Annotated in this window: 99 protein-coding genes (2 of these 99 running past the window's edge); 48 read left to right on the forward strand and 51 right to left on the reverse strand. The window is 70.5% G+C overall.

The annotated features are described in order from the left end of the window. A protein-coding gene (locus tag ACIA5G_RS29485) for a hypothetical protein (protein ID WP_395929276.1) crosses the window boundary here: on the forward strand, positions 1-150 show its final stretch. Its footprint begins 258 nt before the window's first position; the window shows 150 of its 408 coding nt (coding positions 259-408); its start codon lies beyond the left edge, outside the window; the stop codon is at positions 148-150. Positions 151-154: 4 nt separating this feature from the next. Here the strand turns inward: ACIA5G_RS29485 and ACIA5G_RS29490 are convergent, their stop codons facing one another. After that, a complete protein-coding gene (locus tag ACIA5G_RS29490; RefSeq protein ID WP_395928903.1) occupies positions 155-460 on the reverse strand; it encodes an MTH1187 family thiamine-binding protein in 306 nt (101 codons plus the stop codon). A 78-nt stretch (positions 461-538) separates the two neighbouring features. Between ACIA5G_RS29490 and ACIA5G_RS29495 the strand changes: the two genes are divergently transcribed. Continuing rightward, complete coding sequence (locus ACIA5G_RS29495; RefSeq protein ID WP_395928905.1) at positions 539-1,039, forward strand: MarR family winged helix-turn-helix transcriptional regulator; 501 nt, start codon at positions 539-541, stop codon at positions 1,037-1,039. Between the two features lie 73 nt (positions 1,040-1,112). Here the strand turns inward: ACIA5G_RS29495 and ACIA5G_RS29500 are convergent, their stop codons facing one another. The 3 genes from ACIA5G_RS29500 to ACIA5G_RS29510 all read right to left on the reverse strand — a co-directional run bounded on the left by ACIA5G_RS29500 (position 1,113) and on the right by ACIA5G_RS29510 (position 7,373). Then, positions 1,113-1,478, reverse strand: coding sequence for a DUF3817 domain-containing protein (locus tag ACIA5G_RS29500; RefSeq protein WP_395928907.1), 366 nt, complete (start codon positions 1,476-1,478; stop codon positions 1,113-1,115). Positions 1,479-1,694: 216 nt separating this feature from the next. Further along, a complete protein-coding gene (locus ACIA5G_RS29505; protein WP_395928909.1) occupies positions 1,695-4,082 on the reverse strand; it encodes a GH92 family glycosyl hydrolase in 2,388 nt (795 codons plus the stop codon). 66 nt (positions 4,083-4,148) lie between these two features. Continuing rightward, positions 4,149-7,373, reverse strand: a complete 3,225-nt coding sequence (locus tag ACIA5G_RS29510) for a GH92 family glycosyl hydrolase (RefSeq protein WP_395929278.1) — start codon at positions 7,371-7,373, stop codon at positions 4,149-4,151. Between the two features lie 313 nt (positions 7,374-7,686). Between ACIA5G_RS29510 and ACIA5G_RS29515 the strand changes: the two genes are divergently transcribed. From ACIA5G_RS29515 to ACIA5G_RS29570, 12 genes are all read left to right on the forward strand, one after another. After that, positions 7,687-8,670, forward strand: coding sequence for a LacI family DNA-binding transcriptional regulator (locus tag ACIA5G_RS29515; RefSeq protein ID WP_395928911.1), 984 nt, complete (start codon positions 7,687-7,689; stop codon positions 8,668-8,670). Then, entirely contained in the window at positions 8,667-9,704 is a 1,038-nt protein-coding gene (locus ACIA5G_RS29520) for a class I mannose-6-phosphate isomerase (RefSeq protein WP_395928913.1), read from the forward strand. Before ACIA5G_RS29515 ends, ACIA5G_RS29520 begins: the two co-directional genes overlap by 4 nt. Further along, positions 9,701-10,465 (forward strand): ATP-binding cassette domain-containing protein, encoded by a 765-nt coding sequence (locus tag ACIA5G_RS29525; RefSeq protein ID WP_395928915.1) that lies wholly within the window; start codon positions 9,701-9,703, stop codon positions 10,463-10,465. Before ACIA5G_RS29520 ends, ACIA5G_RS29525 begins: the two co-directional genes overlap by 4 nt. Next, the gene (locus ACIA5G_RS29530) at positions 10,462-11,514 is read left to right on the forward strand and encodes an ABC transporter permease (RefSeq protein ID WP_395928917.1); all 1,053 of its coding nucleotides are present in this window, start codon (positions 10,462-10,464) and stop codon (positions 11,512-11,514) included. The genes ACIA5G_RS29525 and ACIA5G_RS29530 overlap by 4 nt, the downstream gene beginning before the upstream one ends. A gap of 23 nt (positions 11,515-11,537) precedes the next feature. Next, positions 11,538-12,533: an ABC transporter substrate-binding protein gene (locus ACIA5G_RS29535; RefSeq protein WP_395928919.1), complete on the forward strand. Its 996-nt coding sequence runs from the start codon at positions 11,538-11,540 to the stop codon at positions 12,531-12,533. A 237-nt stretch (positions 12,534-12,770) separates the two neighbouring features. Further along, positions 12,771-13,499, forward strand: a complete 729-nt coding sequence (locus tag ACIA5G_RS29540) for a hypothetical protein (RefSeq protein WP_395928921.1) — start codon at positions 12,771-12,773, stop codon at positions 13,497-13,499. 46 nt (positions 13,500-13,545) lie between these two features. Then, entirely contained in the window at positions 13,546-14,598 is a 1,053-nt protein-coding gene (locus ACIA5G_RS29545) for a sensor histidine kinase (RefSeq protein WP_395928924.1), read from the forward strand. Continuing rightward, positions 14,595-15,350, forward strand: coding sequence for a LytR/AlgR family response regulator transcription factor (locus tag ACIA5G_RS29550; RefSeq protein WP_395928926.1), 756 nt, complete (start codon positions 14,595-14,597; stop codon positions 15,348-15,350). The genes ACIA5G_RS29545 and ACIA5G_RS29550 overlap by 4 nt, the downstream gene beginning before the upstream one ends. Further along, positions 15,347-15,697, forward strand: a complete 351-nt coding sequence (locus ACIA5G_RS29555; RefSeq protein WP_395928928.1) for a hypothetical protein — start codon at positions 15,347-15,349, stop codon at positions 15,695-15,697. The genes ACIA5G_RS29550 and ACIA5G_RS29555 overlap by 4 nt, the downstream gene beginning before the upstream one ends. A 61-nt stretch (positions 15,698-15,758) precedes the next feature. Continuing rightward, entirely contained in the window at positions 15,759-17,483 is a 1,725-nt protein-coding gene (locus tag ACIA5G_RS29560; RefSeq protein ID WP_395928930.1) for a cation acetate symporter, read from the forward strand. 70 nt (positions 17,484-17,553) lie between these two features. Next, positions 17,554-17,904, forward strand: coding sequence for a DUF485 domain-containing protein (locus ACIA5G_RS29565; RefSeq protein ID WP_395928932.1), 351 nt, complete (start codon positions 17,554-17,556; stop codon positions 17,902-17,904). Then, positions 17,901-19,508: a cation acetate symporter gene (locus ACIA5G_RS29570; protein WP_395928934.1), complete on the forward strand. Its 1,608-nt coding sequence runs from the start codon at positions 17,901-17,903 to the stop codon at positions 19,506-19,508. The genes ACIA5G_RS29565 and ACIA5G_RS29570 overlap by 4 nt, the downstream gene beginning before the upstream one ends. A 71-nt stretch (positions 19,509-19,579) precedes the next feature. On the opposite strand, the gene ACIA5G_RS29575 is transcribed toward ACIA5G_RS29570, so the two are convergent. Further along, positions 19,580-20,317 (reverse strand): isocitrate lyase/phosphoenolpyruvate mutase family protein, encoded by a 738-nt coding sequence (locus tag ACIA5G_RS29575; protein WP_395928936.1) that lies wholly within the window; start codon positions 20,315-20,317, stop codon positions 19,580-19,582. Continuing rightward, positions 20,314-20,775 (reverse strand): carboxymuconolactone decarboxylase family protein, encoded by a 462-nt coding sequence (locus ACIA5G_RS29580; protein ID WP_395928938.1) that lies wholly within the window; start codon positions 20,773-20,775, stop codon positions 20,314-20,316. The genes ACIA5G_RS29575 and ACIA5G_RS29580 overlap by 4 nt, the downstream gene beginning before the upstream one ends. A 46-nt stretch (positions 20,776-20,821) precedes the next feature. On the opposite strand from ACIA5G_RS29580, the gene ACIA5G_RS29585 reads away from it, so the two are divergent. Beyond that, on the forward strand, positions 20,822-22,204 hold the full coding sequence (locus ACIA5G_RS29585; protein ID WP_395928940.1) for a PLP-dependent aminotransferase family protein: 1,383 nt from the start codon (positions 20,822-20,824) through the stop codon (positions 22,202-22,204). 10 nt (positions 22,205-22,214) lie between these two features. On the opposite strand, the gene ACIA5G_RS29590 is transcribed toward ACIA5G_RS29585, so the two are convergent. The 5 genes from ACIA5G_RS29590 to ACIA5G_RS29610 all read right to left on the reverse strand — a co-directional run bounded on the left by ACIA5G_RS29590 (position 22,215) and on the right by ACIA5G_RS29610 (position 29,225). Next, complete coding sequence (locus tag ACIA5G_RS29590) at positions 22,215-23,783, reverse strand: hypothetical protein (protein WP_395928942.1); 1,569 nt, start codon at positions 23,781-23,783, stop codon at positions 22,215-22,217. Next, positions 23,780-25,780, reverse strand: coding sequence for a hypothetical protein (locus ACIA5G_RS29595; RefSeq protein ID WP_395928944.1), 2,001 nt, complete (start codon positions 25,778-25,780; stop codon positions 23,780-23,782). The genes ACIA5G_RS29590 and ACIA5G_RS29595 overlap by 4 nt, the downstream gene beginning before the upstream one ends. A gap of 290 nt (positions 25,781-26,070) precedes the next feature. Then, positions 26,071-26,796 carry a peptidylprolyl isomerase gene (locus tag ACIA5G_RS29600; RefSeq protein ID WP_395928946.1) on the reverse strand — a complete coding sequence of 242 codons (726 nt, stop codon included), beginning with the start codon at positions 26,794-26,796 and terminating at the stop codon, positions 26,071-26,073. 275 nt (positions 26,797-27,071) lie between these two features. Next, the gene (meaB, locus tag ACIA5G_RS29605) at positions 27,072-28,037 is read right to left on the reverse strand and encodes a methylmalonyl Co-A mutase-associated GTPase MeaB (RefSeq protein WP_395928948.1); all 966 of its coding nucleotides are present in this window, start codon (positions 28,035-28,037) and stop codon (positions 27,072-27,074) included. Then, positions 28,038-29,225 carry an acetyl-CoA C-acetyltransferase gene (locus ACIA5G_RS29610; RefSeq protein WP_395928950.1) on the reverse strand — a complete coding sequence of 396 codons (1,188 nt, stop codon included), beginning with the start codon at positions 29,223-29,225 and terminating at the stop codon, positions 28,038-28,040. It lies immediately after the preceding gene. A 137-nt stretch (positions 29,226-29,362) separates the two neighbouring features. Here ACIA5G_RS29610 and mce point away from each other — a divergent pair, with 137 nt between their 5' ends. Continuing rightward, positions 29,363-29,818 (forward strand): methylmalonyl-CoA epimerase, encoded by a 456-nt coding sequence (gene mce, locus ACIA5G_RS29615; RefSeq protein WP_395928952.1) that lies wholly within the window; start codon positions 29,363-29,365, stop codon positions 29,816-29,818. Positions 29,819-29,959: 141 nt separating this feature from the next. Here mce and ACIA5G_RS29620 read toward each other — a convergent pair whose 3' ends face one another. Both ACIA5G_RS29620 and ACIA5G_RS29625 read right to left on the reverse strand, forming a co-directional pair. Continuing rightward, a complete protein-coding gene (locus ACIA5G_RS29620) occupies positions 29,960-30,532 on the reverse strand; it encodes a TetR/AcrR family transcriptional regulator (RefSeq protein ID WP_395928954.1) in 573 nt (190 codons plus the stop codon). Positions 30,533-30,560: 28 nt separating this feature from the next. Continuing rightward, positions 30,561-30,929, reverse strand: coding sequence for an SPW repeat protein (locus tag ACIA5G_RS29625; RefSeq protein WP_395928956.1), 369 nt, complete (start codon positions 30,927-30,929; stop codon positions 30,561-30,563). Between the two features lie 196 nt (positions 30,930-31,125). On the opposite strand from ACIA5G_RS29625, the gene ccrA reads away from it, so the two are divergent. From ccrA to ACIA5G_RS29660, 7 genes are all read left to right on the forward strand, one after another. Then, the gene (gene ccrA, locus ACIA5G_RS29630; RefSeq protein ID WP_395928958.1) at positions 31,126-32,466 is read left to right on the forward strand and encodes a crotonyl-CoA carboxylase/reductase; all 1,341 of its coding nucleotides are present in this window, start codon (positions 31,126-31,128) and stop codon (positions 32,464-32,466) included. A 197-nt stretch (positions 32,467-32,663) separates the two neighbouring features. Next, positions 32,664-33,878 carry a chromosome segregation protein gene (locus ACIA5G_RS29635; RefSeq protein ID WP_395929280.1) on the forward strand — a complete coding sequence of 405 codons (1,215 nt, stop codon included), beginning with the start codon at positions 32,664-32,666 and terminating at the stop codon, positions 33,876-33,878. Between the two features lie 93 nt (positions 33,879-33,971). Then, complete coding sequence (locus ACIA5G_RS29640) at positions 33,972-34,424, forward strand: universal stress protein (RefSeq protein WP_395928960.1); 453 nt, start codon at positions 33,972-33,974, stop codon at positions 34,422-34,424. A gap of 3 nt (positions 34,425-34,427) precedes the next feature. Beyond that, positions 34,428-35,543, forward strand: coding sequence for an adenylate/guanylate cyclase domain-containing protein (locus ACIA5G_RS29645; RefSeq protein WP_395928964.1), 1,116 nt, complete (start codon positions 34,428-34,430; stop codon positions 35,541-35,543). Between the two features lie 107 nt (positions 35,544-35,650). After that, on the forward strand, positions 35,651-36,319 hold the full coding sequence (locus ACIA5G_RS29650) for a DUF402 domain-containing protein (RefSeq protein WP_395928966.1): 669 nt from the start codon (positions 35,651-35,653) through the stop codon (positions 36,317-36,319). A gap of 242 nt (positions 36,320-36,561) precedes the next feature. Beyond that, the gene (rfbH, locus tag ACIA5G_RS29655; protein WP_395928968.1) at positions 36,562-37,881 is read left to right on the forward strand and encodes a lipopolysaccharide biosynthesis protein RfbH; all 1,320 of its coding nucleotides are present in this window, start codon (positions 36,562-36,564) and stop codon (positions 37,879-37,881) included. 331 nt (positions 37,882-38,212) lie between these two features. After that, positions 38,213-39,805: an MFS transporter gene (locus ACIA5G_RS29660; protein WP_395928970.1), complete on the forward strand. Its 1,593-nt coding sequence runs from the start codon at positions 38,213-38,215 to the stop codon at positions 39,803-39,805. A gap of 55 nt (positions 39,806-39,860) precedes the next feature. Here the strand turns inward: ACIA5G_RS29660 and paaE are convergent, their stop codons facing one another. The 6 genes from paaE to paaZ are packed head-to-tail and all read right to left on the reverse strand — an operon-like array spanning position 39,861 to position 45,509. Continuing rightward, positions 39,861-40,928, reverse strand: coding sequence for a 1,2-phenylacetyl-CoA epoxidase subunit PaaE (gene paaE, locus ACIA5G_RS29665; protein ID WP_395928972.1), 1,068 nt, complete (start codon positions 40,926-40,928; stop codon positions 39,861-39,863). Position 40,929: 1 nt separating this feature from the next. Further along, positions 40,930-41,418: a 1,2-phenylacetyl-CoA epoxidase subunit PaaD gene (gene paaD / locus ACIA5G_RS29670; protein ID WP_395928974.1), complete on the reverse strand. Its 489-nt coding sequence runs from the start codon at positions 41,416-41,418 to the stop codon at positions 40,930-40,932. Next, a complete protein-coding gene (gene paaC, locus ACIA5G_RS29675; protein ID WP_395928976.1) occupies positions 41,412-42,269 on the reverse strand; it encodes a 1,2-phenylacetyl-CoA epoxidase subunit PaaC in 858 nt (285 codons plus the stop codon). Before paaC ends, paaD begins: the two co-directional genes overlap by 7 nt. Continuing rightward, positions 42,266-42,550, reverse strand: coding sequence for a 1,2-phenylacetyl-CoA epoxidase subunit PaaB (gene paaB, locus ACIA5G_RS29680; RefSeq protein ID WP_323332469.1), 285 nt, complete (start codon positions 42,548-42,550; stop codon positions 42,266-42,268). Before paaB ends, paaC begins: the two co-directional genes overlap by 4 nt. After that, positions 42,547-43,482, reverse strand: coding sequence for a 1,2-phenylacetyl-CoA epoxidase subunit PaaA (paaA, locus tag ACIA5G_RS29685; protein ID WP_395928978.1), 936 nt, complete (start codon positions 43,480-43,482; stop codon positions 42,547-42,549). The genes paaB and paaA overlap by 4 nt, the downstream gene beginning before the upstream one ends. Further along, complete coding sequence (gene paaZ / locus ACIA5G_RS29690; protein WP_395928980.1) at positions 43,479-45,509, reverse strand: phenylacetic acid degradation bifunctional protein PaaZ; 2,031 nt, start codon at positions 45,507-45,509, stop codon at positions 43,479-43,481. Before paaZ ends, paaA begins: the two co-directional genes overlap by 4 nt. A gap of 168 nt (positions 45,510-45,677) precedes the next feature. Between paaZ and paaI the strand changes: the two genes are divergently transcribed. Genes paaI through ACIA5G_RS29705 form a run of 3 tightly spaced genes read left to right on the forward strand, consistent with a single transcriptional unit; the run spans position 45,678 to position 47,958 of the window. Continuing rightward, a complete protein-coding gene (gene paaI / locus ACIA5G_RS29695) occupies positions 45,678-46,094 on the forward strand; it encodes a hydroxyphenylacetyl-CoA thioesterase PaaI (RefSeq protein ID WP_395928982.1) in 417 nt (138 codons plus the stop codon). Further along, positions 46,091-47,368: a phenylacetate--CoA ligase PaaK gene (gene paaK / locus ACIA5G_RS29700; RefSeq protein ID WP_395928985.1), complete on the forward strand. Its 1,278-nt coding sequence runs from the start codon at positions 46,091-46,093 to the stop codon at positions 47,366-47,368. The genes paaI and paaK overlap by 4 nt, the downstream gene beginning before the upstream one ends. Beyond that, positions 47,365-47,958, forward strand: coding sequence for a TetR/AcrR family transcriptional regulator (locus ACIA5G_RS29705; RefSeq protein ID WP_395928987.1), 594 nt, complete (start codon positions 47,365-47,367; stop codon positions 47,956-47,958). Before paaK ends, ACIA5G_RS29705 begins: the two co-directional genes overlap by 4 nt. A gap of 26 nt (positions 47,959-47,984) precedes the next feature. On the opposite strand, the gene ACIA5G_RS29710 is transcribed toward ACIA5G_RS29705, so the two are convergent. Next, a complete protein-coding gene (locus ACIA5G_RS29710; protein WP_395928990.1) occupies positions 47,985-48,296 on the reverse strand; it encodes a hypothetical protein in 312 nt (103 codons plus the stop codon). A gap of 194 nt (positions 48,297-48,490) precedes the next feature. On the opposite strand from ACIA5G_RS29710, the gene ACIA5G_RS29715 reads away from it, so the two are divergent. Further along, entirely contained in the window at positions 48,491-49,162 is a 672-nt protein-coding gene (locus tag ACIA5G_RS29715; protein ID WP_395928992.1) for a TetR/AcrR family transcriptional regulator, read from the forward strand. Here the strand turns inward: ACIA5G_RS29715 and ACIA5G_RS29720 are convergent. Then, positions 49,083-50,138 carry an AraC family transcriptional regulator gene (locus ACIA5G_RS29720; protein ID WP_395928995.1) on the reverse strand — a complete coding sequence of 352 codons (1,056 nt, stop codon included), beginning with the start codon at positions 50,136-50,138 and terminating at the stop codon, positions 49,083-49,085. The two genes, ACIA5G_RS29715 and ACIA5G_RS29720, sit on opposite strands and share 80 nt — an antisense overlap. Positions 50,139-50,217: 79 nt before the next feature. On the opposite strand from ACIA5G_RS29720, the gene ACIA5G_RS29725 reads away from it, so the two are divergent. From ACIA5G_RS29725 to ACIA5G_RS29735, 3 genes are all read left to right on the forward strand, one after another. Then, positions 50,218-51,315: a winged helix DNA-binding domain-containing protein gene (locus tag ACIA5G_RS29725; RefSeq protein ID WP_395928997.1), complete on the forward strand. Its 1,098-nt coding sequence runs from the start codon at positions 50,218-50,220 to the stop codon at positions 51,313-51,315. An 88-nt stretch (positions 51,316-51,403) separates the two neighbouring features. Beyond that, positions 51,404-52,867 carry a flavin-containing monooxygenase gene (locus ACIA5G_RS29730; protein ID WP_395928999.1) on the forward strand — a complete coding sequence of 488 codons (1,464 nt, stop codon included), beginning with the start codon at positions 51,404-51,406 and terminating at the stop codon, positions 52,865-52,867. Further along, entirely contained in the window at positions 52,867-54,534 is a 1,668-nt protein-coding gene (locus ACIA5G_RS29735; protein WP_395929001.1) for a GMC oxidoreductase, read from the forward strand. Before ACIA5G_RS29730 ends, ACIA5G_RS29735 begins: the two co-directional genes overlap by 1 nt. A gap of 39 nt (positions 54,535-54,573) precedes the next feature. Here the strand turns inward: ACIA5G_RS29735 and ACIA5G_RS29740 are convergent, their stop codons facing one another. Together ACIA5G_RS29740 and ACIA5G_RS29745 are read right to left on the reverse strand one after the other, a co-directional pair. Next, positions 54,574-56,355 (reverse strand): BTAD domain-containing putative transcriptional regulator, encoded by a 1,782-nt coding sequence (locus ACIA5G_RS29740; protein ID WP_395929003.1) that lies wholly within the window; start codon positions 56,353-56,355, stop codon positions 54,574-54,576. Between the two features lie 142 nt (positions 56,356-56,497). Then, positions 56,498-57,982 (reverse strand): chitinase, encoded by a 1,485-nt coding sequence (locus ACIA5G_RS29745; RefSeq protein ID WP_395929005.1) that lies wholly within the window; start codon positions 57,980-57,982, stop codon positions 56,498-56,500. Between the two features lie 150 nt (positions 57,983-58,132). On the opposite strand from ACIA5G_RS29745, the gene ACIA5G_RS29750 reads away from it, so the two are divergent. Beyond that, positions 58,133-60,535, forward strand: a complete 2,403-nt coding sequence (locus tag ACIA5G_RS29750; RefSeq protein WP_395929007.1) for a Tex family protein — start codon at positions 58,133-58,135, stop codon at positions 60,533-60,535. Positions 60,536-60,838: 303 nt separating this feature from the next. Here the strand turns inward: ACIA5G_RS29750 and ACIA5G_RS29755 are convergent, their stop codons facing one another. From ACIA5G_RS29755 to ACIA5G_RS29775, 5 genes are read right to left on the reverse strand one after another with little or no spacing between them, the layout of a single operon-like run. Beyond that, on the reverse strand, positions 60,839-61,705 hold the full coding sequence (locus tag ACIA5G_RS29755) for a YwqG family protein (RefSeq protein ID WP_395929009.1): 867 nt from the start codon (positions 61,703-61,705) through the stop codon (positions 60,839-60,841). Between the two features lie 36 nt (positions 61,706-61,741). Continuing rightward, positions 61,742-62,152, reverse strand: coding sequence for a hypothetical protein (locus ACIA5G_RS29760; protein WP_395929011.1), 411 nt, complete (start codon positions 62,150-62,152; stop codon positions 61,742-61,744). Then, positions 62,149-62,913, reverse strand: coding sequence for a 2-keto-4-pentenoate hydratase (locus ACIA5G_RS29765; RefSeq protein WP_395929013.1), 765 nt, complete (start codon positions 62,911-62,913; stop codon positions 62,149-62,151). Before ACIA5G_RS29765 ends, ACIA5G_RS29760 begins: the two co-directional genes overlap by 4 nt. After that, on the reverse strand, positions 62,910-63,359 hold the full coding sequence (locus ACIA5G_RS29770) for a nitroreductase family deazaflavin-dependent oxidoreductase (RefSeq protein ID WP_395929015.1): 450 nt from the start codon (positions 63,357-63,359) through the stop codon (positions 62,910-62,912). The genes ACIA5G_RS29765 and ACIA5G_RS29770 overlap by 4 nt, the downstream gene beginning before the upstream one ends. Then, positions 63,356-65,062, reverse strand: coding sequence for an acyl-CoA dehydrogenase (locus ACIA5G_RS29775; RefSeq protein WP_395929017.1), 1,707 nt, complete (start codon positions 65,060-65,062; stop codon positions 63,356-63,358). Before ACIA5G_RS29775 ends, ACIA5G_RS29770 begins: the two co-directional genes overlap by 4 nt. 235 nt (positions 65,063-65,297) lie before the next feature. On the opposite strand from ACIA5G_RS29775, the gene ACIA5G_RS29780 reads away from it, so the two are divergent. After that, a complete protein-coding gene (locus ACIA5G_RS29780; RefSeq protein ID WP_395929019.1) occupies positions 65,298-66,842 on the forward strand; it encodes a DEAD/DEAH box helicase in 1,545 nt (514 codons plus the stop codon). 390 nt (positions 66,843-67,232) lie between these two features. Here the strand turns inward: ACIA5G_RS29780 and ACIA5G_RS29785 are convergent, their stop codons facing one another. The 4 genes from ACIA5G_RS29785 to ACIA5G_RS29800 form a co-directional block, all read right to left on the reverse strand. Further along, entirely contained in the window at positions 67,233-68,174 is a 942-nt protein-coding gene (locus ACIA5G_RS29785; protein ID WP_395929021.1) for an acyl-ACP desaturase, read from the reverse strand. A 119-nt stretch (positions 68,175-68,293) separates the two neighbouring features. Then, positions 68,294-69,178, reverse strand: coding sequence for an ABC transporter permease (locus ACIA5G_RS29790; RefSeq protein ID WP_395929023.1), 885 nt, complete (start codon positions 69,176-69,178; stop codon positions 68,294-68,296). After that, positions 69,165-69,956: an ABC transporter ATP-binding protein gene (locus ACIA5G_RS29795; RefSeq protein ID WP_395929025.1), complete on the reverse strand. Its 792-nt coding sequence runs from the start codon at positions 69,954-69,956 to the stop codon at positions 69,165-69,167. The genes ACIA5G_RS29790 and ACIA5G_RS29795 overlap by 14 nt, the downstream gene beginning before the upstream one ends. 20 nt (positions 69,957-69,976) lie before the next feature. Then, the gene (locus tag ACIA5G_RS29800) at positions 69,977-71,035 is read right to left on the reverse strand and encodes an ABC transporter substrate-binding protein (protein WP_395929027.1); all 1,059 of its coding nucleotides are present in this window, start codon (positions 71,033-71,035) and stop codon (positions 69,977-69,979) included. Between the two features lie 312 nt (positions 71,036-71,347). On the opposite strand from ACIA5G_RS29800, the gene ACIA5G_RS29805 reads away from it, so the two are divergent. Then, positions 71,348-71,746, forward strand: coding sequence for a hypothetical protein (locus tag ACIA5G_RS29805; RefSeq protein ID WP_395929029.1), 399 nt, complete (start codon positions 71,348-71,350; stop codon positions 71,744-71,746). Between the two features lie 418 nt (positions 71,747-72,164). On the opposite strand, the gene ACIA5G_RS29810 is transcribed toward ACIA5G_RS29805, so the two are convergent. From ACIA5G_RS29810 to ACIA5G_RS29820, 3 genes are read right to left on the reverse strand one after another with little or no spacing between them, the layout of a single operon-like run. Further along, the gene (locus ACIA5G_RS29810; RefSeq protein WP_395929032.1) at positions 72,165-73,175 is read right to left on the reverse strand and encodes an S-adenosylmethionine:tRNA ribosyltransferase-isomerase; all 1,011 of its coding nucleotides are present in this window, start codon (positions 73,173-73,175) and stop codon (positions 72,165-72,167) included. Next, complete coding sequence (locus ACIA5G_RS29815; RefSeq protein WP_395929034.1) at positions 73,172-73,843, reverse strand: SDR family NAD(P)-dependent oxidoreductase; 672 nt, start codon at positions 73,841-73,843, stop codon at positions 73,172-73,174. The genes ACIA5G_RS29810 and ACIA5G_RS29815 overlap by 4 nt, the downstream gene beginning before the upstream one ends. A 44-nt stretch (positions 73,844-73,887) precedes the next feature. Next, positions 73,888-75,255: a purine-cytosine permease family protein gene (locus tag ACIA5G_RS29820; RefSeq protein ID WP_395929036.1), complete on the reverse strand. Its 1,368-nt coding sequence runs from the start codon at positions 75,253-75,255 to the stop codon at positions 73,888-73,890. A 172-nt stretch (positions 75,256-75,427) separates the two neighbouring features. Between ACIA5G_RS29820 and ACIA5G_RS29825 the strand changes: the two genes are divergently transcribed. Beyond that, entirely contained in the window at positions 75,428-76,960 is a 1,533-nt protein-coding gene (locus ACIA5G_RS29825) for a sensor histidine kinase (RefSeq protein ID WP_395929282.1), read from the forward strand. 53 nt (positions 76,961-77,013) lie between these two features. Here the strand turns inward: ACIA5G_RS29825 and ACIA5G_RS29830 are convergent, their stop codons facing one another. Beyond that, the gene (locus ACIA5G_RS29830) at positions 77,014-78,945 is read right to left on the reverse strand and encodes a protease pro-enzyme activation domain-containing protein (protein ID WP_395929038.1); all 1,932 of its coding nucleotides are present in this window, start codon (positions 78,943-78,945) and stop codon (positions 77,014-77,016) included. 306 nt (positions 78,946-79,251) lie between these two features. After that, positions 79,252-80,400, reverse strand: coding sequence for an ROK family protein (locus tag ACIA5G_RS29835; RefSeq protein WP_395929040.1), 1,149 nt, complete (start codon positions 80,398-80,400; stop codon positions 79,252-79,254). A gap of 88 nt (positions 80,401-80,488) precedes the next feature. On the opposite strand from ACIA5G_RS29835, the gene ACIA5G_RS29840 reads away from it, so the two are divergent. After that, positions 80,489-81,772, forward strand: coding sequence for an MGH1-like glycoside hydrolase domain-containing protein (locus tag ACIA5G_RS29840; protein WP_395929042.1), 1,284 nt, complete (start codon positions 80,489-80,491; stop codon positions 81,770-81,772). On the opposite strand, the gene ACIA5G_RS29845 is transcribed toward ACIA5G_RS29840, so the two are convergent. Next, on the reverse strand, positions 81,751-83,523 hold the full coding sequence (locus ACIA5G_RS29845) for an alpha-L-fucosidase (RefSeq protein WP_395929045.1): 1,773 nt from the start codon (positions 83,521-83,523) through the stop codon (positions 81,751-81,753). The two genes, ACIA5G_RS29840 and ACIA5G_RS29845, sit on opposite strands and share 22 nt — an antisense overlap. Before the next feature lie 353 nt (positions 83,524-83,876). Here ACIA5G_RS29845 and ACIA5G_RS29850 point away from each other — a divergent pair, with 353 nt between their 5' ends. After that, complete coding sequence (locus tag ACIA5G_RS29850; RefSeq protein ID WP_395929048.1) at positions 83,877-85,055, forward strand: glycoside hydrolase family 105 protein; 1,179 nt, start codon at positions 83,877-83,879, stop codon at positions 85,053-85,055. Between the two features lie 54 nt (positions 85,056-85,109). Here ACIA5G_RS29850 and ACIA5G_RS29855 read toward each other — a convergent pair whose 3' ends face one another. The 4 genes from ACIA5G_RS29855 to ACIA5G_RS29870 form a co-directional block, all read right to left on the reverse strand. Then, positions 85,110-86,600 (reverse strand): glycoside hydrolase family 28 protein, encoded by a 1,491-nt coding sequence (locus ACIA5G_RS29855; protein ID WP_395929050.1) that lies wholly within the window; start codon positions 86,598-86,600, stop codon positions 85,110-85,112. Positions 86,601-86,850: 250 nt separating this feature from the next. Further along, on the reverse strand, positions 86,851-87,477 hold the full coding sequence (locus tag ACIA5G_RS29860) for a TetR family transcriptional regulator (protein WP_395929052.1): 627 nt from the start codon (positions 87,475-87,477) through the stop codon (positions 86,851-86,853). Positions 87,478-87,501: 24 nt separating this feature from the next. Next, positions 87,502-89,073: an alkaline phosphatase D family protein gene (locus ACIA5G_RS29865; protein WP_395929054.1), complete on the reverse strand. Its 1,572-nt coding sequence runs from the start codon at positions 89,071-89,073 to the stop codon at positions 87,502-87,504. Positions 89,074-89,108: 35 nt separating this feature from the next. Then, a complete protein-coding gene (locus tag ACIA5G_RS29870; RefSeq protein ID WP_395929056.1) occupies positions 89,109-89,765 on the reverse strand; it encodes a hypothetical protein in 657 nt (218 codons plus the stop codon). Between the two features lie 110 nt (positions 89,766-89,875). Here ACIA5G_RS29870 and ACIA5G_RS29875 point away from each other — a divergent pair, with 110 nt between their 5' ends. The 3 genes from ACIA5G_RS29875 to ACIA5G_RS29885 all read left to right on the forward strand — a co-directional run bounded on the left by ACIA5G_RS29875 (position 89,876) and on the right by ACIA5G_RS29885 (position 95,606). After that, complete coding sequence (locus tag ACIA5G_RS29875) at positions 89,876-92,812, forward strand: BTAD domain-containing putative transcriptional regulator (protein ID WP_395929058.1); 2,937 nt, start codon at positions 89,876-89,878, stop codon at positions 92,810-92,812. An 87-nt stretch (positions 92,813-92,899) separates the two neighbouring features. Then, positions 92,900-94,120: a hypothetical protein gene (locus tag ACIA5G_RS29880; protein WP_395929060.1), complete on the forward strand. Its 1,221-nt coding sequence runs from the start codon at positions 92,900-92,902 to the stop codon at positions 94,118-94,120. Positions 94,121-94,370: 250 nt separating this feature from the next. Further along, complete coding sequence (locus tag ACIA5G_RS29885; protein ID WP_395929061.1) at positions 94,371-95,606, forward strand: glucuronyl hydrolase; 1,236 nt, start codon at positions 94,371-94,373, stop codon at positions 95,604-95,606. 29 nt (positions 95,607-95,635) lie between these two features. On the opposite strand, the gene ACIA5G_RS29890 is transcribed toward ACIA5G_RS29885, so the two are convergent. Next, entirely contained in the window at positions 95,636-96,088 is a 453-nt protein-coding gene (locus ACIA5G_RS29890) for a DUF4396 domain-containing protein (RefSeq protein WP_395929063.1), read from the reverse strand. 262 nt (positions 96,089-96,350) lie between these two features. Between ACIA5G_RS29890 and ACIA5G_RS29895 the strand changes: the two genes are divergently transcribed. Continuing rightward, entirely contained in the window at positions 96,351-97,367 is a 1,017-nt protein-coding gene (locus ACIA5G_RS29895) for an autoinducer 2 ABC transporter substrate-binding protein (RefSeq protein ID WP_395929065.1), read from the forward strand. A 4-nt stretch (positions 97,368-97,371) separates the two neighbouring features. Here the strand turns inward: ACIA5G_RS29895 and ACIA5G_RS29900 are convergent, their stop codons facing one another. From ACIA5G_RS29900 to ACIA5G_RS29910, 3 genes are all read right to left on the reverse strand, one after another. Then, positions 97,372-98,952: an esterase-like activity of phytase family protein gene (locus ACIA5G_RS29900; RefSeq protein ID WP_395929067.1), complete on the reverse strand. Its 1,581-nt coding sequence runs from the start codon at positions 98,950-98,952 to the stop codon at positions 97,372-97,374. 91 nt (positions 98,953-99,043) lie between these two features. Beyond that, entirely contained in the window at positions 99,044-100,327 is a 1,284-nt protein-coding gene (locus tag ACIA5G_RS29905; RefSeq protein WP_395929069.1) for a DUF6923 family protein, read from the reverse strand. Continuing rightward, positions 100,324-101,088, reverse strand: coding sequence for a hypothetical protein (locus ACIA5G_RS29910; RefSeq protein ID WP_395929071.1), 765 nt, complete (start codon positions 101,086-101,088; stop codon positions 100,324-100,326). The genes ACIA5G_RS29905 and ACIA5G_RS29910 overlap by 4 nt, the downstream gene beginning before the upstream one ends. 485 nt (positions 101,089-101,573) lie before the next feature. Here ACIA5G_RS29910 and ACIA5G_RS29915 point away from each other — a divergent pair, with 485 nt between their 5' ends. The 3 genes from ACIA5G_RS29915 (at position 101,574) to ACIA5G_RS29925 (ending at position 105,572) form a co-directional block, all read left to right on the forward strand. Next, positions 101,574-102,989, forward strand: coding sequence for a family 2B encapsulin nanocompartment shell protein (locus ACIA5G_RS29915; protein WP_395929073.1), 1,416 nt, complete (start codon positions 101,574-101,576; stop codon positions 102,987-102,989). Positions 102,990-103,167: 178 nt separating this feature from the next. Then, positions 103,168-104,559, forward strand: coding sequence for a family 2B encapsulin nanocompartment shell protein (locus ACIA5G_RS29920; protein WP_395929075.1), 1,392 nt, complete (start codon positions 103,168-103,170; stop codon positions 104,557-104,559). Continuing rightward, positions 104,556-105,572: a family 2 encapsulin nanocompartment cargo protein polyprenyl transferase gene (locus ACIA5G_RS29925; protein ID WP_395929077.1), complete on the forward strand. Its 1,017-nt coding sequence runs from the start codon at positions 104,556-104,558 to the stop codon at positions 105,570-105,572. The genes ACIA5G_RS29920 and ACIA5G_RS29925 overlap by 4 nt, the downstream gene beginning before the upstream one ends. Positions 105,573-105,701: 129 nt before the next feature. Here ACIA5G_RS29925 and ACIA5G_RS29930 read toward each other — a convergent pair whose 3' ends face one another. Next, a complete protein-coding gene (locus tag ACIA5G_RS29930; protein ID WP_395929080.1) occupies positions 105,702-106,835 on the reverse strand; it encodes a CapA family protein in 1,134 nt (377 codons plus the stop codon). Positions 106,836-107,215: 380 nt separating this feature from the next. Here ACIA5G_RS29930 and ACIA5G_RS29935 point away from each other — a divergent pair, with 380 nt between their 5' ends. The 5 genes from ACIA5G_RS29935 (at position 107,216) to ACIA5G_RS29955 (ending at position 112,687) form a co-directional block, all read left to right on the forward strand. Next, positions 107,216-108,190, forward strand: a complete 975-nt coding sequence (locus ACIA5G_RS29935; RefSeq protein WP_395929082.1) for a substrate-binding domain-containing protein — start codon at positions 107,216-107,218, stop codon at positions 108,188-108,190. Between the two features lie 68 nt (positions 108,191-108,258). Next, entirely contained in the window at positions 108,259-109,797 is a 1,539-nt protein-coding gene (locus ACIA5G_RS29940; RefSeq protein WP_395929084.1) for a sugar ABC transporter ATP-binding protein, read from the forward strand. After that, positions 109,794-110,825, forward strand: coding sequence for an ABC transporter permease (locus tag ACIA5G_RS29945; RefSeq protein ID WP_395929086.1), 1,032 nt, complete (start codon positions 109,794-109,796; stop codon positions 110,823-110,825). Before ACIA5G_RS29940 ends, ACIA5G_RS29945 begins: the two co-directional genes overlap by 4 nt. Before the next feature lie 14 nt (positions 110,826-110,839). Continuing rightward, positions 110,840-111,532 (forward strand): FadR/GntR family transcriptional regulator, encoded by a 693-nt coding sequence (locus tag ACIA5G_RS29950; protein WP_395929088.1) that lies wholly within the window; start codon positions 110,840-110,842, stop codon positions 111,530-111,532. A 72-nt stretch (positions 111,533-111,604) separates the two neighbouring features. Continuing rightward, positions 111,605-112,687, forward strand: a complete 1,083-nt coding sequence (locus tag ACIA5G_RS29955; RefSeq protein WP_395929090.1) for a glycoside hydrolase family 88 protein — start codon at positions 111,605-111,607, stop codon at positions 112,685-112,687. 4 nt (positions 112,688-112,691) lie between these two features. On the opposite strand, the gene ACIA5G_RS29960 is transcribed toward ACIA5G_RS29955, so the two are convergent. The 4 genes in view from ACIA5G_RS29960 to ACIA5G_RS29975 are tightly spaced (at most 46 nt apart) and all read right to left on the reverse strand, a layout consistent with a single transcriptional unit that may run on beyond the window. After that, the gene (locus ACIA5G_RS29960) at positions 112,692-113,354 is read right to left on the reverse strand and encodes an HAD family hydrolase (RefSeq protein ID WP_395929092.1); all 663 of its coding nucleotides are present in this window, start codon (positions 113,352-113,354) and stop codon (positions 112,692-112,694) included. Between the two features lie 46 nt (positions 113,355-113,400). After that, entirely contained in the window at positions 113,401-114,708 is a 1,308-nt protein-coding gene (locus tag ACIA5G_RS29965; protein ID WP_395929094.1) for a DNA polymerase IV, read from the reverse strand. Between the two features lies 1 nt (position 114,709). Next, positions 114,710-115,024, reverse strand: a complete 315-nt coding sequence (locus tag ACIA5G_RS29970) for a winged helix-turn-helix domain-containing protein (protein ID WP_395929096.1) — start codon at positions 115,022-115,024, stop codon at positions 114,710-114,712. Further along, a protein-coding gene (locus ACIA5G_RS29975; protein ID WP_395929098.1) for a hypothetical protein crosses the window boundary here: on the reverse strand, positions 115,021-115,343 show its 3' portion. Its footprint extends 298 nt past the window's final position; only the last 323 of its 621 coding nucleotides appear in the window; its start codon lies beyond the right edge, outside the window; it ends in the stop codon at positions 115,021-115,023. The genes ACIA5G_RS29970 and ACIA5G_RS29975 overlap by 4 nt, the downstream gene beginning before the upstream one ends.

Raw genomic sequence — 115,343 nt, forward strand, 5'->3', positions numbered from 1 at the left:
GTGCGGGTGGAGCTGGGCCCGGACGCGGCGGCCCCGGCCCGCGCGACGGTCACCGGCGCCCTCGGCGACGGCAAGCCGTTCAGCTACCCGCTGACAGTGACGAACGAAGACGGCCGCTGGACGGTCGCCTTCACCCCGCCCCTTCCCTAACCACTCACGAGTCGTCGCGGAGGTGGGCTTCGATGCGGTCCACCTTGGCCTCGAGCTGGTCGGAGAAGCCGGGGCGGATGTCGGCCTTGAGGACCAGGCCGACGCGCGCCGAGCCTTCTCCCGCGGCCTCGACCGCGCGCTTCACGACGTCCATCACTTCGTCCCACTCGCCTTCCACGTTCGTGAACATGGCGTTGGTCGAGTTGGGCAGCCCGGAGTCGCGGACCACCTTCACCGCGCGGGCGACGGCTTCGCTGACTCCGCCGTCGGGCTCCCCGCCGGACGGGCTGACACTGAACGCGACGATCATGCTCGGAAGTCCCTTCTTCGGTGCTCTTTCCGCCGGTCGTGCGACACTCGCCGGTACCCGCTGGTAACTTCGCGTGTCATGAACCGTCCGCTGCCGTTCGACCCGATCGCCCGCGCGGCACAGCTCTGGGAGGCCCGGATCGGGCCCGCCGGCACCATGGCCGCGGTCACCGGCGTGATGCGGGTCCAGCAGATCATCCAGTCCGCGGTGGACGGCGCGCTCAAGCCGCACGGCCTGACCTTCGCCCGGTACGAAGCGCTGGTGCTGCTCACCTTCGCCCGCAGCGCCAGCCTGCCGATGCGGGTGATGGGCGAGCGGCTCCAGCTGCACCCCACCAGTGTCACCAACATAGTCGACCGGCTGGAGAAGGACGGGCTCGTCAAGCGGGTCCCGCACCCCACCGACCGGCGCACGACGCTCGTCGAGATCACCGACGAAGGCCGCAAGCGCCGCGAGTCCGCGACGGAGGCCGTGACCGCGATCGACTTCGGACTGTCCGGGCTCACCGGACGGCAGACCGAGCAGCTGACCGATCTGCTGACGAAGGTGCGCCGCGCCTCCGGGGACTTCACGGAGTAAGCGCTCGCGCACGCAGTGCCGGAGACAAGAGAAAGGCCCGCGCCGAAGCGCGGGCCTTTCTCACGTGCTGGGATCAGGCGGCGACCGGCTCCTGGACCTGGAACAGGCCGACACCGCCGTGGGTCAGCCGCTGCGGGCCGTCGAGCTTGCCGTTGCGCAGCGCCCACTTCTCGAACAGCCAGGTGAACAGCGGCGGGATGCTCGCGAGCAGCGCCAGGATCAGCGTCTTCGGACGCCAGCCGAGCGGCTTCGCCACGGACAGGGAGACGACCACGTAGAGGACGAAGATCACGCCGTGCACCATGCCGATGACGGGCACGCCGCCCTCACCGGAGGAGTGCACGACGTACTTGAGGAACATCCCGACAAGCAGCGCCGCCCAGGACAGGGCTTCGGCAACTGCGGCCACGCGGAAAGCTAGAGCGGCCTTGCTGGACACTTCTTCCTCCTGTGGGGTCTCACCACGTTTGGTCGTGACATGACAAACGTCCGACGCACCGTCCACGGCGGACTGCCTGTGGACGTCAACGGCGCTGTCGGACGTGCTGATACCCAGTGTGAGGCGTGATGGCCCTCACGGGAACACCGGGGCCCGTGACGATGCTCACGACCGTGGTCCACTGTGGTCTGAACCACGGTCGTGAGCGTCGGTCGTCTACTCCGAGCAGGGCGAAACCGGCGCGGACGACGGTGACGTCCCCCACGTCGCCTTCGCGGCGTCGGCGGTCAGGCGGAAGTCGAGCGTCGTGCCACGCTTCAACTGGTCCACGTTGACGTACACCCGATCACTCGGCTTCGAGCCGGCTTCGAGGCCCGAGACGTACTGCAGCTTCGAGCCGTCCGCGCCCGGCGCCTTGATCGTGATGTCGCGCCCGTTCTCCAGGTGCAGCACGGACTTAGCGAACCGCGGCGCGTTGAGCACGAAGTTCCCAGTCCCTGGGACGGCGGGATAGAGCCCGAGCGCGCTGAAGACGTACCAGGCCGACATCGTGCCGAGGTCGTCGTTCCCGGTGACGCCGTTGGGCGCGTTGGTGAACAGCGTGTGCGCCGCCCGCACGACCGTCGACGTCTTCGCCGGCTGGCCGGTGAGCGCGTACATCCACGGCGAGTGGAGGTCCGGCTCGTTGTTGGGGTTGTAGCGGAACTGGTCGTAGTAGTCGTACGGGCCGACGACCCAGTTCGCGCGGACCGCGGCCGCCGGGTCCTTCACCAGTTCGTCGTAGGCGAAGAAGTCGTCGAGGCGCTTTCCGGTCGCCGCCGGGCCGCCCATCCGGTCGACCAGGCCGGGCACGTCCTGCTGCACCAGCCACTGGTACTGCCAGGCCGTGCCCTCGTGGAAGCCGTCCTGGCTCTGCGGGCTGTACGGCTTGTCGGCCGGGCTGAACCAGTCGCCGCCGGCGACCTTCGGCCGGAAGAAGCCGCTGAAGCCCCGATCCGTCTGCGAGGAGTCCCACAGCGTCCGGTAGGTCCGGCCCTTCGCCGCCAGCGCTGCCGCGTCGGACTTCTTGCCGAGCGCCGCGGCCATCGCCGAAAGCGAACAGTCACCGAGCGCGTACTCCAAGGTGGCCGACGCGCCGTGGTTCGGGTCGGTGTCCTGGCCCTTCTTCGGGAAGTTCGGGTCGTACTGGACAAACCCGTCCTGCTGGTAGCTCGCGTTGCCGGAGCGGCCCTGGAACGGTGACGACGCGGGCGGGATCTGCGTCGAGTTCTGCAGCAGCGCCTGGTACGCCTGCATCTCGTTGCCCGACAGCGCGCCGAACCGCCAAAGATCCACCAGGAACGGCGTGACCGGGTCACCGGTCATCGTGTTCGTCTCCTGGCTCGCGTACGCCCACCGCGGCAGCCAGCCGCCCTGGTCGTGGATGGCGAGGATGCTCTTCGCGATGTCCTTCGCGCGGTCCGGCTTCAGGAGCGCGAGTAGCTGGTTCTGTGTGCGGTAGGTGTCCCACAGCGAGAAGAAGTCGTAGTACGTCCAGCCGACCGCGCGGTGGATCTTCTTGTCGAAGCCGTAGTAGCGGCCGTCGGCGTCGTTCGCCGTCAGCGGCTGCAGCAGCGCGTGGTAGAGCGAGGTGTAGAACACCGTGCGGTCGTCGGTCGACCCACCCTTGATGTCCACACTGGACAATTCCTTGCGCCAGGCGCGCTGGGCGTCGGCCTTGGCCGCGTCGAACGACCGGATGTGCTCGGCCGCCAGGTTCACCCGCGCGCCTTGCGCGTCCACCTGGGAAATGGCGGTGGTCGCGGTGACCTGGCTCGCGCCCCCGAACGTCAGCCACGCGCCACGCAGGCCTGCGCCGCCGCTCGACTCGCGGCTGCCCGGGGTGCCGCCGGTCGGCGACCACGTGCCCGAGGACTTGAACGGCTTGTCGAACTTCGTCGTGAAGTACGTCGTGTAGGACTTGCCGCCGCAGAACGCCTGCGACTCCACGGTTCCTTCGACGGTCCGGTCGTCGACGACCCGGATGCTGCTGCCCGTCACCGGTTCCTTGTCGTTGGCCTGCCCGACGTTGACGAAGACGTTGTTGTCACCGGACTTCGCGAACGTGTACCGCTCGGCACCGGCGCGGGTCGCCGCGGTTGTCTCGACGTCGACGCCGCCGTAGCCGGTCAGGTGGACCTTGTAGTAGCCGGGCTTGCCGACCTCGCCGTCGTGGGTGAACGGCGCCGCGTACTTCGTCTGGTCGAAGGTGGACGCCTTGGTCGTGTCGAACGCCTTGCCGGGGCCGATCTCGCCGGTCGTCGGCAGTGTCGAGACCAGGCCGCCCTGCTCCCAGCAGCCCGCGCCGGACAGGAAGAAATGACCGAAGCCGCGGATGGCCGTGTCGGTATAGCGGTAGCCGGCGTAGTGCGAGGTGATCGGGCTGACCTGCGTCATCCCGAACGGCGCCGACGCGCCGGGGAACGTGTTCCCCTCGTCCTGCGTGCCGATGAACGTGTTGACGGCGTCGAGAGCGTCCCCACCGGACGCTTCCGCGACGACGGGACTCACCCCCGTCGCCACTACGGCGAGCGTCAACGCGCCCGCCAGGACCTTGCTCTTCACTGAGCTTCCTCCGAAGTCCGCGAAAGGCCGCCCGCACGAGGCGGGCGGCCTTTCAGGGGTGGATCACTACGAACCGATGCCGATGGCGAACACGTGCAGCGCGCCGCCGCTGACGTTGTCCGGCAGCGTCACGCTGGCCACCGTCTTGCCCGCGTCCAAGGTGATCGGGTTGGTGCCGAACACCATCGTGCGGATCTGCTGCGGGTCGCTGCCCGCGGCGTTGCGGTACGGCGTCGACAGCACGATCCGGTTGCCGAACGACGGCTGGGCGCCGCCGCCACCGAGGGTCCAGTCGGAGAACCCGATGGTGGCCGTGGACTTGCTGCCGTCGGTGTAGGTGATGGTCAGCGTGCCGGACGCGGTGCCGTTGGACGCCGAGCCGAGCAGCGCGAGCCGCCCGGAGCCCGAGACGTTCACCGTCTGGCCCGCGGCGACCACGTTGTCCGGGTCGCCCGCAGGGAACGACGGCCAGGTGAACTTGATGCCGTCACTGGTGACCGTGCCGCCCGGGGTGGCGCCGGCCGCGGCCAGCGCGTCGGCCGAGTAGCTCCAGCCGCCGCCGTCGAAGTTCGCCGCGCCCGAGTTCGAGTCCGGAGAGATACCTGCGTTGTCCACCGTGGCCAGCCAGCTGTTCGGCTGCGCCACGAGCACCGTCAGCACCGCCTGCGTCGAAGCCACGCCCGGCGCGGAGAACGTCACCGGGATGCGACGGGCGCCGTCGGCCAGCCCGGCCGGGACCGAAACCGTCACGTCGGCCTTCGCCTTGCCGCCCGCCGGGACGGCGATGCTGCCCGACGCCGGGGTCAGCGTGATCCCGTCGACGCTGCCCGCGGTGTAGGTCCAGGTCCGGGCGGTGCCGGAGAGGTCCTGGACGCCCACCGATGCCGAAGACGTCGACCCCGCGGGTGTCACCGCACGGGCCGGGTCCACAAAGGACAGGCTCGGTTTCTCCTGCTCGCGGAACGACGGCGGCGCGTCGGCCGCGGCACTGCCCCACGAGGTGGCCGTGGCGGACCGCGTGTAGTCGAGCGTGCCACCGCCGGAAATGAGCGCCTCTGGCAGCCACGCCTTCGAAGCCGCGCCACCGTTGACCTTCAGGCTGCCCACGTAGTCGCCGGTGCCCGGCGCGTTGATGGTGATCTTCTTGCCCGCGCCGGTGGTGAGCACGGCGTGTTCGAAGCGCGGGGTGACCAGCAGCGTCTCGGCGCGGCCCGGGATCTCCGGGTAGATGCCGAGCGCGGACCAGACGTACCAGGCCGACATCTGGCCGAGGTCGTCGTTGCCGATCAAGCCCTCGGGGTTCGGGTTGTACAGCTCGTCCATCGAGCGGTGCACGATCGACTGGGTCTTGGCCGGGGCGCCCGCGTACGAATACACGTACGGGGCGTTGGAGTTCGGCTCGTTGCCCATGAAGGCGTAGGGCTCCTGCGTGCCCGCGTTCAGCTGGGTGAAGAAGGTGTCCAGCCGCGCCTGGGTCGCGGTGTTCCCGCCGAACGCCGTCACGACGCCGCCGAGGTCGTAGGGCACCATCCACTCGTACTGCGCGCCGTTGCCCTCGACCCAGCCCTGCGAGCTGGCGGGGTCGTAGGTGCCGGCGAACGAGCCGTCCGCGTTGCGCGGCTGCAGGTGACCGGTGCCCGGGTTGTAGAGGTTCTGCCAGTTCTGCGCGCGCTTCATGAACGTCGTGTACGTCGCGCTGTCCCCGAGCCGCTTCGCGAACTCGGCGATGGAGAAGTCTGCGCTGGTGTATTCGAGGGTGTCCGCGCCGGCGCCCGGCACGTAGCCGAGCTTCTGGTAGTCGTCGAGACCCGGCCGCTCGGTGTAACCCTGCGTCGGCTGGGTGGCGCCCTTGATCATGAGCAGCAACGCCTTCTGGGCGTCGAAGTCACGCGCGCCGAACGCGTACGCGCTGGAGACGATGATGTGGTACGGGTCGCCGTTCATGACGCCGGTGTAGTCGTTGGCCACCGTCCAGCGGTCCCACGACCCGCCCTGCTCGGCGTAGGCCATCATCGACCGGACGATGTCCGAGGTCTCCTTCGGGTCGATCGTCGCCAGGAGGGGGACCTCGGAGCGGTAGATGTCCCAGCCGGAGAAGTTCGTGTACATCGCGTGGCCCTTGTCGGCCTTGTGGATCCGCCCGTCGAAGCCGGGATACTGACCGTCCACATCGGAGAAGACGTTCGGCTGGATCAGCGAGTGGTACAGCGACGTGTAGAACGTCGTCATGTCGGCGTCCGAGCCGCCGGAGACGGCGATCTTGCCGAGCTGGTCGTTCCACGCCTTCCGCGCACCCGCGGCCACGGTGTCGAACGACTTCTTCGTGTTCTCGGCCTTGAGGTTGGCCTTCGCGCCGTCGACGGACACAAAGGACAGTCCGACCTGGACGTTCACCTGCGCGCCGTTGAGGTTGGCGAAGGTGACGTACCCGCCGCTGCCCGGGCCGGACACGGTGGTGTCCTGCTGCTTGGCCTTGGCCGGCCGCGCGATCGAGGCGTCAACACCGTTGGGCTGCGCGACCTTCGCCTTGGCACCGCCGGTTTCGGCGGACTTGCCCGGCGTGACGGCGCCGTTCTTCCAGGTGCCGATCGACTCGAACGGCGTGTCGAACTTGGCCGAGAAGTAGACGCGGTAGCTGTTCTGCGCCCCGCAGAAGCGGCCGCTGGTGGCCCAGCCGCTGATGGTGTCCTTGCCGATGGTGATCGACGCGTCGTCGGTGCCGTTGACCGAGCCGGAGGTGTTGACCAGCAGCGTCGAGGACGCGCCGGCCGGGTAGGTCAGCCGCGCGGAGCCGGTGCGCTGGGTCGCGGCCAGCTCGACCTTCGCGCCGCTGTCGAGGGTGACGTCATAGGCGCCCGCCGTCGCGTGTTCGTTGGCGTGGGAGAACTTCGACGTGTAGTGCGCCGGGTCGGTCGCCGGCGACGTCGAAACTTCACCTACGTACGGAATGAACGGAATGTCCTGATAGGTCGAACAGCCGGCGCCCGAAAGGTGCGTGAGGCTGAACCCGGTCAGCGCGTTGTCGTCGTAGAAGTACCCGCCGGGCTGGGACTTCACCGTGTCGGGGCTCCACTGGACCATGCCGAACGGCGCCACCGCGCCCGGGAACGTGTTGCCGGCGCCGCCCCCGGTGCCGTGGTCGGCGCCACCGGGACGGGTGCCCACGAAGGGGTTGACCCACTTCGCGAAGTCCGTCGCCGGGGCGGCTGCGGCGGGGACAGCGGGAGCCACCGCTGCGGTCACCGCCAATGTCAGGAAAGCCAAACCGGCTCTGAAGCGCACTCGCGCCATCGCCATCGCCTCTCACCTCATCAGCGCGACCAGAAACGGTGTCATGACAACCTTGTCGCGCAGTCGGTCGAACCGGGCCACCTTGGGCAGCGGCTCACCAGACAGTCAAGGGTCCCGTCAAGACCTGTCCACTTCGGGACAGCAAGATCAGCCGACTGACCTACGACGTCGGTAGCCGAATCGGCACAATCCACACCCAGGCCGTTGACAACTCACCGGCCGGTGGCGTTCAATCCCGTGCACTATGACAACGTTGTCTCCTCCCGGCCGGGACCGCGACGGCGCCCCGCGCACCGCGAGCAGGCGGGCCACGATGAGTGACGTGGCCCGGCTGGCGGGCGTGAGCATCAAGACCGTCTCGCGCGTGGTCAACGACGAACCGGCAGTGCACCCGGACACCGCCGAGCGGGTCATGGCGGCCATCGAGCAGCTGGGGTTCCGGCGCAACCTGGGCGCGCGCAACCTGCGCCGCGGGTCGACGACCGGCACCATCGGGCTGATCGTCGAGGACGTCGGCAACCCCTTCTACTCCGAGCTGAACCGCGCGGTCGAGCGCATCGCGACGTCGTTCGGCCGCCAGGTGCTCACCGGCTCGTCCGAGGAGAACTCCGACCGCGAGCGCGAGCTCGTGCTGGAGTTCTGCGCGCGGCGGGTGGACGGCATCCTCGTCGTCCCGGCCGGTCTCCAGCACGGCTACCTGGTGCCGGAGATGCGCGCGGGCACGCCGGTGGTGTTCATCGACCGGCCGGCCGGCGACATCGTGGCCGACACCGTGCTGGTGGACAACCTCGGCGGCACCATCGAAGCCGTCACCCACCTGGCGAAGCACGGCCACCGGCGGATCGCGTTCCTCGGGGACAGCCCGGACATCTTCACCGCGGCCGAGCGCCTGCGCGGGTTCCGCGAGGGCTGCGTGCGCAACGGGATCTCCTACGACGAGTCCCTGGTCTCCATGCGGACGCCGACGCAGGAGTACATCGGCGACGCCGTGAAGCGACTGCTGCACGGCCCGGACGCGGCCACCGCGGTGATCGCCGGCAACAACCGGGTCGCCGTGCACCTGCTGCGCGCCCTCGCGCACGCCGAGTACCGCCCGGCAATGGTCGGCTTCGACGACTTCGAGCTGGCGGACCTGCTGGACCCGCCGGTCACCGTCGTCGCGCACGACGTGAGCGCGCTCGGCCACGCCGCGGCCGAGCTGCTCTTCGCGCGCGTCCAAGGAGATCAGTCCCCGCCCAGAAAGGTCGTCCTGCCCGTGCATCTCGTCGCCCGTGGTTCCGGTGAGGTCGCCCCGTGACCCTCGAACCGATCCGCCTCCCGGCCAACCAGCCGCCGCAGTTCTACCGCGGGGGCGACGCCATCGCGGCGCTGCGCGGGGCGTCCTCCGAGAAGAAGTTCGGCCCGGAGGACTGGGTCGCCTCGGTGAGCACCATGTTCGGCCAGGAGACCAACGGCCTCACCCGGCTCCCGGACGGCGCCTGGCTGCGGGACGCCGTGCTCGCGAACCCGAACGGCTGGCTCGGCGCGAAGCACGTCGAGGCGCTCGGGACGTCGACCGGCCTGCTGGTCAAGCTCCTCGACGCGGGCCAGCGGCTGCCCGTGCACTTCCACCCGGACGACGCCTTCGCGAAGCAGCACTTCGACTCGCACTTCGGCAAGACCGAGGCGTGGATCGTGGTCGGCACCTACGGCGACGACCCGCGCGTCTACCCCGGTTTCAAGGAGACGCTGTCCAAGGCGACCGTGTCCGAGTGGACGCGCGAGCAGGACGTGCCGTCGATGCTGGGCGCGCTGAACAGCGTTCCGGTGACCGCCGGCGACACCGTCTACATCCCGGCCGGGCTGCCGCACGCGATCGGCGAAGGCGTCTTCGTCGTCGAACTGCAGCAGCCGACGGACTTCTCGCTCACCATCGAGTGGCGTGACTTCCTCGCGTCGCCGGAGAAGGGGCACCTCGGCATCGGCTTCGACACCGCCATCGAGGCGCTCGACACCTCGGGCTGGGACGCCGGGCGGCTCGAGACCATCATCAAACGCACCGCGGGCGACACCGGGTCCACAGTGGACCTGCTGGCCGGCGGATCGGAGCAGTTCTTCCGAGCCGAGCAGTTGCGTACGGACAACACGACAACGTTGTCACTCGACCCGTCGTTCGCGGTGCTGGTCGTCCTCGACGGCGAGGGCACCCTGCGCACCGAGCACGGCGGGGACCACGCGCTGGCGAAGGGCGACACCTACGTCGTGCCGTTCGACGCGGGCCAGACCGAGCTCGCCGGGGCCGCGACGGTGATCCGCTGCCGGCCGCCGGCGCCGGAAGGGAGGCGGGGATGAGCGAAGTCCTGCTGGAAGCGGTCGACCTGGTCAAGCGCTACGGGTCGGTCGAAGCGCTGCGCGGCGCGTCGTTCCAGGCCCGCGCGGGCGAAGTGACGGCGCTGATCGGCGACAACGGCGCCGGCAAGTCCACGCTGGTCAAGTGCCTCTCCGGCGCGGAACAGCCGACGTCGGGCAAGATCCTGCTGGACGGCGTCGAGACGCACTTCGACTCGCCGACCACCGCGCGGCGGATGGGGATCGAGACCGTCTACCAGGACCTCGCCGTCGCCCCCGAGCTCGACCCGGCCGCGAACCTGTTCCTCGGCCGCGAGATCCACCGCAAGGGTTTCCTCGGCAAGCTCGGCATGCTCGACAAGGCCGAGATGCGGCGGCAGGCCGTCGAGGAGTTCCAGCGCCTCGGCGTCACGCTGCAGAGCACCGACGTCCCGATCGGCTCGCTGTCGGGCGGGCAGCGCCAGAGCGTCGCGGTCGCGCGGTCGGTCGTGTGGGCGTCGAAGGTCGTGTTCATGGACGAGCCGACCGCGGCCCTCGGTGTTGTCCAGCGTGAGCGCGTGCTCGACGTCATCAAGAAGGTGCGCGACAAGGGCATCGCCGTCGTGCTGATCAGCCACAACATGCCCGAGGTGCTCTCGGTCGCCGACCGCGTCGAGGTGCTGCGGCTCGGCAAGCGCGTCGCCCGGTTCACCGGGTCCGACACGAAGCTCGAAGACCTCGTCGCGGCGATGACGGGTGCGCTCGTGCAAGAGGAGGCGGCGTGACTGTGTCGACGCCTGCGCAGAAGGACATCCAGGAATCCCCCGAGGCCGGCTTCGGCAAGCGGCCACTCGGCAAGCGCCTGGTCGGCGCCAACACGTTCTGGATCGCGCTGGTGCTGCTGGCGCTGATCATCGTCTTCACCGCCATCGCGCCCGCCGAGTTCGCCACCCTGTTCACCTTCCAGACGCTGCTCATCGAGACGTCGGTGCTGCTGGTGCTGTCGGTCGGGATGACGTTCGTGATCATCACCTCCGGCATCGACCTCTCCGTCGGCTCGGTGCTGATCTTCGCCGGCATGGTCGCCGGCAAGGTGATGGAGGCGATGTCCGGCGGCAACGCGTCGAACGCCGGCTGGGGCGTCATCACGGTCGGGCTGGTCGCGGCGGTCATCGCCGGGACGGTGTGGGGCCTGATCAACGGCTTCCTCATCGCGGTGGCGGGGATCCCGCCGCTGATCGTCACGCTCGGCACGATGGGTGCGGCGCTCGGCGCGGCCTACCTGCTCAACAACGGGTCGGACGTGCGCAGCGTGCCGGTCGTGCTCAACCAGACCCTCGGCTACGGCACCTCCTTCGGCGTGGTGCCCAACCTGGTCATCGTCGCCGTGGTGATCACCCTGATCGGCGCGTGGCTGCTCCACACCACGAAGTTCGGCCGGTACACCTTCGCGGTCGGCTCCAACGCCGAGGGCGCGCGGCGCGCGGGCATCGGCGTCACCGCGCACCTGCTGAAGGTGTACACGCTGACGGGGTTCCTGGCCGGGATCGCCGGGTTCCTTTCGCTGGCGTACTACGCGTCCACCACGATATCGGCGCACACCACCGACAACCTCAACGCCATCGCCGCGGTCGTGATGGGCGGGACGAGCCTCTTCGGCGGGGTCGGCTCGGTGCTGGGCACGGTGATCGGCGTGTTCATCCCGGCGGTGCTGAAGAAGGGCTTCAACATCACCCACGTCCAGGACTTCTGGCAGATGATCGCCGTCGGCGCGGTGCTGATCGCGGCGGTCTGGTTCGACCAGCGGCGCCGCCGTCGTCGCAACTCCCGCTGATTCCCGAGTACAAAGAGGTGCTTATGAAGCTCACCAAGACTTTCGTGGCCGTCGGCGCGCTGGCCTCGGCCGCCGCGCTGCTCACCGCGTGCGGGTCCGGCACGGTCGGGCAGAGCGGGTCCGGCGACTCCGCCCAGCCGACCGGCAGCAAGAAGCTGGCGCTGATCCCCGGCGTGCAGGCCGAGCCGTTCTACATCTCGCTGCAGTGCGGCGCGCAGGCCGAGGCGAAGAAGCTCGGTTACGAGCTGACCACGCAGGCGCCGCAGAAGTTCGACGCGGCGATGCAGACCCAGCTCGTCAACGCCCTCGGCTCCAACCCGCCGGCGGCGCTGCTCATCGCCCCGACCGACGACACGGCGATGCTCGCGCCGATCCAGCAGGTCAAGGCCCGCGGCGCGAAGATCGTCGAGGTCGACACGTCGTTGAAGGACACCAGCGTCGCCGCGGCGTCCGTCTCCTCGGACAACGCCGAGGGCGGCAAGCTCGCGGCCCAGACGATGGCCAAGCTGACGAACGGCAAGAGCGGCTCGGTGCTGGTGCTCGACACGATCGCCGGCACGTCCACGACGGCCGCGCGGGTGAAGGGCTTCGAGGACGAGCTGAAGAACACCCCGAACCTGAAGTCGGTCGGCGTCCAGTTCACCCAGAACGAGCCCGACCAGGCGGCGTCCAAGGTGACGGCGGCCCTGTCGTCGACGCCGGACCTCATCGGCATCTTCGCGACCAACCTCAACACCGGCGAGGGCGCGGCGACCGGCCTGCGCAACGCGGGCAAGGTCGGCGCGGTGAACCTGATCGGCTTCGACGCCAGCCCGTCCGAGGTCGAAGGCCTCAAGAGCGGCCAGTACCAGGCGCTGATCGCCCAGGACCCAGCCTCGATCGGCACCCAGGGCGTCCAGCAGGCGGTGGCGGCCATCGAGGGCAAGCCGACCACGCGGAACCTCACCGCGCAGCTGCACTCGATCACCAAGGCCGATATGGACGCCAACGCGCAGTACTTCTACAAGCAGAGCTGCTGACCCGCTCCCCGACCGGCGGCGGGGCCGTGCCGCGACCCGGCACGGCCCCGCCGTTCTCAGCTGTCCGTCAACTACCTGTGACACCTGTGAAAGCGACTCACCCACTCTGACCAGGGATTTCGCCCCCGGTGATCGCTCACTGCCGGTCACCGTCGTCGGCGAACCGTTCACCGCATGACCCGTTCCCCCGGACGGGTTCACCCGGCCACACTGATCTGCACATGCATCGGCACATGCATGATCGCAGAGAGGGGTGCGATGAACTACGAGCGGCCGGCCGAACACCGGACGATCTTCGCCGTGGACGTCGAGGGCTACGGCGACCATCGCAGGACCACACCACACCGGCTGGCGTTGCGCGAAGGGCTGTACCGCGCGCTGCTCCGGGCCTTCGAAGACGCCGGCGTCCCGTGGCGGCACTGCCGGCGCGAGGACTGCGGGGACGGCGTCTTCGTCCTGGCCCCGGCGGAGATCCCCAAGGGGCCCTTCGTCGAGTTCTTGCCCAACGCGCTCGCCGTGGCGCTGCACCGGCACAACCTGACCCACCACCCCGGGGCGCGGATCCGGCTCCGGATGGCGCTGCACGCGGGCGAGGTCGCCTACGACGAGCACGGCGTCACCGCGCCGGCGATCAACCAGACCTTCCGGCTCCTGGACGCCGCGCCGCTGAAGGACGCGCTCAAGTCCTCACGCGGCGTGCTGGCGCTGATCACGTCGGCCTGGTTCTTCGACGAGGTCGTCCGGCACAGCGAAGGCCTGGACCCGAGGACGTTCCGCCCGGTGCCGGTGGCGGTCAAGGAGACCCGCACGACCGGCTGGATCTCGCTACCGGACCGGCCGTACCCGGCCGACGCGAGCCTGCTGGTCCCGGAACAGGGCCCGGTCACGGCGATCGACGACTACCGCACCTGGCGCCGCTTCCGCCGCCACGCCCAGGTGCTGGCCGACCGGGACGACCCCGCGTAGCCGTAGGATCTGTTCCCCTGGACACCGCTGCCGAGGGGAGGCCCCGATGACCGTGCACCTGCGCCCGGCGTCCCGCGCCGACCCGCTGCCGGTGCTCGCCGCCGCCCGCCGGATCACCGACGACCTGCGCGACGGGCTCTCCGGCACGCGGGCCCGCCGCGCCGCGCACCGCCTGCGCCGCCTGTTCGGCTTCCCCGGGCTCGGCCTCACCGACCTGTCCGGCTCGCTGCTGTGGTCGGGGCGCCCGGGGCCGGACGCGATCGTCGCGTCGGTGCTCGACGGCGTGCTGCACAGTGAGGAACCCGGCTCCGCGCAGGACGTCCTCGTGCTGCCGCTGCACGTCCACGACGAACTGGCCGGGGCGATCCTGGTGGTCGGCGACGTCCGCGACTCGGTGGCCGGCCAGGCCGCCGACCTGGTTGTGCAGGCACTGGAGCGCGGCCGGCTCGAGGCGTCGGCGGAGCAGGCCGCGCAGGCCGAACTGCGCGCACTGCGGGCGGAGATGTCGCCGCACTTCGTCTACAACGCCCTCACCGTCATCGCGTCGCTGGTGCGCTCGGACCCCGACCGTGCCCGCGACCTCATGCTCGACTTCGCCGACTACACCCGCTACAGCCTGGCCCGCCACGGCGAGTACACCGTCGTCGCCGAGGAGTTCCGCGCGATCGAGACGTACCTCGCGCTGCAGCGGGCGGTGCTCGGCGAACGGCTGCGCGTCCAGGTGCGGGTCGCGCCGGAGATCCTCGCCGTCGCCGTGCCGTACCTGGTGCTGGAGCCGTTGGTGGAGAACGCGATCCGGCACGGGATCGAGCCGCGCTCGGGCACCGGCTTCGTCCAGGTGCACGGCCAAGCGGAAGGGAACGACTGCGTGATCTTCGTCGAGGACGACGGGGTCGGCATGGACCCGAAGCGCGCGGCGGACATCCTCGCCGGGCGGACCGGCGACGACGACCCGGCCGGCCTTGGATTGGCCAATGTGGACAGACGGCTGCGGGACGTCTACGGCGCCTGGTACGGCCTGACCGTGGAAACCGAGGTCGGCGCGGGCACCCGGGTGATCGTGCGGGTGCCGCGGTTCCAGCCGGGGGTGATGCCGTGATCGGGCTCCGGGTGCTCGCCGTCGACGACCTGGCGCCCGCGCTCGACGAGCTCTGCCGCATGCTCCGCGAAGCGCCCGAAGTCGGCGAAGTCGTCGGCGCGAGTGACGCGCTGAAGGCGTTGAGGCTGCTTCAGGCCGACAGGTTCGACGCGGTGTTCCTCGACATCTCGATGCCGGGCCTCGACGGCCTCGAACTGGCTGGGCTGCTGGCAAAGCTGAGCGAGCCGCCGGTGATCGTGTTCGTCACGGCGCACGACGGGCACGCGGTGACGGCGTACGGCATCGGCGCCGTCGACTACCTGCTCAAACCGGTCCGCGCCGAACGGCTGTCCGCGGCCTTGGCCAAGGTGACACGCAACGCGACGCCGTCGTCGCGCACGACCCCGGACGCGATGGCGGCGCTCCCGGTCGAGTCCGGCGGGCGCACCCGTTACGTCCGCCGCGACGACGTGTTGTTCGTGGAGGCACACGGCGACTACGTCCGGCTGCACACGCGAGGTGGGGTGCACCTGGTCCGGATGCCGATCTCGCGGCTCGAGGAGTACTGGGAGGGCACCGGGTTCAGCCGGGTGCACCGCGGGTTCCTGCTCGCCGTCGGCGCGGTGCTGGAGCTGCGCAGCGACTCCGCGGGCGGCCTGCTCGCGCACACCGAAGCCGGCGACGTCCCGGTCAGCCGCCGGCACGCCCGCGACCTGCGTGACCGGTTGCTGGAAGCCGCCCAGCGCGGCCAGCTCGGCCCGGGCCCGCGATGAGCAAGGTCCGGCGGGTGGCCGTCACCAGTCCGCAGACCCGGCTCGCCCACGCGCGACGGCGGTCCCGCGGACGCTGGCGGGTGGTGCGGCTGCCCGCGGGGGACACCCAGCGCGCGACCGAGCTGTACCGCGCGCAACGCCGTCGCGGCGTGCCCGCGCTGGTGCTGATGTTCGCGCTGCTGCTCGGGCTGCCCGGGCTGTTCGCGGTGTTCCCCGGCCTGGACACCGTGCGGCTGCTGGGGATTCCGCTGTCCTGGCTGATGATCGCGGTGCTGCCGTACCCGGCGATGGCCCTGCTGGCCCGCTGGCAGCTGCGCCGCGCCGAGCGCCTCGAGGACGACCAGTGACCGCCCGGCCCCGAACGCCCCAATGTGGCGTTGGGGCGCATGAGAGCGGCAGGGCGCGCTAGTGGGGGTCGCGCTCGCCGTCGCGCCGGTTGTGCTCGTGACGCTCCTGATCGGCATCCGCGGGGTCGCCGCGATGCGCACGACGTCGGACTTCCTGGTGGCGTCCCGCCGGATCTCTCCGTTGGTCAACTCGGCGGCGGTCTCCGGTGAGTACCTCAGCGCGGCGTCGTTCCTGGGCGTCGCCGGGCTGGTCGTCAAGGACGGCATCGGGGCGCTCTGGTACCCGGTCGGCTTCACCGCCGGGTACATCGCGATGCTCGTGCTGGTCGCGGCGCCGATGCGGCGGTCCGGCGCGCTGACCGTCCCGGACTTCGCCGAAGCCCGGCTCAACTCCCCCGCGTTACGCCGCCTCGCCGCCGTTGTCGTGCTGGTGATCGGCACCATCTACGTCGTCCCGCAGTTCCGCACCGCCGGGCTGGTGCTCACCGCCGTGGGCGGCACCCCGTACTGGGTCGGTGTTGTGCTGGCCGGTGCCGCGGTCAGCATCACGCTGGCGCTGGGCGGGATGCGTGCGGCGACGTACGTGCAGGCGTTCCAGTTCGTGTTGAAGCTGCTGCTGTTCCTGATCCCGGCCATCTGGCTCGTGCTGCAGGCCGGCGCGGTCAACCGGGCCGACGCCGTGAACCCCGTCGAGTTCACCCACTTCGCCCGCGAGACGCCGGTGAAGTTCGAGGTCGACGTCACCATGGAGATCCGCGAGCCGACCGCCGTCCGCCGCAACGGCGTGCCGGAAACCCTGGCCCCGGGCGAATTCACCGCGCACAGCCAGGACCAGGTCGTGTTCGGCGAGGGCACGGCGGTCCCCGCGGTCCGCGGCGGCGCACCCCTCGGCGGGCACGACTGGCAGCGGCCGCTGCTCGACCTCGGCGACCAGGGTTACCCGCTGCTCGGCACCTGGGCCGTGCTGATCGCGACGATGCTGGGCACCATGGGCCTGCCCCACGTGCTCATGCGCTTCCACACCAGCCCGGACGGCCGCGCCGCACGCCGCACCGCCGCGATCACGGTGGCACTGCTCGGAATCTTCTACCTCTTCCCCGGGGTTTACGGCGTGCTCGGCCGGGTGCTCGTGCCCGGACTGTACCTCTCCGGCGCGACCGACACCGTCGTCGTCGCGCTGCCGTACCAAGTGGACAGTGGCTGGGCGGGCGGCCTGTTCACGGCGTTGCTGACCGCGGGCGCGTTCGCCGCGTTCCTGGCGACGTCGCTCGGCCTGCTGCTGGTGATGTCCGGCGCGATCGCGCACGACCTCGTCCCCGGCGGGCTGCGGCGGCTGCGGATCGCGGTGTTCGGCGTCGCCGGGGTGATGGTGCTGCTGGCGCTGCGCTCGGCCGAGCTCGACGCCGGGGTGCTGGTCACGTGGGGCTTCACCGTGGCCGCGTCGACGTTCTGCCCGCTGCTCGTGCTCGGCATCTGGTGGCCGAGGCTGACCGCGGCCGGTGGGATCGCCGGGGTGCTGACCGGGCTCGTCGCGTCGTCCGGCTCGATCCTGTTCGCCCTCGCCGGGCCGCCGCTGCGCGGCTGGGTGGCGATCTTGGTGCAGCAACCGGCACCCTGGTCGGTGCCGCTCGCATTCGGCGTAATGGCGCTGGTCTCGCTACGGGGCCGGCCCCCGAGCTGGTCGACGGCGGCCATGCTGCGCCTCCACCTGGACGAACCCCGTTCGACCGGACCGCGTGACCGTTCGTCAACCGTTCGTCGTCTGGCCCGGCTGTTGAGCCGCTGAATCTTCACGCGGGACTCACACGTCCCTACGGTGTCGCACGTCACTTTCCGCAACGTCGCAGGGAGCAGCGATGAGTACGACGGACACCGGCGGCGGGCCCCCGGACACGTCAGAGACCATCTGGGAACGGGCGCACGAAAGCACCGAGTTCCGCGAGCTGCGCAGCCGTCTGCGCCGGTTCGTCTTCCCGATGACGGCGGTCTTCCTCCTCTGGTACCTGCTGTACGTGCTCCTCGCGGACTACGCGCACGGCTTCATGAGCACCAAGGTGTTCGGCAACATCAACGTCGGCCTGATCTTCGGCCTGCTGCAGTTCGTCTCGACGTTCGTCATCACCGGGCTCTACGTCCGCTACGCGAACCGCAAGCTCGACCCGGTGGCCGAGAAGATCCGTGAAGACATCGAGAAGGAGCAAGCATGAGTGCGCTCGCCGCGAGCGTGGAGGGCAGCAACCCGCTCCTCAACATCGGCATCTTCGCCCTCTTCGTGATCATCACGCTGATCATCGTCTTCCGCGCCAGCCGCAACACGAAGACGGCGTCGGACTACTACGCCGCCGGCCGCGCGTTCACCGGCCCGCAGAACGGCGTCGCGATCTCGGGTGACTACCTGTCGGCGGCGTCGTTCCTCGGCATCGCGGGCGCGATCGCCATCAACGGTTACGACGGCTTCCTCTACTCGATCGGCTTCCTGGTCGCGTGGCTCGTCGCGCTCCTGCTGGTCGCGGAACTGCTGCGCAACACCGGCAAGTTCACCATGGGCGACGTGCTCGCGTTCCGCATGAAGCAGCGCCCGGTGCGGGCCGCGGCCGCGACGTCGACGCTGGCCGTCTCGTTCTTCTACCTCCTGGCGCAGATGGCCGGCGCGGGTGGCCTGGTGGCACTGCTGCTCGGCGTCGAAGGTTCCGGTGCGCAGGCCCTGGTCATCGCCGTCGTCGGCGTGATCATGATCGCCTACGTCCTCATCGGCGGCATGAAGGGCACCACCTGGGTGCAGATCATCAAGGCCGCGCTGCTGATCGTCGGCGCGCTCGCGATGACGCTGTGGGTGCTCGGCAAGTACGGCTTCAACTTCTCCAGCCTGCTGCAGGCCGCCGTCGACAAGGCGGGCAAGGCCGGCGAGACGCTCCTCGGGCCGGGCAAGCAGTACGGCGCCACCGGAACGTCCAAACTGGACTTCCTGTCCCTCGGCATCGCCCTGGTGCTGGGCACCGCCGGCCTGCCGCACGTCCTGATGCGCTTCTACACCGTGCCGACGGCCCGCGACGCGCGCCGCTCGGTGGTCTGGGCGATCGTGCTGATCGGCGTGTTCTACCTGTTCACGCTGGTGCTGGGTTACGGCGCCGGTGCGCTGGTCGGCCCGGACGTGATCAAGAAGGCGCCGGGCGGGGTGAACTCCGCGGCGCCGCTGCTCGCGCTCGAACTGGGCGGGCCGGTGCTGCTGGGCCTGATCTCCGCGGTCGCGTTCGCCACGATCCTCGCGGTGGTGGCGGGCCTGACGATCACGGCGTCCGCGTCGTTCGCCCACGACGTCTACGCCAACGTCGTCAAGCGCGGCAAGACGTCACCGGATTCCGAGGTCAAGGTCGCCCGGCTCACCGCGGTGGTGATCGGCGCCCTCGCGATCGGCGGCGGCATCCTGGCCAACGGGCAGAACGTCGCGTTCCTCGTGGCGCTGGCCTTCGCGGTCGCCGCGTCGGCGAACCTGCCGACGATCCTCTACTCGCTGTTCTGGAAGCGGTTCAACACCCAGGGCGCGCTGTGGTCGATCTACGGCGGCCTGGCCATCACCGTCGTGCTGATCGTGTTCTCGCCGGCGGTGTCCGGCAAGCCCACGTCGATGTTCAAGAGCGCGGACTTCGCCTGGTTCCCGCTGAGCAACCCCGGCATCGTCTCGATCCCGGCCGCGTTCATCCTGGGCTGGCTGGGCACGGTCCTGTCGAAGGAGCACAACGAGAAGAAGTACGCCGAGATGGAGGTCCGCTCCCTGACCGGTGCGGGCGCCGAGAAGGCTGTCGCGCACTAGCGGCACCGACACCGAAGGCCGTCGCGAGGGTGTTCCCGATCCCCTCGCGGCGGCCTTCGGCCATTCCCCGGTCAGTACGGCAGCTTGCCTTCGGCGACTCCGGCGAGCGTCGCCCCGAGCTGCTTCCGGGCGTACTGCCACAGCCCGCCACCCAGCGAGATCCGGGCGACACCCAGCCCGGCGAGCCCGGCGAGGCCCGGGCCACCCGGCCACGCGGCCGAGTTGACGGCGCCGCCGACCTCCCGCACGAACTCCGCGATCAGGTCCGGCGCGCCCAGGTGGATCGGGTAGACGCAGTCGGCGCCCGCGTCGAGGTAGGCCTTCGCCCGGGCGATGCCATCGGCCAACGCGTCCTTGGCGTCGACGCCGCGGAAGGAGTCGACGCGGGCGTTGATCACCAAGCCGTCCCCCGCCGCTTCGCGCAGGGCGGCGATCCGTTCCGCCTGCTCGGCGACCGGCCGCACGGCGCCGGTGGTGTGGTCGGTGTCCTCGAAGTTGCAGCCGACCGCGCCGGCGTCGAGCAGCCGGCCCGCCAGCTCGGCGCCGGACAGGCCGTAACCCGACTCGGCGTCGACGGTCACCGGGATGCCCACCGCCTTGGCGATGCGCGCGGCGGCGGCGAACATCTCGTCGGCGGGCGCCTGCTCACCGTCGGCGAACCCGAGCGCGGCGGCCACGGCGACCGAGCTGGTCGCCACGACCGGGAACCCGGCGGCCTCGACGAGCTTCGCGGTGTCGGCGTCCCACGCGTTCGGCAGCACCAGCGGCTTGCCCGGAACGTGCAGCGCCTTGAGCGCGGCGGCGCTCAAGCGTCCCGCTTCGGCAGCGGCGTGTGGCTGGTGATGGTCATCCGGTTCCAGCTGTTGATCGCGATGACCTCCCACGCGACCGCGCGGTACTGCTCCTCGGTGAACACCCGCGCCGCCTCTTCGTAGACGTCGTCGGGCACGGTCTGCGTCGCGGCCAGCTTCGTCATCGCTTCGGTGAGGGCGAGGGCGGCCTGCTCCTGCTCGGTGAACAGGTCCGTCTCGCGCCAGCCGTCGAGCACGAACAGCCGCCGCGGCGACTCACCCAGCTCGAGGGCGTCGCGGGAGTGCATGTCGAGGCAGTACGCGCAGCCGTTGATCTGCGACGCGCGGGTCTTCACCAGTTCGAGGAGTTTCGGGTCGAGCCCGGCGTTGGCGCCGGCCTTGTTCACCTCGGCCTGCAGGTTGGCCATCGCCTGGTAGAGCTCGGGGGCGCCCCCGAGTCCGATTCGCTTCGTCATGCCGTCCACGCTAGCCCGAACTGGTCCACGGGTATGGTCCAGTGACATGACGGATTCGTGGTCCAGTCCGGGCCTGGACGTCCACCTCGGCTGGGACCCGGCAACCGGCCGCGGCGGCCTCGCGGACGCGATCCGCACGGCCATCCGGGACGGCCGGTGGCAGCCGGGCGCGGCAGTGCCGTCGACCCGTTCGCTGGCCCACGACCTGGGCGTCGCGCGGGGGACGGTCACCCGGGTGTACGCCGACCTCGCCGCCGAGGGCTACCTGCGCACCGCCCAAGGCGCGCCGACGCGGGTGGCGACCGCGGGTTCGCTTCCCCAGTCCGCGCCGCGGCCGGCGCCCCGCGAGCCGGCGCCGCGCTGGGACCTGCGGCCGGGCCGCCCGGACCTGACGGCGTTCCCCCGCCAGGCGTGGATCACCGCGACGCGGCGCGCGCTGCTGCGGACGCCGGCGGCGGCGTTCGGTTACGAGTCGGAGCTGGGCGCGCCGGAGCTGCGTGACAGCCTCGCCAGTTACCTCGCCCGCGCCCGCGGGGTGGTCGCCGACCCGGCGCGGATCGTGGTGTGCCAAGGGTTTTCCCACGCCGTCGCCGTGTTGTCGCGGGCGCTTTTCGGGTTGGGCGTCGGCGAAATGGCGTTCGAAAACCCTTCGCTGCGGTTCTACCGGTCGATCGCGGCGGCCCAGGGCCCGCGGGTCGCCGGTGTGGACGTCGACGATCAGGGCATCAACGTGTCCGCTTTGGACAGTCCGGCGGTGGTCGTCACGGCGGCGCACCAGTACCCCACCGGCGTCACGCTGGCCCCGCCGCGCCGGGCGGCGCTGGCCCGCTGGGCCGGTGATTCGGGCGCGTTCGTGTTGGAGGACGACTACGACGGCGAGTTCCGCTTCGACCACCAGCAGGTCGGGGCGCTGCAGGCGCTGGCGCCGGAACGGGTGATCTACGCGGGAACGGCGAGCAAGACGCTGGCCCCGGCGCTGCGGCTGGCGTGGCTGGTGCTGCCGAGGTCACTGGTGGAGCCGGTCCGCGCGGCGATGGCCGACAGCGGTTCCCGCCCGGCGGTGCTGAGCCAGCTGGCCCTGGCCGAGCTGATCGACTCGGGTGCGTACGACCAGCACATCCGCCGCAGCCGAGCCGAGTACCGCACCCGCCGCACCCGCCTCCTGGCGGCCCTGCCGGACACGGTCCGCCCCCAGGGCATCGCGGCCGGGCTGCACCTGCTGCTGATGCTCCCACCGGACGGCCCCTCCGAGGCGACGGCCCTCGCGGCCTGCCGCCGCCGCGCGATCGGCATCGAAGGCCTGAACGGGTACTGGATGGACTCAAACCGCCCCGGCGGCCTGATCGTGGGTTACGCGGCAGCCCCGAAGCACGCCTTCGCCGGCGCAACCCAAACCCTCGTCGAAGCCCTCTGGGAAATCACCGCCTGACCCACCCCGTTTACGCCGTCGTCGAGGACCAGTGTCCAAGCCAGTACTCCCTCCACACCACGGTGACTTCGTGGATGTTCGTGGCTTTGCGGTCGTCGTCCAGCTCGGCCTTCCACGCGTCCTCGAGTCCTACGCACAGCCTTGAGGGCTCCGACTCGAGCGACCTGCCCTCGAAGATCTCCGAGACCACACTGACCGGGAGCGAAAACTTTCCCTTCCCCCGCAGAATCGAGTTCCCGAGATCACGGCAGATCAGGTACTCCAAGTTCGGCAGGCCGTGCTCCCCGTCTCGAAAGCCCATCCGTTCGAAAGCTGCACGCAGGGTCCGGACAGCGGTCGCGATGCCGCTGTCGGTCCGCTCCATCTGCCAGGAGATCCAGATCGCCAGTCGTCGCTGCTGAGTCGGCCGGCCCACGGCCAGCGGCGGCCCGACCAGGGTCTGGTAGTCACCGGCACGTTCGCGGAGACGGTCTTCGCGAACGACGGCGTGGGGCCCTTCGGCGAGACCACGAAGTGCGGCGGTGATGGCTGAGCGCGGATCTTCGCCGCGACTGAACTGCAAGGGAAGCTGACTGCGCTTGAGCTCCGGCACGAGGCCGAGCTGCAGGTGGATGAACGCGAGGTCGTCGAGCAGCGTGACCGATGCGCTGACAATCCCTACGTCCCGGAACTCTTCCAGCATCGAGACGATGGCGCTGGTCGACCCGACCCTCGCCGGCCCGACGAACGTCACGGGCAAGATGGTGGCGATACGGCCCTCGCGCCGCACCCGGCCATGCCGGGATCTACGCCCGTTCCGCGGTGGATGGTCACGCACGACGAACCAGTTCCCCGTGCGGAAGCCGGGTCGGGTGTCAGCCAGCCACAGGCGAAACCCTCGCTCGTCGCAATATCGGACGACCCGCTCGGCCAGTGTGATGTTCGTCTGGGCGTTCGGCCGGCTCAGCGCGATCGAGAACCGGACCGCGAGGGACGACGAACGGGGAACACGGTAGTTCTCGGGTTCCCCGGCAGCCTCGAGCGGCAACTGGACCGGACACTGGATCGACAGGAGCGGCGCCTCGACGACGTCCGCCGCCAGCTGACTGATCGCGGCGATCAGCTCCTTGACCTGAAGGCCGTGGCTCAGCTTCGCGGGGTTCGTCCGATCGGCAATGGCGATGATTCCTTCGAACTTTCGATCGGACTCGGCCAAGAAAGTGAGATTGGGACGAGCGGTTCCCCGGAAAAGGTAGTGGTCTTCCTCTTTCTTGAAGTAGAGCCGTGGTTCCGAGCTGCTTCCGCGCTCCCTGATCCGCAACCGGGCCGGTGGACCGTCCGTTCGCGTGCCGATGACGAGCCCGACCCCGTTGGCACTCGACGAAAGGGTTTCGAGGAAGAACCGGGACTTCTTGCCCTTCTTGCCTGCTCCGCGGTCGCCCGCCACCAGACTGAAGAGATAACCGGGACGGTCGACGATGTGGTGGACTTCAAACTCGACTTCGGTCAACGGTTGGCACAGAGACCAATAGCCCGCACGAGCCAGGGCCGCCAGAGCCTTCACCGAACGGTCCTCTTCACCTGCGCTGGGTTCGGTCATGACAGGGATCCGGACGATGGGAAAACGACGTCCGGTTCGCGTACGTTGCCGGCAGAGTCAGCTCTGCCGTCGACCCAGTGCGGTGCGCCGATGAGATGGAGCTTTTCCGGCATGGTCGCCTGGTTCTTCCGGTAGTTCCACGCCGCGACGAGCGGCGCCAGAAGGACGACGCTCGCCAGCGCAGGCAGCACCGTCGCAAGGAAGAACGCGACGAGTACCAGCCCGGGATCGAGGTTCGCCGCGATCGCGGCGCACAGGATAGCCATGCAACCGATGCACAGGTGGGCGGCGAGCCTGGGAAGCGCCCGTAGCTGGCCGGCAATCGAGTGCCGGTCCGGCAAGGGCAGCCGGGTGTACAGGAAGCCTGGCACGAGGAGCAGGACCGCGATGAGCGCGCCGGGGTTGGTGATGGTCTCCAACCTCGCCCCGCCGGATCCCCAGTAGGGCCACCAGTCGCCGACCGCGAATGCGGCCGTGGCGTACGAGATCGCCGCGACACACAGGGCGTACCAGAAGACGGTCGCGGGACTCGAGGGAGTCGAGTCCCGGAGCGAGATGCCCGCGCTGGTCGTCTGAGCTCCTCCCGCGGACCGCGAGACCCGCCGACGCCAATAGACGCTGCCCTGGTTGCTCACCGGAACGTCGGTCGCGAGATCGCGTCCCAGTTGCAAGGCTTTCAGCTCACCAGAGGCCTGTATCAACGTCGTCGGGCTGACCAAGCGGTGCCGAACCAGGGAGTCGTCGTCGTGCGCGGCACCTTCGACCGGAGTCGCTTCGCCGGATACAGCGGCCCAGCTCAGGTCGACGGTGCCCGGCAGTCGATCGTCGTTGAGGTCGAACCCCGCGTACCCGGCGTCCCAACGGCGCCGTCGCAGGAGATCGGCCAGCCGGCGCAAGGTCACCTGCGTCTGCAACTCCATGATCCGCCCACTGGGATCCGCAGTCGGCTTGCCGCTTCGCTCCCGGAGCCGGTCGCTCAGCACTTCCATGTCCCGCGTCAGTTCGCCGGCCAGGGCCTCGTCCGCATCGGTGGAAAGGTACATGTGTTCGATGTCGACGCCGGGCTCGGTCTCGACCACAAGGTGGTAAGAGCGCAGCCCGGCGGGGATCGTTCCTTCGTAGCGGACCAGGTAGCCACGGCTGCTGGTTCGCAGACCGGCCAGCCACGACCACTGTCTCGGCTTCCGCGCGTTCAGCGGGGAGTCGTAGGTGAGCAGATGCTCGTCGGCTCCCCGATCGAGCGCCACGACCAGCAGGTAGTTGTTCACAGCGACGTGCAGGAGTTCGAAGTAGTCGGACAGCTGTTCGCGGTAGGTCTCACCGAGCAGGCGGAGGATCGTTTCCCGGCTCTCTTGACCTTGGCCCGCCACCATGCCTTGCGTCGTACCCCGCGTCGTGGGCTGAAGACGGCCGCTTCGGTCCGTGAGCAGCGCGAGCAGTGCCGCCTGGATCAGCCAGCGCGGCTCGTGATCCTGGTACAACAGGCTTCCCAACGGCGTGTCCCGCTGGGCTTCCGGCAGCCCGGTGAGGATTCCCCGAAGCAGTCGGTAGAGCCCCGAGGCCAGCAGCCACGACGTCTCGTACTGCGTCAGCCGGGGAAGCTTCCTGCCCGATGCGTCCCGCACGTCGACGGGCGCCGCCGTGCGGGCGATGGTAGCCATCGGGACCCACAGTTCGTACGGCCGCTCCCGGCGGACGAGGCTATCGCTCCGCCTGCCCTCCAACAGGGCGTGTCCGGAGATTCCGCGGAACAGGTCGGACGCTCTGACCTGACCTTCGTCGAGCATCCCCAGTCTGATGTCGACCTCGGTGGTGCGTAAAGCAACCCGGTGCTCCACCAGGGAGATCCGTTCGGTCAGCCGCCGGACGTGGTTGAGCCGCAGTGCGGTGTCCAGGAACGACAGGCCGACCGCAGCGCCGTCCAAGGACAGTCTGGGCGGCGCTCCCGGGACCGGAACGGCCCGGATAGCCTCCGCCAGCAAATCGAACCCGTCCACCGGCATACCCCCATCCGATTCCCGCGGTAACACTCCCGCTCAGGGCAAGTGCCCGGACGAGCGCCGTCTCCGAATTCGATGAAAATGGGGATTCGCGCGCTATATAGACGATGCTACCTTCGGAAAATGGCAATAGGAGTGACAAAAATCGGCCAGACGTGAACTGTGAACCGTTCTCGGCCGGCTCCTGAAAGCAGGTCACGCAGCCGACATTTGCCCGCAGAGGGCCACGTCGCCTCCGAAACCCGCTCGAAGGCGGGATTCCGAAGGCGACGTTACCGCCGAGTACGTCAGAACCAGCAGTCCGGCCGGACGCGCAGGAGCTCCGTCCGCAGCACCGGTGTCCCGTCGACCGGTGCCGGGTCCTCCGCCGTCGGCTGGATCCCGCCGGCCGCGACCTTGTCCAACGTCTTCAACCCTTCCGGCCCTACCGTGCCGAACACCGTGTAGTTCGGGCGCAGCGCGGAATCGCCGTACACGACGAAGAACTGGGAACCGTTCGTGTCCGGGCCCGCGTTCGCCATCGCCAGCAACCCGCGCGCGTACACCTTGCGCGCGCCGGTCGGGTCGGTCGGGGACGGCGGAAGGTCCACCGGCAGCTCGTCCTTGTACTTGTAACCCGGCCCGCCCTCGCCGGTCGCGCTCGGGTCGCCGCACTGCAGCACCTTCAGCGTGGGGTACGACGTCAGCCGGTGGCACACCGTGTGGTCGTAGAACCGGTGCCGCGCCAGGTGCAGGAAGCTCTGGACCGTGCACGGCGCCTTCGCGCGGTCGAGCCGCAGCGGCAGCGCGCCCTGGCTGGTCGGGATCTCGACGCCGACCTTGCCGTGGCTCGGCGTGTGACGCGGGTCGGGCGGCAGCGGCACCGGGCGCGCGGGCGGTTCGTCCGGGGTCTCGGTGTACTGGCAGGGCCCGTGCGTCGTCTTCGGTGGCGGCGCGTCGGCCGCGGTGGCGACGCCGTTGCCGGCCACGAACAACGCGCCTGCCGCCAGCGCCGTGACGAGTGTCTTCTTCATCCTGCACGCCCTCCCAGTGATCGCCCGGTTCCGGAGCGCCCCGCAGTCTAGGGCCCGCCACCGACAGCCAGAACCGGCGAAAGTCGCCCATGTCACACGGTCGGGTGAACCCCGGCCCCCGCGGCCGGGCAGCACCCGAAAACTGTCGGACCTCCCGAGCACGATGTCGATCAAGCGGCAAACCCCGCACGACGAAGGGAGCAGTCATGAAGCGAAGACCCGTTGCGGCGGCACGGTTCTTGCTCGGGCGGATCACCAAGGCGATCCGGAACGCGCTAGCGCCGCAGGTCCGCGATCAGCGCGTCGGCGGCGGCGAACGGGTCGATCTCCCGCGCCACCACCCGCTCGGCCACCTCGGCCAGCCGTCCCCCGCCGCGCAGGTCTGCCAGCTCGGCGCGCAACCGCCGCACGGCGATGGCCTCGACCTCGTCACGGGCCCGGGCCGCCCGGCGCCGGGCCAGCTCGTCGTGCGCGACCAGCCAGTCGTGGTGCGAGGCCAGCGCGCTGACCACCTCGTCAACACCCTCGCCCTTCGCCGCGACGGTCCGGACGATCGGCTGCCGCCAGCTCGGCCCGCGGATCTCCCGGCGGGCCAGCGAAATCATCTGCTTGAGGTCGTGCACCGTCGCGTCGGCGCCGTCCCGGTCGGCTTTGTTGACGACGAAGATGTCGGCGATCTCCAGCACACCCGCCTTCGCGGCCTGGATCCCGTCGCCCATGCCCGGCGCGAGCAGCACCACCGTGGTGTCGGCCAGCTTCACGACGTCCACTTCGGACTGACCGACGCCGACGGTCTCGATCAGGACCACGTCGAAGCCGGCGGCGTCGAGCACGCGCACCGCCTGCGGGGTCGCCCACGAGAGCCCGCCGAGGTGGCCGCGCGTGGCCATCGAGCGGATGAACACGCCGGGGTCGGTGGCGTGCTCGGTCATCCGGATCCGGTCACCGAGCAGCGCCCCGCCGGAAAACGGCGAAGACGGGTCGATCGCCAGGACCCCGACCCGCTTGCCTTCGGCGCGCAACGCGGTGAGCAGCGCCGACGTCGAAGTCGACTTGCCGACGCCGGGTGGCCCGGTGAGCCCGACGACCCGGGCCCGCCCGGTGTGCGGCGTCAGCGCCCGCGCGATCTCCGCGACGCGCGGGTGGGCGTCCTCGACGAGCGACAGCAGCCGCGCGACGGCACGCGGCTGCCCGTCCCGCGCGCGGCCGACCAGGTCGTCGAGGTCGAGTGGTGCGGTCACTTACGCGGACGGCACCCGCAGCAGCAGGGCGTCACCCTGGCCGCCGCCACCGCACAGCGCGGCCGCGCCGAGGCCGCCACCGCGGCGGCGCAGTTCGTGGATCAGGTGCACGGCCAGCCGCGCGCCGGACGCGCCGATCGGGTGGCCGAGGGCGATGGCGCCGCCGTTGGCGTTGACCTTCTCCGGGTCGAGGCCGAGCTTCTCGGTCGAGACGAGCCCGACCGCGGCGAAGGCCTCGTTGATCTCGACGAGGTCGAGCGCGTCGGCGGTGAGGTTCGCCTTCGCCAGCGCGGCGAGGATGGCGTTCGACGGCTGCTCGTGCAGGCTCGCGTCCGGCCCGGCGACCACCCCGTGCGCGCCGATCTCGGCGATCGCGGTGAGGCCCAGCTCCTCGGCCTTGGCCTTGCTGGCGACGACGACCGCGGCGGCGCCGTCGGAGATCTGGGAGGCCGAGCCCGCGGTGATGGTGCCGTCGGAGGCGAAGGCGGGGCGCAGCCTGGCGAGGCCTTCGGCAGTGGTGTCGGCGCGGACACCCTCGTCGGTGTCGAAGACCACCGGCTCGCCCTTGCGCTGCGGGATGGAGACCGGCGCGATCTCGTCGGCGAAGTAGCCGTTCTTGATCGCCTCGGCGGCACGCTGGTGCGAGCGGGCGGAGAACGCGTCCTGCTGCTCGCGGGTGACGCCGTAGCGGGAGTTGTACTTCTCCGTCGAGGCGCCCATGGCGACCTGGTCGAAGGCGCAGAAGAGACCGTCGTAGGCCATGTGGTCGACGAGGGTGGTGTCGCCGTACTTGAAGCCGGAGCGGGACTTCGGCAGCAGGTGCGGCGCCTGGGTCATCGACTCCTGGCCGCCGGCGACCACGATGTCGAACTCGCCCGCCCGGATCAGCTGGTCGGCGAGCGCGATGGCGTCGAGGCCGGAGAGGCAGACCTTGTTGATCGTCAGCGCGGGCACGCTCATCGGGATGCCCGCGGCGACCGCGGCCTGGCGGGCCGGGATCTGGCCGGCGCCGGCGGTGAGCACCTGGCCCATGATCGTGTACTGCACCGCGTCCGGGGAGACCCCGGCGCGTTCGAGGGCCGCCTTGATCGCGACCCCGCCGAGCTGTGCCCCCGTGAAGTCCTTGAGGGACCCCAGCAGGCGCCCGATCGGTGTACGGGCGGCACCCAGGATCACGGAACCGGACACGGCGTCCTCCAAGCATCGGCGCATGGGCAGTTTTTTCGACCATACCCGGGAGGTGGCCTTCTTGATGGAGCCAGTGTGAGCCGTGGCACGCCACGATTCCGGCTCGACGCCATGGCGCGGGCCCCTATCCTGCCTCCATGAATGACGCCCTGCGGCCGTTCGTGACGGCCATCGACCACGTCGGCATCGCGGTTCCGGACCTGGACGCGGCCATCGAGTTCCACCGCGCGCACTTCGGCCTGGAAGTGGCGCACGAGGAGGTGAACGAGGAGCAGGGAGTGCGGGAGGCGATGCTGCGCGCGCCCGGCACGGCGGGCACGGAGACGCAGATCCAGCTGCTGGCGCCGCTTCGCGACGACTCGGCGATCGGCAAGTTCCTGGCCAAGAGCGGGCCTGGGCTGCAGCAGCTGGCGTACCGGGTGTCCGATGTGGACGCCGCGGCGGCGGCGCTGCGGGAGCAGGGCCTGCGGATGCTGTACGAGGAGGCGAAGCGGGGCACGTCCGACAGCCGGGTGAACTTCGTCCACCCGAAGGACGCCGGCGGCGTGCTGGTGGAACTGGTGGAGCCGGCGAAGGGCGGCAGCGCGCACTGACCTGACGACTCCGGCGCGACGGACCCGCACGTCCGTGACAACAACGGACCCCGGGCAACCCCGGTTCCGGAAACGGCGGCTCGGCGGACAACCCCGGGCAACCCCAGTCACGGCCGGGCGCAACCCCTACGCGATCGCGGGTTAAGCGGGGGCCACTTTCGAGGCGAGGGCGTCGGCGATGAAGGTCAGTTCGCCGTCGAACTCGGCGGGGAGGTCGTCGTCCGAATGGCGGGCCGTCGCGTGGCGGTGGCTGACCGCTCGGGCCAGCAGGCCGGACGCGCGCTCGACGTCGGCGGTCGGGAGGCCGCCGCCGGTGGCCGCGACGATCACCGCGCGGACCTGGCGGACGAGCACCTGGAAGCGCTCGTGGAGGGCGTCGCGGACGGCGTGGTGGGTGTCGGCCTCGCGCCACAGCAGGTGCGAGAGGCCGAGTGACCGGCTGAAGCGGTGGTCGAGCTCGCGGACCAGCCGCCGGAGGCTGCCGGCGAGGTCGCCGGGGACGACGACCACGGCCGGCTCGATGCGCTCGTCGGGCAGCCGCTCGACGAGCGCGGTGAGCAGGTCCGACTTGTGCCGGAAGTAGTAGTGCACCAGCCCCTTCGGCACCCCGGCCCGCTCCGCGACGCGGGAGGTCGGGGTGGCGTCGAAGCCGGACTCGGCGAAGAGCGCCTCGGCGGCGCAGAGAATGCGCTCCTTCGCCGAATCCTCGGTCATTCCGGTGCCTCCAGGGTCGGTCGAACCGTCAGTGCTGGCCTGCGGTGCGGTGCGCGGCCGTCGCGACCGGCATCGCCGCCGCGCCGGCGATGACCGTCAGCACCCCGGCGATCCAGGACGTCCAGGACGCGCCGTTGAACTCGGTGTACCCCATCACCCACGGCGCGATGAAGAACAGCACGCCGAGCGCGATCTGGATGCCTTCGCCGTAGACCATGCCCGGCATCGCCAGCGAAACCAGGCCGTCGAGTGCGATCAAGGCGCCCAGGACGACCATCGTCCACATCGCGGTCGAGTCCGTGCTCAGCCAAAGGGGTGAAAGAGCGGCGACCACGCCGATGACGACCTCGGCCCAGTCGTGGGGCCGGGTCCAGGCGCGTGTAGAGACTTCACTCATTCGTGCTCACCTCCGTCGGTGAAACTGCTGGTCGGGTGGGTGTTCCCAGCACCGATGATCCGCTTGACTGGCCAGCCGGTCAAGATTGATGCGTCACAGTTCGAGGTGTAATCGTGCTGCTCGTCTCGTACAGTTGTGCCCGCGAGTTACCGGCGAGTAATTTCTGCCGCCAACGCCGTTGACCCCGGAGGAATCAATGACGCAGCTCCGCGAGATCCAGCAGGCCATCCTGAACGGCGAGTCCGCCTCGGTCGGCTCGTTGCCCGTGCCCGAGAGCTACCGCGGGGTGACCGTGCGGGCGGACGAGGTCGACATGTTCGAGGGCCTCGACAGCCGGGACAAGGACCCGCGCAAGTCGCTGCACGTGGACGACGTGCCCGTCCCGGAGCTGGGGCCGGGTGAGGCGCTGGTCGCGGTGATGGCGAGCGCGATCAACTACAACACCGTGTGGACGTCGATCTTCGAGCCGATCCCGACGTTCAAGTTCCTCAAGAAGTACGGGAAGCTCTCGCCGCTGGCCAAGCGGCACGACCTGCCCTACCACGTCGTGGGCTCGGACCTGTCCGGCGTGGTGCTGCGCACCGGCGTCGGCGTGCACAACTGGAAGCCCGGCGACGAGGTGGTCGCGCACTGCCTGAACGTCGAACTGGAGAGCCCCGACGGGCACAACGACACGATGCTCGACACCGAGCAGCGGATCTGGGGCTTCGAGACGAACTTCGGCGGCCTCGCCGAGATCGCGCTGGTCAAGGCCAACCAGCTGATGCCGAAGCCGGACCACCTGACCTGGGAGGAGGCCGCCTCCCCCGGGCTGGTCAACTCCACCGCCTACCGGCAGCTGGTCTCGCGCAACGGCGCGGACATGAAGCAGGGTGACGTCGTGCTGATCTGGGGCGCCTCGGGCGGCCTCGGCTCCTACGCGACGCAGTACGCGCTGAACGGCGGCGCGATCCCGGTGTGCGTCGTGTCGAGCCCGGAGAAGGCGGCGATCTGCCGGAAGCTCGGCGCCGAGCTGATCATCGACCGCAGTGCCGAGGCCTACAAGTTCTGGAAGAGCGACACCGAGCAGGACCCGAAGGAGTGGCAGCGCTTCGGCGCGAAGATCCGTGAGCTGACCGGCGGCGACGACCCGGACATCGTGTTCGAGCACCCGGGCCGGGAGACGTTCGGCGCGTCCGTCTACGCCGCGCGCAAGGGCGGCACGATCGTCACCTGCGCGTCCACCTCGGGCTACATGCACCAGTACGACAACCGCTACCTGTGGATGAACCTGAAGCGGATCATCGGCTCCCACTTCGCGAACTACCGCGAGTCCTGGGAAGCGAACCGGCTCATCTCGAAGGGGCTGATCCACCCGACGCTGTCGAAGACGTACTCGCTCGAAGAGACCGGGCAGGCCGCCCTCGACGTGCACCGCAACGCCCACCAGGGCAAGGTCGGCGTGCTCGCGCTCGCCCCCGAAGAGGGTCTCGGCGTCCGCGACGAGGAGAAGCGCGCGAAGCACATCGAGGGGATCAACGCCTTCCGCGGCGCCTGAGCCGCGCCTGAGCCGCGCCTGAGCCGTGACGACGAGGCCGGATCCGGGTGTCGGGAAGCACCGGGGTCCGGCCCGATCCGGCAAGATCCAGTCGCCGCATCACACGGCACGTTCGGCGCAGGGCCCGGGTGCTCACCCTTCCGTGACCCGGCTGCGACTACGGTAGGCGCATGAGCCTTGGCGATGAACGGGAGCTTGTGCCGCTGGGAGCCGGCTTCGACGTGGCGAAGCGGGGATACAGCCGAGCGCAGGTCGACGAGCACCTCGAACGGCTGGACGCCGATCTGAAGATGCTCACCGCGGATCGGGACGCCGCCATCGCGCAGGCCGGTGACCTGGCCCGGCAGCTGGAGATCGCGCGCGGGGAGATCGCGGACCTGCGCGGGCAGGTCGACCGGCTGGCCCAGCCGCCCACCAGCGTCGAAGGCCTGTCCGAGCGGCTGCAGCGGATGCTGCGCCTCGCGCAGGACGAATCCGCGGACACGCGCGCCCGTGCGGAAGCCGAGGCCGGGCACATCCGGGCCAAGGCCGAGACGGACGCGAGCGCCATGCGCGCCCGCTACGAGCAGCTGCTCACCGAGCTCGACCTGCGCCGCAAGGAGATGGAGGCGGAGCACCGCAAGGTGCTCGAGGACGCCCGCGCGCAGGCCAAGGAGATCACCGACAAGGCCGAGGCCGAGCGCAAGCGGCTCGACACCGAGTCGTCGGACCGCCGGACGAAGGTCGAAGAGGACTTCGAAATCGCGATGGCCTCGCGCCGCACCGAGGCGATGCGGGTGCTGGCCGAGCAGGAGGCCGCGAGCAAGGCCGAGGCCGCGCGCCGCGTCCAGGAGGCGACCCAGGACGCCGCCGACATCCGCGCGAAGATCCTCGAAGAGGAGAAGACCACCAAGGCCGAGATCGACCGCCGGCAGCGGGAGTCGGTCGCGGACGCGAACAAGCGCCGTCAGGACTCGATCAACGAGGCGAACGCCCGGCTCGCGGAGGCCGCCGACGAGGCGCGCCGCCGCGTGACGACGGCGACCGAGGAGTCGAACCGGCGGATCACCCAGGCGAACGAGCGGGTCGACAGCCTGCGCAAGGTGCGCGGCGGGCTGGCCGAGCAGGTGCGCGCGGCGCGGGCGGTGCTGGCCGAAGCGCACACCGTGCTCGGCGACGACGTCAAGGTGCCCGCGGACGTCACGACCGATCTGAAGGCCGAGGACCTCAAGGCCGAGAAGCCGGCCGCCGACACTGGGAAGACGACGCCGGTCGGCGACGTCGAGGAGACGATCCGGATCAAGGCGTCCGACGTGCCGAAGCCGCAGCCGGGCCACAAGCCGACCGCCAAGCCGGCCGTCAAACAGGCCCCCAAGCCGGCTCCGAAGCCCAGTCCGCGGCCGAGCGGAGCGCAGAAAGCGACTGGCGAGTAACCTTCCACCCGACACGAGCGCGGACGAGCCTGTGTGGTCGGTACCGACCGGCTATCGTCCCTGCTCACGCGGGATCACCTGGAGGTTTTGCGCATGGGTGCGGCATATCGGACCGTGGTGGTGGGCACGGACGGCTCGGAGTCCTCGTTCGCGGCGGTGGACCGCGCGGCGGCGGTGGCCGGCGACGCGGGGGCGACGCTCGTCATCACGTGCGCGTTCTACCCGGCCAGCAAGTCCGACGTCGACAAGGCCCAGGACGTCCTGGGCGACGAGGCCTACCAGGTCGTCGGCTCGGCGCCGGCCGAGGACACGCTGCAGTCGGCGCGTGACCGGGCGGTGCGTGCGGGCGCGGAGAAGATCGACACGGTCGCGGTGAAGGGCGACCCGGTCGACTCGCTGCGCAAGGTGGTGCACGAGCGCGAGGCCGACCTGCTGGTCGTCGGCAACCGCGGCCTGAACACGATCGCGGGCCGGATCCTGGGCTCGGTGCCGTCGGAGGTGGCGCGCAAGTCCGGCGTGGACGTGCTGATCGTCCACACGACCTGAGCCGTGACCGATTCGAGCGACGAACTTCAGCAGCGGCTCGAGCGGATCCTGCTCGGCGGCCGGCGGAAGTACACCCGGCTCGAAGTGGCCGAACGAGCCGGCGTGCCCGAAGAGCGGTCGCGCCGGCTCTGGCGTGCCCTGGGGTTCGCGACGGTCCGCGACGACGAGGTGGTCTTCACCGACGCCGACGTCGAGGCGATGCGGACCGCGGACCAGCTGGTGCAGTCGGGGCTGATCGACCCGAGCATCGAGGTGTCGGTGACCCGCGCGCTCGGCCAGCACCTGTCGCGGCTGGCCGAGTGGCAGGTCGACATGCTGTGGGAGCTGATCAAGGCGCAGCCCGAGCTGGGCCGCAGCGAGCGCCAGGTGGCCCGGCTGGTCGACCGGCTGCTGCCGGAGCTCGAGCGGGTGCAGAACTTCGTCTGGCGGCGGCACCTGGCCGCGTACGCCGGCCGGGCGTTCGCCGCGCCGGACGAGAACCTCGAGACGCGCACCGAGATCGTCGGCTTCGTCGACATGGTCGGCTACACCCGCCTGACCCGCCAGATCGACGAGGACGAGCTGAGCCGGGTGCTCGACGCGTTCGAGCTGCTCGCGACGGAGACGATCGCCGAGCACCACGGCCGGGTGGTGAAGATGATCGGCGACGAAGTCCTGTTCGTCGCCGACTCCGCGACCGACGCGGCGGAGATCGCCCTGGCCCTGACCGAGCGCACGTCGGCGGACGAAACCCTGCCCTCGGTCCGCGCCGGCATGGCCTCGGGCCGCGTCCTCAACCGCTTCGGCGACGTCTACGGCTCGGTCGTCAACCTGGCCGCCCGCCTGACGTCGGTGGCGCGCCCGGGCACCATCCTGGTCGACCGAGAACTGGCCGCGGAGCTGGCGGACGAGAAGGCGTACGAGCTGCGCGTCCGCCGGCCGGTCACGGTTCGCGGTTACAACCGCCTCCGCCCGGCGGCGCTGCGGCGCGCTCGCGACGTGCCGACCGGCGCCTTCGCCTCGTCGCAGCACCTGGCGGCCGAAATGCTGGGCCTCACCGAATCCGTGGCTCCCGAGGACGACACGGGCGAAGACGCGGTCACGGCCCGGCCGCGCCGCCGTCGCCGTCGCATCCTTTGAGGACCGAGCGCACGAAACGAGACGCCTCCCGGGAGCTCTTCACGCGACCGTTGTGGAGTGGTCCCTGCCCGTGACGGGCAAACCGCACGACCTCGGGAGAGATGCTCATGAGCAACCCGCACCGGCTGACTGCGGGCTCGGTTGTCGTCCGGCGTTATTTCCGCGGGCCCCACCTCAACATGGCCCAGGCCACGAGAGTGGTGCAGCGATCGGCGGAAGGGCTCCTCCTCTGGGTCCCGGTCGGCGCGGGCTTCGCGACCCGCTACCACGCCGACGGCACGGCCATGCGCGAAGAGCCGATCGAGGTCGTCGGGGCCGGGCGGCTCGCGGTGAGCTCGTGGCGCGAACGTGACGTCCTGATGCTGGTGCGGCCGGGCCGGTCGCACTCGGTGTGGTGGTTCTTCGACCGCGGCCGGTTCGACGGCTGGTACGTCAACCTCGAGCAGCCGCCGACGTTCTGGGAAGACGGGACGACCGTCGGCTTCGACACGATCGACCACAGCCTCGACCTGCTCGTCGCGCCCGACCGGACGACGGCGTGGAAGGACGAGGACGAGTTCCGCTGGGCGACCGGCCAGCCGGGCTACTGGTCGGCCGAGTTCGGCCGCACCGTGCTCGCAGAGGGGTGGCGCGTGCGCCGCCTCGCCGCCGCGGGGCAGTTCCCCTTCGACGGGACGTGGTGCGACATCCGGGTGGATTCCCCGCCCCCGCCGCGGCTGGAGGGTGACGCGTGGAGCGAACGCCCGGCGGCGTGGGCACTGCGCGCCGCAGCGTGATGAGGACCGGTTATCCCGCAACAGAAAAGATGCGGGCGGGGTGGCCGCAACCGGGAAGACGACTCGCGGGTGGCCGGCACGACACCGTGGCAGGGCGAACACCCTGCCCAGAACCGCTCCCGCCCGGAGGTGTGCTGCATCGAGCGTCGTCAAGGCAGTGCCACCGTGTTCTTTCCTTTTCGCCACTCCTAGGCCGAGGGATTCCGATCCATGCATGTCGCGTTTGTAGCGGGAGGACATAAATGAGCGACCGCAAGGACAAGCTGCTCGACGACGTGGCGAAGTACCACACGGATGTGAGCAGGGCGCAGCCGTTCGTTCCCGGCCACACCGAGATCTGGCCCGCCGGCGCCGTGCTGGACGCGGCGGACCGGACGGCGCTGGTCGAGGCGGCCCTCGACCTGCGGATCGCGCACGGGGTCTCGGCGTTCGAGTTCGAGGCGAAGTTCGCCCGCCGGATCGGGACGCGCAAGGCGTTGCTGACCAACTCCGGCTCCTCGGCGAACCTGCTGGGCATGACCGCGCTGACCTCGCCGCTGCTGGGCAAGCGCCGGCTGCGCCCGGGGGACGAGGTCGTCACCGTCGCCGCGGGCTTCCCGACCACGGTGAACCCGATCGTGCAGAACGGCATGGTCCCCGTCTTCGTCGACGTCGACCTGGGCACCTACAACACCTCCGTCGAGCGGGTCGCCGCCGCGATCGGCCCGAAGACGCGCGCGATCGCCTTGGCACACACACTCGGCAATCCCTTCGCCGTCAAGGAAATGGCGGAGCTGGCCGCCGAGCACAAGCTGTTCTTCCTGGAGGACAACTGTGACGCCGTCGGGTCGCTCTACGGCGACCGGCTGACCGGCACCTTCGGCGACGTCGCCACCACCAGCTTCTACCCGGCCCACCACATCACCATGGGCGAGGGCGGGTGCGTGCTGACCTCGCGGGTGCTGCTGGCGAAGATCGTGGAATCGTTGCGGGACTGGGGCCGCGACTGCTGGTGCGCGCCCGGGGCGAGCAACACCTGCTGCAAGCGGTTCGACCAGCAGAAAGGCCGGCTCCCGGCCGGGTACGACCACAAGTACGTCTATTCCCACGTGGGATTCAACCTCAAGTCGACCGATATCCAGGCCGCGCTCGGATTGACGCAGCTGGAAAAGCTGGACTGGTTCACCGCCGCCCGGCGCGCGAACTGGGCTCGCCTTCGCGCCGGCCTGGAGGGCACCCCGTATCTGCTGCTGCCGGAAGCGACCCCCGGCAGCACCCCGTCGTGGTTCGGTTTTGTGCTGACGCTGACCGAAGATGCGCCGTTCTCCCGGCGCGAGCTGATCCGGTTCCTGGAGGAGCGGAAGATCGGCACCCGGCACCTGTTCGCCGGCAACCTCACCCGCCACCCCGCCTACCAGGGGGTGAACTACCGCGTGGTCGGGGAGCTGACCAACAGCGACGTGATCACCGAACGGTCGTTCTGGGTCGGGGTGTACCCGGGGCTGACGGAGGAGATGATCGACTACATCGCCGCCTCCGTCCGGGAATTCGCCGAAACCGGGGGCAGACCCACCACGGCTTGACCAGGGGCCCGCGGCAAATCGTGTTCCGGCCGGTATTAGTCATGCCCGAAGACGTGGGTTTTGCACTTCCGGCCGGGGTCCGCGGCTCGGTACCGTCGGCCCTTGGAATGTCCGGAAGCGCAGAGATGAGCACCTTCGGGAACGACTGGCGTGAGCCTGACCGAGAATCGCCTGAGGAGTTCGACATGCGTGTCGCATTCGTGATCCGGCCGGTTTCGGCCCACCTGTTCTCCTCGTCCAGCCCGGCCCGGTTCGTGCCCGTTCCCGAAGGGCTCGTCCGCGAACACCCGCGCCGCTAAACCGCGTTATCAGTTGGATGGAGATGGAGATCATGACGACGGAGCTCACAGGCAGCCGGGCCCCCGCCCCAGGGCGGGCGGGGGCGCGCCAGTGGATCGCCCTCGCGGTGCTGAGCCTGCCGACGATGCTGGTGTTCCTGGATCTGACGGTGATGTTCCTGGCGATGCCGCACATCACCGTCGACCTCGGCGCCAGCGCGTTGCAGAGCCTGTGGATGGTGGACATCTACAGCTTCCTGATCGCCGGCTCCCTGGTCACGATGGGCCGGCTCGGCGACCGGATCGGCCGGCGCAAGCTGCTGCTGATCGGCGCGTCCGCGTTCGGCCTGCTCTCGCTCGTGGCGGCGTTCGCCACCAGCCCGGCGATGCTGATCGCCGCGCGGGCCGGCCTCGGGATCGCGGGCGCCACGTTCATGCCCTGCATCCTCGCCCTGATCTCCACCCTGTTCCCGGACCCCAAGCAGATGGCCAAGGCGCTGGCGATCTGGACGACCGCCGGGGCCGGCGGCATGGCCCTCGGCCCGTCGGTCGGCGGCCTGCTGCTGAACTCGTTCTGGTGGGGCTCGGTGTTCCTCATCTCCGTGCCGCTCATGGCGATCCTGGTCTTCACGGGCAAGGCGCTGCTGCCGGAGTCGCGTGACGAAAACGCGTCCAACCTCGACCTCGTCAGCGTCGCGCTCTCCCTGGTCTCGATCCTCGCGATCATCTACGGGCTGAAGGAGCTCGCCCGCAACGGGTGGGACCCGGTGCCGGCCGTGGTCACCGTGATCGGCGTGGTGCTCGGGGTGCTGTTCGTGCGGCGGCAGCGCCGGCTGCCCGACCCGTTGCTCGACATCGCGCTGTTCAAGATCCCGCAGGTGGGTGGGGCGCTGACGCTGTTCCTGGTGACGGGCATCGTGATGGCGGGCACCGGCCTGCTGACCGCCCAGTTCTTCCAGCTCGTGCTGGGTCTCAGCCCGCTCGAGGCCGCGTTGTGGCTGATCCTGCCGTCGATCCTGGCGATCGTCGGGGTGCAGCTGTCGATGCCGCTGGCCTCCAAGGTGCGTCCCAGCGTGGTGCTCACCGCCGGTTTGGTGATCAGCGCCGTGGGCATGCTGCTCATCGGGCTGGCGCCCTCCACCGGCGGGCTGTTCCTGCTGGTCTTCGGCATCTGCGTCGTCTACTTCGGGGTCGGCGCGGTCCCGGCGCTCTGCAACCAGCTGACCATGGCGGCGGCGCCGCCGGAGCGCCAGGGTTCGGCGGGCTCGATCTCGACGACCGCCGGTGAGCTCGGCAACGCGCTGGGCATCGCCTCGCTCGGCAGCATCGCCACGATCCTGTACACGGCGTGGGTGACCGTGCCGGCCGGCGTTCCCGGCGACGCGGCGACCGTGGCCAAGGAAGACCTGCCCGGCGCGGTGGCCGCCGCCGGCAAGCTGCCGGGTGCGCTCGGGGAGCAGTTGCTGAAGACGGCGCAGGGGACGTTCGGCGACGCCCTCACCGCGGTCGCCATCGGCGCCGCGATCGTGCTGGTCCTGCTGTCCGGTGTCGTCTTCGCGACGGTGCGCCACGTCAAGCCGATCGGGTCCGAGGAGCCGGCTCCGGCTCCGGACGCCGACGCCGAGCTGCCCGTCGAGCACAACTGATCCGGAAGCAGAACGCCCGTGACACCACGTGTCACGGGCGTTCTGCTGTCAGGACTCAGGCGTCGAAGTCGACCGTGATCGTCTCCGAGACCGGGTAGGACTGGCACGTCAGCACAAAACCCGCGTCCACTTCGGCCTGCTCCAGGGCGAAGTTGCGGCGCAGGTCCACCTTGCCGTCCGTGACGCGCGCCCGGCAGGTGCCGCAGACCCCGCCCTTGCAGGCGAACGGCAGGTCCGGGCGGAACCGCTGCGCGCCGTCCAGCACCGACGACGACCGCGGCAGGCTCATCGTGCTGGACCGGCCGTCCAGGACCACCTTCACCTCGGACGACTCCCCCGCCACCGCCGGGTCGTCGTGGGTGACCGGCTCCGGCGGGGTGTCGACGTAGAACAGCTCCTGGTGGATGCGGGAGCGCGGGACGTCCAGGGATCCCAGCAGCTCCTGCGCGCCGGTCACCATCTCGAACGGGCCGCACAGCCACCAGTGGTCCACAGTGGACACCGGCACCAGGGTGCCGAACAGCTGCCGCAGCTTGGGCACGTCCAGGCGGCCGGTGAACAGCTCCGCCTCGCGCGGCTCGCGGGACAGGACGTGGATCAGCTCGAGCCGCGACGGCGCGCGGTCCTTCAGGTCCGCCAGCTCGTCGGCGAACATCACCGTGTCCGTGCGGCGGTTGCCGTACAGCACCGTCACCGTCGCGTCCGGGGTGGCCAGCAGCGACGACACGATCGACAGCACCGGCGTGATGCCCGAGCCCGCCGCGATCAGCACGTGGTGGCCGCCCGCGGACAGGTCCGGGGTGAACGACCCCGTCGGCGGCGCGACTTCGATGGTGTCTCCGGCGCGGACGTCGTTGAGCAGCCACGACGAGAACAGCCCGCCCGGCACCAGCCGCACGCCTACCCGGGGCGCGGTCCCGGCCGCGGCGCAGATCGAGTACGACCGGCGCTCGTCCCGCCCGTCCACCTCACGGCGCAAAGTCAGCGACTGCCCCGGTTTGAAGGCGAAGTCCGCTGCCAGCTCCTCCGGGACGTCGAACGTCACGGCGACGGCGTCGTCGCACAGCCGCTCGATGCCGGCGACGGTCAGCGGGTGGAACCGCCGGGAAATCGTGCTCGTCACCTTAGATCTCCTTGACGTGCTCGAACGGTTCCTGGCACGACCGGCAGCGCCGCAGCGCCTTGCACGCCGTCGCGCCGAACCGGGACTGCTCTTCGGTGTCCGTGGACCCGCACAGCGGGCAGCGCACGGCCGACACCGGCGCCGTCAGCGTCAGCGGGATCGGCCCGGCCCGCCGGGGCGCCGCACCCGGGGGCGCGATGCCGGCCTCGGCCAGCTTCTGCCGCCCGGAAGCCGAAATCCAGTCCGACGACCACGACGGCGAAAGCTGCGTCCGGATCTCGACGTCGGCATAACCCGCGGTGACCAGCGCGTGCTCGAGGTCGTCGCGCATGGTGTCCATCGCCGGGCAGCCGGTGTAGGTCGGGGTGATCGCGACGACCACGCGACCGTCCTCTTCGGACACCGAGCGCAGCACGCCGAGGTCCGCCAGCGTCAGCATCGGCAGCTCCGGGTCGGTGACCGTCGCGGCCACGGCGGCGGCGGTCACCACTTCGCGTCCGGCATGGCCCGGGCGACACTCTGCAGCTCCGCCACCAGGAACCCCATCTGCTCGGTGTGGACGCCGTCGCGGCCGGTCCGGCCGGACACCCCCGCCAGCTCCCCGGCCGAAGGACGGGTCAGGGTCGCCGCGGTGAGGGCCTGGTCCAGCACCGCGTCGAACTCGGGCCGCAGCGAAGCCGCGTCCACCAGCTCGAGCGGGTGCGTCCGGAACAGCTCGCCGACGTACGGCCAGACCGCGTCGAGGCCTTCCTGCATCCGCTCGTGCGACAGCGGCGTGCCGTCGCCGAGCCGGACCAGCCATTGCGCCGCGTAGTCGCGGTGGTAGGCGACTTCCTTGACGCCCTTGTCCGCGATGGCCGCAAGCACCGGATCCACCGACGACACCAGCCGCTGCAGCAGCGCCAGGCGCCAGGTCGAGAACACGAACAGCCGCGCGATCAGGTGCCCGAAGTGCCCGCTGCCCAGCTCCGCGAGCCGGACGTTGCGGAACTCGTTGTCGACGCGGTCGAAAGCGAACGAGTCCTCCGAACGCCCGGTGCCGTCGGCCTTGCCGGCGCGAGCCAGCAGCAGCCGGGCCTGGCCGAGCAGGTCGAGGCCGATGTTCGCGATGGCGACCTCGTCCTCCAGCTCGGGCGCGTTCGTGCACCACTCCTGCAGCCGGTGGGAGAAGATCAGCGCGTCGTCACCCAGCATCAGGCAGTACGCCGCGAGCTGCGTGCCGTCCACTCCGGACGGCACCGACGTGTCCACTCCGGACAGCGGGTCCTCGAAGCCGGTGCCGAACGCCCAGCGGGCGTCGTTCTCCTCGGTCAGCGACTCGTAGACGTTGTCGAAACTCATATGTGCGGCACCTCCTCGGGGATGTCGTAGAACGTCGGGTGCCGGTAGACCTTGTCTCCGCTCGGCGCGAAGAACGGGTCCTTCTCGTCCGGCGACGACGCGGTGATGTCCGAAGCCCGCACGACCCAGATGGACACGCCTTCGTTGCGGCGGGTGTAGAGGTCACGCGCGTGGTGCAGCGCCATCTCGTCGTCGGCCGCGTGCAGCGAACCGACGTGCACGTGGTTCAGCCCGCGCTTGCCGCGGACGAACACCTCGTACAGCGGCCAATCGTGCTTCACGCCGAACCCTCCTTCTTCGCCGCGTGCGCCACGGCGGCTTCGCGGACCCAGGCACCGTCGTCGTGCGCACGGCGGCGGTGCGCGATCCGCGACGCGTTGCACGGGCCGTTGCCCTTCAACACGTTCTTGAACTCGTCCCAGTCCACCGCGCCGAAGTCGTAGTGCTCCCGCTCGGCGTTCCACTTCAGGTCGGGGTCCGGGAACGTGACGCCGAGCGCGGCGGCCTGCGGCACCGACATGTCGACGAAGCGCTGCCGCAGCTCGTCGTTCGTGTGGCGCTTGACCTTCCACGCCATCGACTGCGCGGTGTTCGGCGAGTCGGCGTCCGGCGGGCCGAACATCATCAGCGACGGCCACCACCAGCGGTTCACCGCCTCCTGGACCATCTCCCGCTGCTGCTCGGTGCCCTTCATCATCGTCATCAGCAGCTCGAAGCCCTGCCGCTGGTGGAAGGACTCCTCCTTGCAGATGCGGATCATCGCCCGCGCGTACGGCCCGTACGACGACCGGCACAGCGGCACCTGGTTGCAGATCGCGGCGCCGTCGACCAGCCAGCCGATCACGCCGACGTCGGCGAAGGTCAGCGTCGGGTAGTTGAAGATCGACGAATACTTCTGCCGGCCGGTGATCAGCTTGTCGGTCAGATCGGCGCGGTCCGCGCCCAGCGTCGCCGCGGCCGAGTACAGGTAGAGGCCGTGGCCGGCTTCGTCCTGGACCTTGGCCAGCAGGATCGCCTTGCGGCGCAACGACGGCGCGCGCGTGATCCAGTTGCCTTCGGGCTGCATGCCGATGATCTCCGAGTGCGCGTGCTGCGCGATCTGCCGGATCATCGTCTTGCGGTACCCCTCGGGCACCCAGTCGCGCGGCTCGATCCGCTGGTCGCGCTGGATGGTGTGCTCGAAGTGCTCCTCGAGCGAGACGGTGGCGGTCACGGCTGCTCCTTCGACACGAGCGTCAGGACGTCGTACTTGGCGACGGACTCACCGTCGGCGTTGGTGACGTCGGCGTCCCAGCGGACCTCGCCGTACTCCTGGTCGATCCGCGGGGTGATCTGCTTGGCGGTGAGCGTCACGGTCAGCGAGTCGCCGACCTTGACCGGCGTCAGGAACCGCAGGTTCTCGAGGCCGTAGTTGGCCAGCACCGGGCCGGGCTCGGGCGAGACGAACAGGCCCGCCGCGAACGAGACCACGAGGTAGCCGTGCGCGACGATCCCGCCGAACAGCGGGTTCGCGGCCGCCGCCTCCGGATCGGTGTGCGCGTAGAACGTGTCGCCGGTGAACTCGGCGAAGTGGTCGACGTCCTCCTGGCTGACCGTGCGCGGCCCGGCGACAACCGAGTCGCCGATCTTCAGCTCGGCCAGGGACTTCCGGAACGGATGGACGTCACCCTCGGTGCGCGGGGCGCCGGTGACCCAGCGGCCGGTGACGGCGGAGAGCACCGCCGGCGAGCCCTGGACCGCGGTGCGCTGCATGTGGTGCAGCACGCCGCGGACACCACCCATCTCCTCGCCGCCGCCGGCACGACCCGGGCCGCCGTGGACCAGCTGCGGCATCGGCGAGCCGTGGCCGGTCGACTCCTTGGCGTCGTCGGCGTCCAGGACCAGCAGCCGGCCGTGGTACGCCGCCGCGCCGAGGACAACCTCGCGGACGAACTCCTTGTCGGCGCTGACGATCGAGCCGGCCAGGCTGCCGCCACCGCGAGCCGCGAAGTCGACGACCTGCTCGGTGGACGTGTAGGGCATGAGCGTCGAGACCGGGCCGAACGCCTCGACCTCGTGCGGCTCGGACCGCTCCGGGTCGGCCTTCAGCAGCACCGGGGAGATGAACGCGCCGCGCTCGGCGTCCCCGTCGAGCACCTCGACCTTCTCCGGGTCGCCGAACACGACGCTCCCGGCGTCCAGCAGCGCCTTCAGCGAGCGCCGGACCTCTTCACGCTGCTCCAGGCTGGCCAGCGCACCCATCCGGACACCCTCGGCGGTGGGGTTGCCGACGGTCACCTTCGCCAGCCGCGCCGACGCCGCCTCGGCGACGGCGTCCAGAAGCGAAGCCGGGACGAACGCGCGGCGGATGGCCGTGCACTTCTGGCCCGCCTTGACCGTCATCTCCGAGGTCAGCTGCTTGACGAACAGGTCGAACTCGGTCGTGCCCCGGACCGCGTCCGGGCCGAGGATCGAGCAGTTCAGCGAGTCGGCCTCGGCGTTGAACCGCACCGAGTTCCGCACGATCGCCGGGTGCGCACGCAGCTTCTGCGCGGTGGACGCCGAGCCGGTGAACGACACCAGGTCCTGCGCGGTCACGTGGTCGAGCAGGTCGCCGACACTGCCGGCGACGAACTGCAGCGAACCCTCGGGCAGGATCCCGGACTCGATGATCAGCTCGACCAGGCGGGCGGTCAGGTAGGCCGTCTGGCTCGCGGGCTTGACCAGGCTGGGGACGCCGGCGAGGAACGCGGGAGCGAACTTCTCGAGCGGGCCCCACACTGGGAAGTTGAACGCGTTGATCTGGACCGCGACACCCCGCAGCGGGGTCGCGATGTGCTGGGCGACGAACGTGCCCCCGCGCGACAGCGGCTCGACGTTGCCCTCGACGTAAACGGTGTCGTTCGGCAGCTCGCGCTTGCCCTTGGAGGCGTAACTGAACAGCACGCCGATGCCGCCGTCGATGTCGAACTTCGAGTCACCCAGCGTCGCGCCGGTGCGGGCGGAGAGTGCGTACAGCTCCTCGCGGTGCTCACGCAGGTGCGAGGCCAGCGCCTTCAGCAGGGCCGCACGCTGGTGGAACGTCAGCTCGCGCAGCGCCGGGCCGCCGACCCGGCGGCCGTACGCCAGCGCGCCGGCGAAGTCGACGCCGTCGGAGGAGATCCGGGCGACCTCCTCGCCCGTGGTGGCGTCGTGCAGGGGGACGCCGTCACCCGCCGCCGTGTGCCACTCCCCGGAGACGTAGCTGCGCAACACTGCCATCAGGTCCCGACCTCCACCGAATTACCTACCGGACGTTCAGTTATTTGCATGGTAACCGCCGCGGCCCGGGATCGGAAGGGGCGGCGCTTGACACCGGCCGGGCCACTGCCTTTACTGAGCGGCACCGCCAGGTGACCGTCCATTCGGTAGGTCAGGCACGGAGGACGAATGACCAACGCCGCGCACACCATGTTCGCCGCCGACGAAGCTTCGCGCGCGCTGGGCATCGAGCTGGTCGAAGCGGGCGAGGGCCGCGCCGTCGCGACCATGACGATCACGCGCGAGATGGTCAACGGCCACGACATCGCGCACGGCGGCTACGTCTTCCTGCTCGCCGACACGGCGTTCGCCTGCGCCTGCAACACCCACGGCCCGGTGACGGTCGCTGCCGGCGCCGAGATCTCCTTCGTCGCGGCCGGCCGGCTCGGCGACCACCTCGTCGCCACGGCCGCCGAGCGCACCCGCTACGGCCGCAACGGCATCTACGACGTCACCGTGCACCGGGAGACCCCCGGCGGGCCCGAGGTCGTCGCCGAATTCCGCGGCCGCAGCCGCGTCCTCTCCGCGAAACGAGACGATGCATGATCGAGGCGAACATCGGCGCCGGGGAGCTGGCCGCCCTGCAGCTGGAACGCCTGCAGTGGACACTCCGGCACGCCTACACGAACGTCCCGGCGTACCGGAAGAAGTTCGACGAGGCCGGCGTGCATCCGGACGACTGCAAGGAGCTCGCCGACCTGGCGAAGTTCCCGTTCACCACGAAGCAGGACCTGCGCGAGAACTACCCGTTCGGGATGTTCGCCGTGCCGCAGGACCAGGTGCGCCGCATCCACGCCTCCAGCGGCACCACCGGCAAGGCCACCGTGGTCGGCTACACCGAGCGGGACATCGACACCTGGGCCACGGTGATGGCCCGCTCGATCCACGCCGCGGGCGGCCGGCCGGGGCACAAGGTGCACGTCGCGTACGGCTACGGCCTCTTCACCGGCGGCCTCGGCGCGCACTACGGCGCGGAGAAGCTGGGCTGCACCGTGATCCCGGCGTCCGGCGGGATGACCGCGCGGCAGGTGCAGCTGATCACCGACTTCCGGCCCGAGGTCATCATGGTCACGCCGTCGTACATGCTGACGCTGCTCGACGAGTTCGAGCGCCAGGGTGTCGACCCCCGGGCGAGCTCGCTGAAGGTCGGCATCTTCGGCGCCGAGCCGTGGACCGAGCAGATGCGCACCGAGATCGAGGAGCGGTTCGCGATCGACGCCGTCGACATCTACGGGCTGTCCGAGGTGATGGGCCCGGGTGTCGCGCAGGAGTGCGTCGAGACGAAGGACGGCCTGCACATCTGGGAGGACCACTTCTACCCCGAGGTGATCGACCCCTTCGACGAGCACGTCCTGGACGGCGGTGAGACCGGTGAGCTGGTGTTCACGTCGCTGACCAAGGAAGCGTTGCCGATCATTCGCTACCGAACCCGCGACCTGACGGCGCTGTCGCCGGGGACCGCGCGGCCGGCGTTCCGGCGGATGGCCAAGGTCACCGGCCGCACCGACGACCTGATCATCCTGCGCGGGGTCAACGTCTTCCCGACGCAGATCGAGGAGATCGTGCTGCGCACGGCCGGGCTGAGCCCGCACTTCCAGCTCGTCCGGTCCACCCGCGGCCGGCTCGACCACCTGACCGTGCTGGTCGAGGCGCGCCACGACGCTTCGGCGTCTTCGCGCGAGCAGGCCGCTGCCTCGCTGATCGCGGGTGTGAAGGACGGCGTCGGTGTGACGGTGTCGGTGGACGTCGTCGACCCGGACACCCTGGAGCGGTCCATGGGCAAGATGCGGCGCATCGTGGACCAGCGGGAGAAGCCGTGACGGCGCCCCGGCGCGGACGTCCCGGATACGACCTCGAGTCACTGCTGCAGGTGGCGGTGAAGCTGTTCAACGAGCGCGGGTACGACGGCACGAGCATGGAGGACCTCTCCCGCAAGCTCGGCATCACGAAGTCGGCGATCTACCACCACGTGCCCAGCAAGGAGGAGCTGCTGCGGCTGTCGGTGGACCGGGCGCTGGACGGGCTGTTCGCCGTCGCCGCGGAGACGACCGAGCTCGACGGGCGCGCGATCGACCGGCTGGAGCACCTGGTGCGCGGCAGTGTGCTGGTGCTGGCCGACCGGCTGCCGTTCGTCACGCTGCTGCTGCGCGTGCGCGGCAACACGAAGGTGGAGCGGGCGGCGCTGGCTCGCCGGCGCGAGTTCGACCTGCTGGTGACGGACCTGGTGAAACAGGCCGAAGCCGAGGGAGACATCCGCCCGGACGTCGACCCGGCGGTGACGGCGCGGCTCATCTTCGGCATGGTCAACTCGCTGATCGAGTGGTACAAACCGCGACGGGGCTCGTCGGCGGCCGAAGTGGCGGACGCGGTCTGCAAAGTGGCGTTCGAGGGCCTGCGCACGGATTCGTGAGCGGCACGTTTCCGTTGCCCTGCCGGTTAGTCCCCCGCGGCCTGGGGCGGCCGCCCCGCTTGCCAAAGAAGGGCTTCGCGCAACTGTCCGATCAGTTGCTCGTCGTCCGCTTCCGACGGGTCGACACCCAAGGGGATCCAGCGCTCGGAAACCTTCTCCCGCTCGTGGTAACTGGTGATCACGATGCCGGAGTAGGACAGGGAATCCTTGTCCGCGCAGTCGCCGTCGGGCAGCGGCTCGTCGGCCTCGAAACCCTCGTCGAAGCTGACGTGGCGATGCTGCAGGCGGACGCTCACCCAGCGCCCGGCCGGCCGGATCGGCGCGCCTTCTTCGTTCATCTGCTCCTACCCCCGGTCGCGGGCCCCCTGCCGTCTCGTCGCATCCGGACACCGGGAAGTTACCGGCGGGTTGTTCCGGTTGCGTAACGACGGGACCCGGCGCGAAACTTCGGTTGCCCACCACCGGACTCAGTCTCTTGACGGCAAGTCAACTACTTGTTGACAGCGTGCCGATCCCCGGCGAGGCTGGGCGCATGACCAGTGGGACCCGGCCCCGGCGCCGCCGGCTCGAACCCGCCGAACGGCGTGCGGAGATCCTCGCCGCCGCGCGGCACCTGTTCGGCGCCGGCAGTTACGCGTCGGTGTCCACTTCGGACATCGCCGAGGCGGCCGGAGTCGCGCGCCCGCTGATCAACCACTACTTCGGCGGGAAGCGTGAGCTGTACCTGGAAGTGGTGCGGCAGCTGATGATCGTGCCCGCGCCGGTCACCGAAGCCCTGCCGGACACCACGATGGAGCAGCGGCTCGCGATCGGTGTCGAGCGGTGGATCGAGGTGGTGGACCGCAACCGCGACGCGTGGCTGACCGTGATCGGGCCGGAATCGGCGGGCCGCGACCCCGAGATCGAGCGGATCATGCTGGAGGCCGACGAGATCGCCGCCGACCGCGTTCTCGAAGCCGCGTTGATGACCGGCGTGACCGAGGGCCGCGAAGAGCTGCGCGCGATGATCCGGTCGTTCGGCGGGATGCTGCGGGCGGCGTCGCGCGAATGGCTGATCCGCGGCACGCTGGACCGGACGGCGCTGCGCACCTTTCTCACCGATTCGATCCTCAACCTGCTGAAGGTCACCTACCCGGCGGTGCTTGCCGAGCGGCCCGGAACCGGCGGGCGAACGCCGCCGGTGTCATCCCGGTCCAGCGCTTGAACGCGTAGATGAAGCTGGACGCCTCGGCGTACCCGAGCCGGTACGCGACGTCCTCGACCGACAGCACCCCGGTGTCGAGCAGCTCCTCGGCCAGCGTCTGGCGGACCTCGTCGACCAGCGCGCGGTAGCTGGTGCCGGCTTCGGTCAGCCTGCGCCGCAGCGTGCGGGTGCTGAGCGTCAGCTGCTGGGCGATCTCGTCCATGCCGGCGTCGACCCCGCCGAGGCGCACCAGGCGTTCCCGGACCTGCTGGGAGATGCCGGAGCGCTGCCGTTTGCGCGCGACGAGCGTCTCGCACTGCGCCGCGCAGAGGGCGACGGTCTGCTCGTTGGCCTGCGGCAGCGGCCGGGTCAGCAGCGCCGGGTCGAGCGTCGCGCGGCAGGCGTCGGCGCCGAACCGGGGCCGCAGCCCGAACGTCGTCACGTAAGGGTCCACTGTGGACGACTCGTGCCGGAAGCTCAGCTCGTCCGGCGCGATCTCCGGCAGCAGGTCGCGCATCACCGTGAAGATCGCGGCCAGGTCGCGCAGCACGAGGAACCGGGCGACGTCGGCGGGGACGCGGCTGTCGTCGAGCTCCAGCGTCAGGCGCCCGTGCCCGAGTTCGACGTGCGGGATGCAGAAGGCGAAGCTCAGGTCGAAGTAGCGCAGGGCGAACAACATCGCGTCGCGCAGGGTCGGGCTGCTGATGCACGCGAAGCCGAAGATGCCGAAGGTGGTGACGCGGTAGCGGCGCCCGAGTTCGAGGGCCGTCGCGTCCGAACCGTCCAGTTCGGCCAGTGCCCGGACGACGGCCAGCTCCTGGCGCGCGTCGACCTGCACCGCCGGGTCGGCGAGCAGCTCCGGTGAGAGCGTCGTCGCGGCGAGCAGCTTCCCGGCGGCCAGGCCGCGCTCGGCGGCGAACCGCGTCATCAGTTCGATGCTCGCGGTGCCGCGCGGGAAGTCCCAGTCCCCGACGGCGGGCGCGGCGAGCTCGGCCATGGCCGGAAGTATGGATGACGGCCCGCCGGGCGTCGAATCGAGGACCGGAACCGTCCTGGGTGATCGTTAAGGTGACGGCGTGGAGACCTTGAGCCGACGGGCCTTGAACCGGGCGACGCTGGAGCGCCAGCTGCTGCTGCGCCCCGCGAAGATGTCCGCCTACGACGCCGTCGAGCACCTGGCCGGGCTCCAGGCGCAGGCGCCGTTCCCGCCGTATTACGCGCTGTGGCCGCGGCTGCACGGGTTCCGGCCGGCGGAGCTGGCGTCGCTCCTGGAAGACCGCCGGGTGGTCCGGATCGCGCTGATGCGCGGCACGGTCCACCTGGTGACGGCGGCGGACGCCCTGGCGTGGCGGCCGGTGGTGCAGGTGCTCTACGACCGCGACCTGAAGACGAACACCCAGCACGCCCGTGAGCTGGCCGGGCTGGACCACTCCGCCGTCGCCTCGGCGGCGCGGGAGCTGCTCGCCGCGTCGCCGCTGTCGAGCACGGCGCTGGGCGCGTCACTGGCGCAGCAGTGGCCGGACGTCGCCCCGGCGTCCCTGACGCACCTCGCCCGGGGCCGGTTGCCGCTGGTGCAGACACCACCGCGGGCGATCTGGGGCAAGGCCGGCCAGACGATGTACGCGTGTCTGGACGAGTGGGTGGGTGAACCGCTGTCGCCACCGTCGCCGGCTTCGCTCATCACGCGGTACCTGCGCGCGTTCGGCCCGGCGTCGGTGGCGGACGTCCAGGCGTGGGCCGGCATCACCCGGCTGGGCGAGGTGGCGGCGGAGATGGACCTGCGCCGCTACCGCGACCCGGACGGCCGCGAGCTGCTGGACCTGCCCTCGCTGACCGTGCCGTCCGAGGACGTCCCGGCGCCGCCTCGGCTGCTGGGGCCGTTCGACCAGACGATCCTTTCGTACGCGGACCGGACGCGGGTCATTTCGGACGACAACCGCAAGCGCGTGATCACCCAGAACGGCCTGGTCAAGGGGACGCTGCTGGTCGGCGGGTTCGTGCGGGGGTTTTGGGAGATCAAGACTTCTCGCAAGGCAGCGGTCGTCGAGCTGTCGCCGTTCGAGAAGCTGGCCAAGCGGGATCTGGCGGCGCTGGAGAGCGCGGCGGGGCGGCTGATGAGCTGGGCCGAGCCGGCGGCGGAGAGCCGGGAGGTCAGAGTGCTGCCGGTCGCCTAGCGCCCCCGGACGGGCGTGGCCGGAATTCTCGATCGAGTGACCGGTCGTGTCCTGTTGTCACAGGCTTCGGGTGCGTAGCTTTTTCCGCATGACTGGTTCGGCGAAGGGGCCGTCGGTGCTGATCGTGGGCACCGGGTTCGGCGGCATCGGGACGGCGATCGAGCTGCGGCGGGCCGGGTTCACTGACTTCACGCTGCTGGAGAGCGCGGCCGAGCCCGGGGGTGTCTGGCGGGACAACACCTACCCCGGCGCCGCGTGTGACATCCCGTCGCCGCTGTATTCGTTCTCCTTCGAGCCGAACCCGCGGTGGCCGAAGCGGTTCTCGCACCAGCCGGACATCCTGGCCTACCTGCGGGGTGTCATCACCAAGTACGGGCTCGAGCCGCACATCCGGTACCGGACCGAGGTCACCGAGGCGGCCTTCGACGAGGCGCGCGGCGTCTGGCGCGTCGAGACGAAACCCGGCGAGACCTACGAGGCGAACGTTTTTGTGCCCGCTGTCGGACAGCTGTCGCGGCCGGTGCTGCCCGACATCCCGGGCCGCGAGAGCTTCGCCGGGGACGCCTTTCACTCGGCGCGCTGGGACCACGACGTCGACCTGGCCGGGAAGCGGGTCGCCGTGGTCGGGACCGGGGCCAGCGCCGTGCAGTTCGTGCCCGAGCTGCGGAAACACGCCCGGCACGTCACGGTCTTCCAGCGCACGCCGCCGTACGTCATGGCGAAGTCCGACCCCACCTATCGCCGCTGGCAGCACTGGCTGTTCGAGCACCTGCCGCCGACACAGCTGCTCGGCCGGCTGCGGATCTTCCTGCTCGCCGAGTACGCGACGTACGCCATGACGAAGCACCCCCTGCTGGCGAAGATGTTCGAGCTGCGGACCGCGCAGCTGCGCCGCCGGCACATCAAGGACCCCGAGCTGCGCGCGAAGCTCAAGCCGGCGTGTCCCCTGGGCTGCAAGCGGATCCTCTTCACCAACGACTACCTGCCCGCGCTGGCGCAGCCGGACGTCGACGTCGAGACGCGGCGGATCGGCGAGATCACCGAAAAGGGCGTCCGGGTCGAAGACGGCACCGAGATCGAAGCGGACGTCCTCGTGTACGGCACCGGGTTCGCCGCGACGGACTTCCTCGGCCCGCTGAAGGTGCTCGGCCTCGGCGGCCGGTCGCTGCAGGACGCCTGGTGCGGCGGGGCGCGGGCGTACCTGGGCATGGCCGTGCCCGGCTTCCCGAACATGTTCTGCGTCTACGGGCCCAACACGAACCTCGGCGCCGGGTCGATCATCTACATGATCGAGCGCCAGGCGCGGTACATCCGCCAAGCGGTGGAACAGCTCGCGCGACCCGGCGTGTCCTATGTGGACGTCAAGCCGGAGGTCGAAGAGCGTTACGACGGCGAGGTGCAGCAGCGGCTGGGCCGCAGCGTGTGGAGCGCCTGCACCAGCTGGTACCGCCAGGCCGACGGCCGGGTGACGACCAACTGGCCGGGCCTGGTCACCGAGTACGACCGGCGCACCCGGCGGCTCGACCCCGCGGACTACCGGGTGGTGGCGTGATGGACTACGACGTCCTGGTGATCGGTTCGGGCTTCGGCGGCAGTGTCACGGCGCTGCGGCTGACCGAGAAGGGCTACCGCGTCGGCGTGCTGGAGACCGGCCGCCGGTTCGCCGACGACGAGTTCGCGAAGACGTCGTGGCGGCTGCGGAAGTACCTGTGGGCGCCGAAACTCGGGTGCTTCGGCATCCAGCGGCTGACGCTGCTGAAGAACACCTTCGTGATGAGCGGCTCCGGCGTCGGCGGCGGTTCGCTGGTGTACGCGAACACGCTGTACGAGCCGCCGGACAAGTTCTACGCCGACCCGCAGTGGGCGCACATCACGGACTGGAAGGACGAGCTGGCGCCGTACTACGACCAGGCGAAGCGGATGCTCGGCGTGGTCGAGAACCCGGCGACGACGGCCGCGGACCGCGTGCTCAAGGACGTCGCCGACGACCTGGGCATCGGGCACACCTACCGCCGCACGCCGGTCGGCGTCTACTTCGGACAGTCCGGGGTGGACCCGTTCTTCGGCGGCGCCGGGCCGGTGCGGCAGAAGTGCACGCTGTGCGGCGAATGCATGACGGGCTGCCGGGTCGGGGCGAAGAACACCACCGTGAAGAACTACCTGTACCTGGCCGAACAGGCCGGTGCTTCGGTGCACCCCCTGACCACCGCGGTCTCCGTCCGGCCGGTCGAGGGCGGGTACGCCGTCGACACCGAACGCACCGGGCGCTGGGTCCGCAAGGGCCGCCGGACGTTCACCGCGGCGCAGGTGGTGTTCGCCGCGGCGTCGCTGGGCACCCAGCGCCTGCTGCACCAGCTTCGCGACACCGGCACGCTGCCGGACCTGTCACCACGGCTCGGGCTACTGGCGCGGACGAACTCCGAGGCCGTGCTGGCGGCGCGGTCCCTGCGTGACGACACGGACTACACGCGCGGCGTCGCGATCACGTCGTCGATCCACCCGGACGCCGTGACGCACGTGGAACCGGTGCGGTACGGGCGCGGCAGCAACTTCATGGGCCTGATGACCACGGTGCTGGTGGACGCTTCGCCCGGCAAGCGGCGATGGGTCCTGGGGATGAAGGAGCTCTGGCGGCAGCGCCGGAACGTCGTCAAGCTGCACAACCCGCGGCGCTGGTCGGAGCGGATGATCGGGTTGCTGGTGATGCAGACGCTCGACAACTCTGTGACGACGTACACCAAGCGCGGGCTCTTCGGCCGTCGTATGACGACGAAGCAGGGTTCGGGAACGCCGAGTCCCGAGTGGATTCCGGCGGGGCACGAGGTGACACGGCGGGTCGCGGAGAAGATCGGCGGCCTGCCGCAGGGCGCGTGGACCGACCTGGCGAACATCCCGATCACCGGGCATTTCATCGGCGGCTGCGCGATCGGCGACTCCCCGTCGACCGGTGTGGTCGACCCGTACCAGCGGTTGTACGGCTACCCGGGCCTGCACGTCGTCGACGGCTCGGCGATCTCGGCGAACCTGGGCGTGAACCCGTCCCTGACGATCACGGCGCAGGCCGAGCGGGCGATGGCGTTCTGGCCGAACCACGGCGAGGCGGATCCGCGGCCGGCGCTGGGCGCTTCGTATCAGCGGGTGGCGCCGGTGGAGCCGCTCAAACCGGCGGTGCCCTCGGACGCGCCGGGCGCGCTGCGGCTGCCGGTGGTGCCTCGCTGAGCGAGCTCGGGGACGTGCGGCTCCCCCGATGTCGCCAGTTTATCCGGGGGTACCGACGTTTTCGGTGGCCACGAGTTCGGTGATCACCGAGACGTACGCGCGGATCGCTTCGTTCTCTTCCGTCGCACGCCACACCGGGACCGCCAGCATCGGCGGGATGTCGGTCACCGGGACCACCTTCAGGCCCGGGAACGGGTAGCGCTCCAGCAGCGAGACCACCGAGATGTGCAGGCCGATCCCGCGCGCCACCAGGGAAAGCATGTCCTCGGGGCCGATGCGGGTGCGGCCGATCAGCTGGGGGACGTCGTCGTCGGTGCGGGGGATCGGGCGGCCGGACGGTGTCACCGGCGGGGCCCACTGGTCGCGGGCCACCGGGTTCAAGGACTTGCTCGGGTCCAGCAGGCGGTAGTCCGCGATGTCCTCCAGGCTCACCGAAGCGCGCGACGCCAGCGGGTGGTCCTCGCGCATCAGGAGGCCCCGGGGCAGGGACAGCAGCGGCGGGCCGGTGCGCAGGTTCGGCAGGTCGAACGACCGCGTGTCGCCGCCCGGGGCCCAGTGCAGCACCAGGTCGAGGTCGCCTTCCTCGAGCAGGTCGTGCTCGTTCCAGCGGGCGCCGATGCGGATCGGGGTCAGGTTCACCCGGCACGCCGGGTGCCGGCGCTCGAACTCGGCCGTCAGCCGGTTCACCAGGCCGCCGCCGAGGCTCGCCACGTAACCCACCCGCAGCCGGCCGCTGATCCGGCGCCCGGACGTGCGGGTCTCGGTGAAGATTGCCGCCAGCTCCGCCACGCCCGCCCGGGCGCCGGTGCGCAGCCGCTCCCCCAGCTCCGTCAGCCGGACGCCGCCCTCGCCGGACACCACCAGCGTGCCGCCGATCTCGGCCTCCAGCTCGCCGATCTCCTTCTCCAGCACGTCGGCCGTGCTGCGGACCCGCCACGCCGCGGCCTCGAAGTCGCCTTCGCGCGCCACGATCAGCAGGGTCGCGACGGCGCGGATCGCGGCCAGCTCGACCAGCGACCCGGTCCGCGGCTCCCCCGGCTCCGGCTCGAGTTCCAGCTCCAGCTCCGGGTCGCCCACCAGGATCCGCCGGTGCAGCTCCCGCAGCCCGGGTCCCGGATCGGCGCCCAGGTACTCGGCCAGCCGGCGGCGGACGCCGTCGAAGTGCGCGAGCGCGTCCGCCTGGCGCCCGCTGCGGTAGTAGGCGAGGACCAGCTGGGCCGCGAGCCGCTCGTCGAACGGGTGCGCCGCGGCCAGCTGCGGCAGCGTCGCGAGCAGCTCCGCGTGCCGCCCGAGCCGCAGCGAGACGTCGTGGCGGTCCAGCCGCGCCGCGTGCCGCTCGGCCTCCAGCCCTTCGCGGACGCCGGTCAGCCACGGCGAGTCGAGCCCGGCGAACGGCTCACCACGCCACAGCGCCAGCGCCTCGTCGAACAGCTCGGCCGCGGTGCCGTCGTCGGCGAGCCGCGCCCGCGCCACCAGCTCCCGGAAGCGGTGCAGGTCGAGCGACGCGGGCTCGACACGCAGCACGTAACCGTGCGAGGTGCGCTCGATCACGCACCCGGCGGCGCGCAGCCGTGAGACGTAGCTCCGCAGGGTTGCCGCCGCGCGGTGCGGCGGGTGCGCGCCCCAGACACGGGTGACCAGCTGTTCCGGCGGCACCGGCCGGTTCGGGTCCGCGAGCAGGGCGGCCAGCACGTACCGCTGGCGGGCCGGGCCGACGTCGAGGACGGCGCCGCCGGATTCGGCTTCGAGCGTGCCGAGCACCCCGAACCGGACCACCGCGCACCCCCTCCCGAAACCGGCCTTGACCTGCGGATTCCACATTTCCGCAACAATCGTGCACGCCTCGTCCTGCAGTGTAGGTGGCGCGGGCGCGCAGCCGGGGGGTCTGTCGCGCCGGCTGGGGGTGTCATGAAGGGGCCCTTCCGGACCTGGTCCGGAAGGGCCCCTTCATGACGAGCACGGGTTACGGCAGGCCCGCGAGCCCGGCCGAGACCGTGTTCGAGAACGCGTAACCGGCGGTCGCGTCCCAGTTGATCGACCAGGTCATCGCACCGCGGATCGACGGGTAGGTCGCCGACGGCTTGAACGAGCCGCACGACGTGCCCTTGGCCAGGCAGTTCAGCGCCGACACGGTGTTCGCCGGGGCCTGGTAACCACCACCGGCCGCCTGCGACGACGCCGGCAGCCCGAGCCCGACCTGGTCGGCCCGCAGCCCGCCCTGCAGCTGGATGCAGGCCAGCGCGGTCAGGAAGTCGACCGTGCCCTGCGCGTAGACGCTGCCGTTGCAGCCGAGCATGGTGCCCGAGTTGTAGTACTGCATGTTGACGATCGTCAGGATGTCCTTGATGTTCAGCGCGAGCTGGAAGTAACCACCCTGCGTGGACTGCATGTCGATGGTCTGCGGCGCCATCGTGATGACCTTGCCGCCGCCGTTGTAGATGCTGCGCAGGGCCTGGCCCATGTAGGTGGCGTTGACGCCGTTCTCCAGGTCGATGTCGACGCCGTCGAAGCCGTAGTTCGAGATCAGCGACTTGATGCTGTTCGCGAAGTTGGTCGCCGAGTTCGAGTCGCCGACGCTGATCGTGCCGTTCTGGCCGCCGACGGAGATGATCACCTTCTGGCCGCGCGCCTGGACCGTCTTGACGTCGGCCTTGAACTGCGCGTCGGTGTAGCCGCCGAGCTGCGACGACAGGCCGGAGTCGAGGGTGAAGCTCACCGCGCCCGGCGTGCCGGTGGCGTCCGCAAAGGACACCGCGATGATGTTGTACTTCGTCGGGACGTCCGCGAGCTTCAGCGCCTTGGCGCCGTTGTAGAAGTTCTGCCAGTAGCCGGTGAGGACGTGCTTCGGCAGGTCACCCTGGGTCGGCGGCGGGGTGGTCGTCGTCGGCGGGGTGGTCGTGGTCGGCGGCGTTGTCGGGGTGGTCGGCGTGGTCGGCGTGGTGGGCGTCGTCGTCGGCGGGGTGCCCGGGCCGTCGAGGCTGACGTCGTCGGCGAAGTACGTCGGCTGGCCGTACCAGCCGTGCAGGTACACCGTCAGCGACGTGCTCGAGCCGGTGGTGAAGTTCAGCGAGAGCTGCGAGTAGCCGCTGGTGCCCGGCGTCCACGTGCTGGTGGTCGCGGAGCCGGAAACGCCCAGGTAGACGTAGCTGCCCTGGACCCAGGCGGAGAGCTTGTAGGCGGTGTTCGGCGAGACGGCGAGCGTCTGCGAGCACTGCGCGTTGTCCGACGACGTCGGCGTTGCGCTCAGGGCGCGGCTGCCGCTGTGGACGGGGGTGCTCACCGCGGTCGGGACGGCGGTGCAGGTCCAGCCCGACGTCCCGGACTCGAAGCCGGGGTTGGCGAGGATGTTGGCCGCCGAAGCGCTGCCGGCGAGCACGAATGTCACGCCGAGACTCAGCGCGACCACGGAAAGTAAGGACAGAAGGGCTAGACGAGCCTTGGGGACCACGGGACGACCTCCACAGGTGGTGAGGCAGGTCACCACAAAATGGACTAGACCAATCTCGTTGTCAAGGAGCCCCATCCGAAAGTCGGGGTGGTCGGAACGGCAGAATGTGAGGATCGGATCCACCTGAGGGCGAAGCAGGAGCGTGTAGCAGTGAGCGTGTCGGTCGAGCAGAAGATCGCCGAAGAACTGGGCGTGCGCGAAGGACAGGTCAAGGCCGCCGTCGACCTGCTCGACGGCGGCTCGACCGTGCCCTTCATCGCGCGGTACCGCAAGGAAGTCACCGGCATGCTCGACGACGCGCAGCTGCGCACGCTCGAAGAGCGGCTGCGCTACCTGCGGGAACTCGACGAGCGCCGGCTCGCCGTGCTCGAATCCATCCGCAGCCAGGGCAAGCTGGACGAAGCCCTCGAGGCCTCGATCCTCGCCGCGGACACGAAGTCGCGGCTCGAGGACATCTACCTGCCGTTCAAGCCGAAGCGCCGCACGAAGGCCATGATCGCGCGCGAAGCGGGCCTCGAACCGCTGGCCGACGGCCTGCTCAACGACCCGACCACGGATCCGCAGGCCGCGGCGGCGGTGTTCGTCGACGCCGACAAGGGCGTCACGGACGCGCAGGCCGCCCTCGACGGTGCCCGCGCGATCCTCGTCGAGCGCTTCGCCGAGGACGCCGACCTCATCGGCGACCTGCGCGAGAAGATGTGGGGCCAGGGGCACCTGGTCGCCAAGGTCCGCGCCGGCAAGGAGGAGGAAGGCGCGAAGTTCTCCGACTACTTCGACTTCTCCGAGCCGTACACCAAGCTCCCCTCGCACCGCATCCTCGCGATGCTGCGCGGCGAGAAGGAGGAGGTCCTCGACCTCACCATGTCGCCGGCCGAGCCCACCGACGAGCCGCAGGTCGGGCCGACCGACTACGAGACGCGCATCGCCGCGAAGTTCGGCATCACGCAGCAGGGCCGCCCGGGTGACAAGTGGCTCGGCGACACCGTGCGCTGGGCGTGGCGCACCAAGATCCTCCTGCACCTGGGCATCGACCTGCGGATGCGGCTGCGCCAGGCGGCCGAGGACGACGCCGTCCGCGTGTTCGCGTCCAACCTGCGCGACCTGCTGCTCGCCGCGCCGGCCGGCACCCGCGCCACGATGGGCCTCGACCCGGGCTTCCGCACCGGCGTCAAGGTGGCCGTCGTGGACGCGACCGGCAAGGTCGTCGACACCCACGTCATCTACCCGCACCAGCCGGCCAACAAGTGGGACCAGTCGATCGCCGAGCTGGCCGCGCTATGCGCGCGGCACAAGGTGGATCTGGTCTCGATCGGCAATGGCACGGCGTCCCGCGAGACGGACAAGCTCACCCAGGAGCTCATCAAGAAGCACCCGGAACTGAAGCTGACGAAGGCGATCGTGTCCGAGGCGGGCGCGTCGGTGTACTCGGCGTCGGCGTTCGCCTCGGCGGAACTGCCGAACATGGACGTCTCGCTGCGCGGCGCGGTCTCGATCGCCCGGCGCCTGCAGGACCCGCTGGCGGAGCTGGTGAAGATCGACCCGAAGTCGATCGGCGTCGGCCAGTACCAGCACGACCTGTCCGAGGTCTCGCTGTCCCGCTCGCTCGACGCGGTGGTCGAGGACTGCGTGAACGCGGTCGGCGTCGACGTCAACACGGCGTCCGCGCCGCTGCTGACCCGCGTCTCGGGCATCACGACGGGGCTGGCGGAGAACATCGTTTCGCACCGCGACACGAACGGCCCGTTCCGTTCGCGGACGGCGTTGAAGGAGGTCGCGCGCCTCGGCCCCAAGGCGTTCGAGCAGTGCGCGGGCTTCCTCCGCATCCCGGACGGCGACGACCCGCTCGACTCGTCGTCGGTGCACCCGGAGGCGTACCCGGTGGTCCGGCGCATCCTGTCGACGACCGGCACGGACCTGCGGTCGCTGATCGGCAACACGCGGACGCTGTCGTCCCTTCGTCCTGCCGAGTTCGTGGACGAGACGTTCGGTCTCCCGACCGTGACGGACATCCTGGCGGAGCTGGACAAGCCGGGCCGCGACCCGCGCCCCGCGTTCAAGACGGCGACCTTTGCCGAGGGTGTCGACAAGATCGGCGACCTCAAGCCGGGGATGCGCTTGGAGGGTGTGGTCACGAACGTGGCGGCGTTCGGCGCGTTCATCGACGTGGGTGTGCACCAGGACGGCTTGGCGCACGTTTCGGCGCTGTCGAAGAACTTCGTGAAGGACCCGCGTGAGGTCGTGAAGCCCGGGGACATCGTGAAGGTGAAGGTGCTCGATGTCGACGTGCCGCGGAAGCGGATCTCGCTGACGCTGCGCCTCGACGACGAGCCCGGCGCCCCGGCCGGCAACCGCGGCGGAGGCGGCGGTGGCGGCGGTCGTGACCGGGGTCAGCAGGGCGGTGGCGGCGGTGGCCAGCGCCGCGGCGGTTCCGGCGGCTCTGGTGGCGGTCAGCGCGGCGGGAGCAGCGGTGGCGGCGGCCGGGGTGGCAACTCCGGCTCCGGCGGCAGCGGTTCGATGGCGGACGCGCTTCGGCGGGCCGGGTTCGGCAAGTAGGCCAAAGCTCCGCTGAAGGCCACCCCACCCGACTGGCGTAACTCTCCGTATACCGCACTTTCGCTATGAAAGTGTTGTGGAGGGGCGCCCTCCGGCTCACTTTCCTAGCGAAAGTGCGGCTTGGGCCACCTCGAGGAACTTCAAGTCCTCGAGGTGGCCTTCACCGCGTTTCGCGGGTGCGCCGAAGCAGAACGCACCGGCTTCCGGGCTCCCGGCTCCCCGGCCGGGTCACCCTGCCCGGCGACGCCCCGGGTGACCTGCCCATCCACTCCGGCAGGGACGAGGCGGCCCGCAGCTCAGGCCTCACCCGCACTGCAGCGTGCACCTCGCCCGGTCGAAGCGGCCCGCCTCGAGGTCGTCGGCCCGGATGAGCCAGTAGAGCATTCCGGCGTCGCCCCACATCATGTCGGCTTCGTCGTCGCTGTCGATCTGGGCGAGCAGTACCCAGCGGGCCGCCTCCTCGGCCAGCCGGGGGTCTCGGTAGTCCCCGAGCACCGCCGCGGCGATCTCGTTCTCCACCGCGTCCTGGACCGGGTCGGCGAACCCGCCGACCTGGTGGCACGGGCCTTTCTCGTGCGCCTGCCAGACCAGTTGACCGAACACTTCGGTGTCTACGTAGTCCCCGGGGAGCGATACCGTCTCGACCGCCTCGGCGAGGGACTCCCCGCTCGCGGTCTCGGTCTGGTCGAGCAGGATGTGGCCGCTCTGCGGGGCCGTGGCCACCACGTCGCCGAACAGGTCCCGCGCCGGATAAGGCACCACGCCGTCAGGCGCCGCCCGCTCGACGACCGGCACTCCCGCGGGCACAAGAACCACCCGGCTGGCCTCGATGTCGCCGAGCGCCGGGATGTCGTCGGAGACACGGCGGTCGCCGTCGAAGTAGAAGAACAGCAGCGTGCCCGCTTCCGGCAACGGGATGCTCAGGAACTCCCGGGGCAGCGCGGCGCAGTCCACCGAGGCCAGGAAGTCGAGCGGGCCGCACCCGGGCCACTCGGGCCACGCCAGCTCCGCGGGCATCATCGGCGCCCCGCCGATCCGGCCCACCCGCGGCCCCGCTTCGGCGGAAACCAGCCGGATCCCCGGCCGGAACAGCCCGGCCCACGCGGCGGCCGGCTCGGCGGGCAGCCACTCGCGGGCCAGGGCGCTGAGTCGATCTCTCCAAGACGTCACGGGGACATCGTGGCAGGGGGCACCGACAAAAACGGCTCAGCGGAGCGCGAAGAGCCCGGTCACGAACAACACCACCGGGACCACGGCGGCCGCCGAGCCGACCAGCCCCGTGCCCTCGCGCCAACCGGCTCGGGAGGACTCGCGGACAAGCCGGCGGACCAGCGCCGCCTCCACGACGGCAGTCAGCACAAAACCGAGGCCGACACCGAAGATCGCCGCCGCGCCCACGACCAGCAGACCCGACGTCGACGCCGTCCCCAGCGGCACCGCGACCTCCCAGCGCACCACCCCCGCGGCCGCCGCGAGCAGCGCCAGCACCACCACGAAGGCGACCAGGAAGCCGATCCGCGCCGACGGCCGGTGCTGGCCGCGCGAGAACCACCAGAACCCCGCGTCGAGGGCCAGGACGACCACGGCGAGCACCACGAACCCGGCCCGGAGCGTCATCCGGCGAACCGCACTTCCACGCTGCCCAGCTCACCGAAGTCCGCCACCACGTGCCCGCCGGCGCGGATCGGGCACGGTGCGGTCGCCGTTCCCGTCGTCACGATGTCGCCCGGGCGGAGGCGGCGGCCGTGGCGGGCGAGCTCCATCGCCAGCCAGTGCAGCGCCAGCCGCGGGTCGCCGAGGACCAGGCTGCCGGCGCCGCGCGAGAACTCCTCGCCGTCGGCGTGCAGGACCACCGTGCGGCGCGGCAGGTCGAGGTCGCGCCAGCCCGGCACCGCGCGGCCTTCGACGAACCGGCCCGCGCACGCGACGTCGGCCAGCAGCTGCGGGCCGCCCGCGTGCTGGTGGTCGGTGTAGCGGCTGTCCGGCAGCTCGATCGCGAGGAACATCGTGTCGACGGCGTCGAGCACCGCGGTCAGCGACGGCGACGGGCCGGGATCGGCCTTCAGCCGGAAGGCGAACTCGGGCTCGGCGACCCCCATGGTCATGGTGTCGGCGGGCACGACCGCACCTTCGACGTGGTGGAAGCGTTCGAACACCACGCCCGGCAGCGGACCCGGGACGTCCAGGTACTGCCGGGCGTACACGGTGGTCGCGGCGATCTTCCAGCCGGACACCGGCCCGGCCAGCTCGGCGAGCGACGCCTGCGCGGCCATGCCCTCGGCGGTGTCGCGGGGGCGGCTTTCCGGCGGCAGGCCGTCCAGGCGCTTGCCGGTCTGCCACGCGTCCCAGATCAGCTCCGCCGCCCGCTCTCGGTTCACGCTCGTGATCTTGCCAACCGGAAGACCGGGTGTCGATCGGCTTCCGCGGCGAAGGCTTCCGGCGGGTCGCTCAGCTTCGCGTCGAAGAACGGCGCCGTCACGGGGATCTTGCGGACGTACGCGCGCAGCACCGGTCCGGCCGTGGCGGCGTCGGCCGCCTCGACCTCCCACGTCTCGCGCGTGCGGCCGCGCCACAGCCGGGCGGTCGGGTCGGCGCGCAGGTTGTGCACCCAGCCGACCTGCCCGTACGGCGACACGAGCCAGCGCACGCCGCCGACCTCGAGGACGTTGACCGGCGTCGTCCGGTCCGCCCCGCTCTTGCGGCCCCGGGTGGTCAGCAGCCACCCGGTGCTCCCCACGATCGGGATCCCGCGCTCCAGCAACGCCTTCACGACCACGTTCGCGGCTTTCCGCGTCACGCCGAGCCGGTACTCCCTGGCCATCATGGCTGCATAGCGTAGGCCCCCGAGAGGTCGCGCACCCGCGCCCAGACGTTCTCGAAGCGCTCGGCGTCCACCACCGGCTTGCGCAGCGCGGCCAGCGCGATCGCCTGCTGGGCCCCGGTCGAGCTCGCCTTGCCGTTGAGGTCGACCGCGGCGGCGCTGAAGTCCTGGACCAGCACCGCGAAGATCTGGTCGACGACCTCGGCGTCCACCCCGGTGATCCGGGCCTGCTCCAGGATCAGCTGGCCGTACACGACGAGGGTGAACAGCTCGGTCAGCGCGAGCCCGAAGTCGAGGTCGGCCTGCTGCGCCTCGTCCGGCGCCGCCTCGGTGAGCAGCTTGACCAGCGCGCCGGCCTGCTCGGTGAACAGCGCGACGTTCGGGATGTGCGCGGCTTCGGCGTAGGCGGTCTTCCAGTCGTGGAACCGGACCTTCGACAGGCCGCGCGCCGGGCCCTGGCGGAAGAGGAACTCGTCGTCCGCGGCGTCGGTGCGGGTGCCGACCGGCGCGTACTCCTGCAGCGCGAAGAGGTAGGCGGGCATGAACTTCGCGATCAGCGCGAGGTTCACCGCCACCGTGCCTTCGAGCTTGGGCAGGCCGTCGATGTCGTTCTTCGACATCGCGAGGTAGGTGTCGGCCTCGAAGCCCTTGGCCGCCACGACGTCGGCGACCAGGCCGATCACCTTCTGCGCCTCGGTGGTCACCTTCATCTTGGTGATCGGGTTGAAGAGCAGGTAGCGGCGGTCTTCGGCGTTGGCGCTGCGGAAGTAGTCGACGGCGCGGTCGGAGAACAGCTTCATCGCGGTCAGCCGCGCGTAGGCCTCGACGAACTCGCGGCGCACGTGCGGGAAGTTCGTGACGGGCTTGCCGTAGAGGACGCGGTTGTGCGCGTGCGTGATGGCCTCGTACAGCGAGTGCGTCGCCATGCCGATGCCGCCGAAGCAGAGGTTGAACTTGCCGATGTTGACCGTGTTCAGCGCGGCGCTGAAGGCTTCGGCGCCGACGTGCAGGATGTCGTCGGCGTGCACCGGGTAGTCCTCGAGCCGGAACTCGGCGACGTACATCTGCGACGGTACGACGTTCTTCACCACGTGGTAGTTCGGGTGCTCGGAGTCGGCGTAGAAGAAGACGTACTGGTCCGGACCTTCAACACCGTCGATGCGGCCGAAGACCGAGACCGTGCGGGCGCAGTTGCCGTTGCCGATGTAGTACTTCGAGCCGGTGGCGCGGTAACCGTCGCCGTCCTTGGTGAGCACCAGGTCCGAGGAGTAGATGTCGGCACCGTGGTCCTTTTCGGACAGTCCGAAGGCGCCGACGCCACCCGCGTCCAGCGCGTCCGCCGCACGCTTGCGGGCGACGTCGTTGCCGCTCTGCCACACCGGGCCGAGGCCGAGGATCGTGACCTGCCACGGGTACCAGTAGTTCAGCCCGTAGAACCCGAGGATTTCCGACAGGGCGGCGACGCGGGCGGTGTCCCAGCGCTTGTCCGGGTGGCCGTCGGCGTTCGCGGCCGGCGTCAGGAAGGTCGAGAACAGGCCTTCCTTGCCGGCGAACTCGAGGAAGTCCGCGTAGAAGGTGCGGGCGTGGTAGTCCTCGGTCAGTTTCGCCTTGCCGCGCTGCTCGAACCAGTCGATGGTGGCCCGGAGCAGCCGGCGCGTCTCCGCGTCGAAGTGGCTCGGGTCGTACTCGTGCGGGTTCAGCAGCATGGGACTCCTCCTTGATTACCGACCGGTAACTTAGCAAGGCGATCCGAGTGCAAGCAATCTCACTGGGGGTACGTCACCCCGGCCAGCTATACTGATCTTGCGGGCCGCTCAGTTCTGCCTCGGCCCGCTGCTGTTGTCGACTACCACGCGCCGCGGCCGTTGACCGGTCTGCGCCGGGCAGGACAACCCTTCTCAGGTAACGGAGACCAGGGCGCAGCTGCGCCCGCATGCACTTATGACGACTTTTGCTGAACTCGGCCTGCCCACGACCCTGGTGACCGCGCTAGCCGCCCAGGGCGTCACCGAGCCCTTCCCCATCCAGGCGGCGACCCTGCCGCACACCCTCGCCGGGCGTGACGTGCTCGGCCGCGGCCGGACCGGCTCCGGCAAGACCTACGGCTTCGTGCTGCCCCTGCTGGCGCGCCTCTCGGCGGGCCCGACGCGGCGCAAGCCCGGCCGTCCCCGTGCGCTGATCCTGGCGCCGACCCGTGAGCTCGCGACGCAGATCGAAGCGGCGATCGTGCCGCTGGCCAAGCCGCTGGGCCTGCGCACGACCACCATCTTCGGCGGCGTTTCGGCCAACCCGCAGATCACCAAGCTGCGTGACGGCGTCGACATCGTCGTCGCCTGCCCCGGCCGGCTCGCCGACCACATGCGCTCCGGGCACGTGAAGCTCGACACCATCGAGATCACCGTCCTCGACGAGGCCGACCACATGGCCGACCTGGGCTTCCTGCCCGAGGTGCGGCGGATCATGGACGCGACGCCGTCGCGCGGCCAGCGGATGCTGTTCTCCGCGACCCTGGACAACGGCGTCGACGTGCTGGTCAAGCGCTTCATGAGCGACCCGGTCACGCACAGCGTCGACTCGGCGCAGTCGCCGGTGTCGACGATGGAGCACCACGTGCTGCACCTCGAGGAGACCCACCGGCTGCCGGTGCTGGTCGACCTCACCGCGGCGCCGGGCCGCACGCTGGTGTTCACCCGGACGAAGAGCCGCGCGAAGGCGCTGACGCGCAAGCTGGTGGCGTCCGGCGTCCCGGCCGTCGAGCTGCACGGCAACCTCGGCCAGAACGCGCGCACCCGCAACCTCGAGGCGTTCTCCTCGGGCGCGGCGAAGACCCTGGTCGCGACCGACATCGCGGCCCGCGGCATCCACGTCGACGACGTCCGCCTGGTCATCCACGCCGACCCGCCGGTCGAGCACAAGGCGTACCTGCACCGCTCGGGCCGCACGGCGCGCGCCGGCGCGTCCGGCACGGTGGTGACGCTGATGACCGACGCGCAGGTCCGCGACGTCCGCGACCTCACCCGCAAGGCCGGCATCAAGCCGACCACGACCCAGCTCGGCCCGGGTCACCCGCTGCTGGCGGAGCTGGCCCCCGGTGAGCGTTCGTTCACGGCGTCCCCGAAGCGCCCGGTGGTGGACAACCGCCCGAAGAAGGTGACCGCCTCGGGTGCGGCGCCGGGTAGCGGGCGTGGACGTCGTGGTGGCGCGCCGAAGGAGAACCGCGGCGGCCAGCGCGCCCGCGCCAACACCCAGGCGAGCCGCGACGGCCAGCCGGGACGTACTTCGCAGCGGTCGGCCGGCGGCCAGGGCTCCGGTTCGGCGGCTCGGCAGTCGGACGGCGGCCAGCGTCGCCAGGGAGCGAACATCGCCGGTGGCGGCGGCGGGCGTCGCGGCGGCTCGGCCTCGACGACGGCGGCGCCCCGGCGCAGCGGCGGCGCGGCGGCGTTCTCGTCGGGCACCCGCGCGGGTGGCCGGCGCGGCGGTCGCTGACCGGCACTGGACACGGATACGGCGAAGGCCGCCTCGGACTCCGAGGCGGCCTTCGCCGTTGCTGGAGGGGGCGGAGTGGCCGCGGTTCGCGCTGGTGCGCGGCCGGCTCATCGGCACCCCCGCGGGCTCCCGGCGAGTTCCGCCGCCATCCGGGCTCGCGCCATACCTGCTCACCGGCACCCGCGGGCTCCCGGCCGAGTTCCGCCGCCATCCGGGCTCGCGCCGTGCCTGCTCATCGGCGCCGGCGGACTCCCGATGCGAGTTCCCGCAGAGCCGCGGCAACGCCGTCCGGGCTCTCGCCGCGGCGTTCCTTCGAGCAACCCGCGAGGCCAAGCCACCCGAATGCACCGAAGACCGCCTCGGAGAACTCCGAAGCGGCCTTCGCCGTCATCACACTGCGGGCAGACCTCGAGCCGCCGCCCGGGCAGCCATTGCGTCGCGGCGCTCCTCGAAGCGCGCAGCCTGCGTGTCCAGCGTCTTCATGAACGCCGCGAGCTCCTCGCGCGCCGTCTCGCCGACCTCGCCGAAGCCGTGCCGGTCGAAGACCTTCCAGTACCGCAGCAGCGGCATCACGACGTCGTCGTGGTGGATGCGCAGGTCGTAGATGCCCGCCTTGGCGATCAGCGCCGCCTTGCGGGCGAAGCTGGGGATGACCGCGCCCGGCATCGCGAAGTCGAGGACCTCGTCGGTGATCGCCCGCATCATCGCGTCGGGCGAGATCTCCAGGGCCGCCTTCACCAGGTTGCGGTAGAACACCATGTGCAGGTTCTCGTCGGTGGACACCCGGGCGAGCAGCTTCTCCGCCAGCGGGTCCTGCGTGTACCGGCCGGTGTTGCGGTGCGAAAGCCGCGTTGCGAGCTCCTGGAACGAGACGTAGGCGCAGACCCGCAGCAGCGGCTTGTCCCCGGTCTCGTAGCCGGCCTGCATGGTCTCCATGCGCATCCGCTCGAGCTCGACCGGGTCGACCGCCCGCGTCACGAGCAGGTAGTCGCGGATGGCGATGCCGTGCCGGCCCTCCTCCGCCGTCCAGCGGTGCACCCAGGTGCCCCAGGCGCCGTCGCGGCCGAAGGCGCGCTCGATCTCCCGGTGGTAGCTCGGCAGGTTGTCCTCGGTCAGCAGGTTGACCTCGAGCGCGGTCCGGGCGATCGGCGTCACCCGGGACTGCTCCGGGTTCCACGCCTCACCGCCCAGATCGGCGAAGTTCCGGCCTTCACTCCACGGTACGTACTCGTGGGGCATCCACTCCTGGGCGGCCGTGAGGTGGCGGTTGAGGTTTTCCTCGACCGTCCCCTCGAGCTCGTACATGAGTGCGGTGCTCTCGGAAACGGTCATGCGCCCGTCCTTCCGGGGGAATCGATGGCGAGACCTACGCAACCGTAAGTTACGGTCCCGTAGGTTACGTCAACGAACGCCGGCCCGGGACAGTTCCGTGGGGGACGTCACCGTCGAGGCTAGAGGGACGAGGTCAGGCCGCGGGCCCGCAGCACCGCGCGCTCCAGCGGGCGGAACACCAGCAGCTCGATCCCCACGCCGACCAGCAGGATCAGGAAGATCGCCGCGATCACCGTCTCGATGCTGTTGAGCGACGACCCCTGGTTCAGGTACGCGCCGAGCCCGACACCCAGCTGCGGCGACAGCGCGATCAGCTCGGCCGCCATCAGCGAGCGCCACGAGAACGCCCACCCCTGCTTGAGGCCGGCGAGGAAGCCCGGCAGCGCCGCGGGCAGCAGGATGTGCCGGGCCGAGGAGAGCCGGTTCGCGCCCATCACCTGGCCGACGCGCGGCAGGATCGGCGGGATCTGGTCGATGCCGGACACCAGGCCGTTCGCGATCGACGGCACCGAGCCGAGCAGCACGACGAAGTAGATCGCGCCGTCGTTGATCCCGAACCACAGGATCGCGGCCGGCACCCACGCCACCGACGGCAGGCTCTGCAGCCCGGTCAGCAGCGGCCCGATCGCCGCCCGCACCACACGGACCTTCGCCACGAGCAGGCCCAGCGGCGTGCCGATGAGCACCCCGGCGACAAACCCGAGCGCGGCGCGGTGCACCGACGTCCAGACGAACTCGAAGACCTCGCCGGTGACGACCCGGCTCCAGAACTCGTCCCACACCGCGAGCGGCGCGGGCAGCTGCGTCTCGGGCCAGAACGCCGCGGCCCACAGGACCTGCCAGACGACGAGCAGCAGGACGAGCGCGCCCAACGGCGGCAGGAACCCCCAGGCGAAGCGCTTCCAGAAGCTCGGGCGACGCTCCCCCACCGGGGCGTCGAGCGAATCCAGTCCGGCGCCGACCGCGTCCAGATCGGCTTCGGCGGACCGGTCAAGCTGCGGCATGGGTGCTGATCACCTCACGCAGGTGCCCGGTGATTTCCTCGGTCAGCTCCTCGGCGTCGGCCAGCGGCACGTCCGTCCACTCGCGGACGACCCGTCCGGGCCGCGACGACAGCAGCACCACCCGCTGCCCGAGCCGGACCGCCTCGCGCACGTCGTGGGTCACGAACAGCACGGACGTGCCGGTGCTGCGGTAGACGCGCAGCAGCTCACCCTGCAGGACATCGCGGGTGATGGCGTCGAGCGCGGCGAACGGCTCGTCCATCAGCAGCAGCGACTGCTCCGGGTCACCGCCGACACGCAGGGTCGCGGCCAGCGCGCGGGCCAGCGCGACCCGCTGGCGCATCCCGCCGGACAGCTCGTGCGGGCGCTTCTCCCCCGCGCCGGTCAGCCGGACCAGTTCCAGCAGCTCGGCGGCCTTTTCCCGGCGCTCGCCCCGGCCGAACCCGGCCAGCCGCAGCGGCAGCTCGACGTTGCGCGCGGCGGTCAGCCACGGCATCAGCGCGGCCTCCTGGAACATCACCGCGGGCCGCGATGTGTTGAGCGTGATCTTCCCCGCCGACGGCGCGTCCAGGCCGGCGACCAGGTTGAGCAGTGTGGTCTTGCCGCAGCCGGACGCGCCGAGCAGGCAGACGAACTCGCCGGGCGCCACCGTGAGGTCGACGCCGTCGAGTGCGACCACCGCGCGGCCGGTCGGGCCGAAGGTCTTGCGCACGCCGTCGAGGCGCACCGCGGCCGTGCCGGTGGGACTGGTCCTGCCGGTCGGGAGGGTGGTGGTCATGGCGTGCCTCTCCGGAGTGCTTACTTGGCCAGTTCGGGCGCGTTCACGGCGGGCTGGTTCTTCTCCTTGAGCACGTCGTTGAGCGGCCCGAAGTCGGCGAAACCCTTGAGCGCGACGGCGGACTTCACCACGCCCGCGGTCACCGAGTCCTGCGCGAGCTGCGGGAACTCGGCGGGGATCGGGTCGGTGGTCAGCTCGATGCCGGAGAACGCGCGGTCCAGGACCGCCGCGCTGAGGCTGCTGCCGGCCAGTTCCTTCAACGCGCCGTTGACGACGGTCTTCGCCTCGGCCGGGTTGGCCTTCGCCCAGTCGATCGCGGCCAGCTGGCCCTTCAGGACGGCGCGGACGGTGTCCGGGTGCTGCTGCAGGAACTCGCTGCGCACGATGACCACGGTGGTCGGGAAGCGGCCGCCCGGCCACAGGTCCTTCTCGTCGAGGAGCACCTTCGCGCCGGCGTCGAGGACCAGCCGCGACGACCACGGCTCGGGCAGCCAGCCGCCGTCGACCTCGCCCTTCTTGAAGGCGTCGAGCGTCTTGGAGTTGTCCAGGTTGGTGATCTTGACCTGGCCGGTCAGGTTCTTGCCGGCGAGGAACTTCTTGAGCGCGACGTCCTGGGTGTTGGCCAGCTGCGGGGTGGCGATGTTCTTGCCCTTGAGCTGGTCGACGCTGGTGATGTCCGGCTTGACGACCAGCTGCGCGCCGCCCGAGACGGCGCCGGAGATCAGCTGGATGGCACCCTTGGACTTGGTGAAGGCGTTGATCGCCGGCCCGGAGCCGATGAAGGCGATGTCGAGGGAGTTGCCCAGCAGCGCGTTGACCTCTTCCGGGCCCGCGTTGAACGTCTGGGTGGTGAGCTTGGTCGAGCCGAGCTCCTGCTTGAAGAAGTCCTTCTTGACGCCGATCAGCGCCGGGGCGTGCGTGACGTTCGGGAAGTACCCGAGGCGGACCTCGGACGCGGCGCCGGCGTTCGCGGCGGGCGCGGCGGTCTCCGCGGCGCGGGAGCAGCCCGCGAGCACGCCCACGACGGTCAGGGCGGCCAGCGCCGAGGCCAGGAAGCGGGTTCTGTGGTGGGTGCGCACGTCAGCGTCGCCTTTCGGGGATCGGTGTCGGGGCGAGGTTCGCACGGTCACCCACTGGGGCGCATAGCCATCCGCATCCCGGGAATTATGGTGAGATTCCTTGACATCGGTGGCCACTGCCCCTAAGGCAACCTGCTCTCGGGTGGTGGTGCCGGACGAGCATGCGGGCTGAACCGCCCCGGCGCGAGAGCCCGTCCGATGTTCCCGGTATCTGGACGTTCCTGGACGTTCTGTCAGGAAATCCGCCGATCCGGGCAACCGCTCGCATCACCCGAACGTGGTATGGGTGACCACGGAATCGGGAGGGATGTCATGACGAGCACCGCACACCGAGGAGGCCAGGGGGCCACCGGCGTCCGCGTGGCGCTGGTCGTGCTGTTCATCGGGCTGGGCCAGGCGTCGTTCGAGTGGCTGCGGTCGCTCGGCATGGACGCGGTGACGAGCCTGGTCGTCTGGGCGATCCCGGTGGTGACCGGGGCAGCAGTGGCGCTGGTGCTGTGGCTGGCGTCGGACCGCGCGTTCGCCCTGCGGAACTGGCTGCCGGTGGCGGTCAGCATCCCGGTGTACCTGGCCGGCGCGTTCGGCCTGGCCACGGCGACGGCGAGCCTGGTGGCTTCGATCGTGACGGGAGTGGGGGCCGGCATCGCGGTGGTTGCGGTGGCCGGGTTGGTGCGGGCGCGGCGGCAGGCTCGGGAGCCGGTGCGTCGCTGAGGTTGCTCGGTGGTGGCGCGTTGTGAACGACTCTTTCACCGCGTGGGATGGGATGAACGGGTCGTTCATGCTGTCCGGTAGTCGGTGGTGGCCGCGCGTACGAACACCAGCGGCCGGCGACTGTCCCGGGTTGCTGCGCTCGCGGCGACAGACTCCTGCGCGCCGCTGAGCCCCTGGACGGCCGCGATCGCGGCGCCAGATGCCGGAGCCCGCGCCGCTGAGCGGGGTTGTCCACAGCCCGGCCGTGATGTGGACCATCGTGGCCGGGCTGCGGGTTTTCCGGGCTTTCCGTCGGACCCCGTCGATACGCTGGAGCGGGGCGGTCCCCCAGGGAGGGCGGGCCCTGCGGTGATGGCGGTCGGTGACGGTCAGTGACGGCGGTCGGCGGCGGGGCGGCGGCAAGGCGGCGAGGCGGCGGTCAGTGGCGCAACAGCAGGGACACGTCGCCGAACTCGTGCCACAGGTAGCGGCGCTCCACCGCCGCGTCGTACGCGCGCTGGACCACCTCCGCGCCCGCCACCGCCTCCAGCAGCAGCAGGTGGGATGCGTCAGGTGCGTGCAAGCCGGTGACGATGCCGTCCGCCACTCGGGCCGGGCGCGATGGGCCGAGCACCAGGTTCGTCCAGCCCTCGGCCGCGCGGACGATCCCGTCCTCGGACGCCGCCGACTCCAGGGCCCGGGCCGCCGTTGTGCCCACCGCGATCACCCGGCCGCCGCGCTCGCGGACCCACGAGACCAGCGCCGCTGTCGTTGCAGGCACGCGGAAGCGTTCGGCTTGGGGTGGCTCGGCCGCCTCCGGGGACGACACCCCTGTGTGCAGCAGGAGCGGCGCGAACAACACGCCGTCCGTGACCAGGCGCGTCACCAATGACGAAGTGAACGGGCGGGCCGCCGACGGCATCTCCGCGCTGCCCGGCTCGTGGGCGAACACCGTCTGGTAGTCCGAAAGCGGCCACGCGCGCGGGACGTAGCCGTAGCGGATCGGGCGGCCCTTCGCCGCCAAGAGACCCGTCACCGGCACCGATACCGCCGCCCGCCACAGCCGCGCCGCACCCGGGACGGCCGGGGCCAGCAACGTCAGTGACGCGCCGCCGGGCAGCTCCAGGCGCTCCCCCGCGTGGCCGTCGAGCAGGGGACCGCCGGGTGCGCGCAGCTCGATGACCCACGCGCCGTCGTCGAGTTCGGTCGCGAAGTGGACGACGACCGGGCGGCCGTTGCGGACCGCGTCGACCGCCGCGGGCAGCGTTCCCGATGTGTTGATGACCAGCAGGTCGCCGGGGAGCAGGTGCTCGGACAACGCAGTGAACACCGTGTGGTGCACGCCCGACGGTGAAGCGACCAGCAAGCGGACCTCGTCGCGCGCCAGGCCGCGGGCCTCCGGTGGGGCCGACGCGGACAGCTCGGCCGGCAGGTCGAACCGGATGCTCATGCCGTCACCAGGAGGTCGGCGGCGCGGTAACGCCCGCTCGGTGGGCGCTCGGCGAGCAGGCGCAGGAACGCGGGAACCGCGGTCTCCGGCAGCGGCCGGTCCGAGATGTCCTCGCCGGGGAAGGCGCGCTGGTGCATCGCCGTGCGCAGGTCGCCCGGGTCGACCGCGTACACGGCCAGGTCCGGGTTCTCCGCGCCGAGCACGGCGGTGAGCTGGTCGAGCGCGGCCTTCGCGGAACCGTAGCCGCCCCAGCCTTCGTAGGCTTCGACCGCGGCGTCCGAGCTGACGTTGACGATCGTGCCGCGTGATGCGGTCAAAGCGGGCAGCAGCAGCTGCGCCAGAGCAAGGGGCGCAAAGACGTTCACGCGGTAGACGTCTTCCAGTTCTGCCAAGGGGTAGCGAGCCAAAGGTGGCAGCGGGCTGACGCCCAGGGAACTGGCGTTGTTGACGAGCAGGTCCAGCGATGGACAGGCGTCGGCCAGCGCGGCGCGGTGAGCCGGGTCGGCGACGTCGCCGGGCACGGCCGTGAAGCCGATCTCCCGGGCCGCCGAACTCAGCGCGGCTGCGTCCCGGCCGTCGCCGACGACTGTCCACTTGCGACTCACCAGGGCGGCGGCGAGGGCTCGGCCCAGGCCCGCGGATGCACCGGTGACTAGTGCGGTTGGCATGGTTCCTCCTTCGAGGGGTACCACACCATCCTCAAACCTCTACATTACTGGAGGTCAACCGGACGACGGCCGCGCAGCAGGAAATACGCTGCCAGCGAAACGACGAGGCCGACGTAGTACGCCAGATCCGCGCCGTGCAGCGCCGCGGCGACCGGTCCGGTGTAGAGGGATGTGTTCATGAACGGCACCGCCGCGGCGAACCCTGCGACAAACGCGACGATCGCCGCCCACGGCCGAAGAGTCGTCGACGTCAGGACGTCCACACGCCGCCCGTCGCGGGTCCGCGCGAGCCAGTCCGGGACGACCACGCCGAGGAACGGCGGGATCCAATAACTCACGAACAGCAGCACGTTCTCGAACTTGGCCGAGAGGTCGCCGCTGTGCATCCAGAGGATCAGCGCGAACGCGAGCACCGTGACGACCACCGCCGACACCGGGCGCCGCAGCCGGACGCCGACGGTCTGCAGGGCCAGCGAGCCGCTGTAGTCGTTCATCGCGTTCGACGACACCGCCGCGAGCGCGATCACGGCCAGCGCCATCGAGCCCAGGAACCCGCCGCCGAGCAGCGCCGCGACCCCGGTCGACGTCTTGTCGCCCAGCGACGACCCCAATGCGAGCCCGAGGCTTTCGCCGATCGCGTACGAAACGACGAGGCCGAGCAGAGTCGCCCAGAAGACACTGCGCGAGGACGTCGAAGCGGGCAGGTAGCGGCTGAAGTCCGAGGCGTACGGCGCCCAGGAGATCGCCAGGGACAACGCGATCGTCGTGAACAACACGACGCCGCCCGCCAGGTCGGCGCCCGAAGCGGTGTCGGCGGTGACGATCGGGCGTCCGGAAAGGACTTTCACGGCGAGCGCGGCGAAAGCGAGCACGAGCAGCACGCTCATCACGGCCTGCACGCGGTGGATCAGCGCGTAGCCGAACACCCCGAGCGCGCACTGCAGCACGAGGACGATCAGCACCGCGGCCCAGAACGGCAGCCCGGTCAGCTCGGCCAGCGCTTCGCCGCCGAACAGCCCGACCAGCGCGTCCCAGGCGATCGAGCCGAGCCACTGCACCAGACCGGGGAGCACCACCGCGCCGCCGAAGGGCAGCCGGGCGAGCGGGAGCTGGCCGGTGCCGGTGCGCGGTCCCCAGGTGGACAGGTACGCGACCGGCAGCGAACCGAGGACGGTGCCGGCGAGCATCGCGGCCAGCCCGGTCCAGAACCCGAGGCCCAGTGACGCGGCGAGGGTGCCGGTGAACACCGCCGTCATGGTCAGGTTCGGCGCGAACCAGACGCTGAACAGCCGCCACGGCTTGCCGAACCGGTTGTCCGCCGGGACGGGGGTGATGCCGTGGGTTTCGATCGCCAGGTCGCCGGCTCCGGTGGGCATCCGCCCGCCGAAGGCCTCCGCACTCAGTCCGCTCATGTGCTGCCTTCCGTCCCGATCACCCTAAAGCGCGCCCGCCCGGTGTAACGCGACGGCCCGAACGGGCGAATCACGGTTAGCCGTTACCGGACCGCCGCGCGGGCCCGCCAGGATTGCCCGGGGCGGGGTCCGCCAGGAGGGTGGCGTGGTGCAGCATCCGCGGACGCTCGTGATGACCGGCCTGCTGACCGCCGGTGTTGCGCTCGGTGTCACCGCGTTGGCGATGAAGGCGGCGGAGGGCACCCACACCGCGCTCGACACCGCGCTCAGCGCCGCGACCGGGTTCCTGTTCCTGGTCGCGGGCGCGGTCGCGCACGTCCGGCGCCCGGCCAACCCGATCGGTGTGCTCATCGCGCTCGCCGGGGTCGCGCTGTTCCTCGAAGACCTGCAGTTCACGCGGAGCCCGGTGCTGTACACGATCGCCGTGCCGCTGCGTGCCGCGTCCAGCCCGGTGATCGCGCACCTCGTGCTCGCGTTCCCGCACGGCAGGCTGCGCTCGCGGTGGGAGCGGCTGCTCGTGGCCGCGGCCTACCTGGTGGTGCTCGGTTCGGGCGTGCTCGGGCTGCTGTTCAACAACGATCCCCGCGACCTGCTGGCGAGCTCACCCGGCTCGGGCGGTGCCGCCTTCGCCGACCGCGCCCTGGAGCTGGCCGCGACGGCGATCAGCGCGGGGGTGGTCGTCGTGCTGCTCTACCGGTGGCTGACCGGCCGGCTGCCGCAGCGGCGGCTGCTGTCCCCGGTGATCACGATCGCCCTGTTCGGTGCGGTCACGTCAGGAGTCGGCACGGCGCTCGGTGACGGGCACCCGCTGTCGGAGCCGCTGCTGCAGGCGTACCGGGTGCTGTTCTGCCTGTGGCCGCTGGCGTTCCTGGCCGGCGTGCTGCGCGCCCGCGTCGGCAACGCCGAGATGATCCGGCTGCTGCTGGAACGCGACGGCACCGGGCTGGCCGCGCTGGTGCAGGACGACGAGGTGTGGAAGGACAGCCGGTCGATCGACGCGCTCAACGCGGCAGCCGGGCTGGTGCTCGACAACCAGCGGCTGACGGCGGAGCTGGAACAGCGGCTGGCCGAGGTGCGGGCGTCGCGGGCCCGGCTGGTCGCGGCGGGCGACGAAGAGCGCCGCCGCCTGGAGCGCGACCTGCACGACGGCGCCCAGCAACGGCTGGTCAGCGTGGTCCTGCTGCTGCGGATGGCGGGTCGCCGGCACGGCGAGGCGCTGCCGCCGGAGGTCCGGGCGCTGCTGTCCGGCACGGTCGACGAGCTGCAGCGGGCGATCACGGACCTGCGCGAGCTGGCCCGCGGCATCCGCCCGGCGATCCTCACCGAGGCGGGCCTGGCGGCGGCGGTCCGGTCGCTGGCCGACCGGATCCCGATCGAGGTGGCGCTTTCGGTGGGCACCGTCCCCCGCCTCGACGCCGCCGTGGAGGCGACGGCGTACTTCGTGACGTCGGAGGCGTTGACGAACGCTCTGAAGCACGCGCAGACGGAGTCGGTCGACGTCCGGATCGCGGTCGAGGGGGCGGAGCTGCGGGTGACGGTGACCGACGCGGGCGTCGGCGGCGCGGAGATCGAGGGCGGCACCGGCCTGGCGGGCCTGCGCGATCGCGTCCAGGCCCTCGGTGGCGAGCTCGACGTGCGCAGCGGTCCCGGCGGCACCACGGTCTGCGCGGTCATTCCCCTCGCCGAGACCAGCGGAATGCCGTGAAGGGCACCCTCATGGACCGGATGGCCATGAGGGTGCCCTTCACGGAGTACCTGCTAGACGAGCAGCAGGAACAGCAGCCCGTTGGGCGTGCCGAGACCCGTCACGTCGTCGTAGCCCGGGGTCGTGTGGATGGTCAGACCCTGGTAGTCGAGCGTGCGCACCGAGGTGAGCAGGCCGTCCGAAGCGTCGACCGAGTTCGCGTAGTCGACGCGCTCCACGGCGGCGTTCACGTGCTTCACGTCGCTGATCGCCGAGGTGCGGGAGGTCAGCTTGTAGATCACGGGGTTGATGAAGCCGTGGTGGAAGTGGTCGAAGCTGTCGGCCACCGCCATGATGCCGGCGAACACCGGCGACGCGAGGCTCGTGCCGCCGATCCGGTACTGGTCGTAGTAGGCGCCGTCCGGGAAGGTCTGCGTCTGGCCGACCAGGAAGCCGGTGTTCGGGTCACCGACCGCGGAGATGTCCGGGACGACCCGGCCCTTGTTGTTCCCGGTCTGGTTCTTCTTTGCCAGCGCGTCCGGCACGACACCCTTCTGGTAGAAGGGCTGCGCGAACAGCCGGCTCGTGCCGCCACCGGAACCGCTGGTGTAGGCCGCGGGGCCGTAGACGCCGTTGGTCAGCGAGGACTTGCTGGTCTCCCAGCCGGTCTCGAAGATCCGCTTGCCGTCCTTGCCGATCGCGATGGACGTGCCGCCGACCGCGGTGATCCACGGCGCCGAGGCGGAGAAGTCCGGCGACGGCGTGCCGAGGCGCGCGACCTCGTCACCGTTGTCACCCGAGGAGAAGTAGACGCCGATGCCCTCGAGCACCGCCTGCAGCGAGATCTGGTTGAAGACCTTGACCTCGTCGGCCGGGATGTCCTCGCCGGTGTCGCCGTAGGAGTTCGACACGATGTCGGCCTTGTGGCCGGCGATCACGTAGTTCAGCGCCACGTCGAGGGCGTTGTCCTCGCAGGACTCCCCGCCGACGTAAAGGATGTTCGCGCCCGGCGCGAGACCGTGGGCGGCCTCGACGTCGAGGGTCTCCTCGCCGTACCAGCCCGCCGCGTCACACTGGTCCGGCGGCTCGAGAACGGGGTTCGCCGGGAAGATGTGCTGCGAGAACTGGCTCTGCTTCAGCGGGTGCTGCGGGTCGTTCTTCTTCGCGTAGGTGCTCGCGTCGGCGTAGATGGTCGGCGAGGCGAACGCGTCGACGATGGCGATCGTGGTGCCCTTGCCGTCCGCGCCGACCTTGTCGACGCCGTAGGCCGACCGCAGCTGCGCCGGGGTGTAGCCGCACGGGGCGTACGGCAGGTGCTGGCCGTTGTAGGCGGGGTCGGTGGTGTCGACCTTCTCGCCGTAGTAGGCGCTGCACGGCTTCGCGTTGCGGAAGCCGGGGCCGGGTGCGACGTCGGACGGCGTCCCGGAACCGGTGGCGTGGTCCGGCTTGAACAGGTTGGTCGCCTGGTCCACGCCGACCACACCGAGCACGTCGTTCGCCAGGTTCGCGGGCACCGACAGGTTCTTGTCGGCGGCGCGGAGGGTCTGGCCCTTGACCTTGTACTTGCCTAGCTTGACCCCGAAGGCGTCCTGCGTCTGGCCGGCGGTGCCGGTGGCTTCGACGTAGGCGCGGTTCGACGGGACGTCGCCGATGCTGAAGCCGTTGCCGGTCAGCCACGACTTCACGGCGTTGACGGTGGCATCACTGGCGGCGAACCGGTCACGGACCTGGTCGGTGCTCAGGAACTGGCGGTAGGTCTTGCTGTCCGGATCGGACACCGCCTGCGCCAGGGCCTCGGCACCGGCGTTGTCGCGCTGGTTCAGGTACACCCGGAAGCTCAGCTTCGCCGCGGGCGCCGTGTCGGCGACCTTCGACTGCGCGTTCGCCCACAACGGGTGCGACTGCGGAATGTCCTGACGCCCCTGCGCCGACGCCGTCGCCGGCACGGCCGCGGTGAGACCACCCACCACCGCGAGCGAAAGGAGCAGGGTGGAGCTTCTTCGCACAGAAATCTCCCTCTTCGAATGCGGCCCCCAGGAAAAGGACCTAGAACACCGGACGAGACTAGATCGGGGTTCCGGCCGCGGGGAAGTCCTTGCGGAACCGTTATCTGGGCGCGAATTCACACGAAGACGGACGCGGTACGGAAATCCGATTTGTCGCACGGAAAACGCGAGGAATGCTCCTCGATGCGCGGTAAGTCCGATTCGTGACCGTATTGTGGAACACCCGCCCGGAGCGCCCGCCACCTACGAAAGTCGGATGCTCCGTCCACTCCGGACAGTCCGCCGGCGACGGCACTTCGGCCGTGGTCAGGCCCGTGCGGCCAGGCTGCGGTCGACCTCGGCCGGGGCGAACACCGACTCGACGACCATCGCCACCGCCCCGCCGAGCGCTTCGCCCCGGCCGCCGATTTCGACCCGCAGGCTCTGGGTCGCCCGCGGCAGCGCCCGCCGGTAGAGCACTTCCCGGACCCCCGCGACGAAGTGCGGCTCGGCGAGGTCGCCGGCGATCACCAGCACCCCGGGGTTGACCACGCAAACGAGCGTCGCGAGCACCTCCCCCACCTGCCGCCCGGCGAACTCGGCCAGCCGCACCGCGGCGGGCTCACCGGCCAGGATCCGCTCCCGGACGCCCGAACCCGACGTTGTCGGCAGGCCCAGCTCCGTCAGCCGCGCGGCCAGCGCGCCGCCGCTGGCGATCGCCGCGAGACAGCCGAGCGAGCCGCACATGCAGCGCGCCTCGGGGTGGCCGGGCAGGCGGATGTGGCCGATGTCGCCGGCCCCGCCGTCCACCCCGCGGTACACCTCGCCGCCGATCACGATCCCGGCGCCGATCCCGGTGGACACCTTGACCACCACCAGCGCGGCCGTGGCCGGGAAACGGGCGCGGTGCTCACCCAGGGCCATCAGGTTCGCGTCGTTGTCGACCAGCACCGGGGCGCCGAAGCGCGCGCCGAGGTAGGCGTCGATCGGGTAGCCGTCCCAGCCGGGCATGATCGGCGGCTGCGTGACGCGGGCGCGGCCGGGTTCGACCGGCCCCGGGACGGAGATGCCGACTCCGCAGATCGGCTGGTCCACCTCGGCCACCAGCTCCTCGAACCACTCCGCGATCCGGCCGAGCACGGGCTCCGGGCCGTCGGCGACCCGCACGGCGCCCTCCCGGTGGGCGAGCCGGCGTCCGGAGAGATCGGTGAGCGCGGCTTCGGCGTGCATCGTGTCGATGCTCGCGGCGAGGACAACGGCGTGCTGGTCGTCGAAGCACAGCTGCCGCGCCGGGCGGCCGCCGGTCGAGTCCTCCTGGCCGCCTTCGGTCAGCAGACCGGCCGCCTGGAGCTGGTCGAGCCGCGCGGTCAGCGTCGAGCGCGACAGGCCGCTGCGCACGAGCAGGGCCTTGCGCGTGGTCGCTTGCCCGGTTCTGACCAGCTGCAACAGCTCTCCGGCCGTGGTCGGCACCGTCATCCCGAACCCCCTCTCCGGTGTGGCCTGCATCATCCCAGCCGCGACTTTTGTCCATTGACAAGACATAAGTAGGAGATAGATTGGACACATGGACGTAACACGGGGGCGGGCCGCGGCGGTCCTGGCGGACAACTGGCTCGGCGCGTCCACGGTGCCTTCGCGCGGCCTCTACCCGCACCAGTGGAGCTGGGACTCCGCGTTCATCGCGTTCGGCCTGCGCCACCTGGCGCCGGAGCGCGCCCGGCGCGAGCTGGTGACGCTGTTTTCCGCGCAGTGGCGCGACGGCCGGGTCCCGCACATCCTCTTCAACCCGGACACCCCGCCGGAGGCCTACTTCCCCGGCCCGGACTTCTGGCGGGCCCGGCGCACGTCGGGGCTGATCCAGCCGCCGGTGCACGCGCGGGCCGCGCTGGCGGTGCACCGGGCGGACCCGGCGGGTTCGGCGGCGGCGACGTTCCTCGCCACGCTCTACCCGAAGCTCAAGGCCTGGCACGGTTATCTGCGCACCTACCGCGACGCCGGCGGGCGCGGGCTCGCGTCGATCGTGCACCCGTGGGAGTCCGGGATGGACAACAGCCCGGCGTGGGACGGCCCGCTTTCGCGCGTGACGCCGGCCGACCCGGCCGGGTTCGTCCGCCGCGACCTGCAGCACGGCGCCGCCGCCGACCGGCCGAGCGACGAGGACTACGGCCGCTACGTCCGGCTCGCGTCCGCCTACCGCGACTGCGGGTACCTCGACGAGCGCTGGGCCGACGTCGACGGCGGGTTCACCGTCGAAGACCCGGGCCTCAACGCGCTGCTGGCCGACGCCGAGCTCGCACTGGCCGAGATCGCCGAAGCGCTCGGCCTGCCCGCGGCCGCCGCCGGGCACCGCGAGTCGGCGGCCCGGGTGACCAAGGCGCTGCAGGAAACGTTGTGGGACAGCGCGTCCGGCTGCTTCTTCGCCCGCGACGTCCGGACCGGGGAGCGCACCCGCGAGTACACCTGCGCCGGCCTGCTCCCCTTGGTGCTGCCGGACCTGGCCGTCGCCCCGGCCCTGCTGGCGACGGCCACCGGCCCGCGCTTCCGGCTCGGCCAGGTGCACGGCGTCCCGAGCTACGACCTGACCGCGGCCGACTTCGACCCGGGCCGCTACTGGCGCGGGCCGTCGTGGTTCAACATCGGCTGGCTGGTCCGCCGCGGGCTGCTGAACCACGGCGAGCACGCCCTCGCCGAGCGCCTGGGCGCCGACCTCGTGGAGACGGCCGCCCGCACGGACTTCGCCGAGTACTGCGACCCGCTGACCGGTCAGGGCCACGGCACCCGCTCGTTCAGCTGGACCGCCGCCCTGACCGTCGACCTGCTGTCGGCTCAGCCCGCCGAGGTCGCGTAGTCCGAGCCCAGCCAGGTCTCGTCGATCCGCAGCCGCTTGTAGCGGGAGCTGTCGCTCGACGCCGCGTACGTGCTCGTCACCTGCAACCGCAAATACCTGGACGTCACCGCGGTCAGGTCGACGAACTGGACGCCGCGGTGGCTCGGCAGGGTCCCGGACTTCACCGCGCTCCCCCAGTTCTTGCCGTCGGAGGACACGAACACCTTGTACGCCTTGATCCGCGCCGACTGCTCGGTGTCCGACCGGGCGTAGCCGACCGAATCCTCCCGCTGGTTGAGGCCGAGGTACTGGACCTTCTTCGCCGACCCGAGTTCGTAGTCCAGGTTCACCGGCAGGGTCTTGTTGTTGTCGAAGTAGGTCAGGTAGTCGCCGTCACTCGCGGATTGTCCACCGTGGCCACTCGCGGACGCACTCGCCTTGAGCGTCACGGTCTTCGGGTCGTAGGTCCCGGTGCGGCCCGCGATTTCGACCTTGAACACCGTGTCGTAGGTGTCCCATGAGGACAGCCCGGACAGCGTCAGGCTGCCGCCGCCCTGGCTGAAGGTGATCGCCGCGCCGGTGCGCAGGTTCGTCACCGCGCGGACGCGGTAGCCGTTGTCGCGGATCTTCAGCGTCGACGTCGACGGCTTGGTCAGCACGTGCACGTACTGCGTCTCACCCTTGATCGTGATGACGCCGTGCGCGCCGTCGTTCCAGAAGCCGGGTTGCATGCCGCCGTACATGTACCCGGCGCCTTCGGTGCCGCCGAGGGACTCCCAGATCGGCCCCAGGTAGGTGTCGGCGAAGTTGTTGAACGCCTCCTGGTTCGAGGGGAACTTCCCGTTCACCATCGCCGTCTCGGCCATCAGGGACTTGATCGACGAGCCCGAGTTCGTGATCAGCCGGCCGAGGTTGAGCATCTTGTTCACCGGCGGGTTCGATCCGCCGTACCACCACGAGCCGGTGTCGGGCAGCTTGAAGCACGCCTCGGTGAGCCGTGGCATGGCCGTGTAGGTCGCCTGCGGGTAGTCGTAGGACGGTGTCATGCCGGTCTTCTGCTCGTTGCTGATCGTGTCCATGATCGGTGTGTCTTCGTTGTTGTTGCTCAGCAGGTAGTCCGGCCGCTGCTGGTAGATCTGCGCGTAGAGGTTGTGCGACTCCCAGTAGGCGTTGTCGTTGTCGATCCAGAACCCGCCGAGGTCGGGGTAGTTCTTCATGACCTCGAAGAAGTTGTCGTAGCTGAACTGGCCGAAGCCGTCCTGGCTGTCGAGGTTCACGGTCTTGCCCTTGTACTTCGAGTAGCCCGCCGAGTCGAGCCACTCGTGGCCGCCTTCGTCGTGCCACTGGGCGTCGTTGGTCATGTAGAGGATGACCTTGAGGCCCTGGGGTTTCGCCGCCGCGATCAGCTCGCCGAGGAAGTCCCGCTTGGTGGCACAGCTGCCCGGGATCTTCGACGGCCAGGCCCGCGAGTAGCCGAGCCGGCTGTGGAACGACGCGAGCACGAGGTACGAGGCGTGCAGCTTCTTGGCTTCGGTGACCCAGTAGGCGGGACTCCACCCGCCGTCGGTGATCGCCTTCTCCCAGGCGCTGCAACTGGTGTAGCCCGGCGACGTGCGCATGCCCCAGTGCAGGAACAAGCCCGCCTGGCTGTCGCGCAGCCACTGTTGCGAAGGCTTCTGCAGATCGGCCGACGCCGGTGCGGCGACAAGCCCGGACACCACGAGCACCGCGGCCAGGGCGGCGCCCGCCCGGCGGAGGAACTTGGCTGACATGAGCGACCTCCAGTGGTCTGGTCCACTCGGTGGTGTACTCCTGCGCTCACACGGGGGTCAACCCTCAGGTCCGACCTTTTTCTCATGTTTCGACCACCGGTACAGAGAACCTGCAGCCATTCGGGTTAAATATCTGATATATGACGCAAGAGATCGGATCTCTCTTGACTCGACGTCCGAAAGGCGAGTAGATGTTCAGGCCAGAGAGCGCTTTCGCTCGATGACCACCGCTCCGGCGACACGGGCAGCACGCCGCGCCCCCCAGAGCTGGTCGGGATGCCGACGGACGGCGGATCGGCATCCCGGCCACCCCTTTCACCGCGTCGCGGGGCCAGTGCACGAAAGGACGACGAATGTCCGAGCACCCCCTGCGCCCGACCCGGCGCGCGGTCCTGGCCGGCACCCTGGGCGCCCTCGGCGCCCTCGCCGCGGCGGGTCCCGTCGCGCGGGCGGCGGCCCCGATCGGCGGCGCGGCGCCGCCGGCCGACTGGTCCCGGGCCGTGATCGACTCGACGATGAAGCGCTACACCCCGGCCAAGATCGGCGGCTGGGGGTACACTCTCGGGCTGTACCTCTACGGCCAGTACCTGTTCTACAAGCGCACCGGCGAGCAGAAGTACCTCGACTACATCGTCGCGTGGTACGACCGCTTCATCACCGACAGCGGGATCTCGAACAGCTTCACCAACCTCGACTCGATGCGCTCGTGCCAGATGCTGCCGCTGCTGCACGCCGAGACGGGCCGCACGAAGTACAAGACCGCGGCCGACCAGCTGCGCAAGCGCTTCCCGGCCTACCCCCGCACGTCCGACGGCGGCATGTTCCACGCCACCGGCAAGGTCGGCCAGCTGTGGGGCGACGGGGTGTACATGGCCCAGCCGTTCCTCGCGCTGTACGGCGCGGCGTTCGACGACGGCGCGTACTGCTTCGAAGAGGCCGCGAAGAACCTGGTGGTGTACTTCAGCCACCTCCGCGAACCGGCGAAGGGCCTGCTATACCACGCCTACGACGAGGACGGCTCCGAGTCGTGGGCATCCGGTTCCGGGCACCACTCGAAGTACCACTGGGCCCGCGCGATCGGCTGGTTCGGCATGGCCGCCATCGACATCCTCGAGGTGCTCCCGCCGAACCACCCGCGGCGCGCGGCGCTGATCGACATCGTGCGTTTCCTGGCCGCGGGTTACGAGCGCTACCAGGACAAGAACACCGGCCGCTGGTACCAGGTCGTCGACCGCGGCGGTGACTCGAAGAACTGGCTGGAGACGTCGGCGTCGTCGATGTACACGTTCACGATGGCCCGCGGCGTCCAGCGCGGTTACCTGCCGGCGTCGTACCAGGCGGTGGCGGACCGCGGGTACGCCGGTGTGCTGCGCAAGGTGTCGGTCGGGTCGGACGGCCTGACGAACATCACGGACATCGGCGAAGGAACCAACGTCGGCGACCTGTCGTACTACTACGCCCGCGCGCGCAAGACCAACGACTTCCACGGCCTCGGCGCGTTCCTCATCATGAACGAGCAGTACGCGCACTGACCACGAGGCGCGCCGCGGAAGGGGCCCCGGCCGACCGGCCGGGGCCCCTTCGTGTCAGCAGTTCGAGCTGGAGCCCGAGGTGTTCAGCCGCAGCGCCGAGCCCGACGTCGTCGCCGAGTTCTGCACGCAGTAGCCCAGCACCGACTGGAAGCCGAGGTCGTACGGGCTCTTGCCGCCCTTCTCCGCCGTGAAGTGGTCGAAGGTTACGTCCGTGCTGTTGTTGACGATGCTCGCCGGGCGACCGTCGTCCTTGGCGAACTCCACCGAGCTGTCCACGAACCGGATGCCGGCCGCGTAGTGCAGGTACCAGCCGTACGACGGGCGGGTGCCGATGCTCTTCGGGTTGTAGTCCGTGGCGTCGTTGCTCGGGACACCGGTGCCCATCGTGCCGTTGCCACCCGGCACCGACAGCTTGACGCCGGTGAAGGTGACGTCCGAAACCCGGTGCCCGCTGTCCGCGCCCCAGATCGTCGGGCTGAAACTGCTGCCGGTGTGCGTGCCGGTGACGTTGTCGAACGTGATCCCGCTGATCGAGCCGACCCCGGGGCTGTTCCCGCACCGCTTCCGGGTGCCGATCTTCATCATGATCGGCGAGTACGTGCCGGACATCGTGATGTTGCGGTAGTGCACGTCGGAGATCTTCGCGCCGTCCATCGAAACGATCCCGAGGCCCGATTTGTGCGCGCCGGTGATGGTGATGTCCGAGAACTGGTACCCGGTGAAGTCACCGCACGTTTCGGACCCGAACATCAGCGCGTTGCAGCAGACCGCCGACAGTTTTGCATTGTTCACCGTGACGTTCCCGTTCGGCAGTTTTGCGCCGAGCGCGTAGTCGCTCTTGAACACGAGCGCGTCGTCGTTCGCGGCGATGGTCACATTCGTGATCGTGACGTTCGTGGTGCTGATGATGTTCCAGCCGTCGCGGTCGCTCGCGGTGTCGATGGTCAGTTTGTCCGACACGACGTTCTTGCAGCCGTTGATCAGCGCCGCGAAGTGCCCGCCGCGGCGCAGCTTGATCCCGGACAGCGTGAGCCCGTCACAACGGGTGATCGACAGGATCTTGTCGGCCTCGCCGGACTTCGGGTTGCCGGTGATGAGGTTCCCGCCGCCGTCGATGGTCCCGGCGCCGGTGAACCCGATGTTCGTCAGCTTGTCGCCGTAGAACATCGCGTTGTGGAAGTGGCTGTGGCCGTAGTCCTGGTAGTCGTCCCACTGGTTCGACTCGGGCTTGTCGTAACTGTCCGCACTCGACCCGGCGATGGTCGCGCCCGCGTCGAGCTGGATCGTGACGTTGCTCTTGAGGTGGACGGTGTTGGCCGACTTGTAGGTGCCCGAAGTGAACCGGACGGTGCCACCGCCGGCCGTGCTGGCCGCCGTGATCGCCTTGTCGATCGCCCCGGAATCGTTGGTGGAACCGTTTCCCTTGGCCCCGTAGTCCTTCACGTCGTAAACGCCGCCCGGCGCGGCCGAGGAAACCCCGGCGCCGGTCGCCACCAGTCCCGCCACCACGAAGGTGATCAGCAGAACGGTTCTTTTCGCTTTCACGGGAAACCGCCTTGTCATGGAATCGGAAAATTCGGCACGACGGCGGAGCACTCAGATTACGAGCGGTGCGCGCGAACTGTCAAGATCGCGCGTTTTCCCGATGAGCCGGGGAGGACCCGCGTCACCCCCAGTCGGACGCGGGTCCCCCCGGTGTCCTCGTCAAGATTTTCGCAGTCTACCCCTGTGGCGCCCGAGGAAACCGTGTACGTTTCACGGCTCTGCCCATGAATCCGTCATGATCGGCTCGCGGTCACGGGAACCCCACGCCGGACGAGAGCAAGGTGAACGCCCGTTCGGCCGCCTCGACGGCCTCCGGGAGACGCTGCGCCGCAGGCACGCCGGCCGCGACCGCGTCCATGTTCGCCGTGGCCAGCAGCCGCCGGACGGCGGCGATCTGCGCGGCGGCGAGCCCCGCGTCCCGCGCCGGGACATCCGCTTCGGCGAGCGCGTCGGCCAGCGCCGACTCCCCCGCCGACGTGAACGCCGCCAGCCGCGCCACCAGCGCCGGTGTCCCGGTGACCAGCCGGAACACCGCGACGACGGCCGGCTCGTCACACAGGCCGGTCACCGGTTCGCGCTCGTCGAGGCCGCGCAGGAACGCCTCCCGCAGCGCGGCCAGCGGCCCCTGACCGGGGCGGCGGGCGCGCACGACGTCCGCCGCGTCGGTCTCGTGGTCGGCGAACCGGTGCAGCACCAGGTCCTCCTTGGACGGGAAGTACGCGAAGAGCGTCCGCTTGGACACTTCGGCCGCCTTCGCCACTTCGGCGACACCGACGGCGTCGAACCCGCGCTCCAGGAAGAGCTCGATCGCCGCCGTCGAGATCGCCGCCCGCGTGCGGAGCTTCTTGCGCTCCCGCAGGCCCAGTTCATCGGTCACGTCACTCAGCGTAGCGCCCCGGTGTCAGACCTTCTGCAGGCCAGGCGTCCCCGCTTGCACTACGTAGCTGACATCGTTCTTGATGACCACCTTCGCCGGGTCGTAGACACTGGTGTCGGACGTCGTCATGAAGTCCGCCCGCGTCTGCGACGGCGTGGTCGTCACGCGGACGTAGCCGCGCTCGCCCTTGCAGTACTTGACGTGCGGGTTGTTGGCCAGCCAGGCCGCGGTGGGCGGGGTCGCGGTGTCGCTGTTGCTGGTCACCGACGTCGTCACGAGCTCCGAGCCGATGATCGGGTCCGAGTGGTCGAAGTAGTCGAGCCGCAGGTCGGCGGCCCAGTGCCGGTGGACGTCGCCGGTCAGGACGATCGGGTTGGCCACCTTCCGGTCGACCCAGCCCTTGGCGATCCGGTCGCGCGAGGCCTCGTAGCCCTGCCAGGAGTCGGGGCTCTCGCAGGTGGCCTTGTTGCCGTCGCCGTCCCGCGTGGCGAAGAAGACCTGCTGGCCGAGGAAGTCCCACGTGGTCGGGTGCGACTCGAACTGCTTGAGCAGCCACGCTTCCTGGGTGGTGCCGAGGATGCTGCGCGAGGTGTTGCGCATGTCGGTGCACGCCGGGCCGGTCGAGCCCGACGGGTCGGCGACCTGGGCGTTGCGGAACTGGCGTGTGTCGAGCATGTGGAAGCGGGCCAGGTTGCCCCAGACGAACTGGCGGTAGAGCTGGATCGACGAGCCGTTCGGCTTTGCGGTCGAGCGGATCGGCATGTGCTCGTAGAACGCCTGGAACCCGGCGGCCTTGCGCGCGGCGGACGCGGGCGAGGTGGTGCCGTTCCAGTTGTTCATCACCTCGTGGTCGTCGAAGACCACCATCCAGGGCGCGAGCTGGTGCGCCGCCTGCAGGTCGGCGTCGGTCTTGTGCTGGCCGTGCCGCGCGCGGTAGATCGCGAGCGTGCTGGCGTCGTCGGCGACGGCCAGGCTGCGCGGGTTGCGCTCCGCCGCGGCACGGCCCGACTTCTTCTCGTAGATGTAGTCGCCGAGGAACAGCACCAGGTCCGGGTTGTCGGCGACAACACCCTTGTACGCGTGGTAGTAGCCCTCCTCCCAGTGCTGGCAGGAGGTGAAGCAGTACTTGAGCTGGTTGACGGCGGCGCCGGCGGCGGGCGCGGTGCGCGTCCGGCCGACCGGGGAGATGTAGCCGGAAGTCTTGAAGCGGTAGAAGTACTCCCGGCCGGGCTGCAGGCCCACCGGTTCGATGTGGACACTGTGCGCGGACGCGCGGACCGCGCTCGCGGAGCCGCTCTGCACGACCGAGGAGAACGCCGAGTCGTTCGCGATCTCCCAGTCGACCGCGTACGTCGCGTCCGGCATGCCGCCGTACCCGTCGGGGTTGAGCGGCGCCGGCGCGAGTCTCGTCCACAGCACCACGCTGTCGGGAAGCGGATCGCCGGAGGCGACCCCGAGCTGGAAGGGGTCGTGGATGGCGGGAGCCGCGACGGTGGTGCGGGCGTTCGCCCACGACGGCAGCGCCGCCGAAGCCGCGGTGGCGGTGACCGCGGCGAGCCCGCCGAGGAGCACCTTGCGCCGGTTGACCTGACCCATGTCGAAGTCCTTTCGGGGAGGGGAGGGGGACGCGGTCAGGCCGCGAAGTCGGTGATGCCGTCGCTGCAGGACTTCAGGTCCGGCTGGGCGGTGGTGTAGTTGGCGACGCAGACCTTGTAGAAGACCCAGCCGCCGTGCGGGACCGTGACGGCCTTGTCGACCTTCGTGCCCTCACCGCCGGAGTTCCAGACGTAGAACGGCCCGGCGCCGCCCTTGAGCCAGTAGACGGCCACGGCCGAGTAGCCGTCGGCGTTGGTGTCGTAGACCAGGAAGTGCGAGTCCGACGAGCGGTACTGCGCCTCGCCCGCGCAGGCGTCGGAGCACTGCCCGCTGCCCGTGCCGACCCCGCAGTCCGGCGCGATCCGCTGGTCGGAGCCGGTGTAGACGTAGGTGTCCGAGATGTACCCGCCGAGCGCGGGCACGTAGTCCCACAGCGTGCTCGTGCCGTAGGTGCCGGTCACGGACGTGCCGACGGTCTGGCAGTCGATGGTCACCGACGCGCCGTTCGCGACGGTCTTGACAGCCGTGGCCCCCGCGGTGGGCGCCCGGCGGACGTTGAGCGGGTCACCCGCGGTCTTGACGGTGCCGGTCGCCGCAGCCGACGCTTCGAGCGCACCGCCGACGGCGAGCGCGCCCACCGCCGCGAGGACGACCCCGATCCCGGCGCTACGCCGGAGGTTCAAACGCTTCATGGCGGGAGCGTGACTTCGGCCCGTACACGTCCCGTACAAAGGCCCGGGCCTGCGTACAGACACTCCGAATGGATCTATCCCCCGAGGTGGGTGGGAAATAACATCCGGGCATGGGGGAACTCATCGGGCAGGTTGAGACCACCTCGCTTACCATCCGCGTCCTCGGTCCGCTGGAGGTCACCGCCCGCGGGCAGGTGGTCGGGCTGGGCGGGCCGAAGCCCCGGCTGCTGCTGGCGGCGCTGGCACTGCAGCCGAACATCGTCGTGTCCACCGACGTGCTGGTGGAAGTGCTGTGGCCGGAATCGGCGCCGCGCTCGGCCGCGGCGAACATCCGCACGTACGTCCATTCCCTGCGAAGAAGGTTCGCGGAGATCGACCCCGCCCTCGGCGAGCGGATCAGCAGCCGGGCCTCCGGGTACCTGCTGACCGCGTCCCCCGGCGAACTGGACCACCTCGCCTTCGCCGCTTCGGCCGCCGAAGCGCAGGAAGCGCTCGATCGCGGCGACGCCGAGAGCGCTCTCAAACTCCTCGACCGGGCCGACGCGCTGTGGCGCGGCGAAGTCCTCGAAGGGCTGCCGCACGACCACAGCTGGGGCGCGACCGTCGCCCGGCTCGCCGAACTCCGGCTGTCTGTGCAGGAACAGCGCCTGCGGGCGCGGATCGACCTCGGCCGCTGCGGTGAGGCCGTCGCCGAGCTGCGCGGGCTGGTCACCGAACACCCGCTGCGCGAAGAGCTCTGGGCGCAGCTGATCGTGGCGCTGCGCGCCGCCGGCCGGACCGCGGACGCCGTCGAGGCGTACGAGTCGGCCGAGCGGGTGCTGCACGAAGAACTCGGCGCCGAGCCCGGCGCCCGGCTGCGCGAGCTGCGCACGACGCTGGTGCCGGAGAGCGTGCTCGCGCCGCGTCCCGCCGACGTCGCCCCGGTCTGCCAGCTGCCGCTCGACCTGCCGGACTTCACCGGCCGCGACTCCGTGATCCGCGAAGTCGTCTCCCTGATGCGGGAGCGCGCGGAACGCAATGCGCCCGCTGTGATCGTGCTTTCGGGCGCGCCCGGCGTCGGCAAGTCGGCGGTCGCCGTCCGGGTTGCGCACGCGGTCCGCGACGAGTTCCCCGACGGCCAGCTGCACGTCGACCTGGCCGGCACGTCGTCGTCACCGCGGGCGCCGATGGGGGTGCTCGCCGAACTGCTGCACGCGCTGGGCATCCCGGACGCCGGCCTGCCGCGCGAGCCCGCCGAACGCTCGGCGCTGCTGCGCTCGCGGCTGGCCGGGCGGCGGATGTGCGTGGTGCTCGACGACGCCGGGAGCGCCGCCCAGGTGCGGCCGCTGCTGCCCGGCGCCGGCGCATGCGCAGTGCTGGTGACCAGCCGGCTCCGGCTGCCCGGGCTCGCCGGGGCGAAGGCGGTCGACGTCGACCTGCTCCCCGAAGACGAAGGCGCACGGCTGCTGGAAGGCATCGTCGGCGCCGAGCGGGTGGCCGCCGAGCCGGAGAGCGCCGCGGCGATCCTGCGCCAGTGCGGGCACCTGCCGCTGGCGATCCGGGTGGCCGGCGCGAAGCTGACCCACCGGCCGGGCTGGACGCTGCGGCTGCTGGCCGACCGGCTGCGCGACGAGCGCCGGCGGCTCGACGAGCTGCGCGTCGGCGACCTCGCCGTCCGCGCGAGCGTGACGTTGTCCTACGACCTGCTGCCGATGTCGGCGGCCACCGCGTTCCGCGGGCTGGGGCTGCTCGGGCCGGTCCAGTTCCCGGCCTGGGTGGTCGCCGCCGTGCTGGGCCGCCGCGACGCCGACGACGTGCTCGACGTGCTGGTCGACGGCCACCTCGTCGAGCTCGTCGGCTCCGACTCGGCCGGGCAGCCGCGCTACCGGCTGCATGACCTGCTGCGCGTGTACGCGGTGGAGCTGGCGGAGCAGAGTGACGCGGCGAAGACGCGTGCCGGGCTTCGGCGGGTTCTCACCGGGTATCTCGCCCTCGCGCTCGAGGCTGCGCGCCGGATGCCGCTGCACTTCTTCGGCATGTATTGCGACGACGAGCTGCCGCGGCCCGCGGTGCCCGCCGACGTGCTGCCGGACGACCCGGCGGCGTGGTTCGCGGCCGAGCGGCACACGAGTGTCGCGGCGGTTTCGCTGGCCGCCGAGCAGGGCTTCGACGACCTGGCCTGGCAGCTGGCTTCGGCGCTGACGCCGTACTTCGACCTGCGCGGCCATCAGGACGACTGGCACAGCACCCACACGATCGCGCTCGCCGCGGCCCGCCGGACCGGCTCGCTGCGCGGCGAGGCGATCGTCCAGCGCAACCTCGGCCAGTACCTGCTCTACCAGGACGAATACGCCGAGTCCCGGGTGGCGTTCGAGGAGTCGAAGGCACTGTTCGAGCAGGTCGGCGACGCTCAAGGCGTCGGCATCGCGCTGACCGGGCTCGCGACGATCCTGCGTATCGAAGGTGAGGACGGGCTTGCGCTCGACCACTGCCACGAAGCGCTGAAGCTGTTCGCCGAAGCCGACGACCAGCACGGCGAAGCGGTGGCGCGCATCGGCGCCGGCGCGGTCTGGATGTCCCGAGGCTGCTACGCGGCGGCGAAGCGCTGGTTCACCGACGCCCTGGAGCTGTCGGCGTCGATCGGCGACCGCCACCGCGAGGCGCACGCGTTCAAGCGGCTCGGCCTGCTGTTCCAGCACCAGGGAAACCTGGCGGCCGCGCGCGAGCACGTCGACCGCGCGATCGCGATCTTCACCGACCTCGGCGACGATCACTGCGTCGGGTACGCCAACCAGAACCTCGGCGAGCTGTGCCTGCACAGCGGCGACTTCGCGCACGCGCAGCTGCTGCTGGTGAACTCCCTGTCGGTGCACCGCCGCAACGGCGACCGGCGGTCGGAGGCTGAGGTGTCGCAGCTGCTGGGCGAGCTGCACCGGGCTTTGGCGCAGCCGGAGCGGTCGCGGGACTACTCGGAGCGCGCGCTGGCGATCTGGCGGGAGCTGTCGTCGCGGCCCGCGGAGCCGGCGGGCCCGCCGGGGCTGGATGGCCCGCACATCGTTTCCGCCTGACGCACAACCTGCTTGTACGGATCATGTATGCCGCCCCGCCAGTCTTTCGCCACGTTCGAGTGAACAGGTGCGAAAGGAGAACCGGGGATGATCCGGATCAGGAAGACCGGCCGCGTGACCGCGGTGGTTCTGGCCGCGGGGGCGGTGACGGCGCTGGCCGGAGCTCCCGCCCAGGCCGCGACGACGGGCAGCGCGGGCTGGACCGCCGATTTGTCCACTGTGGACACCGACGACGTCAACGTCGCCGCCGCGGGCGGGGCGCTGACGCTGGCCGACGCGGCGTGGCACAGAACCGCGCGGGTGTTCGCCGGCAGTGAAGGCAGCCTCACCACCGCCGAGCACACGCTGGGCGCGCCGGCGAACCGCGTCAGCGCGGAACTGAGCGCCGACACCCCGAAGGGCACCTCGATCGACGTCGACGTCCGCGGGCGGACCGGCGCGAACGACTGGACCGAGTGGACACCCGCGGGCAGCACGCTCAAGTCCGCCGTCGGCTCGGTGCAGGTGCGCATCAGCCTGCACAGCACCACCGACGGCGTCCGGCCGACGGTGAAGAACGTCGCGCTCAGCGCCGACAACGCACCCCAGGTCAACGCGCTCGACGCGACGACCGCACTGACCTACAAGGTCTACGGCACTCGCGAAGGCCTGATCGGCGGGACGACCGCCAACGGCCACGTGATCACCAGCCGCGACCACTTCGTCGCGCTGCCGTCCGGGAAGGGCCTGTCCGGCAAGGGATCCGGCACCTACACCGTCCGCGTCTGCCGCACCGACGGCAGCAAGTGCGAGTACGCGCCGGTGTGGGACGTCGGCCCGTGGAACGAGCAGGACGACTACTGGAACCCGGCGGCGACGCGGACCAAGTTCAAGGACCTGCCGCAGGGCCAGCCCGAGGCGTACGCCGCTTACTACAACGGTTACAACGGCGGTAAGAGCGGCCTCGGCTACAAGGTGGCGAACCCGGCCGGCATCGACCTCGCCGACGGCGTCTTCTGGGACGGGCTCGGCATGTCGGACAACGGCAACGTCAACGTCACCTACCTGTGGACCGGCACCGGCCCGACCGGCGTGGTCAGCACCGCGGGCGACCCGATGAACGTCCGGGCGAGCGCGAGCACCACGGCCGCGATCAAGGGCCTCGCGGCGAACTACGCCAAGGTGAACATCGAGTGCTACACCCTCGGCGACACCGTCACCGGCAAGTTCGGCACCAGCAACATCTGGGACCGGATCGGCCCCGGCCACTACGTGTCGGACACCTACCTGCAGACCGGCTCGGACGAACCCGTCGCGCCGCTCTGCTGATCCACGAGTTCGAGTGATCCTCGATCATCGCGTGGTTGACTGCCCTCACCCCCGCGATAAAAGCGAAGGCCCGGCGCAGTGCGCCGGGCCTTCGCCCATTTGCCGGACGGTATTCCGCTCTCCGGTACACAATTCACATCCTTGAACAATCACAACCGTGAACGACCATCAGCCGGGTGTACAAGCACATGTCCGTCGTGTAAAAATTCCGGCACCTGGAGCATTTCCCCACACGGAATGGCGGGCACCTGTGAGCGTTACCCGGAGAACCCTGCTGACCACCGCGGCCGGCGCCGCGGTGGCGGTGAGCGCCAGCACCTCCACGGCCGCGTCCGCGGCCACCCTCGATGCCGCCGACCAGGCATCGGTCACCCGGACGCTCCGCCAAGCGGCCGACTACGCAGTGGCCAAGCTCCGCGCGGTGGCGCCCGGCGTCACCGCGTTTCCGACCGGCACGAAGTTCGAGAAATGGGCCTATTCGCAGAATGGCGACTGGGTCGGCGGATTCTGGCCCGGTCAGTTGTGGCTGGCCTGGCTGCACAGCGGCGACGAACAATTCAAGACCCTCGCGCTGGCGTCCGCGGAGAAACTCGCGCCGCGCCAGAACGACACCGGCACGCACGACCTCGGCTTCCTCTTCTACCCGTCGTGGGTGACCGCCTGGCGGCTCACCGGCGAGGACAAGTGGCGGGCGGGCGCGGTGCAGGCGGCGGCGTCGCTGATCAAGCGCTACAACCCGGCCGGCAAGTTCATCCGCGCCTGGGGTTCGCTGACCGATCCGAAGGACGCGGGCCGCGTCATCATGGACACGATGATGAACCTGGACCTGCTGGCCTTCGCGAGCAAGCAGACCGGCGACCCGCAGTACCTGGACATCGCGATCGCGCACGCGAAGACGGCGCAGAAGAACTTCCTGCGCCCGGACGGCTCGACGCCGCACGTGTTCGACTTCGACCCGGTCACCGGGGCGCCGATCGGGCCGAACACCGTGCAGGGTTACAGCCCCACGTCGTGCTGGTCGCGCGGGCAGGCCTGGGGCGTCTACGGCTTCACGACGATCCACCGCCGCACCGGGGACGAGGAGTTCCTGACCACGGCCCGGCGGCTCGCGGACTACGCGCTTTCGAAGCTGACACCCGACCACGTGCCGGTGTGGGACTACCTGGCCCCGCAGGCCCCGAACGACATCAAGGACGCCTCCGCCGGCGTGATCATGGCGTGCGGCCTGCTCGACCTGGCGGAGCTCACGCACCACACGCAGTACCGGGACAGCGCGCTCCGGATCCTTTCCGCGGTGTCGCAGACGTGCCTGACGACCAAGTCGGCACGCGCCGAGGCGAGCGTCGCGCGCTGCACCCGCAACCGGCCGGCCGAGGACGGCATCGAGGTTTCACTCCCCTACGCCGACTACTACCTGCTGGAGGGCATCCTGCGGGTGCTCGACCGGCGCAAGGTCGACCGCGCCGTCGACCTGTCCAGCGTCTGACGGCCCGGGGAGGCCGCCACCTCCCCGCGTCAGTGGTGGTGCGCGTGCACCTTCGCGTGGCCGAGGCCGCGCCCGATCATCCACTTGTTCACCGGCACCGTGACGACGAATGCGATCGCCAGCGAAAGCGCCAGCGCCAGCCAGAACAGGAAGCTGGCCAGCCCCGCGTCCATCGCGCCCGGGATGGCGACGACGACGGTGTTGTCGACGATCTCCATGACGGCGATCGACACGGTGTCCGCGGCCAGCGCGACCTTGAACGCCGCCGCCGCGCCCAGCCCCGACTTCAGCACACCCCGCATGGTGAGGCCGTAGCCGAAGACGAACGCGAGCGCGATCGACAGGACGACGGTCGCGGCGTTGTGCAGGCCGAACGCCGTGCCGAGGACCATGCCGAGCACCTCACCGATGGCACAGCCGGTCAGGCAGTGCAAGGTCGCCTGGATCGCTGTCGCCCACGAAGCCCCGTGCTGTTCACTCATGACGCCGAATATACCCCCTAGGGGTACCAATGGCACGTTCTGCGCGTCACATCGCGAACCGGCAACGCAGCGTGCGAAATCGTTGTCGCTCAGCGTAGTCAACACCGCCGACCAGGCGATATCCCGTCAGAAACCACCAGGATGAACTCACTTCCGTAACCCTTTGCGCACACCCCGTTGACCACAGTTACCCGGAGCCCTACGTTCGCCGTGGGTCTCCACCGTGCGCAGACCGTCCGAGAGTCGTGAGGAATGGGTGGGGATGCGAGGGCCGACGAAGACGTCCCGGCTGGTCGCGACGCTGCTGCTGGGCGCGGCGCTCGCGCTCGGCGGCTGCTCGGAACAGCTGGGCAGCGCGCCCGCGCCGTCGCCGACCCGGATCGCGTTCGTGCCGAAGGTGCGGGGCATCCCGTACTTCGAGGCGATGAACACCGGCGGCCTGGAAGCGGCGAAGCAGCTGGGGGTCGAGTGGACCACGACCGGCCCGACGTCGGTCGACCCGGCCGCGCAGGTGCGGATCCTGCGTGACCTGATCACGAAGAAGGTCGACGTCATCGTCGTCGCGCCCAACGACCCGGTCGCGCTCGCGCCGGTGATCGCCGACGCCCGGGCGAAGGGCATCCACGTGCTCACCTCGGACACCGACGCGCCGGGCACGCAGCGTGAGGTGTTCGTCAACCAGGCCACCGCACAGGGCATCGGCACCGCGGTCATCGATGCGCTGATGGCGAAGACCGGCGGCGCCGGCAAGTACGCGATCGTCTCGTGCGGCCCGGCCGCGGCCAACCTGAACACCTGGATCTCGGTCCAGAAGGAGTACGCGGCCGAGCGCTACCCGAAGGCGCAGCTCGTCGAGACCGTGTTCGCGGGGGAAGACCAGAACACCGCGACGAGCCTGGCCAAGGAGCTGATGGCCCGCCACCCCGACCTCACCGGCCTGGTCGGCGAGTGCACGACGTCCGCGCCCGGGGTCGCGAAAGCCGTGCGCGACGAGCAGAAGATCGGCCAGGTGTTCACCGTCGGCGTCGGCACGCCGCAGGCGATCAAGCCCTTCCTGCTCGACGGCTCGTGCTCGCAGTCGGTGCTGTGGAACGTCGAGTCGCTGGGCTACCTGACCGCGTGGACGGCCAAGCAGGTCGCCGACGGCAAGCCGCTGAGCCCGGTCAACAAGGTGAGCCTGGAGTTGCCGGCGGTGAAGTACGACGCCACGTCGAAGACCGTCCTGCTGGGCGATCCGCTGCTCATCACCGCCGACAACGTCGACCAGTTCAAGTACTGAGGCGCTACCGCACGTCGACGGTGACCGTCGCGGTGCTGGACGCCGCCGGCAGCCGGGTCGTGTCGACCACGAGGTACTCACCGTCGTCCTGGCGCCCGTCCGGCAGTGTCTTGACGTGCAGCGCGTACGGCGGCGCCGCGTTCGTCACGCCGTTGATGCCGAAGTCGTTGTCGTTGCTGATCACGACGGTGCGGCCGCCGTCGGTCGTGGCGACCCCCTCGACCTTGTCGTGCCCGAAGAAGCCGCCGCTCGGGTCCAGCGTGCTGACCAGCGCGCCGAGGTCCAGGTGGAGCTTCTTGCCCACCGGCTTGATCCACGCCGCGGCGAGGTCCTTCGTGGCGTCGGCGGTGGTGTCCTTGCCGACGTAGGCGTCGATGCTCTTCCCCCCGACGAGCAGCCCGCCCTTGACGGCGTTGTAGGTCGCGCCCGGCACCGCCGCCCGCGGCCCGACGTCGGTGGCGCCGGACAGGTCGATCTCGAACAGCTTCTTGAACGCGCCCGGCTCGAGGTCGCCGTCCCGCTCGTCCACCAGGAACCGGGTCGCCGACAGCGCGGTGATCTCGCTGACCGCGGTGCCCGTCGTGTCCGGGTCGTCCAGCAGGTAGAGGTACTCGTGGGTGGCGCGGGTGCGCAGGTCGACGGTGACGATCCGCAGCGTGGTGACGTTGCCGGGCTTCTTCGTCAGGTCCGGCTGCTGCAGCGCGGACTGCATGACGCCGACCAGCGTCCGGCCGTCCGGGGTCAGCGCGAGGCCTTCCATGCCCTTGTTGGGCACCCGGTACTTCAGCTCGGCGGGCAGCGAGCCGTCGAACGGCGAGAGGCGCTCGAGGGCGCGGCCGTCGCGGCCGAAGTGCGTGATGAACGGACCGTACTCGTCGGACACCCAGAAGGTGCCGTCCTTCTGCGCGACAAGACCTTCGGGGTCGTAGCCGTACGGCGACTGCGGCAGTGTCTTCCCGTCGAGGTCGACGATCTTCTCGCCGGTGTCGGCCAGCGGGCTGACCTGCCCGTTGTACGGTGTGCCGTCCGCCGCGCGCAGCGGGATCTTCTTCTCCAGCACGGCTTTCCTGTCGCGGAGCCGGAACTTCCCGATCGCCGGGGTGAACGCGGGCAGCGGCTCGATCTTGCCGCCGTCGGGCGCGTCGACGTTCGGGCCGCGGTCGGTCAGGCCGTAGAACTCGTCCCGCTCGCCGGGCACCGGGGTGAGCGCGGAGCCGTACGCGCCGCCCTTGAGGTCGACCCCGCCGATGGTGGCGAGCGGCTCGAGGTCGGTCGGGTAGAGCTTCACCGCATCCGAAACGGTGTAGGTGAAGGAATCCCGGCCGTGGAAGCCGGGCGCCGGGGTGTACCGGAGCGTCCCGTCGGCGGCCAGGTCGACACTCCCGTGCGCGGCGGCGGTGTGCCGGACCACGGCGGTGGCGCCCCGGTCGTTCCCGAGCACGTTCCGGTGCACGGCGGCGCCCGCCCGCACCCGGTAGTGGTCATCCTTCGCCCGCAACCCGTGGTCATGGGCGGCGGCCGGCCCGGCGGCGGCCAGCGGCACCGCCAGAACCCCGGCCACGAGGGCGATTCGTACCCGCTTCATCGGTTTCTCCTCCTCCGGCGCGTGGACCGCACCGGAGGAGGAGTCTGAGTGGCCGAAGTGGACAATGCCCGTCTTCGAGAAGGCGCGGGCGTTAACGGTGCCGCCGGACGTGGGCCACCGCCGCGCCGCCGCCCAGGACCAGGATCAGGGCCGTCAGGCCCCAGCGGCGCTTCTCCTTCGTCCGGACCGCCGTGCCGTTCACCACGGGCTCGGGTTTCTCCGTCGGGCGCACGTACGGCTTCTTGGCCGAGGGTGGCGGCGGCGCCACCGGCTCGATCGCCTTGGGCTCGATCGTCGGGGTCGGGGTCGGGGTGGGCGTGGGCGCCGCCGCCGGCTGCTCCACCGGCGGTGGCTGCGACGGCGGTGGTGGCTCCGGAACCGGGGTTGCCGGAGTCGTCGTGGGAGCCGGAGGTGTGGTCGTGGGGGTCGGAGACGGCGTAGGCGCGGGAGTCGAAGTGGACGGAGGCGGAGGGGGCGGGGCCGCCTCGGCGTAACACCCGGCCGCGTCGCCGCTCACCAGCGCCGGACCGGTGGCGACCTCGACCGCCGGACCCGAACCGTCGCGCGGCAGCCGGTACGTGACGCTTCGGCGCCCGTCCCGGTTGGCCGTCGCGTAGATCGCGTCGGGGCCGAGCACCACCGAGTCGTACGCGCCGCCGCGGGGGAAGCTCAAGCCGGGCACCGTCGTGACCTTGCCGGTCGCCGGGTCCAACGTCACCACCGAACCGTCGCCACGCGAAGTTGTCGAGACGCCGTAGAGCAAGCCGGAATCCGGGTCGTAGGCGAAGTCGTCCACACCGGCCGCCAGTGACACCGGGCGCAAGGCCGTCCGGTGCACCACGCGCACGTAGTCCGGACTCGCCGGGTCGATGTCCACTGTGTACAGATCGCTGTCCTGCCGGACGTACCAGCGGTTCCCCGCGATCGCGCCGGCCGTGGCGCCGGCGACCTGGCTCCACGCCGGGTTCGGCGAGCCCGCGCGGCCGACCACGCCGAGGTCCGTCACCCGGCCGGCCGAGTCGATCCGCACCGCGTGCGCGCCGTGGTCGTACCGCCCGCGGCGGGTGCCGTCGGCCACGCCGTAAACGACGTCCTGCGCCGCGGAGTAACCCATCGCGTTGATCCAGTACCCGGCCTGGGTCAGGCGTTTGGTGGGCCCGCCGGGCAGCGCCAGCAGCCGCAGGGTCGTCGGCGCGCCGGCGCGTTCGTTCTCCGCCTGCAGGATCGTGCAGGCGGCCGGATCCTGAGCAGCCGGGCTCTCTTTCGACTGATACCGCGGCGACGCGGGCGAGAGCCAGCCCGTCGCCGCCAGCAGCGCCGAAACCGCCGCGGCCACCCCGAGCATCGCCGCCCAGCGGGCCCGCCTGCCGGTCAAGCCAGCCTTTCCAGCGCCGAGGTGAACGCCTCCGGTGGCACCTTCGCGCCCCCGCTGAACGGGTTCTGCAGCTGGTAGATCGCGAACAGCAGCAACGTGATCGTGCCGGCCAGGGTGGAGACGATGATGATGTGCGCGGCGAGCCGGGTGCCGCCGAACAGGTTGGGCAGCAGGATCGCCGTGATCAGGCTGCCGAGGATCAGCGCGAACCAGACGACCGCGCCGACCCCGCCGCCGCCGGAGTTGGCCAGCCGCTGCTGACGGGCCTGGTAGACCGACCAGATCTGGTTGCTGGCCTCGGTCTTGCGGTCGATCTGCCAGTCGCCGTCGACCTCGGCCGCGGCGACGGCCTGGCGCATCTGGTCGAGCTGCGTCCAGCCGGTCGCGGGCACCTCGCCGCCGTCGGCCAGGCGCGGCCACTCCTGCTGCTCGACGGTCTGCGCGTAGGCGACGGCGAGCTGGTGGACGCGATCCTTCACCTCGGCCGGCAGCGCGTCGGCCGCCCAGGTCGCCGCGATGAGGCTGTCGGCCTCGGTCTGGGCGTCCTGGCTCGCGGTGCCGACCGAATCGAACAGCGAGATGAGCACAAATGCGACGAGCACCGCGTGCAGCCCGCCGACGATGGTGAACACCTGGCCCGCCGCGTCGTTGTTGTCGGGCCTGCCCTCGTCCCAGCCGAACCGGCGGACCAGGTACGCGATCACGCCCCCGACGACGGCCGCGCCGGCCACCCAGAGACTGCCGGCCACGAAGATGTTCATCCGCGTCCTTTCACCCGCCGCGCGGGAAGTGGGGCCCCGGCGAATTCCCCCGCCGGGACCCGCTCAAGTTAGTCAGCCATTTTCGGGCCGACAACCGGGGATAACGCAATTCATCCGGGTGGCCTCACCCGCGCCGCGGTTATCGCCGGTTCGGCCCAGTTCACGGGCGGCGCGGCGGCCCGGACCACGGCCCAGGGCGATCACGAATTCCCCGTACGAGCTGGGAGTATTCCCGACCGGGTGACGCATGGGGACGGGCGGTGACCGGGTTCGCCCACCGCGCCGCCACCCGGTGTCCGGAATGGCGGTCGGCAATCAGGTGATTATCCCGACGACCCGATCGTGTCATTGTGCCGCCGGACGCGGTTGCTATGTTGATTTTGCGGCTCGCCGAACCCGCGAATAGCAGGAAATGGCAGGTCATGACCGCTGCGCCCGGACAGGGCGGGCGCGCTCCGACGTCAAATGATTGGGTGGTTCTCGCTGTGACTGTCACCGACCCGGTGGACTCCGTGAACGCGGGTGAGCAGGCGCCGTTGAGCCTCGGCCGGGCCGCGGCCCGCACCCTGGCCACAACGACCAAGTCCGTTCCGCAGATGCAGGGCATCTCCTCCCGCTGGCTGCTCAAGCTGCTCTCGTGGGTCGAGGTCTCCGGCGGCGCCTACCGCGTCAACCGCCGGCTCTCCTACGCCGTCGGCGACGGCCGGGTCACCTTCACCACCACCGGCTCCGAGGTCCGCGTCATCCCGCCCGAGCTCGGTGAACTCGCCCCGCTGCACGGCTTCGACGACGAAGAGGTCCTCGCCGAACTGGCGTCCCGGTTCAGCCAGCACGAGTACGAGCCCGGCGACGCCCTGGTCGAGTTCGGCAGCCGGGCCGACCAGGTGTTCCTCATCGCCCACGGCAAGATCACCAAGGTCGGCGTCGGCGCCTACGGCGACCAGACCGTCCTGGGGACCATGGCCGACGGGGACTACTTCGGCGAAACCGCCCTCATCCGCGACGACGGTATCTGGGAGTTCACCGCCAAAGCCGTCACCACCTGCACCGTCCTGACCCTGCCCCGCAACGCCTTCGACGACGTCCTCTCCCGCTCCGAGACCCTCCGGGCCCACCTCGACGCCTTCGTCGCCGGCGGCGACTCCGCGCGCAACGACCACGGCGAGGCGGAGATTTCGCTGGCGTCGGGGCATGACGGGGAGCCGACGCTGCCGGGCACGTTCGTCGACTACGAAGCCTCGCCGCGTGAGTACGAACTGTCGGTCGCCCAGACGGTGCTGCGAGTCCACTCGCGAGTCGCGGATCTCTACAACCAGCCGATGAACCAGATCGAGCAGCAGCTGCGGCTCACCGTCGAGGCGCTGCGGGAGCGCCAGGAACACGAATTGATCAACAACACCGACTTCGGCCTGCTGCACAACGCCGACTTCGCCCAGCGCATCCCCACCCGCACCGGTCCCCCGACCCCGGACGACCTCGACGAGCTCCTGGCCCTGGTGTGGAAGGACCCCGGGTTCTTCCTCGCCCACCCGAAGACGATCGCCGCGTTCGGGCGGGAATGCACCAAGGCCGGGGTCTACCCCGACGCCGTCGACCTCGGTGGGCACCACGTTCCGGCGTGGCGCGGGGTGCCGATCCTGCCGTGCAACAAGATCCCCGTCACCGAGACCCGCACCAGCTCGATCCTGCTGATGCGCACCGGTGAGCAGGCCCAGGGGGTGGTCGGGTTGCACCAGACCGGGCTGCCGGACGAGTACCAGCCGGGGCTGAACGTGCGGTTCATGGGCGTGTCCGAGCAGGCGATCATCTCGTACCTGGTGTCGGCCTACTACTCGGCCGCGGTGCTGGTGCCGGATGCGCTGGCGGTGCTGGAAAGCGCCGAGATCGGCCGGGAGGGGTAATGCCCGAGCCTGCGACACCACCTCGCAAGCCCGACGCGGAACCGCCGCGGCCCGGGCCGGGCCTGCCTCCGTCGGTCTTCGGGCCGACGGGACTGGGCACGGCCGCGGCCCGGGTCGTGCCGAAGCCCGCGGGCGCCCGTCCCCCTGAACCACCTGAACCCGATCGGCGCGTGAAACCTTGACAGTCACCGAAGAACCGGCGTCGCCCCAGCTGTCGCTGGGGGTCAAAGCGGCGCGGACGCTGAGCACCACGACCAAGTCGCTGCCGCAGATGCGCGGCATCACCACCCGCTGGCTGCTCTCCCAGCTGCCCTGGGTCGACGTCCCGGCCGGGTCGTACCGCGTCAACCGCCGCCTCACCTACACCGTCGGCGACGGTAAAGTCAGCTTCTACAACACCGGCGCCCGCATCCACGTCGTCCCCGCCGAACTCACCGAACTCGAACTCCTGCGCGGCTTCGGCGATGAAACCGCGCTAAGCGCCCTCGCGGAGGCGTTCGAACAACGCGAGTACGAACCCGGTGCGACCATCGTGGCCGCCGGCACCCCGCTCGACACGCTGATCCTCATCGCCCACGGCAAAGTCACCCGCCACGGCCGCGGCGAATACGGCGACGAGACGACGCTCTCCACCGCCACCGAAGGCGACCACTTCGGCGCCGACCTCCTCGCCCACAACAACGACACCTGGGACTTCACCGCCAAGGCCGCTACCCGCGTGCTTGCTCTGGTCCTGCCCGCCGACGCCTACGCCCGCCTCAACGGCCGGTCGGAGTCGCTGCGCGCGCACGTCGCCGACGCCCTCAGCCGGCCACGCAAACCCCACAACGGCAAGGGCGAAGCCAGCATCGACCTCTCCGCGGGACATGACGGTGAGCCGATCCTGTCGGGTACTTACGTCGACTACGACCCTTCACCGCGGGAGTACGACCTCGCCGTCGCCCAAACCGTGCTGCGGGTCCACAACCGCGTCACCGATCTCTACAACCAGCCCATGAACCAGCTCGAACAGCAACTCCGGCTGACGGTTGAAGCGTTGCGGGAGCGGCAGGAACACGAGCTGGTCAACAACACCGACTTCGGGCTCCTGCACAACGCCGACCTCAAACAACGCCTCACCACCCGCAACGGCCCACCCACCCCACTCGACATGGACGACCTGCTCTGCCGCCGCCGCAAAACCAAGTTCTTCCTCGCCCATCCGCGGGCGATCGCGGCGTTCGGGCGGGAATGCACCGCCCGCCGGATCTACCCCGACACCACCGTCCTGGACGGAAAGCGCGTCACCGCGTGGCGTGGGGTGCCGATCCTGCCGTGCGACAAGATCCCCGTCACCGACACCGGAACGACGTCGATCCTGGCCATGCGCACCGGCGAAGACGACGCCGGTGTCATCGGCCTGCGCCCCAAGGACCTGCCCGACGAATACCAACCCGGCCTCAACGTCCGCTTCATGAACATCAACGACCGCGCGGTGACGTCCTATTTGGTCAGTGCCTACCACTCCGCCGCGGTCCTGGTCCCGGACGCGCTCGGCGTGCTCACCGACGTCGAGATCGGCCGCTCATGACGACCATGAACACCCGCACCGCGACCCGCCCGGTCGCCGACGTCCTGGCCTGGAGCAAGGGGCTCGTCGACCCGGCGCTGCGCTCCGCGGCCGAACGGCTGCCGGACGCGATGCGGCGGATCGCCGGGTACCACTTCGGCTGGTGGGACGCCCAGGGTGAGCCGGCGTCCGCGGACGGTGGCAAGGCGCTGCGGCCGGCGCTGGTGCTGCTGTGCGCGGAGGCGGCGGGCGGCGACCCCGCGGACGCCGTCCCGGCCGCCGTCGCGGTCGAGCTCGTGCACAACTTTTCGCTGCTGCACGACGACGTCATGGACGGCGACACCACCCGGCGGCACCGGCCGACCGCGTGGACGGTCTTCGGCACCGGCCCGGCGGTGCTCGCCGGGGATGCGCTGCTGAGCCTGGCGTTCGAGCTGCTGACACCCGAAGGCGCGAAGCTGCTGTCCCAAGGGGTGCTGGACCTCCTGGAAGGGCAGGCCGCCGACCTGGATTTCGAGCAGCGCGACGACGTCACGCCCGCGGAGTGCGTCCGGATGGCCGGCGGCAAGACGGCGGCCCTGATCGGCGCCGCCTGCGAGCTCGGGGCGCTGTCCGGCGGCCAGGCCGGTCCGGTGCCGCGGTTCGGCGAGTTCGGCCGGTCGGTCGGGCTGGCGTTCCAGCACGTCGACGACCTGCTCGGGATCTGGGGTGACCCGGCCGAGACGGGGAAGCCGGTGTTCTCGGACCTGCAGAACCGCAAGAAGTCGCTGCCGGTGGTGACGGCGTTGTCGTCCGGCACTTCCGCAGGCGCGGAGCTGGCTTCGCTGTACGGGGGCGCGGACCCGCTGGACAACGCGGAGCTGTCCCGCGCGGCTTCGCTCGTCGAGGAGGCAGGCGGCCGCCAGTGGAGCCAGGCCCAGGCCGCGGCTTTGGTGGCGAAGGGACTTCGGGAGCTGGCGGCGGTCAACCCGGTCCCCCGCCCCGCGGCCGAACTGGCGGCCCTGGCCCGCCTGATCACCACCCGCACCCACTGATCAGGGGCATCACGCGTGACTGGAGAGGCATCACGCGTGTCTGCAGGGGCATCACGCGTGATTGGTGGGGCTTCAAGGCTGATGCCCCGCCAATCACGCGTGATGCCGTTCTGATCACGCGTGGTTCCCTTACTTGCCGGGGCGGGTGAGGCCGGCCTTGTCGGCTCCCAGGCTCAGGATGTTCTTGTCCGTGTCGGACAGGGCCTTGGTGACCTGCGCGGACGCCGGTGTTGTCGACAAGTCGAGAAGGCGGATCGGGGCGTCGAGCTTGATCAGGGTCGGGACGTACTCGGCCTTGTCGACCTTCCAGCCTTCGCCGTCGCGGACGAAGCGAAAACGCGCCGCCGCGCCTTCTTCGGTGTCGCCGCGCGGATCGGAGTGGCGGGCGATGCTGTTGCCGAGCCCGTAGGCCACCCACTTGCCGCCGATCTGCTCGAACGGCTGGACCACGTGGGCGTGGTGGCCGACGATCAGGTCGACGTCGTCCGACGCCAGGATCTTCTTGGCCTGGCTGCGTTGTTCGGCCGTCGGGTCGTGCTGGTACTCCACACCCCAGTGCAGGCTCGCGATCACGACCTGCGCCCCGGCCTGCCGCGCCTTCTTGGCCGCGGCGAGGACGTCGTCGACGTCGATCTGGTTGGCCAGCCACGGTTTCCCGGCCGGCACCTTGATGCCGTTGAACCCGAAGCTGTACGAGATCTGCGCGACCTTCACCCCGTGGACGTCGAGGATCAGGGGTTTCCCGGCCTCCGCGGCGGACCGCGCGGAGCCGGTGTGCTTGACGCCGATGTCGTCGAGCTTGTCCAGCGTCCGCGTGACCCCTTCGGAACCCTGGTCGATGGTGTGGTTCGACGACGTCGAGCAGGTGTCGTAGCCGGTGTCCTTGAGCGCGTCGGCGATTTCCGGCGGTGCACTGAACGACGGGTACCCGCTGTACGGCCCGCCTTCCGGCGCCAGCGGCGTCTCGAGGTGGCAGATCCCGAGGTCGGCGCCGGAGATCAGCGGCTTGACCCCGGCCAGCAGCGGGCGGTAGTCGATCTTCCCGCCGCCGTCGGCCTCGGCCTGCTCGGTCAGCGCCGGGTGGATCAGGACGTCGCCGGTCGCGACGACGCTGAACGACCCCTCGGGCGCGGCGCCCGCCCCGGACGAGGGCGAGGCCGTCTCCGGGAACGGTGTCGGCGCCGGGCCGGACTGCGCCGGGCTGCTGCAGGCGGCCGCCAGGACGGCGACACCGGCGAGCGCGGCGACGCGGTGCTTCCTCATCGGATCCCCCTCCGGGCGTGGTCCGGTCATCCTGCCAGCCGGGCGAACCCGGCAGAGACGGCATCCCGGTCACCGGCGAATCGCACCACAGTCGACAACACCGATCACAACATTCGCACAGGACAAAACCGGACAACGCCCAGGACAACGACGAAAAAATACGATAAATGGCCGAACGCGAGCAGACAGCCCATCACGGAGAGTAGGTGTCGCTCCGCTAACTGCGTGGCCATCCAGCCTTGACGCTCCACGAACGGGTGTTTTGTAATACGAGTCACTCGGCGGTAACCCGCTTGCAACACTCGTCCCCGGCCCCATGGGAGCACTCGATGTCCACATACCCGCACAGGTCACGGACCTGGAGCGTTGTTGGTTGTTGTTTGATTGCTGGTGTCATGTTGGCCGCGTGCTCCTCAGGCAAGACCGAAGCACCCGCGTCGCAGCAGGCGCCGGCCAACGGCAAGATCACCCTCTACTACCTGCAGAAACAGGGTGACCAGCAGTACTTCGTCGAGCAGGCGCAGGGCGCGCAGGAGAAGGCGAAGGAGCTCGGCGTCGAGCTCAAGGTCGTCAACCTCGGCCAGGACGCCAACAAGGCGATCACCGAGCTGGACGCCGCGGTCGCGCAGGGCGCGAACGGCGTCGCCATCGTCGTCCCCGACCAGGCCATCGGCCCGCAGGTGATCGACAAGGCCAAGAGCGCGGGCATCCCGATCATCGCCTCCGACGACGTCATCAAGGACGGCACCGGCGCGAAGGCCCCGTTCGTCGGCTTCAACGGCAGCCAGATGGGCGACTCGGTCGGCAGCGAGGCCGGGAAGCTGTTCAAGGCCGCCGGCTGGGCCGCCGCCGACACCAAGATCATCAGCGCCTACAAGCAGGACCTCAGCGTCTGCACCGACCGCGTCAACGCCGCCAAGGCCGCGTTCGCGAAGGCCGGCGACCCGGGTGTCCAGGTGATCGACGTCGGCACCGACAACTCGCCGGTCGACGCGCAGAACCGCTCCGGTGCGGTGATCGGCTCCAACCCGGGTGTCAAGCACTGGGTGGTCTGGGGCTGCAACGACGAGAACGAAACCGGTGTCGTGACGGCGCTGGCCAACTCGGGCGTCGCGGCGAACAACATCATCGGTGTCGGGCTCGGCGCCTACCTCACCTGCAAGGACTGGGCGGCCGGCAAGGACACCGGCAACAAGTCCGCGCTCTACATCTCCGGCGCCGAGGTCGGCCGCTCGGCGATCCAGGTGCTGGTGGACAAGGTGAAGAACGGCAAGGAGCTGCCCGCGGAGACGATCGCGAAGACCACGATCGTCAACAAGGACAACTACAAGCAGGCCGGCGTCAACTGCACCTGACCGATCTCCCGCGGGCGGCGCCTTCCCCGGGAAGTGCCGCCCGCGGGTCACACCGCCGAAGGAACACCATGTCCTCCTCTCCACCCCCGCTCGCCGTCGAGGGCATCGGCAAGCGCTTCTCCGGTGTCACCGCCCTCGACGACGTCTCCCTGGAGTTCCGCTCCGGCGAGGTGCTGGCGCTGATGGGCGAGAACGGCGCCGGGAAGTCGACGCTGCTGCGTGTGCTCTCCGGCGACCAGGGCCCCGACGACGGCCGGCTGCTGCTCGACGGCGCCGAGGTCACCTTCGACACCCCGCGCGCGGCGATGGCCGCCGGGGTGCGCGTGATCTACCAGGAACCCGAGATCATCCCGCACGTTTCGGTGGCGGAGAACGTCTTCGTCGGCGAACTGCCGGCCAAGGCGCGGGTCTTCAACCGCCGCACGCTCTTGAAGGCGACGCAGGACGCGCTCGCCGAGTACGGCTTCGAAGGCGTGCTCAACCCCGCGACGCTCGGCGTCGCGCTTTCTGCCGCCCAGCGGCAGATCGTCGAGATCCTGCGTGTGCTCACCGCGGCCACCCCGCCGCGGGTGATCGCCTTCGACGAGCCGACGTCGTCGCTGTCCGAGCACGAGGTCGAGGCGCTGTTCCGGCTGATCGGACGGCTGCGCGACAGCGGGGTCGCGGTCGTCTACGTCTCGCACCGGATGAAGGAGATCTTCCAGCTCGCGGACCGCGTCGCGGTGCTGCGCGACGGCAAGCTCGTCGGTGTCCAGCAGGTCGCGGAGACCGACGAGCCCGGCCTGGTCCGGATGATGATCGGCCGCGACCTCTCGGCCCTCGAACGCCGCACCACGCAGGACACCGGTGACGTCGTGCTGAAGCTGGACGACGTCACGACCGACGACGTCACCGGCATCTCGCTGCAGGTCCGCGCGGGTGAGGTCGTCTGCCTGGCCGGGCTGGTCGGCGCCGGCCGCTCCGAGCTGGCCCGCGCGATCGTCGGCGACCTGCCGATCCGGTCCGGAACCGTTGAGCTCGACGGGAAGCGCCTCCGGGCGCACAACCCGGGTGACGCGGTCAAAGCCGGCATCGGCTTCGCGCCGGAAGAACGCAAGACGGACGCGTTGCTCATGCAGCGGTCCGTCCGCGACAACATCTCCATCTCGGTCCTCGACCGCCTTCGCCGCTTCCGCGTCGTGAAGCGTGCGAAGGAACGCGCGCTCGTCGAGGAGTACGTACGCGAGCTTCGGGTGCGGACGCCGTCGATGGAGCAGGAAGTCCGCAAGCTGTCCGGCGGCAACCAGCAGAAGGCCGTCCTCGCGCGTTGGCTCGCGCGCCGGCCGAAGCTGCTGATCCTCGACGAGCCGACGCGCGGGGTCGACGTCGGCGCGAAGGCGGAGATCTACCGGATCGTCGACGGCCTGGCCGCGGAAGGCATCGCCCTGCTGGTGATCTCCTCCGACCTGCCCGAGGTGCTGACGCTCGCCGACCGCATCCTCGTGATGCGCGCCGGGCGCCTGGCCGGCGAGATCAGCCGCGACGACGCGACCGAGGAAGCCGTGCTGACCCTCGCCATCCCCGAAACCGAACCAGCCGTAGAAGAGCAGCAGGAGATCGGCGCATGAGTACCCCCACCCAGGAGAAGGCCGCCCAGGAACCCGGCGCGCCGCAGCAGCCGTCCGTGGTCCGCCGGGTGCTGACCGGCATCGGCGTGCAGAACTCGAGCCTGATCATCACCTTGATCGCGCTGATCGTCCTGCTGAGCGTCCTGAACGACAACTTCCTGCGCACCAACAACCTGCTGCTGATCGGCAGCGCGATCACCATCATGGGGCTGCTGGCCCTGGTGCAGACCCTGGTGATCATCCTGGGCGCGCTGGACATCTCGGTCGGCTCGATGGCCGGGCTCGCCTCGGTCGTCTCGGCGATGGTGTTCACCTCCAGCGGCAACGCGGAGGTCGGCATCCTCGCCGCGGTCGGCGTCGGCATCCTCTGCGGCCTGGTCAACGGCATGATCATCATCTTCGGCCGGGTCAACCCGGTGGTCGCGACGCTGGCCATGCTGGCCACCTACAAGGGCATCGCGCAGGTGATCTCCGACGGCAAGTCGCAGGGTTACACCGGCGGTGACGACCTGTTCATCTTCCTGGCCAAGGGCGCCATCCTCGGCCTGCCGTCGCTGGTGTGGGTGTTCCTGATCGTCGCGGCGGCACTGCACTTCCTGCTCAAGTACACCGACATCGGCCGCAACGTCTACGCGATCGGTGGCAACGACACCGCCGCCCGGCTGGCCGGCATCAACATCAACCGCTACATCATCGGCGTCTACGCGCTGGTCGGCGTGGTCGCGGCGATCGCGGGCATCCTGATCACCGCGCGCACCGGCTCGGGCCAGCCGGTGTCCGGGTCGGAAGGCCTGGAACTGCAGGCCGTCACCGGCGCCGCGCTCGGCGGCACGATGCTCAAGGGCGGGCGTGGCTCGATCATCTCCACCGTGCTCGCGGTGATCATCCTGGGCGTGCTCGACAACGGCATGTCCGGGCTGGGCATCAACCCGTTCTGGCAGAACGTCGCCCACGGCGCGCTGCTGGTGATCGCGGTCGTGCTGCAGCAGCTGCGCAGCGGAGAGCGCCGCGTCGGCCTGCCCGAGTAGCGCGGGCGAAGGCGATGAGCGATCCCGGCGGGCGTGGCCTGCACGCCCGCATCGTCGACGAACTGGGCAGGCTCATCGTGGAAGGCGTCCTCGGGGACGGGCAGCCGCTCGTCCCCGAGGAGCTCGGCCGGCGGTTCTCCGCGTCCCGGACCGTGGTCCGCGAGGCGCTGCGTGTGCTGGAGTCCAAGGGCATGGTGACCGCCCGGCCGCGGGTCGGCACCTGGACGCTGCCGCCCGACGCCTGGGACGCGATCGACCCGGACGTCATCGCCTGGCGCGTCAACGGACCCGACGGCCGCAAGCACCTGCACGAGCTGCTGGAGCTGCGGCTGATGATCGAGCCGCAGGCGGCGCGGATGGCCGCGCGGCACCGGCGGCCGGACGAGCTTTCGGCGATGGCGGCGGCCTACGAGCTGATGGCCGACGCGGTCGAACGTGCCGACACCGCGGCGTTCCGGGAGGCCGACTCACGGTTCCACGCGGCGCTGATCCGCGCGTCCGGGAACGCGCTGATCGCGCAGCTGCAGGTGCCCGTGGTGGCCGCGCTGACCGCGCACGGCGAGCCGATGGAACTGCCGGAGGGCAACACCCTCGTCGCGCACTCCCGCGTCCTCACGCTGGTGCTGGCGAAGAACGCCGACGGCGCCGAGTCCGCTTCGCGCCGGTTGCTGGAAACCGTTGCGCCGTACCGCTCACCGGCACCTTGACACGTCCAGCGGGAAGCCTGAACACTCGCTGCGACCCACCCGCCGCCATGACGTGCTGAGGAGGACGCTTCCATGCGTTTCCCGGGTATTCGTGGTTTTGGCGTGCTCGCGGCCGCGGTGGTGGCGGGCGGGCTGTTCACGGCGCCGACGGCTACCGCTTCGGCTGTCGAGTGCGCCGTTTCGGATCAGATGGTGGCCGCGGGCAACTACTGGGTGGCCAACGGGACGAACCTGGACGCGCCGGACTGGCAGAACGCGACGTTCCACGTCGGCAACCTCGCGCTGGTCCGGACCACCGGCCAGTCCAACCACAAGACGCTGCCGTGGGCGCAGGCCAACGGTTACCAGCTGCCGCTCGACCCGAAGCGGCCGTTCTTCCCGGACAACCAGGCCGCCGGCGAGGCGTACCTGGACCTGTACACGTACTTCCACCCGGAGATCTCGCTGGACTCGATCCGCACGCGGATCCGCGACGAGGTCGCCTCGGTACAGGCCGGGCACCGCGACTACTGGAACTACGTCGACGCGCTGAACATGGCGATGCCGTCGTTCGCCCGGATGAGCGCGATCGACCACGATCCGTCCTATTTGGACACCATGGACAAGCTGTTCCGCTCGTCGGAGCACAAGCTGTTCAACGAGTTCACCGGCCTCTGGTACCGCGACACGCGGTTCACCGGCTCGGGGGTGTTCTGGTCCCGCGGCAACGGCTGGGCGCTGTCGGCGCTGACGAAGGTGCTGCAGGTCCTGCCCACCGACGACCCCCGTCGCCCGGAATACCTGCGTGTGTACAGGAAGATGGCGGCCACGCTGGCGCTGACGCAGCGCCGTGACGGCTTCTGGAATTCGGACCTGCTGAACCCGTTCGACCACGGCGGCCCGGAGACCAGCGGCACGGCCTTCTTCACGTTCGGCATCGGCTGGGGTGTCAACGCGGGCATCCTCGACGCGAAGCGGTTCCGCCCGGTGGTCGACAAGGCGTGGACGGCATTGTCGACGAAGGCCCTGCAGGCAGACGGCAAGGTCGGCTACGTCCAGCCGGTCGGCGACCGCCCGGCAACGGCGAAGGTGACGGACACCGCGGCCTACGGCGTCGGCGCGTTCCTGCTGGCGGGCCAGGAAGTGGCCAAGCTCCAGGGCTGCTCCGCGGAGTGAGGCTTCAGCTCGGCAGCAGCTGGGTGAGATCGCCGACGATCCGCTCGGCCGGCAGGCCCGCCGCCGTGAAGCCGGCGGCGGGCTCCGTGCCGCTCAGCACCCCGACGAAGGGGACGGCCCGGGCTTCGGCGACCCGGAAGTCGCGCACGCTGTCCCCGATGAACAGCAGGTCCGCCGGGGCGTAACCACCGCGGGCCAGGTTCTCGAGGACACCGTCGAGCACCCGCGGATCCGGTTTGTGGAACGGCGTTTCCTCGTGCCCGTAGATCCGCGCGAAGTGGCCGGTGAGGCCCAGCGCGTCCAGGTCCTGGGTGACCAGGGCGCGGCTGCCGCCGGTGACGATCTCCATCCGCACCGACCGGGCCGCGAGGTGGCCCAGCAGCTCCGGCGCGCCCGGCGCGGCTTCCGGGTGGCGCACGCTCATCGCGAGCCGGTAGCGCCCCACGAACGCCTCGGGGTCGACCGACGGCACGATCGCCGCGACGAACCGGTCGAACGGGAGCCCCCACGCGGCCTCGATGGCTTCCCGGGTGAGCGTGACCCGGAACGAGCGAGCGGTCGCGATGAGGATGTTCCAGCGGGTCTTCGCGGTGGCGAGCACGGTGTCGTCGCAGTCGAACAGCACCGCCCGCGCGCGCCGGACCAGCTCAGCCGCTTCCCCCGCCATGCAACCCCCCTCGGTGACCACCTCGCTCCACGATGTCACACCGGGCTCACTTCAGGCAGTCACCCGGCTCGCCGCGGGTCAGGGCCGGGTCGTCCTGGAGGAACGTCTTCGCCACGCCGGGGCCGCTCGAGCGGGTCTCGAACCGGACCGTCACCCGGCCGTGGCCGGCGCCCTGGACCCAGCCGGTGCCGTGCTCCGCGTGCACCACGTCGTCACCCTGCCGCCAGGTCGACGGCGGCGGCGCCGTGACCGGGGCGGCCGAGACCACCGTGGACGCCGGGGTCTCCGGCACGGCGAGGGTGAACAGCGCGTCCTGGTGCGGCACCGAGAGGCCGCTGTAGGCGACACCCGCGAGCCGGATCCCGCCGAACTCCGCCGGGTCGAGCAGCAGCCGCTCGGCGGTCGCCGCGAGCTCGGCCAGGTCGTCGGTCGGGGCGGAGATCGTCTCGGAGCGGGTCACCGTGTGCATGTCGGTGTGCCGCAGCTTGATCACCACCGTGCGGGCCACGCGCTCGGCCTTGACCAGCCGCGCGTGCGCGCCGACGGCGATCCGCCGGACCTCGGCGCGGAGCGTGGCCAGGTCCTTGATGTCGGTGTCGAACGTCGTCTCGGCGCTGACCTGCTTGGTCTCGCCGCGGTCGGCCACCGGGCGGTCGTCGAAGCCGGTGGCCAGCTTGCGCAGGTCGCGCCCGACGACCCCGCCGAGCGTGGCGACGGCGTCCTGTTCGGACAGTGCCGCGAGCTGCCCGAGCGTCTGGACGCCGATGAACCGCAGCTTGCCCTCGGCGACCGGGCCGATCCCCCACAGCGCGCGCACCGGCAGCGGCGCGAGGAACTCGCGTTCGGTGCCCTGCGGCACCACCAGCAGCCCGTCCGGCTTGGCTTCGTCGGAGGCGATCTTCGCGATCTGCTTGCCGTTGCCCGCGCCGATCGACGCCACCAGGCCCGTCTCCGAACGGATCCGCTCCCGGAGCGACGCGCAGAACTCCGTCACCGCTTCGAGGGACACGCCCGCGAGCTGCGGTGGTTCGGCGAAGGCTTCGTCGAGGGAGATCTTCTCCAGCACCGGCGCCACCGCGGTGACAACGGCGAAGACCTCCTGGCTGAGCCGCTCGTACACGCGGAAGCGCGGCGGCACGATCACGCCGTTGGCCGGGAGCAGCCGCCGGGCCTGCGCCATCGGCATCGCCGAGTGGATGCCGAACGCGCGGGACTCGTAACTCGCGCCCGCCACGACACCGCGGGGCCCGGCGCCGCCGACGAGCACCGGGCGGCCGGTCAGCGTCGGGCGGGTGAGCTGCTCGGCCGACGCGTAGAAGGCATCCAGATCGAGGTGGATCACCCAGCGGGCCACGTCACTCCCCGCCGGTGGCGTCCAGCAGCTGGTGGAGCGCCTTCGTGTAACTCTCGAACGCGGCGCGCCCGGCGGCGGTCAGCCGGACGAGCGTCACCGGCGTGCGGTGCTCGTAGGCCTTGGTGATCTCGACGTACTCGGCGTCCTCGAGCTTGCGCAGGTGCGTCGAGAGGTTGCCGGCCGTCATGTCCAGGAGCTGCTGCAGCCGCGGGAAGGTGATCTGGTCGGCGGCGTGCAGCCCGGCGAGCGCGACCGTGACCCGCAACCGCGCCTGGGCGTGGATGACCGGGTCGAGCTGCGGCAGCGGTTCGGTCATCGGCGGCCGGACTTCTCACGCACGAAGTAGACGATCGCGCCGAGCAGGAACCCACCGCCACCGCAGACGGCGAGCACGAGGAAGTTGCCGGGGAACCCCACCAGCACGCTCAGCGCGGCCGACACGATCATCCACGCGCCGAGGCCGTACATCAGCTTGTCCTGCCACAGCATGCCGCCGGCCAGGTACAGCACGCCGGTCAGCAGCAGCCAGGTGCCCGACCACAGGAGCGACACCTGGTCGGAGGACAGCGAGCCGAACTGCGTGATCCGGATGTCGATCACGCTCAACCCGATCGAGGAGAGCGCCCAGCTGTAGC

The sequence above is a fragment of the Amycolatopsis sp. NPDC051758 genome (genome assembly GCF_044453095.1).
GTDB lineage: Bacteria > Actinomycetota > Actinomycetes > Mycobacteriales > Pseudonocardiaceae > Amycolatopsis.

Coding starts and splice junctions, on each gene's coding strand:
- ACIA5G_RS29490 (WP_395928903.1), bottom strand. CDS start 460: ATGATCGTCGCGTTCAGTGTCAGCCCGTCCGGCGGGGAGCCCGACGGC.
- ACIA5G_RS29495 (WP_395928905.1), top strand. CDS start 539: ATGAACCGTCCGCTGCCGTTCGACCCGATCGCCCGCGCGGCACAGCTC.
- ACIA5G_RS29510 (WP_395929278.1), bottom strand. CDS start 7,373: ATGGCGCGAGTGCGCTTCAGAGCCGGTTTGGCTTTCCTGACATTGGCG.
- ACIA5G_RS29515 (WP_395928911.1), top strand. CDS start 7,687: ATGAGTGACGTGGCCCGGCTGGCGGGCGTGAGCATCAAGACCGTCTCG.
- ACIA5G_RS29525 (WP_395928915.1), top strand. CDS start 9,701: ATGAGCGAAGTCCTGCTGGAAGCGGTCGACCTGGTCAAGCGCTACGGG.
- ACIA5G_RS29535 (WP_395928919.1), top strand. CDS start 11,538: ATGAAGCTCACCAAGACTTTCGTGGCCGTCGGCGCGCTGGCCTCGGCC.
- ACIA5G_RS29540 (WP_395928921.1), top strand. CDS start 12,771: ATGATCGCAGAGAGGGGTGCGATGAACTACGAGCGGCCGGCCGAACAC.
- ACIA5G_RS29545 (WP_395928924.1), top strand. CDS start 13,546: ATGACCGTGCACCTGCGCCCGGCGTCCCGCGCCGACCCGCTGCCGGTG.
- ACIA5G_RS29555 (WP_395928928.1), top strand. CDS start 15,347: ATGAGCAAGGTCCGGCGGGTGGCCGTCACCAGTCCGCAGACCCGGCTC.
- ACIA5G_RS29565 (WP_395928932.1), top strand. CDS start 17,554: ATGAGTACGACGGACACCGGCGGCGGGCCCCCGGACACGTCAGAGACC.
- ACIA5G_RS29570 (WP_395928934.1), top strand. CDS start 17,901: ATGAGTGCGCTCGCCGCGAGCGTGGAGGGCAGCAACCCGCTCCTCAAC.
- ACIA5G_RS29580 (WP_395928938.1), bottom strand. CDS start 20,775: ATGACGAAGCGAATCGGACTCGGGGGCGCCCCCGAGCTCTACCAGGCG.
- ACIA5G_RS29585 (WP_395928940.1), top strand. CDS start 20,822: ATGACGGATTCGTGGTCCAGTCCGGGCCTGGACGTCCACCTCGGCTGG.
- ACIA5G_RS29590 (WP_395928942.1), bottom strand. CDS start 23,783: ATGACCGAACCCAGCGCAGGTGAAGAGGACCGTTCGGTGAAGGCTCTG.
- ACIA5G_RS29600 (WP_395928946.1), bottom strand. CDS start 26,796: ATGAAGAAGACACTCGTCACGGCGCTGGCGGCAGGCGCGTTGTTCGTG.
- mce (WP_395928952.1), top strand. CDS start 29,363: ATGAATGACGCCCTGCGGCCGTTCGTGACGGCCATCGACCACGTCGGC.
- ACIA5G_RS29620 (WP_395928954.1), bottom strand. CDS start 30,532: ATGACCGAGGATTCGGCGAAGGAGCGCATTCTCTGCGCCGCCGAGGCG.
- ACIA5G_RS29625 (WP_395928956.1), bottom strand. CDS start 30,929: ATGAGTGAAGTCTCTACACGCGCCTGGACCCGGCCCCACGACTGGGCC.
- ccrA (WP_395928958.1), top strand. CDS start 31,126: ATGACGCAGCTCCGCGAGATCCAGCAGGCCATCCTGAACGGCGAGTCC.
- ACIA5G_RS29640 (WP_395928960.1), top strand. CDS start 33,972: ATGGGTGCGGCATATCGGACCGTGGTGGTGGGCACGGACGGCTCGGAG.
- ACIA5G_RS29650 (WP_395928966.1), top strand. CDS start 35,651: ATGAGCAACCCGCACCGGCTGACTGCGGGCTCGGTTGTCGTCCGGCGT.
- rfbH (WP_395928968.1), top strand. CDS start 36,562: ATGAGCGACCGCAAGGACAAGCTGCTCGACGACGTGGCGAAGTACCAC.
- ACIA5G_RS29660 (WP_395928970.1), top strand. CDS start 38,213: ATGACGACGGAGCTCACAGGCAGCCGGGCCCCCGCCCCAGGGCGGGCG.
- paaC (WP_395928976.1), bottom strand. CDS start 42,269: ATGAGTTTCGACAACGTCTACGAGTCGCTGACCGAGGAGAACGACGCC.
- paaZ (WP_395928980.1), bottom strand. CDS start 45,509: ATGGCAGTGTTGCGCAGCTACGTCTCCGGGGAGTGGCACACGGCGGCG.
- paaI (WP_395928982.1), top strand. CDS start 45,678: ATGACCAACGCCGCGCACACCATGTTCGCCGCCGACGAAGCTTCGCGC.
- paaK (WP_395928985.1), top strand. CDS start 46,091: ATGATCGAGGCGAACATCGGCGCCGGGGAGCTGGCCGCCCTGCAGCTG.
- ACIA5G_RS29710 (WP_395928990.1), bottom strand. CDS start 48,296: ATGAACGAAGAAGGCGCGCCGATCCGGCCGGCCGGGCGCTGGGTGAGC.
- ACIA5G_RS29715 (WP_395928992.1), top strand. CDS start 48,491: ATGACCAGTGGGACCCGGCCCCGGCGCCGCCGGCTCGAACCCGCCGAA.
- ACIA5G_RS29720 (WP_395928995.1), bottom strand. CDS start 50,138: ATGGCCGAGCTCGCCGCGCCCGCCGTCGGGGACTGGGACTTCCCGCGC.
- ACIA5G_RS29730 (WP_395928999.1), top strand. CDS start 51,404: ATGACTGGTTCGGCGAAGGGGCCGTCGGTGCTGATCGTGGGCACCGGG.
- ACIA5G_RS29735 (WP_395929001.1), top strand. CDS start 52,867: ATGGACTACGACGTCCTGGTGATCGGTTCGGGCTTCGGCGGCAGTGTC.
- ACIA5G_RS29740 (WP_395929003.1), bottom strand. CDS start 56,355: ATGTGGAATCCGCAGGTCAAGGCCGGTTTCGGGAGGGGGTGCGCGGTG.
- ACIA5G_RS29760 (WP_395929011.1), bottom strand. CDS start 62,152: ATGACGCTCCGGGCCGGGTTCGTGGTGCTCGCCGTGGTCGTCCTGGCC.
- ACIA5G_RS29770 (WP_395929015.1), bottom strand. CDS start 63,359: ATGATGGCCAGGGAGTACCGGCTCGGCGTGACGCGGAAAGCCGCGAAC.
- ACIA5G_RS29775 (WP_395929017.1), bottom strand. CDS start 65,062: ATGCTGCTGAACCCGCACGAGTACGACCCGAGCCACTTCGACGCGGAG.
- ACIA5G_RS29780 (WP_395929019.1), top strand. CDS start 65,298: ATGACGACTTTTGCTGAACTCGGCCTGCCCACGACCCTGGTGACCGCG.
- ACIA5G_RS29785 (WP_395929021.1), bottom strand. CDS start 68,174: ATGACCGTTTCCGAGAGCACCGCACTCATGTACGAGCTCGAGGGGACG.
- ACIA5G_RS29790 (WP_395929023.1), bottom strand. CDS start 69,178: ATGCCGCAGCTTGACCGGTCCGCCGAAGCCGATCTGGACGCGGTCGGC.
- ACIA5G_RS29795 (WP_395929025.1), bottom strand. CDS start 69,956: ATGACCACCACCCTCCCGACCGGCAGGACCAGTCCCACCGGCACGGCC.
- ACIA5G_RS29805 (WP_395929029.1), top strand. CDS start 71,348: ATGACGAGCACCGCACACCGAGGAGGCCAGGGGGCCACCGGCGTCCGC.
- ACIA5G_RS29810 (WP_395929032.1), bottom strand. CDS start 73,175: ATGAGCATCCGGTTCGACCTGCCGGCCGAGCTGTCCGCGTCGGCCCCA.
- ACIA5G_RS29815 (WP_395929034.1), bottom strand. CDS start 73,843: ATGCCAACCGCACTAGTCACCGGTGCATCCGCGGGCCTGGGCCGAGCC.
- ACIA5G_RS29820 (WP_395929036.1), bottom strand. CDS start 75,255: ATGAGCGGACTGAGTGCGGAGGCCTTCGGCGGGCGGATGCCCACCGGA.
- ACIA5G_RS29825 (WP_395929282.1), top strand. CDS start 75,428: ATGACCGGCCTGCTGACCGCCGGTGTTGCGCTCGGTGTCACCGCGTTG.
- ACIA5G_RS29835 (WP_395929040.1), bottom strand. CDS start 80,400: ATGACGGTGCCGACCACGGCCGGAGAGCTGTTGCAGCTGGTCAGAACC.
- ACIA5G_RS29840 (WP_395929042.1), top strand. CDS start 80,489: ATGGACGTAACACGGGGGCGGGCCGCGGCGGTCCTGGCGGACAACTGG.
- ACIA5G_RS29845 (WP_395929045.1), bottom strand. CDS start 83,523: ATGTCAGCCAAGTTCCTCCGCCGGGCGGGCGCCGCCCTGGCCGCGGTG.
- ACIA5G_RS29850 (WP_395929048.1), top strand. CDS start 83,877: ATGTCCGAGCACCCCCTGCGCCCGACCCGGCGCGCGGTCCTGGCCGGC.
- ACIA5G_RS29865 (WP_395929054.1), bottom strand. CDS start 89,073: ATGGGTCAGGTCAACCGGCGCAAGGTGCTCCTCGGCGGGCTCGCCGCG.
- ACIA5G_RS29870 (WP_395929056.1), bottom strand. CDS start 89,765: ATGAAGCGTTTGAACCTCCGGCGTAGCGCCGGGATCGGGGTCGTCCTC.
- ACIA5G_RS29875 (WP_395929058.1), top strand. CDS start 89,876: ATGGGGGAACTCATCGGGCAGGTTGAGACCACCTCGCTTACCATCCGC.
- ACIA5G_RS29880 (WP_395929060.1), top strand. CDS start 92,900: ATGATCCGGATCAGGAAGACCGGCCGCGTGACCGCGGTGGTTCTGGCC.
- ACIA5G_RS29890 (WP_395929063.1), bottom strand. CDS start 96,088: ATGAGTGAACAGCACGGGGCTTCGTGGGCGACAGCGATCCAGGCGACC.
- ACIA5G_RS29895 (WP_395929065.1), top strand. CDS start 96,351: ATGCGAGGGCCGACGAAGACGTCCCGGCTGGTCGCGACGCTGCTGCTG.
- ACIA5G_RS29900 (WP_395929067.1), bottom strand. CDS start 98,952: ATGAAGCGGGTACGAATCGCCCTCGTGGCCGGGGTTCTGGCGGTGCCG.
- ACIA5G_RS29910 (WP_395929071.1), bottom strand. CDS start 101,088: ATGAACATCTTCGTGGCCGGCAGTCTCTGGGTGGCCGGCGCGGCCGTC.
- ACIA5G_RS29925 (WP_395929077.1), top strand. CDS start 104,556: ATGACGACCATGAACACCCGCACCGCGACCCGCCCGGTCGCCGACGTC.
- ACIA5G_RS29930 (WP_395929080.1), bottom strand. CDS start 106,835: ATGAGGAAGCACCGCGTCGCCGCGCTCGCCGGTGTCGCCGTCCTGGCG.
- ACIA5G_RS29940 (WP_395929084.1), top strand. CDS start 108,259: ATGTCCTCCTCTCCACCCCCGCTCGCCGTCGAGGGCATCGGCAAGCGC.
- ACIA5G_RS29945 (WP_395929086.1), top strand. CDS start 109,794: ATGAGTACCCCCACCCAGGAGAAGGCCGCCCAGGAACCCGGCGCGCCG.
- ACIA5G_RS29950 (WP_395929088.1), top strand. CDS start 110,840: ATGAGCGATCCCGGCGGGCGTGGCCTGCACGCCCGCATCGTCGACGAA.
- ACIA5G_RS29955 (WP_395929090.1), top strand. CDS start 111,605: ATGCGTTTCCCGGGTATTCGTGGTTTTGGCGTGCTCGCGGCCGCGGTG.
- ACIA5G_RS29960 (WP_395929092.1), bottom strand. CDS start 113,354: ATGGCGGGGGAAGCGGCTGAGCTGGTCCGGCGCGCGCGGGCGGTGCTG.
- ACIA5G_RS29970 (WP_395929096.1), bottom strand. CDS start 115,024: ATGACCGAACCGCTGCCGCAGCTCGACCCGGTCATCCACGCCCAGGCG.